The following is a 113,816-nucleotide window of genomic DNA, read 5'->3' as shown; positions in this document are numbered from 1 at the left end:
GCCCGCCGTGCCGATGCGGCCGAGTGCCAACAGCAGGAACGTGACCGGCTCGATGGAGATCGTGCAGTCCGGGCGGTCCGGCGGCCGGTGGCCCACCGCCACCGTGCCGTCGGTGAACGTCACCCCGAAGCGGTCGCCGCCCCACAGCCGGACCGTGTAACGGACGGTGAGACCCGCCGTGGTCCGCTCGTCGGCCACCCTGGGCATGGCCACGACGAGGAAGGGCAGGGTCAGCCCGGCTCTGACCCGGTCGACCATGTGCGGGCGCCGCAGTGCCCGCGCCAGGTCGTAGCCGTGGCCCAGCATGTGCGTCAGGAGGTACGAGCCGAGGACCGCGCGGTTCATCGGGCCCATCGGCGTCATCAGTGTCTCGTCCGAGGGGTGCTCGGCCGCCGCGTCGAGGAACGCGGCGGCCTGCGACACGACCATCGCGGCCAGCGGCTCCCCCGCCCGTTCACCGAACGCCGCGAGGGCCCGCTCATTGGCCTCGGCGAGACCCTGCGGGGTGCCGTCCCCGTAGTCGCGCGGGCGTCCGGCGGCCACGTCGGCCATCAGCTGGTTGACCTGCGCCAGGTGGGCCGCCGCCTCCCCCACGGTCCACTCGGACCTGGGGACCGGCAGCCCGGTGCCGGGGGCTGCGCGCAGCAGGGCCGCGATCTCCGCGGCCGTCTCCCGTATCGCGTCGGCCAGTCCTTCGGGCAGCCTGCCCCGTACCTCGTGCCCCGCCACCGGCTCCACCCTGCTACCCGTCCTCGTGAACGCCGTGCCGTCCGCGTACGCCTCGTCCGGCGCGCGGCCCGCACGACTGTCGCGGCGCACGCCTGTCGCACCCGTACAACCGTCGCGCACGCCAGTTACCTGCGGGTACACAAGAGCAGCACAAGGGCCTCGCGGGCAAGAGGCCGACGTCCACTGTTCGAACCCCTCTACGATCGAGCGCGTGTGCGCAAACGTGATCGTCGCTGAAGACGACGAGAAACAGGCCGAACTCCTCCGCCGGTACCTGGAACGGGAGGGCCACTCCGTCACGCTCGTCGGCGACGGTCTCGCGGCCCTCGACCTGGTCCGGCAACGGGAGCCGGACCTGCTGGTCCTCGATGTGATGATGCCTCGTGCCGACGGTCTGGACGTGGTGCGCGTCCTGCGCGCCGAGTGCCGGGAGTTGCCGGTGCTGATGCTGACGGCCCGCACGACCGAGGACGATCTGCTGCTCGGGCTCGATCTGGGCGCGGACGACTACGTGACCAAGCCGTACAGCCCGCGCGAGCTGATGGCCCGGGTCCGTACGCTGTTGCGCCGCAGCCGCCGCGCCACGGGCGCGGAGCCGGCCGACGACCCGACTCTGACGGTCGGTTCGCTCGTCGTCGATCCGGCCCGGCACCTGGTCTCCGTCGGCGGTGAGTCCGTCGAGTGCACCCCCGGTGAGTTCAGGATCCTCGCCGCGCTCGCGGCCGAGCCCGACCGGGTCTTCTCCCGGCAGCAACTGCTCGCGGAGCTGCACGGATTCGACCGGTACATCAGCGACCGAACGGTCGATGTGCACGTCATGAACCTGCGCAAGAAGATAGAACCCGCCCCGCGCCGGCCGATCCGGCTTCTCACCGTCTTCGGTGTCGGGTACAAGCTGACGGACCCGGCGAAGGCGGCGGCACGTGCGTCGTCGTAGCGGCGAAGGACAGGCGCCCGGCTCCGTCCGGCGGACGGCGGACGGCGGGCAGCGGGCGCGACTGCCCCTGCGCAAGAGCCTTTTCGCCCGGCTGCTGGCCGTCTCCGCTCTCGTGGCGGCCTGTTCGGTGGCTGCCACCGCCTGGCTCGCCGTGCAGACGACGTCCGGCGCGATCCGGCAGGAGCAGGGCCAGAACCTCACCGCCGACGCCCGGATCTACCACAGCCTGCTCGGTTACGCGGCGGCTCATCCCACCTGGGACGGCGTCGGGAAGACCGTGCGGGACCTGGCGAAGCAGTCCGGCCGGCGAATCGCCCTGACGACGGAACGGCGCGCTCCGCTGGCCGACTCGGCCGATCCGGAGTCGGCGGCGGCGCTGCCCGCGCAGGCCTCGGCGATCGTCGATCCGCTGTCGGTGGACACGGCGCTGGCGGCCGAGACCGCGGGCGCGTCGGGGGCTCCGGCCGACCGGGTCGACCCGCGAGCGGTCGGGCCGTTCCGGCTGCCCGCCTCGGAGCGGGCCGCGCTGCAGAAGACCGCGGACCGGAAGGTGTCCTGCCTCAGCGCGACCGGGATCGCCTCCGACGTGGTGCGCAGCGCGAGCGGGCGCCCCCGGATCCAGGTGGTGGGCAACGACCCCGACCGCCTCCAGGGCACGCGCTGCGCCACCGATGAACTGGACAGCCCGACCACGACCGAGAAGAAGGCGCTCAAGGCCCTCAACCAGCTGGCCGACGCCTGTCTGAAGCGCCAGGGCCGGGCCGCCGTCCAGCTGAAGCTGGATCTGTCCTGGGGCCAGCCCATGGAACCCAGGCCGGCCGTGGCGACCCCCAGGGAGCAGCTGAGCACGCCGCCCAGCCCCGCGCCGACCTACGCACCCACCTACGCGCCCACCGACGCGCCCAGTCCCGTTCCGGGCACCCGCCCCTCGCAGTCGGCCGGGAACGGCGAGGACGACCGGGCCATCGCCTCCTGTGTCGGCACGGCCCGCCGCGAACAGCTCGGTTCGTACGTCGCCTCGCCCGCCCTGCTGTTCATCGGTGGCACCGGCGGCGCGACGGTGCCCGGTTTCGATCTCTCACCGGCCAACACCGCGAAGATCGCGGGGGCGGCGGCGCTCGTCCTCGCCCTCACCGTCGGCGCGTCGGTCCTCGTGGGCGCCCGGCTCGTACGCCCCCTGCGGGCGCTGACGGGCGCCGCCCAGCGGATGCGGGACGGCGAGGACAGCGTGCCGGTGCTGGTCGCCGCAGACACCGAGATCGGCCGGCTCGCCGCCACGTTCAACGACATGTCCGCCCACCGCGCGCGGCTGGAGGCCCAGCGCAAGGCCATGGTCAGCGATGTCGCCCATGAACTGCGCACCCCGCTCAGCAACATCCGCGGCTGGCTGGAGGCGGCGCAGGACGGGGTGGCGGAGCCGGACCCGGCCTTCATCTCCTCGCTGCACGAGGAGGCGGTGCAGTTGCAGCACATCATCGACGACCTCCAGGATCTGGCCCAGGCCGACGCGGGCGCCCTGCGGCTGCACGCCGAGCCGGTACGGATCGAGGAGTTGCTGACCCAGGTCGCCGCCGCGCACCAGGCCCGCGCCGAGACGTCCGGGGTGGCGCTGACCGTGCTGCCCGTGGACCCGGGCCACCCGGTTCCGGGGCTGACGGCCGATCCGGTCCGGCTGCGCCAGGCCATCGGCAACCTGGTCTCGAACGCGGTACGCCACACCCCGTCCGGCGGAAGCGTCACCCTGCGCCCGTACGGCTCCGAGTCGGGGGACGCGGTCCTGGTGGACGTCAAGGACACGGGCAGCGGCATCCCGGCGGAGGACCTCGCCCATGTCTTCGACCGCTTCTGGCGCGGCGAGAAGTCCCGCAGCCGGCGTACGGGAGGCAGCGGGCTGGGGCTGGCGATCGTCCGGAAGCTCACGGAGGCGCACGCCGGCACGGTCACCGCGGTGAGCGTGCCGGGGCGGGGCTCCGTGTTCACGCTCCGGCTCCCGGCCGACCGCGAGGGCGGGCACGGGGACGGCCCCGCGGGGCCGGAGCCCGGCCCGGCCGGCGAAGTCCCGCCCGGTGACGAACTGGCCCACGACGCCCCGGCGCACGGTCCGGACGGTTCGGAGCACGGCTCCGGGCACGGCTCCGAGCGGCCCTGATGCGATGAACACAGCGTCCTGACAGCTTCTTCATAACTCCGGGACAGCCTGTCGGCACGCCTCGCGCCGCGGTGCGATTCCGCATCGCGGCGCCGTCGGGGCCGTCCTTGAACGGAGCCATATCCATGTCCCTGCGCTCGTCCTTGCGTACCGCTGTCCTGGCCGCTGTGGTGGTCGGTGCGGTGAGCGTCCCCGCTGCTTCGGCCTTCGCCGACTCCTCCCCCACCCCCTCGCCCGCGCGGCCGACCAGCACCGCGGCCCCCGCTGACGGCCGCTCGGCCACACCCTCCGAGGCCCCCTCGGCCGCCCCCGCCACCGCCGTGCCGACCAGGGCCCCGCGCGGCGGAGTCGCCGCGGGCGACAGCCCCGCGCCCGCGGTCCGGCCCGCGACCAAGGCCCCGCGTGGCGGAGTCGCGGCGGGCGAGCGCCCGGCCGGCACGTCCGGTGACAACACCGCGGCCGTCACGGGGTCCGCCGTGGCGGCCCTCCTGGTCGCCGGCGCCGGAACGGTCGTCCTGCGCCGCCGCTCCACCGGCCGCCGCAACGGCTGACCACCCCTCAGCCGATAGAGCCGGAAGTGGCGCCGTCCTGCATCAGGGCGGCGCCACTGCCGTCGGCCGATCACTCCTGGAGTCCGTCCTCATGTCCCGCACGCCCCAGTCCCTCCGGCGCACCGCACTGCCGGTGTACGCCTGCCTCGCGCTGACCGCGCTGACCGCGCTGACCGGCTGCTCCGACGCCTCGCCGTCGAACTCCTCGGCCGCGGACCGGAGCGCCGCGTCGCCCGCGACGAACGGAACTCCCGCACCCGGCAAGGGAACCGCGTCCGATTCCCCGCCCCCGTCCGCACCCGCGAAGTCCGCCTCGCCGCCCGTCCACGTCTCCATCCCCTCCCTCGGCATCAACAGCGCGGTCATGCGCCTCGGGCTCAACCCCGACGGCACGGTGGAGGTGCCTCCCGCGGACAAGGGCATGACGACCGGCTGGTACACCGGCGGCTCCGTACCCGGTCAGCCGGGTCCCGCCGTGCTGATCGGCCACAACGACACCCGCTTCGGCCGGGCCGTGTTCCACGATCTCAAGAAGATCACCAAGGGTGCGGACATCAGCGTCCGAGACGACCGGGGCACCGAGATCCACTTCGAGGTCACCGGCCGGGAGACGGCGAGCAAGAAGGCGTTCCCGACGGCGCGGGTCTACGGGCAGACCAAGGCCCGTGCGCTGCGGCTGATCACCTGCGACGGCGCGTTCGACGCCGCGGGCCACCCCGTGGACAACCTCATCGTGTACGCCGAGAGGAAGTGACCGGCGGGAAACCGAGGGTGCCGGGTGTCCGGCGGCGGGCGGGCACCTGTTGGACGGCCGCTGTCGGGGCTCCCGGCACCTGCTGTCTACCCATGGGTAACTCCCCCTGCTTTCATGGGTTCCAGCATCCGCCCGCCGCCTCAGCGGCAGCAGACTCAGGAGTACCCCGTGCCGCACTCCGCGCTCCGCCGGATCTCCGGCGTGACCCTGTCCGCCACGCTCACCGCCGCCGCGCTGGTCGCCGTCGCACCGCGGGCATCGGCCGCCGGCTCCCCGCCGCTCCGGGTGCTCACGTACAACACGTTCCTGATGAGCACCAGCCTCTACCCCAACTGGGGCCAGGCGCACCGGGCGGCCGGGATACCGAAGGCCGGCTTCTTCCAGGGCAATGATGTCGTGGTGCTGGAGGAGGCGTTCGACAACACCGCCTCCGACGCCCTGACCCGCAACGCCTCCGGCCAATACCCGTACCACACACCGGTGGTGGGCCGGAGCAGGAGCGGCTGGGACGCCACCAGCGGCGCCTACTCGGCCGCCACGCCGGAGGACGGCGGCGTCACGATCCTGAGCAAGTGGCCGGTCATCCGCCGGGAGCAGCACATCTACAAGGACGCCTGCGGAAGCGACTGGTGGTCCAACAAGGGCTTCGCGTACGCCAAGTTGAACGTCAACGGCGCACATGTGCACGTGGTGGGCACCCACACCCAGTCGACCGACCCGGGCTGCGCTTCGGGAGAGGCGGCCGGAATCCGCGCGCTGCAGTTCCAGCAGATCGACGCGTTCCTCGACGCGAAGGACATCCCTTCCTCGGAACAGGTCATCGTGGCAGGTGACCTCAACGTGGACTCCCGCTCCCCCGAGTACGCCGCCATGCTCGCGAACGCCGGGCTGACCGCCGCGGACGCCCGCACCGGGCACCCCTACTCGTTCGACACCCGCGACAACTCGATCGCCGCGGAGCGCTACCCCGACGATCCTCGCGAGGACCTCGACCACGTCCTGCACCGCGCGGGGCACGCGAAGCCCACGGGGTGGACGAACGAGGTGATCGAGGAGGAGAGCGCGCCGTGGACGGTGTCGAGCTGGGGGACGGACTACACGTACACGGACCTCTCCGATCACTACCCGGTCGTGGCATCGGGCCGGTAGCCGGCGTCCAGGACGGCTGCGAACCGGCCCGGACGGAGACGAGGGCGCCGGTGCCGTCCCGGCCGCGTTGGGCGCGGCGCACCCGGCCGGTGCGCACCCCGCCGGGACGACCCGGTCGTGGAAGCAGCCGGTCAGCCGGCCGGCTGCTTACCGGGATCGGGCAGGGACGGGCCCCAGCGGCTGCCGGTCCCGCTTCCTGATGCCCGGCCGGTCGCGGCGCAAGCCGGCCCAGCCGTGCAGGGGTACGGCGAGGTGCTCGACGCCGGGGAGTGGGAGCTGGGCCGCCTGCCGGGGGTGGGGCCCCGGGGCGGCCGGGCGCGCGCTCGCCGCCGCGCGGCGGAGTAACGCCGGGTGCTCGTGGGCGTCACCGGCCATGGCATCGTCACGGCGGACTGACCGCGCAGGGCCCGCCCGTACGCCGAGGGCGGATGCGCGGAATCCGCCCATGCGCCGAGGGGCTGTCCGCTCAGAAGAAGACCCCGCAGCGCAGCAGCACGTTCGCGTACGGCCGCGCCTCGCCGGTACGCACCACCAGGCGCGCGTGGGCCGTGAGCGCCTTGAGTGCGTCGTGGGGGACGTGGGTGAGGCCGGGGAGGCGCTCGGCCAGCAGGCGGGACGCCGCCGGATTCGCGTCCCGGATCTCCTCTGCCGCCGTCGCGCCCTCCACCACGAGTTCGTCCAGCAGGCCGTCGAGCACCTCCGCGAACGCCGGGACGCCCGCCCGGAAGGCCAGGTCGACGACGCGCGGGCCCGGGGGGACGGGCATGCCGACGTCGCAGATCAGGACGGTGTCGCCGTGCCCCAGCTCGGCCAGGGCGCCCGCGAGGTGGCGGTTGAGGATGCCTGACTTCTTCACGGTGCGCCGATCTCTGCCGCGGTGGGGAACGACGCCTGTGCGCCCTGCCTGGTGACGGCGGCCGCGCCGACCCTCACGGCGAGGGCCGTCGCCACGGGGAGCTCCGCACCGAGGCCGAGCCGCCAGGCCAGGGCCGCGGTGAACGCGTCGCCCGCGCCGGTCGTGTCCACCGCGTCGACCTCGGGACTCGGTACCCGTACACACTCCCCGGTACGGGTGTCGGCGGCCAGCGCGCCGCCGGCGCCCAGGGTGATCACCACCGAACGGGGGCCGAGTGCGGTGAGCGCCCGTGCCCAGGACTCGGGAGTGGTGCCCGCGTCCCGGCCCAGGATGAATCGGGCCTCGTGTTCGTTGACCACCAGGGGGTCGCAGGCCGCCAGCACTTCGGCGGGGAGCGGGGCGGGCGGGGACGGGTTGAGGACGAGCCGGGTCCCCGCGGGCAGGACGCGGGCCGTCTCGACGACCGTTTCCAGGGGGATCTCCAGCTGGACGGAGACGACCCGGGCGGCGGAGAGGAGGGGGGCCGCCGCCCGGATGTCCGCCGGGGTCAGCCGGGCGTTGGCGCCCGGCGAGACGACGATGCTGTTGTCGCCCGTCGGATCGACCGTGATCAGGGCGACGCCCGTCGGCGCGCCGCCCACGAGGACTCCGGTGGTGTCGACGCCCGCCGACCGCTGCGATTCCAGCAGCAGCCTGCCGTGCGCGTCGTCACCGACCCGGGCCAGCAGCGCCGTGCGGGCGCCGAGGCGGGCGGCGGCGACCGCCTGGTTGGCGCCCTTGCCGCCCGGGTGGACGGCCAGGTCGGAGCCGAGCACCGTCTCCCCCGCCGCCGGGCGCCGCTCGACGCCGACGACCAGGTCGGCGTTGGCCGAACCGACGACCAGGAGGTCGTACCGGGAGGGTCCGGAGTCCTCGTTCTCGTACATCTGCTGCTACTGCCTTCCTTCCGTGGGGCGGGTGGCCGGGGTGGTGTGCCGTCCGGTCAGGAGAAGTCGGCCACGTTCTGCCGGGTGACGACCTTGACGGGCACCTTGACCGTGCCGGCGACCTTCTTGTCCTCGGCCGCCCGGACCGCGTTGCGCACGGCGATCTTCCCGAGCTCCTTGGGCTGCTGGGCGACGGACGCGTACAGCGTGCCCGCGCCGACCGCCTTCAGTCCGTCCGGTGTGCCGTCGAAGCCGACCACGGAGACCGACTTCCCGGCCTTGCTGCCGAGCGCCTTGACCGCGCCGAGCGCCATCTCGTCGTTCTCCGCGAAGACACCGGTGATGCCGGGGTGGCCCTGGAGGAGATTGGTCATGACGTCCAGGCCCTTGGTGCGGTCGAAGTCCGCGGGCTGGGTGGCCACGGTCTTGATGCCGGGGTACGCCTTGATGCCCGCGGCGAAGCCCGCTCCGCGCTCGCGGCTGGCGGAGGTGCCCGCGGTGCCCTGGAGGACGACGATGCTGCCCTTGCCGCCGAGCTTGTCCGCGAGCGCCTTGGCGGCGAGCTTGCCGCCGGCCACGTTGTCCGAGGCCACCAGGGTCGCGGTGTCCGCCTTGTTGACGCCCCGGTCGGCGGCGACCACGGGGATGCCCGCGTCGTTGGCGCCGCGTACGGCCGGTCCGACCGCGTCGGAGTCCACCGGGTTGACGATGACCGAGTCCACGCCGGAACTGGTGAAGTTCTGGAGCTGGTTGGCCTGCTGCGAGGCGTCGTTCTGCGCGTCGGTGACGGTGAGGTCGATCCCGGCGGCCTCTGCCTCGGCCTGGGCACCCGCCTTCATCTGGACGAAGAAGGGGTTGTTGAGCGTGGAGAGGGACATCCCGACCCGGGTGTTGCCTCCGGAGGAGCCGGAGTTGAAGAACGTCACGGCGGCGATGACGGCCGCCACGCAGACGAGTGCGAGGCCGGCCTTCATCGCCCCCCTGCGCCCCGATCCCGGTGCTCCGGGGCCGGCGGCGGCGGAGGAGCCGGCCGAGGACGTCGCCCCGGAGCCGGCCTTGCGGCGCAGCGTGTCGAGCAGCACCGCGAGGGCGATGACGACCCCGATGACGACCTGCTGCCAGAAGGCGGACACCGACATCAGGTTGAGGCCGTTGCGCAGCACCGCCAGGATCAGTGCGCCGATCAGGGTGCCGGAGGCCTTGCCGACGCCGCCCGCGAGGCTGGCGCCGCCGATGACGACCGCGGCGATCGCGTCGAGTTCGTACCCCTGCGCGGCCTGCGGCTGGGCGGAGGTCAGCCGGGAGGCGAGGACGATGCCAGCGACGGCGGCGAAGAGGCCGGACAGCGCGTAGATGGCCAGCTTCTGCTTCTTGACCCGGAGCCCGGAGAGCCGGGCCGCTTCCTCGTTGCCGCCGATCGCGTACATCGAACGGCCGAGGTAGGTGCGGGCGAGGACGAGGGCGGTGATCAGCCCCATGGCGATCATGACGAGGACCGGTACGGGCAGCCAGCCGCCGAGCGTGTCACCGAGAGTGGAGACGGAGTCGGGGAACGCGATCGGGCTGCCCTGGGAGATCACCAGGGACAGGCCGCGGGCGATCGACAGCATGGCCAGCGTCGCGATGAACGAGGGCAGCTTCCCGTACGCGACGAGGGCGCCGTTGACGAAGCCGCAGGCGATGCCGGTGGCGACGGCGAGGAGGACCGCGAGTACGACGGGCATCCCCGCCGATGTCGCCGACCAGGCGAGGACCGTCGCGGAGAGCGCGGCGACCGAGCCGACGGACAGGTCGATGCCGGCGGAGACGATGACGAAGGTGACGCCGAACGCGAGGATCGCGGTGACGGCGGCCTGTACGCCGACGTTCAGCAGGTTCTGGGTGGTGAGGAAGTCGCCCGAGAGCAGGGACATCGCCAGCAGCAGGACGACCAGGGCGGTGAGGGCCCCGTTGTCGAGCAGCAGGCGGCGCAGGCCGGGCCCGGCGGCTCCCGCGCCCGCCTTGCGCGGATGGGTGTCAGTGGCCACGGGGGCCCTCCTCGTCGTTCTCGGTGCGTTCGGTGGGTTCGGTGGGTTCGGTCGCGGGGGCGGAGCCGACGGCGAGGGCCATCACGGCGTCCTGGGTGGCCCGCTCTGCGGGGAGTTCGCCGGCGATCCGGCCCTGGGCCATGACCAGCACCCGGTCGCTCATGCCGAGGACCTCCGGCAGATCGCTGGAGATCATCAGGACGGCGTGGCCGGAGGCGGTCAGCTCGTTGATGAGCTGGTAGATCTCGACCTTGGCGCCGACGTCGATGCCCCGGGTCGGTTCGTCGAGGATCAGCACCCGGGTGTCCGCGAGCAGCCACTTCCCGATGACGACCTTCTGCTGGTTGCCGCCGGAGAGGGTGCGGACGTGCTGGCCGAGGCCCGCCATCCGTACGCCGAGCTGCTGCGCGATCCGGGCGGCGGCCGTGCGCTGGCCCTTGAGGTCGACCAGCCCGGAGCGGCTCGCCGCACGCAGGGTGACCAGGCCGAGGTTCTCCTGCACGGAGGCGTCGAGCACCAGGCCCTGGCCCTTCCGGTCCTCGGGGACGAGGCCGAGCCCGGCGTTCATGGCGGCGGTGACGTCGTGCTTGCCGAGCCGCTCGCCGCGCACCTGGACGGTGCCCGCGTCGTACGGGTCGGCGCCGAAGACGGCACGGGCGACCTCTGTGCGGCCGGCCCCGACGAGTCCGGCGAGGCCGACGACCTCACCGGCCCGCACCTCGAAGCTGATGTCGTGGAAGACGCCGCCCCGGCTGAGGCCGCGCACCGACAGCAACGGCTCCCCGGCATCGGCACGTTCGCGGGGGTACTGCTGGTCGATGCTGCGGCCGACCATCAGCTGGACGAGTTCCGCCTCCGGGGCCGAGGCGGGCACCTGGTCGATGCTGCGGCCGTCGCGCAGGACGGTGACGCGGTCGCCGAGGGCGGCGATCTCGTCCAGGTGGTGGGTGATGAAGACGATGCCGACGCCGTCCTCGCGCAGCCTGCGCACGATCCGGAAGAGTTTGTCGACCTCTTCCGAGGTGAGGACCGCGGTCGGCTCGTCCATGATCAGGACGCGCGCCTCAAGACTGAGGGCCTTGGCGATCTCGACCATCTGGAGCCGGGCGATGCCCAGTTCGCGGATCTTCGCCCGGGGCGACACATGCAGGCCGACGCGGTGCAGCAGCACCTCCGCCTCGGCTTCCATCCGGCGCCGGTCGATCAGTCCGTACCGGCGCGGCTGGCGGCCGAGGAAGATGTTCTCGGCGACCGTGAGATCGGGGACCAGGTTGAACTCCTGGTAGATCGTGGCGATCCCGAGCTTCTCGGCGTCCTGCGCTCCGTGGATGCGGACTTCCTGCCCCCGGGCGAAGATCCGGCCGCTGTCGGGGCGGTAGGCGCCGGAGAGCATCTTGATGAGGGTGCTCTTGCCGGCGCCGTTCTCGCCGAGCAGGACATGGACCTCGCCGCTGCGCAGGTCGAAGTCGACGCTGTCCAGGGCGACCACACCGGGGAAGGTCTTGCGCACGCCTTCGACGCGCAGCAACTCGACCGACTCGTCGACGCGCGGCAACTCGACTGGCTCGCTCACGCGTTGCTCCTGGGCTCGGTGGCGGACGGTTCCGGGGTGTCCGTGCGCTCGCCGCAGGAGCCGCGTACGACGAGACGGGCGGGCAGGGTGACGGACTGCGGGGGCCTGCCCTCGACGATGTCGACCAGGGCGCGTACGGCCGCGCGGCCGAGTTCGCCGGTCGGCTGGGCGATCGCGGTGATCGGCGGTCCGGTGTGGACGAACCAGGGGATGTCGTCGAAGGCGGCGAGCCCGATGTCCTCGGGAACCCGCAATCCGCGGGCGCGGATGGCGTCCAGGGCGCCGAGCGCCATCAGGTTGTCCGCCGCGAACACGATCTCGGGCGGTTCGGGAAGGGCGAGGAAGTGCTCGGTGGCGCGCCGGCCGCTGGCCGCCTGGAAGTCGCCCTGGCCGATGTAGGCGTCCGGCAAGGCGAGTCCGTGCGCGCTCATCGCGGCCCGGAACGCTTCGACGCGCTCGTCACCGGTGGTGGTGGCGGCGGGCCCGGCGATGATGGCGAGCCTGCGGTGACCGAGCGCGTACAGGTGGGCGACCAGGTCCTGGATGGCCCGGTGGCCGTCGGCGCGTACGACGGGGACGTCCACGCCCGGCATCCAGCGGTCCACGAAGACCATCGGGGTACCGGCGCGTGCGACGTCGTGCAGCAGCGGGGAGTCGCCGTCGGCCGGAGAGACGAGGAGCCCGTCGATCCTGCGGTCCAGCAGGGTGCGGACGTGGTCGTCCTGCTGCTCGGGCCGCTCGTCGGCGTTGCCGATGATCACGCTGTAGCCGAGGGCACGGGCCTCTTCCTCGACGGAGCGGGCCAGCGCGGTGAAGTACGGGTTGAGCACGTCGCTGATGACCAGACCGAGCGTGCGGGTCTGATCGGTGCGCAGCGAGCGGGCCAGCGTGTTGGGCCGGTAGCCGAGGGCTTCGACGGCGGCGAGGACGCGTCTGCGTGCGTCCGGGCTGACGGAGGGATGGCTGTTGAGGACGCGGGAGACCGTGGCGACAGAGACTCCTGCCTGGGCCGCGACATCCTTGATGCTCGCCATTTCCGGGACCACCTCCTTGTGGTTTCCGTACGCCTCGAAACCAGCGGCAACAGGGCCGTGGAATCGATTACACGGATGATTGGAATCGATTACATGGCCGAAAACAAGCCCCCACCCGCCCTCCGAGACCGGATCGTGACGCGAGGGGGCGACGGCTCCGACCACGCGGAAGGCGTGTCGTCCGCCCGGGTGGCGCCACCGATCCCCCGGCACCGATCACCCACCGCCCGCACGGCGAGCCCGAGGGCGAGCGGGTCGAGACCGTCCTGGCCGGAGCCCTGATCCAGCCGCGGAGCCGCTGTTCGCCGGCAGCAGGAGAGCCCGTCACCCAGGGCAGGGGGTGCAGGACCGCCGGTCAGGTCAGGGTCGATGGCGCGGCTACCGGGCCGGCGCTCAGCCACGGTGTCGATCTCGAAGCGGAGATCGACACACCTCTCATCCGGGATCGGGGGCCGCTGCGGCGACTGGCCGCCCCGCGCGAGTCCGGGCGCCCCGTGCCGTGATCACGCTGCCGCGAGCGCCCGTCGACGGTATGAGCTGCCTGGCCCTGCATCAACGCCTGTGGGCGCCCCGCACCGCGATCGCCACGAACCGGCCCGGCACCCGCCGCCCCCGTCCGGCCGGTGCCGGGCCCGGCACTCGACGATCTGCTCGCCGCCCCGCTTCACGCCCGCACCACCCTGACGCGCACGCTCACCGCACCAGCGATTAACTGGGCGTCGGAAACGCCACGGCCTGACCCCGATCCGCGCGGACGCGTCCGCGCCGACCCCGTCCCGGTGCTTCCCTGGCGGGGCCCGGTGGGTGACACCGGACGCCGCTGGGAGTGAGCCTCGCGCACTGGTCCTGCGGGGCGGTGGCTACAGCAGACCGGTGTAGAGCAGGAGGTTGGGCGAACCGGGGCCGATGGCGTTCACGGCATCGCGGGTGGCGGTGTCCGTGAGCCGGCGCTCGAGGTCTGCCGGGGCGGCGTCCGGGTACCGCTCCTTGAGGAGGGCGGCGGCTCCGGCGACGTGCGGGGCGGCCATGGAGGTGCCGCTCATGGTGGCGGAGCCGCCGCCGAGGCGTGCCGAGACGATGGCGACTCCGGGGGCGTAGGCATCCACGCAGGTGCCGAAGTTGCTGAAGCCGGCCTGCCGGTCCTGGCGGTCGGTCGCTCCCACCGTGAACGCCTTCGCGGCGCGGGCGGGTGAGGCGTCGCAGGCGTCCTCGGCATCGTTGCCGGCCGAGACGACGGGCAGGACGCCCCGGTCCGCGACCCTGTCGACGGCCTCGTCGATGGCCGGGGAGGCGGCGTCTCCGATGGAGGCGTTCAGGACCGCGGGCTGCCGGGCGTTGGTGGCGACCCAGTCGAAGCCGGCGAGAGCGTCGGCCGTGCTGCCGCTGCCCCGGCAGTCCACGACCCGGACGGCGACGAGCGAGACAGCGCGCGCCACCCCGTAGGTCGCGCCGCCGACGGTGCCCGCCACATGAGTGCCGTGGCCGTTGCAGTCCTGTCCCGCCTGTCCGTCGTCGAGCGCGTCGAACCCGGTGGTGGCCCGTCCGCCGAACTCGCTGTTGCGGGTGTCGATCCCGGAGTCGACGATGTACGCCGTCACCCCGCGGCCGGTCCCCGCGACGTCGTACCGGCCGTCCAGCGGAAGGTTCCGCTGGTCGATCCGGTCCAGGCCCCAACTCGCCGCGGGCACCGCCCGCCGGGTGGTCCGTGCGTCCATGGTCCGGGGCGCCGCCTGCGCTGCCGGTCCGGCGCTGACGAGGGCGTTCTCCTCGACAGCGGTGACCGAGGGCAGGGTGCGTACGGCGGCGAGCTGGGCCGGGGTGAGCCTGGCGGCGAACCCGACCAGGGCGCTCCGGTAGACGAACATCGGCCGGACACCGATCCCCGTCAGCACGTCGGCCGGTGACACGGCCGGCTGGAGACTGACGACGTACTCCCCCGGAATCGCCCCGAACGAGTGCCCGACGGGCACGGGGAGGGACCCGGACCCGGCCTCGGCCGTGCCGGCCGTCAGCGGGACGAGCAGCAGCAGGGCAGCCGAAGCCCAGAGTGCGCGCAGGCGCATATCAACTCCTGGAGAGCGGAAACGAACGGTCCACGACGCACAGGGCCGCGACCGCCGGACACCCTTCCTTTCGTCCATGAGCGGCGCGGACTTGAGTACGCCCTCGCGGAGTCGGTTCGCTGGCGGGGAGCCGTAGACCCTGGTCAGGTGGGTGCGCCGACGTGGTGGGCGAGAGTCCGCACGCCGGGCGGATTCCGCTCGTGGCGCCTGAGGCCGGCGGTCATGGCGCGCACCCGGCCGCGGCGGATTTCCTGGGTGCGGCTTCGCCACCCGCGCCGAACAGGGCCTCGGACACAGAAGAACTCCCAGCCCGGACGAATCCGAACTGGGAGTTCTGTAAAACCAACCTGGTCAGTCATGTCGACTGGCCCTGGTTCCCTGGTGTCCGAGGGGGGACTTGAACCCCCACGCCCGATAAAGGGCACTAGCACCTCAAGCTAGCGCGTCTGCCATTCCGCCACCCGGACTGGGTGGTCAGCCGCGGTCTCCCGCGGCGACAAAGAAAACAATACCAGGGGTTTGGGGTCCGCCTCACCTGCATATTCGGTGGTCAGCGGGGTGCGGGCCGATCGGACGGGCGCCCGGGGGCGGCGGACCCCCGTCCTCGTGCACGTTCCGTCGCCGGCCGCGCACGGAAGGTGTGCCCGGAGGGTCGGCGGCGGGGTCCACGAGGGTGCGGGCGGGGCGGGTTACGTTCGCCGGCATGAGTGATCGCGGCTACCGGCCACCCCGCGCCCTGTCACCGCTGCGGGAGCACCTGCGCGAGACCTTCTGGTTCGCGCCGGCCCTGACGCTGGTCTGCGCCATCGTGCTCTGGTTCGCCGCCTCCGCGCTCGACGAGCAGCTCGTCGGCTACCTCAAGGACGAGCGGGCGTACGACGAGATCAAGGACCTGCTCGCGGTCGCGGAGGACACCAAGCAGATCGTCGTCACCGTCAGCTCGGCGATGATGACCTTCATCGGTGTGGTCTTCAGCATCTCGCTGGTGGCCGTGCAGATGGCGAGCGGGCAGCTCACGCCCCGGGTGGTGCGGATCTTCGTACGGAGCCGGATCAGCAAGCTCACGCTGTCGGTGTTCCTGGCGACGTTCGTCTTCTCGCTGCTGGTCCTCAGCTCGTACGAGAGCGAGACGGATCCGCGGCTGGTCACGTCCGTACCGTTCGTGCAGAGCGTGCTCACCGCCGCGCTCGTCGGGGTCAGCCTGCTGCTCTTCATCGCCTACGTGAGCTCCACCCTGCGCCTGATGCAGGTGGGCCCCGTCGTCGACCGGATCACCCGGGACTCGTTCCGGGTACTGGGGCGGATGCCGGCCGGCCGGTCGCCGGAGGGGCCGCTCGGCGCCGAGAGCGGGCAGCTCGTGCACGAGGGGCGGGCCGGGGTGCTGCGGGACGTGAACGTGGCCCGGCTGGTGCGGGCCGCGCGGCACCAGGGCGTCGTTCTCCGGCTGATCCCGCGGCTCGGGGACTTCGTCGTGCCGGGGACGCCGGTGCTGGCGGTGCACGGCGGGGCCGCCCCGCCCCGGCGTGCGCTGCGGTACACGGTGTCCGTCGGGGTCGAGCGCACGCTGCACCAGGACCTGGCGTTCGGGCTGCGACAGCTGTCGGACATCGCGCTGCGGGCCCTGTCCACGGCGGTGAACGATCCGACCACCGCCGTGCAGTGCCTGGACCGGATCGTGCAGTTCCTCGCGGCGGTCGTGGACCTGCCCCTCGGCGCCGTCCACCACCGGGACCGCAAGGGGGTCGTGCGGCTGGTGCAGGACGTACCGGGGTGGGCGGATCTGGTGGATCTCGGGTTCGAGGAGGTCCGGCGGTGTGCCGCGGAGAGTCCGCAGGTCACCCGGCGGCTGCTGGCCGGGATCGACGATCTCCTGCTGCTGGCGCCGCCCGGCCGGCGGCAGCCGCTGGTCCGGCACCGGGCGCTGCTGACCCAGGCGGTGGAGCGGACGGTGCGGGGCGCGGCCGAACGGGAGTTCGCGCTCCTTCCCGACCGGCAGGGGATCGGGTGAGCCCGGTCCGCCCCCGACGGACCCGGGCCTCCCCGCGCGGTGTGCGGGGAGGCCCGGCGCAGGAGGCGCCGCGGGGCGGGCCCCGCGGGTGGCGCTACTTGCGCAGCGCCGCCATGCCCTGGTAGCTGATCCGCGCCTGCTTGAGGGACTGCGCGAGGTCCGTCGAGCTGGGTGCGGTGTCCTGCTCGATCATCGGGTTGCGGTAGTTCGTCTCCCCGACGCGGCGGAAGAACGTCCGGTAGTCGATGACCCCGGTGCCGAAGGGGACCATCTCGTAGCCGTCGCCGTTGGTCGTGCTGACCACGCCGTCCTTGGCGTGGAAGAGCGGGTAGCGCTTGTTGTGGCGGCTGACCAGTGCCGCGGGGTCGAAGATGTTCTCCCGCCGCGATCCCTCACGCGTGGTGTAGGTGTGGAACTTGTACTGGGCGACATGCGCCCAGAAGATGTCCATTTCCAGCCACACGGTCTTCGGGTCGGTGACCTTGAGGAAGTATTCGAGCTTGCGGGTGCCGGAGCTGCGGGTGGGCCGCCCCTGGTCGTCCAGCGGACCGCTGTCGAGCAGGAAGCCGTAGGCCGCGTCGTGGTTGTGGGTGTACAGCTTGATGCCCGCGCGGTGGGCGATCTTCCCCAGGGCGTTCCACTTGTCGGCGGCGACGTCCCAGTCGGCGCGGTAGTCGCTGCCGGTGGGGTCGCCACCGGTGCCCATGTGGTCCATGCCGAGGATGTTGGCTATTTCGAGGTGCCGCTTGAACTCGTCCTGGTCGCTCTGGCTCAGCGGCCAGGAGCCCGGGATGAAGCCGTGGTTGCCCTGGGCGCGCAGACCGTAGTCGTCCAGCCAGGAGCGCAGCAGCTTGGCGCCCTGCACCGTTCCGAGGTTGCTGCCGCCGGGCGCGTTGGCGTGCTGGCCGTACCCCGCGAACTCGACCTGCTTGTAGCCGTACCGGGCCAGCTCCTTGAAGACCGCCCGGAAGCCCGAGGGAAGGCTGGTGCTGAGCGGGTCCCGGGCCGTGGCGTCGCGCACGGTGTACAGGATGATTCCCCGCTTCGACGCCGGGACCAGATCCTTGCCGTGGCCGTTGCCGTGGCCGTGGTCATGACCGTGGCCGTGGCCCCGGTGGGAGGTGGAGTGGGCGAAGGCGGGCGACGCGCCGAGTACGGGCGCGGCGATGGCCGTCGCCGCGGCCGCGGTGCAGGTGCTGAGGAAGCGGCGGCGGTCGACACCCAGGGTGCGGCGCAGGGCGTTGTCGGTTCCGGATTCGTCGTTGTACTCGGTCACGGTCTCTCTCTTTCTCGAAGAAGCGCACGGGGCTGCTGTGCACGGACCGATCTCATGCGAGGCCGGCAAGCGTGAGGAGCAGGGACTTCACTTCGGTGGCCCGGACCGGGCCGCTGAACGCGTGGGGGGTGGAGCAGAGGATGAGCGGCCCTTCTTCGTCGCTCAGGGGGAGGCGGCCGTGGCTGCCCCGGATGGGTGACGGGTCCAGGGGGACGACCGCCATGCGGTAGCGCATGCCGAGCTTCTTGCGGGCGACGGCCGTGGCCGCCTTGACCCGGACGTACGGGTCCTGGGGGTCCAGGAAGAGTTCGACGGGGTCGTAGCCGGGTTTGCGGTGGATCTCGACCAGCTGGGCGAAGTCCGGCGCGCGGGCGTCGTCGAGCCAGTAGTAGTACGTGAACCAGGCGTCCGGTTCCGCGACGGCGACCAGTTCGCCGGAGCGCGGATGGTCGAGGCCGTTGGCCTTCTTGCCCTCGTCGTCGAGGAGTTGCTCGATGCCCGGGAGTCCGGCGAGCGCTTCGCGGGCCGCTTCGAGGTCCTCCGGACGGCGTACGTAGACGTGCGCGATCTGGTGGTCGGCGACGGCGAAGGCCCGGGAGGCCATCGGGTCCAGGTACTCCATGCCGTCCTGGGTGTGGACCTCCAGGAGTCCCGCGCGGCGCAGGGCGCGGTTGATGTCGACGGGCCGCTCCACCCGGGTGATGCCGTACTCGGAGAGGGCGACGACGGTGCGGCCCTCGCGTCGGGCGTCCTCCAGGAGCGGCGCGACGGCCCGGTCGAGCTCTGCGGCGGCCGCGAAGGCGCGCGGGTCGTCGGGACCGTAGCGCTGGAGGTCGTAGTCGAGGTGCGGGAGGTAGCAGAGGGCGAGGTCGGGGTGGCGGGTGTCGATGACGTGCCGGGTGGCGTCGATGATCCACTGCGAGGAGACAAGGTCGGCGCCGGGGCCCCAGAAGTGGAAGAGGGGGAAGGTTCCGAGCTTCTCGGTGAGCTCGTCGTGGAGGGCCGGCGGCCGGGTGTAGCAGTCGGGCTCCTTGCGGCCGTCGGCGTAGTAGACGGGCCGCGGGGTGACGGTGTAGTCGGTGTCGGCGCCCATCGCGTACCACCAGCAGATGTTGGCGACGGTGTAGCCGGGGTGGGCGCGGCGGGCCGCGTCCCAGAGCTTGTCGCCCGCGACGAGCCCGTTGTGCTGACGCCACAGGAGGACGTCCCCGAGCTCGCGGAAGTACCAGCCGTTGGCGACGATGCCGTGCTCGGCGGGGGTGGTGCCGGTGAGGAAGGTGGACTGGGCGGCGCACGTCACGGCGGGGAGCACGGTGCCGAGCGGAGCGTGGGTGCCGGTCCCGCCGAGGGCCTTGAGGTTCGGCATGTGTTCGAGGAGGCGGGGGGTGAGCCCGACGACGTCGAGGACGAGGAGGGGCGTGGGTGAGCCCTCGGTGGTCATGGCAGCTCCTTGAGGCCGAGGTCGACCAGGAGGTCGCGGGCGAGGGTGAGTTCGGCGGCGATACCGTCCGCGAGCTGGGCACGGGTCCTGGGCCGCAGCTCCACCGGGAGCGCCTGCCAGGTGTACGTCTCCACCTCCAGGTGCCGGGTGAGCGGCCGGGCCCCGCCGACCAGCCGGGTCAGCGTGGACCGGAGCACCGGGAGCGTGGAGGTGAGCGGTGGTGCGGGCGGCGCGTGCAGGGGGACGTGGAAGTGGGCCCGCCAGGGGGCGCTGTCGGGCAGGGTCTCTCCGCCGACCGCCTCGTCGAGGTCGTCGGTGCCGCGCAGCCCGGCGGCGGTGGCGACGCGGGTCTGGTGGAGGAAGCGGGGTTCGGCGAAGGCGGCGAGCGCGGCGCGCACCTCGGGGAGGTGGGGGTGTTCGGCGTGCAGGGCGGCGGAGAGCTGTGCCTTGACGGCGGGGATGCCCGCGGCGGTGAGCGCGTCGAGTGCGGTGCCGGGGTCCTCGAAGGAGGTGGCGAGGTGGCAGGTGTCGACGCAGACGCCGATGCGCGGGTGGCCGATGGCGGTGAGGGGTGCGATGGCGTCGGCGGTGGTCTCGATGGTGCAGCCGGGTTCGGGTTCGAGGCCGATCCGGATGGACTTCTCGGTGAGTTCGGCCAGCGCGTCGAGGCGTTCCCCGAGGGTGGTGAGCGCGGCCAGTGCGGTGCGGGCCGCCTCCGGGTCGCCGGTGTACGGGGTGCGCCAGGCGAGGGGCAGGGTGGAGATGGTGCCGTCGGTGACGTCGTCGGGGAGGAGCGTGGCGAGGAGCCGGGCGAGGTCGGTGGTGTGGGCGAGCCGTTCGGGGTCGGTCCAGTCCGGCCGGTACACCCGGTACTTGACCTCTTCGGCGCCGAATCCCTCGTACGGGAAGCCGTTGAGCGTGACGACTTCGAGCCCTCTGTGGTCGAGTTCGGCGCGCAGGGAGCGCAGTTGCGCGGGGTCGTTGACCAGGGTGCGGGCGGCGTCCCTGGCGAGCCAGAGGCCGATGCCCAGGCGGTCGCGGCCGAGCCGTCTGCGTACCGGTTCGCAGTGGTCGCGCAGTTGGGCGCGGACGCCTTCGAGGTTCTCGGCCGGGTGGACGTTGGTGCAGTACGCGAGGTGGACGACGGAGCCGTCGGGGTGGCGGAAGCGCATGGCCTCACTCCCCGCCGCGGAGGATGGAGTTGCCCTCGTGGAGCGGTTCGGGGGCGGCGGTGTCCAGGTGGAGGCGGCCGCTCTGGCCGTAGAAGGCGACGGGGTTGCGCCACAGCACCTGGTCGACGTCGTCCTCGGTGAAGCCGGCGGCCAGCATCGCGTCGGCCACGCTGCGGGTCTTCAGGGGATCGCTCTTGCCCCAGTCGGCGGCGGAGTTGACGAGGACCCTGTCGGTGCCGTGCAGCTTGAGGACGGCGATCATGCGGTCCTCGTCCATCTTGGTGTCGGGGTAGATGGAGAAGCCGGCCCAGCAGCCGCTGTCCAGGGCCTCCTTCACGGTCGTCTCATTGAGGTGGTCGAGCACCACCAGCTCCGGGGCGAGGTGCGATTCGCGTACGACGTCGATGGTGCGGCGCAGGCCGGCGAGCTTGTCGCGGTGCGGGGTGTGGACGAGCGCGGGCAGCCCGTGGTCCGCGGCCAGCTGGAGCTGGGCGGCCAGCGCGGTGTCCTCCGCCGGGGTCATGGAGTCGTAGCCGATCTCGCCGACGGCGACGACGGAGTCCTTGACGAGGTAGCGGGGCAGGGCGTCCAGGACGGGGGCGCAGCGCGGGTCGTTCGCCTCTTTGGGGTTGAGGGCGAGCGTGCAGTGGTGTGCGATGCCGTACTGGGCGGCGCGGAACGGCTCCCAGCCGAGCAGCGCGTCGAAGTAGTCGAAGAAGCTGCCCGGCGAGGTGCGGGGCTGGCCGAGCCAGAAGGAGGGTTCGACGAGCGCCCGGACCCCGGCGTCGTACATCGCCTGATAGTCGTCCGTGGTGCGGGACGTCATGTGGATGTGGGGGTCGAAGATGCGCATCAGGACTCCTCCGATGGGGCCGTTGAGGCCGTGGGGGCGGCGGGACCGGGGGCGGTGGGGCCGGGGGCCGTGAGGGCGAGTACGCGGTGCAGTCCGGCGGGGACTGGACGGGACGCCGCGATGCGCTCGGCCGCGTAGTCGCCCAGCATCCGGGCGAGTTCCGCGTCGCCGCGGGACCGCCGGGCCAGCTGGTCGACCGCGTCGACGGGGACGCCCGTGAAAAGGCATTTGAGGACGGCGTGGCGCCAGTTGTGCGGATCGAGGTGCTCGCCGGCGTACGGGCCGACGGCGGCGGCGATCAGCGTGGTGTCGTTGGCGCGCAGGGCGTCCTCGACGAGGGCCACGGCGCCGGCGCCGAGGTCCAGTGCGGGCAGGGTGAGCAGCACGGCGCGCCGTTCGGCGGCGGTGCCCTGTTCGTAGAGCCGGGTCACGGCGTCGAGTCCGGCGCGGGCCTCTGTGAGCAGCAGGGAGCGTACGGAGTCGGCGCGTTCGAGCCCGCAGTGCCGGCCGGCGGCGGCGAAGCGCAGTTCCCACGGGGGGACGGCGTAGGCCTTGGCGGCGGGTTCGGCGTCCGGGTGGGCGGCGGAGTGGGCGGCCTCTGCGAGGGCTTCGTCGAGCCAGGCGCGGGCGCCGCCCCCGAGCTGTGCGTCGAGTTCCTCGCGGCTCAGCAGCGGGGCATCGGGCGAGTTCATCGGCATGGTGCGGCTCCCTTCGGCGCGCTGTGGGCTGACGGGCTGTGGGCGGACGGGCTGTGCTTGCGCAGGAACTCGATGGATGACTGGGCGAGTTCGGGTCCGGCGTGGGAGTGGCGGGGCAGTTCGACGACGGTGAGCCCCTGGTATCCGCTGTCGCCCAGGGCGTCGAGGGCGGCGAGCACGGGCGGGAAGTCGATCTCCCCGTCGCCGAAGGGAAGGTGTTCGTGGACGCCCCGGCACATGTCCTCGATCTGGACGTGGCGCAGCCAGGGGGCCGCCTCGCGTACGCAGTCGGCGGGCGCCGCGGTCTCCAGGCACTGGCAGTGGCCGATGTCGAGGGTGAGTCCCAGTGGTTCCGGCTCTCCGCACAGGGCGCGCAGGTGGTGGAAGCCGGAGAGGCGGCTGAGGAGGTGTCCGGGTTCGGGCTCGATGGCCAGCGGCACCCCCGCTCGTCCGGCCGCGTCGATGACCGGGGCGAGGGCGCCGGTCAGCCGGTCCCAGCCGGTCCCGGCATCGGTGCCCGGTGGCAGGACCCCGCTGAAGCAGTGCACGGCGTGGGCGCCCAGTCCGGCGGCGACCTCGACGGCCCGTACGAGCAGCCCGGTCCTGGCCGCCCTGGCTTCGGGGTCCGGGTCGAGCAGGGAGGGGCCGTGCTTGCGGCGCGGGTCCAGGACGTAGCGGGCCCCGGTCTCCACGGTGACGCCCAGCCCCAGCTCCTGGAGCCGGGCGGCGACCCGGCGGGTGCGGACGAGGAGGTCCGGGCCGATGGGGTCGAGGTGCATGTGGTCGAGGGTGAGGCCGACCCCGTCGTAGCCGAGGTCCGAGAGGAGGCCGAGGGCGTCGCCCAGCCGGAGGTCGGTGAGTCCGTTGGTGCCGTAGCCGAGGCGGATGGTCATGTGGGGCTCACCTTCCGGGCGAGGCTGCGGGCGAGCGGGACGAGGGCCATGACGGCGAGCGCGGTGCCGGAGGCTCCGGCGCGGGCGGCGAGGGCGGCCTGGAGCGGGATCATCGCCCGGATGCCGCCGCCGACGGCGCGCTGGGTGAGCGGTGGCGACGGGTTCAGCGCGGCGTGCGCGAGCGGGCGTCCCGCGGTGCGGAGGTAGGCGCCGGTGAGCGCGGTGACCAGCAGCCGGGCCGGGGCGGCCGCGCGCCTTCCCTCGCCCGCGCGCTCCGTCTCCCCCGGGCGCCTCGCCTCCTCCGGCCGGTCCCGAACCACCGCGCCGCCGAGCGCGGCGACCGCCGTGAGGGCGGCGAGGGGCGCCGTGGTGGAGCCGCCCCGGGCCTCGTGGCGCGAGACGGCGGTGACCGCGTAGGTGTGCGCCGTGAGCAGTACGGCGGCGGGGAGCGCGGCGGGAACGGCACGGGCCGGAGTCGCGGTGGCGGGGGCGGGGGCCGTCGCGGTCGCCGTGGCGCCCAGGAGCAGGTCCAGGCCGCGGGCCGCCGCCATCGCCGCCGGGCCCGCCGGGGTGTGCTTCAGCCGCAGGTCGTACGCCCAGACGGTGGCCGCGAGGCCGGTGGCCACCGTCAGGGCCGGGCGGCCCGCCCGTGCGGCGAGGGCCAGGCCCGCCGCGGTCAGCGCGCCGGCCGCGGTGAGCGCCGCCCGGGGCGTGATCCGGCCGGAGGGGATCGGGCGGTGCGGCCGGTCCACGGCGTCCTCCTCGCGGTCGGCCCAGTCGTTGAGGGCCATGCCTGCCTCGTACAGGCAGAGCGAGGCGCCGACGGCGAGGGCGGTGGAGCGGTTGGGGCGGCGCCCGACCGCTGCCGCGCCCGCGAGCGCGTCGCCCGGCACGGTGAAGAGCGCGGAGACCCTGAGCAGCTCCGCCCAGGCGCGTGCCGTCACTTCTCGCCCCGCAGCCGCTCCGCGAAGGAGAGCAGCGCCAGGTACTGGGCGGACAGTGCGGCGGGCCCGCCGTCCGGGTCCTTGAAGTAGAAGCCGAGTTCGGGGCGCGGCCCGGTGAGGCCCACCTCGTGGGCGCGGGCCAGCAGCCGTGCCAGGTCCAGCACCAGGGGCGCGGCCAGTGCCGAGTCGCAGCCCTGCCAGGTGGTCTGGAGCACCATGCGGGCGCCGAGGAAGCCGTCGAACGCGATGTGGTCCCAGGCCGTCTTCCAGTCCCCGAGCGCCGGCACGTCGTCGATGTGGACCTCGCCCTCGGGGGCGGCGCCGAGCGTATCGGCCAGGACGCGTTCCTTGCCGGCGTTCTTCGCGGCGGCCGCCGCCGGGTCGGCCAGTGCCGCCCCGTCGCCGCCGCCGAGCAGGTTGGTGCCGGACCAGGCCCGTACCGGCAGGGCCCGCTGTACGAACATCGGGGCGAGCACGGAGCGCAGCAGCGTCTGGCCGGTCTTGCCGTCGCGGCCCGCGTGAGGAAGGGCCGAGGCCGCGACGGCGGCCTGGAGGGCGGGGGTGCGCAGTCCGGTGGAGGGGGTGAAGTTGACGTACGGACAGCCGGCGCGCAGGGCCGCCGCGGCGTAGAGGGAGCTGGCGGGCAGCCGCCGCGCGCCGGGCTCGGGGGCCGGTTCGGTGGAGGCGACGTTGATGACGACGGTCCTGGCCAGGCCGTTGCGGCGGGTGAAGCCGGTGAGGTCGGCGGCGAACGCGGTGACGAGTTCCTCGTCCGGCCGGGTGTCGCCGGGGAGCGGTCCGCCGGGGCGGATCTCCGCGTCGGCCGCGGCGAGTTCGGAGTGGACCGCGGAGGGCAGGCCGTGCGGCAGCACTCCCCCGGCGGCGAGTACTTCGGCCCGTTTGGGGAGCGGGCAGTCCAGGGTGTCGTGCCCGCCGAAGACGAGCGATCCCACGGGTGGCAGACCGCTCCCGGCGAACGGCTCGGTCTCGGTGACCATGCCGGCGGCCGGGTGGAGGCCTGCCGCGAGCGCCGCGCACCCCGCCGTGGCGGTGGTGGCGACGGAGCCGCGTGCTCCGATGAACCAGACTCCGGTACGAACGGCGGGTGCTGACACGGGCTGCCTCCCTGGCTGGGGGTACTGGCGGTGCGGAACTGGTGGCGCGGTGCCTGAGGGGAAGGGCTGCGGACGCCGGGGGCCCGGGGCGCCGACGGCGCGGCCCGGGGGCGGACGGCGGGCGGGTGTGACGCCCGCCCGCCGTCCGGACGTGTCCCTACGCGGAGGGCAGTTCCTTCAGCTGGATGTCGCGGAAGGACACCTGGTCGTCGGCCCCGTGGTTCTGGAGGCCGATGTAGCCGTCCTTGAGGCTGCGGGCCGGGTCGGTGTTAGTGAAGTCGTTGATCTTTACTCCGTTGAGGAAGATCTGGAGCCGTTCACCCTGGACCTTGATCTCGTAGCTGTTCCACTGGCCGGGCGGCCTGAGGACCTGGTCGCGGGCTTTGATGTTGGCCGACTTGAAGGTGTAGACGGACCCGGTGGTGCGGTCGGGGGCGTCGGTGGCGTCGATCTGGACCTCGTAGCCGTTGTTCACCGCGGACCACGGGTCGTCGGACTCCGGGAAGCCGACGAAGACGCCGGAGTTGTCATCGCCCGCGAGCTTCCAGTCGAGCTTCAGCGAGTACGACTTCAGCTCCTTGGCCTGGTAGGTGAGCAGGCCCATGCCGCCTTCGGAGCGCAGCTCGCCGTCGACGACGTTGAACTTGCCGGGGCCCGCCTGCTTCCAGCCTTCGAGCGTCTTGCCGTTGAAGATCGAGCGGTAGCCGGTGTCCGGCTTGCAGTCGGCCTTCACCTGGCCGGCCGCGTAGCGCAGCCCGCCGGAGAGGACCTTGCGGAAGTCCGGGTCGGCGTACGACTCCTTGGTGTGGCCGAGGCCGGTGTAGAAGGAGCGGCCGCCCTGGTAGCTCTGGCACCAGGTGATCGGGTGGTCGCCCTTCATGTTGCCGCCGGTGTAGGTCGTCTCGTCGAGGGTGGCGAGGACCTTGACCTTGCCGCGCGGGTTGGTGCGGTAGTTGTACAGCTCGTCGGTGCGGTCCCAGGCGTCGGCCAGGTGGGCGGTCGCCGGGTTCTTGTGGTCCTCGACCCGGACGGTGACGGGCTGGATGGCGGGGTGGCTGTCGAAGTACGCGCCGACGAGTCCGCCGTAGAACGGCCACTCGTACTCGGTGTCGGCCGCGGCGTGCACGCCGACGTAACCGCCGCCGGTGGTCACGAAGTTCTCGAACGCCTTCTGCTGGTCGGCGTTGAGGACGTCACCCGTGGTCGACATGAAGACCACGGCGTCGTAGCGGGCCAGGTTGGAGGTGGTGAACTGGCCGGCCTCCTCGGTCGCGTCGACCGTGATGTTGCTGTCCTTGCCGAGTTCCTTCAGTGCGGCGATGCCCTCGGGGATCGCGTCGTGGCGGAAGCCGGCGGTCTTGGAGAAGACCAGGACGCGCTTGGCGGTCCTGTCGGGCGGGGTGTTGGAGAGCTCGAAGTCGTCGAGGTCGTAGAGCGCGCCGTCGCCTCCCTTGAAGACCAGGAAGAGTTCGGTCGACTTCTTCGGGACGCCGCGCAGGGGGACGTCGATGTCCTGGAAGACCTCCCAGCCGCCGGTGACCGGGACGGGTGCGGAGCCGAGGATCTTCCCGTCGGCCGAGCCGGTGCGGACTTCGAGGAAGCCGCCCGCTCCGCCGGAGGCGATCCGGGCGGTGAGCTTGGTGGAGTCGCCGAGCAGGTACGGCTTGAAGGAGATCCAGTCGCCGTTGTCGATGTCGCCGACGGTCTTGCCGCCCTCGGCGGCCGCCTTGTCGTAGGTCTTGATGCCGGACGAGGCGCTGAAGTGCTCGGCCTGCCGGTGGCGCGGCTGGAGCTCGGACTGGTCGTGACCGGACAGGGCCGCCTGGCCGCCGCCCCCGCCGTCGGTGTAGGAGGCGTCGATGACTCCGAAGATGTTGGCGTTCGGGTCGTGCCCGCCGTCCATCTCGGTCTTGATGGTGCCTTCGCAGCCGTGCGCCGAGGTGATCGGGTGGCCGTGGGCGTCATGGCCGAGGATGAAGCGGACCTCGATCTTGGAGCAGTCGATCGTGCCGTCCTCGGGATCGGTGACGGTCACCTTGAACGGGATCTCGTCGCCGAAGGAGAACAGCTGCCCGTCACCGGGCAGTTCCAGCTTCACCAGGGGTGCGGTGTTGCCGACCGTCACATGGACGTTGGCCGAACCGGTGCGCCCGGTGGGGTCCGTGGCGGTGACGGTCGCGGTGTAGGTGCCGTTCTTCTTGTACGTGTACGTGGGGTTGGCCGCGGTCGACGTACCGCCGTCACCGAAGGCCCAGCTGTAGGTGAGCGCGTCCCCGTCACCGTCGGTGGTGCCGGCGGAGGAGAAGGCGACCTTGAGCGGTGCGGTGCCCGAGGTCTTGTTCGCGGTCGCCTCCGCGATCGGCGAGCGTCCGCCGGTGGCGTTCTCGATGCGGTAGAGAGCGGAGTTCTCGTCGCCGCCGAAGTAGCCGGTGCCGTAGTCCAGCACGTACAGCGCGCCGTCGGGGCCGAAGGCCATGTCCATGATCTGGGTGCCGGACCACGGCACGTCGTTGATGGACTCCACCTTGCCGTCGGCGTCCTGCTCGATGCGCTTGATCCACTTCCGGCCGAACTCGCCGGCGAAGAAGTCGCCGTCGTACTCCTCGGGGAACTTCACGGGCGAGTCGAGGCCGGCGTCGTAGTGGTAGACGGGTCCGCCCATCGGGGACTCGGAGCCGGTGCCGAACTCGGGCACGGACCCGTTGTCGTACGGGATCCAGGCGGGCTGGGCCGGAGGCAGGTCGACCAGTCCGGTGTTGTACCGGGAGGTGTTCTTGGGGGCGGCGCAGTCGAAGGCCTCACCGGAGGTCTTCGTCGCGAAGTCGTAGTCGATGAACGGGTCGTTGTCGCCCGTGCAGTACGGCCATCCGAAGTTGCCGGGCTTGGTGACGCGGGCGAACTCCACCTGTCCGGCCGGTCCGCGCTTCGGGTCGGCGGCACCGGCGTCGGGACCGTAGTCACCGACGTAGAGGATGCCGGTGGTCTTGTCGACGGTGAAGCGGAAGGGGTTGCGGAAGCCCATCGCGTAGATCTCGGGGCGGGTCTTGTCCGTGCCCGGCGCGAAGAGGTTCCCCTCGGGGACGGTGTACGTACCGTCCTCCGCGACCTTGATGCGGATGATCTTGCCGCGCAGGTCGTTGGTGTTCCCGGCGGACCGGCGGGCGTCGAACGCGGGGTTGCGGTCCGGCCGCTCGTCGATCGGGGAGTAGCCGTCGGAGGCGAACGGGTTGGAGTCGTCGCCGGTCGACATGTACAGGTTGCCCTGCGCGTCGAAGTCGATGTCACCGCCGACGTGGCAGCACATGCCGCGCGAGGTCGGGATGTCGAGGACCTTCTTCTCGCTGGCCATGTCGAGCGTGCCGTCCTCCTTGAGGACGAAGCGCGAGAGCCGGTTGACTCCGTCGAACTTGGCGAACTCGGCGGCGGTGCCGTTCTCCGGGGCGTCACCGGCCGGGGTGTCCAGCGGGGGCGCGTAGTAGAGGTAGATCGCCCGGTTCTCGCTGAAGTCCGGGTCGACCCCGACGCCCTGGAGGCCTTCCTCGTCGTGCGAGTAGACGGGGATGGTGCCGGCGAGGGTGGTGTCGCCGCCGTTGTCGGTGAGCCACAGTTCGCCGCCGCGAGCGGTGTGCAGGACGCTGCGGTCCGGGAGCACCGCCAGTGTCATGGGCTCGCCGGTCTCGGCGACTCCCTTGGCGAGCGTGACCTGCTGGAAGTCCTCGGCGGCCGGGGCCGGGGCGGGTTCCTCGTGGGCGGCGGCGGTGCCGGCGCCCAGGCTGAGGGTGGCGGCGGCGAGCAGTGCGCCGGTGAAGAGGGCGAGGGATTTACGGACGCGGAGCCTGGACCTGGTCCGGCTTCGGGTTCTGTGCACGAGTGTCCTCCGGAGAGTGCCGGTTGTACGGGCGGGTGCGGGTGCTGCCGTGCCGTTCCGCGCGGGGACTGCCGCGCAGGTCAGCCGGGGCCTGTGCGGCTCCGGTGACGAGGGTTATGTCGTGTACACGTTCTGGACGGTAGACCTGTTCGTCCGGGACGGAAAGCCCTTGTGCAGCGGTCTTGTTGAACTTTTTCCTTGGTCAGGACAAAGGGGGTTCTGGGCAGGGGGTGCCGGCCCGGCGGCGTTCGCGGCCTGCCGCCGGGCCGGTACCTCTCAGGCCCCTCCCGCCGTTGAGGAGCGGGGGTCCGGGGGCGGAGCCCCCGTGCGGACGGTCAGTCGTTGCCGCCGAACGCCGCGTCGAACGACGTGCTCGGCGGGTCGAAGTCGAATCGCTTGAGCGATGCAAGCGCTTCCGGCGCGCCCGTCAGGCGGTCCATGCCGGCGTCCTCCCACTCCACGGAGACCGGCCCGTCGTACTCGATGGACCGCAGCATCCGGAACACGTCCTCCCACGGCACATCGCCGTGCCCCGCCGAGACGAAGTCCCAGCCGCGCCGCGGGTCGCCCCACGGCAGGTGGGAGCCGAGCCGGCCGTTGCGGCCGTCCAGGCGCTTGCGCGCCTCCTTGCAGTCCACGTGGTAGATCCGGTCCCGGAAGTCGTACAGGAAGCCGACCGGGTCCAGGTCCTGCCAGACGAAGTGGCTGGGGTCGAAGTTCAGCCCGAAGGCCGGCCGGTGGCCGACGGCCTCCAGCGCGCGGTGCGTGGTCCAGTAGTCGTACGCGATCTCGCTCGGATGCACCTCGTGGGCGAACCGCACCCCCTCCGCGTCGAACACGTCGAGGATCGGGTTCCAGCGCTCGGCGAAGTCCTCGTAGCCGCGCTCGATCATGTGCGGCGGGACCGGCGGGAACATCGCCACCAGGTGCCAGATCGACGAACCGGTGAACCCGATGACCGTGTCCACCCCGAAGGCGGCGGCCGCCCGCGCCGTGTCCTTGATCTCCTCGGCGGCCCGCCGGCGCACCCCTTCGGGCTCCCCGTCGCCCCAGATCCGGGCGGGCAGGATGCCCTGGTGGCGCTCGTCGATGGGGCTGTCGCAGACGGCCTGGCCCACCAGGTGGTTGGAGACCGCCCAGCACTTCAGCCCGTACTTGTCGAGCAGCTGATGGCGCCCGTCCAGGTACCCCGGATCCGCGAGGGCCTTGTCGACCTCGAAGTGGTCTCCCCAGCAGGCGAGTTCGAGCCCGTCGTAACCGAAGTCGCGGGCGTACCGGCAGACGTCCTCCAGTGGCAGATCGGCCCACTGACCGGTGAAGAGGGTGAAGGGACGGGGCATGCGCAGGACCTCCTAGAGCTGTGCGGTCGAGTGGACGGGGGTGTGCACGGAGTTCTTCGCGGCGCTCTCCTCCACCGCCGCCAGTACCCGCTGCACCTGGAGTCCGTCCGCGAACGACGGTGAGGGGGCGGTGTGGTCCGCGATCGTCCGCACCACGTCACGGGCCTGGTGGATGAACGTGTGCTCGTAGCCGAGGGCATGCCCCGGCGGCCACCAGGCCTCCAGGTAGGGATGCTCGGGCTCGGTGACCAGGATGCGCCGGAAGCCGGCCGTCGTGGCGGGCTCGGTGTGGTCGTGGAAGGACAGCTCGTTGAGCCGTTCCAGGTCGAAGGCGAGCGAGCCCAGCTCCCCGTTGATCTCCAGCCGCAGCGCGTTCTTCCGGCCGGCCGCCATCCGCGTCGCCTCGAAGGAGGCGACCGCGCCGGAGGCGAGCCGGCCGGTGAAGAGCGCCGCGTCGTCCACCGTGACCGCCCCCCGCGCCCCGCTGTCCGCCACCCCGGCCAGGCCGTTCGACGGGCCCGACTGCAGGGGCCGTTCGCGGACGAAGGTCTCGGTGACCGCGGACACCCCGACCAGCAGCTCCCCCGCGAGGAACTGGGCGAGGTCCACGATGTGCGCCCCGAGGTCACCGAGCGCGCCGGAGCCCGCGTGTTCCCGTTCCAGCCGCCAGGTGAGCGGCGACCCGGGGTCGACCAGCCAGTCCTGGAGGTAGGTGGCGCGTACGTGCCGCAGGGTGCCGAGCCGCCCCTGCGCGATCAGCTTCCGGGCGTAGGTGATGGCGGGGACCTTGCGGTAGTTGAAGCCGACCACCGCCACCTGGCCCCGGGCGGCGGCGCGCGCCGCCGCCTCTGTCATGGCCTCCGCCTCCGCGACCGTGTTGGCGAGCGGCTTCTCGCACAGCACGTGCTTGCCCGCCTCCAGGGCCGCGATGGCGATCTCCGCATGGCTGTCGCCCGGGGTGCAGATGTCGACCAGCTGCACGTCGTCCCGGGCGATCAGGGCCCGCCAGTCGGTCTCCGCCGCCGCCCAGCCGTGCCGGTCGGCGGCGGCCTCGACCGCCGTGCGGTCGCGTCCGCAGATCGCGGCGAGAGCCGGCCGCATCGGCAGCTCGAAGACATGGCCGGCGGTGCGCCACCCCTGCGAGTGGGCGGCGCCCATGAACGCGTATCCGACCATGCCGACCCCGAGCGTGGGTGCGCTCGCCATCGGCCGGTACGTCGGCGGCGCCGCCGCCTCCTGCTCCGTCTCTTCCCTACGGGCCATCCGGGCTTCCTCCTCATCGGTGGTTCGGTGGGTGCGGCGGGAGGGTCAGCACCCTCCCGCGGGGCTTCTCAGTTGAAGCCCGTCGGCAGGTACTGATCGACGTTCTCCTTGGTGACCACCGCGGAGAAGAGCGTGAGGTTGGTCGGGATCTCCACCTCGGAGAGGCCCGCGAGCCCCTTGCTCTGACCGAGGGCGCGGGCCAGGTCGACGGCCGACGCCGCCATGCTCGGCGGGTAGAGGACGGTGGCCTTGAGCACGCTGTTGTCGGCCTTGATGGCGTCCATCGCGGACTTGGCCCCGGCCCCGCCGACCATCAGGAACTCGTCCCGGCCGGCCTGCTGGATGGCGCGCAGCGCGCCCACGCCCTGGTCGTCGTCGTGGTTCCACAGCGCGTCGATCTTCTTCTGCGCCTGGAGGAGCTGGGACATCTTCGCCTGGCCGGACTCGACGGTGAAGTCGGCCGCCTGACGGGCCACCAGCTTGATGTTGGAGTAGTTCTTCAGCGCGTCGGCGAAGCCCTGGCTGCGCTGCTTGGTCAGCTCCAGACCGTCGATGCCGGCCAGCTCGACCACCTTGGCGTTCGGCTTGTCCTTGAGCTGTTCGCCGATGTACGTACCGGCGTTGAGACCCATGCCGTAGCTGTCTCCACCGACGTAGCAGCGGTACGCCTGCGGGGAGGCGAAGACACGGTCCAGGTTGATCACGGGGATGCCCGCCCGCATGGCCTCCAGGCCGACCTGGGTGAGCGCCTTGCCGTCGGCCGGGAGGATGATGAGGACGTCGACCTTCTTGTTGATGAGGGTCTTGACCTGGCCGATCTGGGCGGCGGTGTCGTTGGAGCCCTCGGTGGTCTCCAAGGTCACCTCTGAGTACTTCTCCGCCCGCGACTTGGCGTTCTCGTTGATGGCGTTCAGCCAGCCGTGGTCGGCCTGCGGACCCGCGAAGCCGATGGTGAGGGCCTTGCCCGGCTTGTCGTCCGCGGCGGGCGCGTTGCTCTGCGCCGCGGTGTCCTTCTCCTTGGGGTCGTTGCTGGTGCAGGCGGTCAGGAAGGCGCCCGCGGAGACTGCTGCGGTACCGAAGAGCAGTCCTCTGCGGCTGGTTTCTGGCATGGCTGTCAAACCCTTCATCCGGTGCGTGGGCATGCGGAACAGGCGTAAGTGGTAAAAGATCCGAGCTGCGGTCAGCTGTCTCTGCTGACCGACGTGCGGCCCTGGACCAGAACGGCGGCGACGATGATCGCGCCCTTGGCGATCTGCTGGACGTCGCTCTGCAGGTTGTTGAGCGCGAAGATGTTGGTGATCGTGGTGAAGACGAGGACGCCCAGCACGGAGCCGACGATCGTGCCCCGGCCGCCGGTGAGCAGGGTGCCGCCGATGATCGCGGCGGCGATGGCGTCGAGCTCGTACAGATTGCCGTTGGTGTTCTGCCCCGAGCCGGACAGGATGATCAGCATGAAGGCGGCGATGCCGCAGCAGAGTCCGGACAGCAGGTAGAGGTAGAGGCGCTGGCGCCGTACGTCGATGCCCGCCAGCCGGGCCGCTTCCGCGTTGCCGCCGACGGCGACGGTGCGGCGGCCGAAGGTCGTACGGTTCAGCAGCAGCCAGCCGATGACGGTGACCACGGCGAACATCATGACCAGCGGCGGGATGCCGAGGACGTAGGAGCCGGGCAGGCCCAGGTCCAGGACGGACTTGACCGTGACGATCTGGGTCTTGCCGTCGGTGATCAGGAGGGCCATGCCCCGGGCGGAGGCGAGCATCGCCAGGGTCGCGATGAACGGCACCAGCCGGCCGTACGCGATGAGCACCCCGTTGACCAGTCCGGCACCGAGGCCGACGAGCATCGCGGTGAACAGGATGCCGGCGAAGCCGTACTCCTGGGTCGCGAGTGTGGTGGCCCAGACCGAGGCGAGGGCGACCATGGCGCCGACGGACAGATCGATGCCGCCGCTGGTGATGACGAAGGTCACCCCGACGGTGACGACACCGATGACGGACGCCTGGGTCAGGATCAGCTGAAGGTTCCCGGTGTCCAGGAAGGCGTCGGGCTCGGTGACGGCGCCGACGACCACCAGTGCGGCGAGGACGCCGAGCAACGAGAGGCTGCGCAGGTCCAGGCGGAGCCCGAGGGCTCGCGGGGATCTGTCCTTCTGCGGGGACGCGGGGACGGATGCGGGCGCGGCGCCCTGGTCCGGCCCGGTCTGCTGTGTTGAGGAGACGGGCTGCGTCATGACGTCGGGCTCCCTTCCATCACGAGGTCGAGTACGCGGTGCTCATCGAGCTCCGTGGCGTCCGCCGTATGCACGACATGGCCCTCACGGAGCACCAGCACCCGGTCGGCGAGGCCCAGCACTTCGGGCACTTCGCTGGAGACGAGCAGTACGGCGAGGCCTTCGTCGGCCAGCCGGCGGATCACGGCGTAGAGCTCGGCGCGGGCGCCGACGTCCACTCCGCGGGTCGGTTCGTCCAGCAGCAGCACCCGGCAGCCGCGCAGCAGCCAGCGGGCCAGGACCGCCTTCTGCTGGTTGCCGCCGGAGAGCGTGCGGACGGGGGTGTCCGGGTTGTCGGGGCGCAGCGAGAGCTCGCGGGTGGCGGCGCGGGCCGCCTTGCGCTCGGCGCCCCGGTCGAGCCAACCGCCCCTGGAGAAACGGGACATGGTGGAGACGGAGACATTGCGGGTGACGGATTCGAGCATCAGCAGGGCCTGCGCCTTGCGTTCCTCGGGGGCGAGGCCGATGCCGGCCGCGACGGCGGCGCGGACGCTGCCGGGCCGCAGGGGCTTGCCGGCGACGGTGACCTGTCCGGCGGTGGCGCGGCGGGCTCCGTAGACGGTCTCCAGGATCTCGGAGCGCCCGGAGCCCACGAGTCCGGCCAGGCCGACGATCTCGCCGGGCCTCAGTTCCAGGTCGACCGGGGCGAACTCGCCCTTCCTGGTGAGGCCTTCGACCTTGAGCACCGGTTCCGCGCCGGTGCCCGCGGGGACCGGTTCGGGCCTCGGCGGGAAGACGTACTCGACATTGCGGCCGGTCATCATGGCAACGATGTCGCGCGTGGGTGTGGACTCGGCGGGGAGACCGACGGCGACGGTCCGGCCGTCCTTGATGACGGTCACCCGGTCGCCGATCCGGCGGATCTCCTCCAGCCGGTGGGAGATGTAGACGACGGCGACCCCGTCGGCGGTCAGGGAGGCGACGATGCGGAAGAGGTTGGCGACCTCGTCCGGGTCGAGGGCCGCGGACGGTTCGTCCATCACGATGAGCCGTACGTCGTGGGAGAGCGCGCGGGCCATCGAGACGATCTGCTGCTGGGCCGCGGAGAGTTCACCGACCGGACGGGCCGGGTCGATCTCCGGGTGGCCGAGGCGCTTCAGCAGCGCGCCGGCCGCGGTCCGGCCGTCCCGGGTGCGGACGACGAAGCCCGCGGTGGTCGGCTCGTGGCCGAGGAACACGTTCTCTGCGACCGACAGCCCCTCCACCAGGTCGAGTTCCTGGTAGATGGTCGCGATCCCGAGACGCATCGCGGCGATGGGTGTCTTGAGCACGGCCGGTGAGCCGTGCCAGGTGATCTCGCCGTCGTCGGGCTGGTGGGCACCGGCGAGCACCTTGATGAGGGTGGATTTGCCCGCCCCGTTCTGGCCGAGCAGACAGTGGACCTCGCCGGCCTGGACCTCCAGGTCGACGCCGTCCAGGGCGCGCACGCCGGGGAAGGTCTTGGTGATGCCGGACATGGTGAGCAGGGGTGGTTCTGGAGCCATGACAAATCCCCTCGGCGGGTGCCGGTGAGCGGGCAGGGCGAAGTACGTTCCCGGGTTTCACCCGGACCCCGGCCGCTGGCGCGGGGGCGGTGCCTTGGTGGCCGGCCGGGGATCGGCCCGGCGGGGAAGCGGATCGGACGGGAGAGCGATCAGGCGGGTGGTGCGCGGCTCGTGCACGTGCTGCGGCCCGGTGGGCGGGCCGGTGGTGCGGGGGTCCAGCCGGTGGTGCCGGAACGGACCTGTGGTGCTGGTCGGGCCGGTGCTACTGGGTCAGGCCGGTGAGAAGAGGTGGTCGCTGATGAGCCTGGCCGCGCCGATCACTCCGGCGGCGGGTCCCAGCTCACCCAGCACGATGGGAAGGTTGCCGGTGGCCAGCGGCAGTGACTGCCGGTAGACCTGGGTCCGGACACTGGCCAGCAGCGTGTGGCCCAGTCCGGTCACCCCGCCGCCGATCACCACCAGACCGGGGTTGAAGAAGCTGACGAGTCCCGCGATGACCTGCCCGACCCGGTTCCCGCCTTCGCGGATCAGGTCGAGCGAGGTGGCGTCGCCGGCGGCCGCGGCGGCGGCGACGTCGGCGGCGGTGAGTGTCCCGGACGCCGACAGCCGGGCCGCGAGCTCCGTGGACTGCCCGGCACGGGCGGCGTCCTCGGCGTCGCGGGCCAGCGCGGCGCCGCTGAAGTGTGCTTCCAGGCAGCCCCGGTTGCCACAGGCGCAGGGGCGCCCGTCCGGTTCGACCTGGATGTGGCCGATGTCGCCCGCACTGCCCGTCGTACCGCGGTGGACCTCCCCGCCGACGACGATGCCGCAGCCGATACCGGTACCGATCTTGACGCAGAGGAAGTCGCCCACGGAGCGCGCGACGCCCGCGTGCTGCTCCCCCATCGCCATCAGGTTCACGTCGTTGTCGACCATCACGGGGCAGCCCAGCTCCTGGCTGAGCGCCTCGCGGACCGGGAAGCCGTCCCAGCCGGGCATGATCGGCGGCGCGACCGGAATCCCCTCGGGGAAGCGGACCGGTCCCGGTACGCCGATCCCCGCGCCGTCGAACCCCTCGGCGAGCCCGGAGGCCCGGAGCTTGGCGGCCATGGACAGCACCTGCTCGAAGATGGCGACGGGGCCTTCGCGTACGTCCATGGGGTGGTTGAGGTGGCCCAGGACCTCCAGCTCCGCGTTGGTGACCGCCACATCGACCGAGGTGGCGCCGATGTCGACGCCGAGGAAGCGCAGTGCCGGGGCGAGCCGGATGTTGTGCGAGCGACGCCCGCCGCGGGATGCGGCGAGTCCGTCGGCCACCACAAGGCCGGTCTCCAGCAGTCTGTCCACCTCGACGGCGAGCTTGGAGCGGGAGAGATCGACCTGATCCCCCAGCTGTGCCCGTGAGTTGGGCCCGCCGTCGCGCAACAGCCGAAGCAGTCGCGCCTGATGCGCATTCGCGGGTCGTGCCGTCATACGTCTCACGCGCCCCTCCCCGCCACATCGGCCTGTCCGTCGGGCTTTGGAGGGGAACGTAGCAGCGCTCGACCGGAGTGGGAAGAAGTTGCGCAGGAATCCACCACAACTTTCTCCACCCTGAGGACAAAGGTGGGGAGAGTGCCGGCCCCGGTCACCGGACCGGCCTGCTCCCCGGTCGGCGTTCGAGGCTCTGGAGGACGCGGAGGTCAGCCCTCTTCGCGCTGGTGGCGGCGTTCCGTGCGGGACCGCATGATCGCCGCGGCCCGCAGCTCGTCGCGCGAGGTGACCGCGGCGGTCAGGGAGCGGTGCCCGGCCCAGGACGTGGCGCCCGGCTGCCGGGCGACGGGGGCCCGGCGCCGGCGGGCCCTGCGGTCCAGCTGTCCGGCCAGCCCGGCGAGCACGGCGTTGCCCGCCAGCTCCATGACCTTGGCGTGGAAGGCCGCGTCGGCCGGGACCGCCAGGTCCGCGTCGCCGTCGGCGGCGGCCCGCTCACCGGTGGCGCACAGCTCCTCCAGCGCCGCGACGCCCTCGGCAGCGGAGTGGGCGGCCTCGGCCGCCAGGAGCGTACGGACCGCCAGCAGCTGGTCGGCCTCTTCCTCCGTGGGTTCATGGACGAACGCGCCCTGGGCGGGCCGCAGATCGACCCAGCCCTCGGTGCTGAGCCGCTGGAGGGCCTCGCGCACCGGCTGCCGGGACACCCCGAGGCGGCCGGCCAGCTCGCTCTCGACCAGGTGCCGGCCGGGGCGGAGCGCACGGGTGGTGATGAGTTCGAGGAGCGTCCCGTAGACCTGCTCACGCAGCGGACCGGGTCGTTCCAGCTTCGGCACGGTCCCTTGCGGCAGTCCTGCGGACGACACGGCGGTCCCCTCCGAGCAACGAGCAACGAGCAACGAGCAACGAGCGATTGCCTGCCGTTCACACCTATCGAGCGCCACTGCCCCCTCAGGGACAGCGGATCACCTGACCCGCGTAACTGAGGTTCCCGCCGAAGCCGAAGAGCAGCGCCGGAGCCCCGGCGGTGACCTCGCCCCGTTCCACCAGCTTGGACAGGGCCATCGGGATCGAGGCGGCGGACGTGTTGCCGGAATCCACCACGTCCTTGGCGATGACCGCGTTGACCGCGCCGATCTTCCTGGCGACCGGTTCGATGATCCGCAGGTTGGCCTGGTGCAGCACCACCGCGGCGAGGTCCTCCGGGGTGAGCCCGGCCTTCTCGCACACCTTGCGCGCGATGGGCGGCAGCTGGGTGGTCGCCCAGCGGTAGACCGACTGGCCCTCCTGGGCGAAGCGCGGCGGCGTCCCCTCGATCCGTACCGCGTCCCCCATACCGGGCACGGAGCCCCACAGCACCGGCCCGATCCCCGGCCCGGCGGCCGGGCCGGAGTCCGCGACCACCACCGCGGCCCCGGCGCCGTCCCCCATCAGCACGCAGCTGGAGCGGTCGGTCCAGTCGACGATGTCGCCCATCTTGTCGGCGCCGATCACCAGCGCGCGGCTGGCCGCCCCCGCGCGTACGGCGTGGTCGGCGGTGGCGAGAGCGTGGGTGAATCCGGAACAGACCACGTTGATGTCCATCACCGCGGGCGAGGTCATGCCCAGGCGGGCGGCGACCCTGGCCGACATGCTCGGCGACCGGTCGATCGCGGTGGAGGTGGCGACGAGAACCAGATCGATGGCCGAGGGCTGGAGCCCGGCGGCGGCGAGCGCCTTGGCCGCCGCGTGCGCGGCCAGCTCGTCCACCGGCTCTTCGGGGCCGCCGAGGTGACGGGTCTTGATGCCGACGCGGCTGGTGATCCACTCGTCACTGGTGTCGACCATGGCCGCGAGGTCATGGTTGGTGAGCACCTTGGCGGGCTGATAGTGGCCGAGCGCCACGACACGTGAGCCGGTCATATTCAGGTTCCCCTCGCTACATATGGCAGGAACCATCCAGTCTTGGTCGCTACTGACCGGTACAGAGGCACGTGATCCCACAGGATTACCGCTCAACGATTGGAGGCTTGACAACAGCCCCGACCAGGTGGACCGCATACTGTAGACAATATTTCCGCCGCCCCGGGCGGACACCTGGACCACCACCGGGCGTCACCCCGCGCGTGCAGCACAATGAGTCCGTGGGGGTCGCCATGGGGCCGCGGGAGTCGCCTCGCCGCAGCCGGTGGTCCACGGCAACCTCCGCGTCAAGGGCCCTTCGGCTTCCACCACGTACAGAAATCGGGGCTGACTGTCATGGGACGGGTCACCGAACGCCGCCGCACCATCCGCATCCGGGACGGGGCCGTGTCCACCCGGCCCGACACGCTGGTCGCGGAGGAGCCACTGGAGATCCGGCTGAACGGCAGGCCGCTCGCCATCACGATGCGCACCCCGGGTGACGACTTCGCGCTCGCGGCCGGATTCCTGGTGAGCGAGGGCGTGATCGGCGAGGGCCACGAGGTGCAGTCGATCGTGTACTGCGCCGGGGCGACGGCCGACGGGGTCAACACGTACAACGTGGTGGACGTGCGGCTCGCACCCGGTGTCGTGGTCCCGGACATCACGCTGGAGCGCAACGTCTACACGACGTCGTCCTGCGGGCTGTGCGGCAAGGCCAGTCTGGACGCGGTCCGCACCACGACCCGGCACCCCGTCGCCGACACTCCGCCGCTCCGGGTGGAGCCCTCGCTGCTGTCCGCCCTCCCCGACCGGCTGCGCGCCTCGCAGCAGGTGTTCGACCGGACCGGAGGCCTGCACGCGGCGGCGCTGTTCTCCGAGACGGGCGAACTGGTGGACATACGGGAGGACGTGGGCCGGCACAACGCGGTCGACAAGCTGGTCGGGCGGGCCCTCACCGACCACCGGCTGCCGCTGTCCCGGACGATCCTGCTGGTCTCCGGACGGGCCTCGTTCGAGCTGGCGCAGAAGGCGGTGATGGCCGGCATCCCGATGCTGGCGGCCGTCTCGGCGCCGTCCTCCCTCGCCGTCGACCTGGCGGCGGAGACCGGCCTGACCCTGGTCGGCTTCCTGCGGGGGCCTTCCATGAACGTGTACGCGGGTGAGCACCGCATCGCCCTGGAGGCGGAGGCCGGCCGGGGCTGAGGCCTCCCGCCCCGGCCGCGAGGCGCCCCCGCGCCGTCAGGTGACGGTGACGGGCGCCGCCTGCAGGACCTCGCCGTCCGCGGCCGTTTCCCCCGGGTCACGGGCGCGCCGCTTCGCGAGCACCGCGCACACCATGAGCTGCATCTGGTGGAAGAGCATCAGCGGCAGCACGGCCAGGCTCGCCTGCGCGCCGAACAGGACGCTGGCCATGGGCAGGCCGGAGGCCAGGCTCTTCTTCGAGCCGGCGAACTGGATGGCGATGCGGTCCTCCCGGCCGAAGCCGAGCCGCTTGGCCCCGTACCAGCTCAGCGAGAGCATCAGCGCGAGCAGCACCGCCTCCGCGGCGAGCAGCGCCCCGAGCCGGGCCGGGGTGACCTGGTGCCAGATGCCCGCGACCATGCCCTCGCTGAACGCGGTGTAGACGACGAGCAGGATCGAGCCCCGGTCGACCAGACCGAGGACCTTCTTGTGCCGGGCGATGAAGCCGCCGATCCAGCGGCGCAGCAGCTGTCCCGCGACGAACGGCAGCAGCAGCTGGACGCCGATCCTCAGCAGCGCGTCCCCGGAGAATCCGCCGCCGCTGTTGCCGAGCAGGGCGGCCGCGAGCAGCGGGGTGAGAAAGATTCCGGCGATCGAGGAGAAGGAGCCCGCGCAGATCGCGGCGGGCACGTTGCCCCGGGCGATCGAGGTGAAGGCGATCGACGACTGGATGGTCGAGGGGACCAGGCAGAGGAAGAGGAAGCCGCTCTGGAGCTGGGGTGTCAGTACATACGGGACCAGCCCCTCGCTCGCCAGCCCGAGCAGCGGGAACGCGACGAACGTGCAGACCAGGACGGTGAGGTGGAGCCGCCAGTGCCGGACGCCGTCGAGCGCCTCCGCGGTGGAGAGCCGTGCGCCGTAGAGGAAGAAGAGGAAGGCGACCGCGCCGGTGGAGGCGCCGCCCGCGACCTCGGCGGCCGCGCCGGAGGCCGGCAGCAGCGCCGCGAGCACGACGGTGCCGATCAGCGCCAGGATGTACGGGTCGATCGGCAGCCAGGACGGCAGCTTCGGCTTGCGGCGGCTCATGTGCTCCACGTGTTCTCTCGTTCAGCGGGGTCCTGCCCCGAGGGCTGTCCCGTAGCCATCGTGCCCCCGCCCGCCGAAATCGGGAATCCCGTATACCGCTCTGACTGTGATCACGGTTCGCGATAACGTGTCGGGCATGTACGAGCCCGCGCAGTTGCGAACCTTTCTCGCGGTGGCACAGACGCTGAGCTTCACCCGGGCCGCCCGCCGGCTCGGGGTGCGGCAGTCCACGGTGAGCCAGCACGTCCGGCGGCTGGAGGCGGCGGCCGGACGGCAGCTGTTCACCCGTGACACGCACCGGGTCGACCTCACCGTGGACGGTGAGGCGATGCTGGGTTTCGCCCGGACGATCCTGGCGGCCCACGAGCGGGCGTCGGCGTTCTTCACCGGTACCCGGCTGCGCGGCCGGCTGCGGTTCGGGGCCTCGGAGGACTTCGTGCTGACGCGGCTGCCGGAGATCCTCCAGACGTTCCGCCGGGACCACCCCGACGTGGAGCTGGAGCTCACCGTGGAGCTGTCGGGGACGCTGCACCAGCAGCTGGCGGCGGGCCGGCTCGATCTGGTGCTGGCCAAGCGGCGGACCGGTGACACGCACGGGGAGCTGGTCCGGCAGGACGCGCTGACCTGGATCGGTGCGCCGACGCTGCGGATCGACCCGGACCGGCCGGTGCCGCTGGTCCTCTTCCCGCCGCCGGCCATCACCCGGGCCCGTGCCCTGGAGGTGCTGGAGGGCCAGGGCCGTTCCTGGCGGGTGGCGTGCACCAGCGGCAGCCTCAGCGGGCTGACCGCCGCCGCCCACGCGGGGCTCGGCGTGATGGCGCACAGCCGGGGCCTGGTCCCGCCCGGTCTGGTCCCGCTGCCGGCCAGGGCGGGGCTGCCGGATCTGGGCGAGGTGGACTTCGTCCTGCTGCACGGCCGCCGCCGGGACGGTGCGCAGCAGGCGGCGGACGCGCTCGCGGCGGCGATCCTGGCGGGCGGCGACCGGCTGATCCGTCCGCCGGGGATTGGGGTCCGGTCCTGACGGGGACAATGAAGGGGACGCCGCGGTCCGGGCCGGGGCGGCCCAAACCGGTCAGGCCCGGCAGCGGCGGAACAAACCCCCGTACCGGCACGGAACGGCAGTGATCGCGGCGTACAGATTCGGTGGAGATTCCCGCGCGAGCCACTTACTCCTTGGTCGGAAGCGCGCCCGAGCCTTGCCCATCTGGCCGGATTTCAGCCCCTGACCAGTGCAGACGCCATGTTCCACCGGCCGTTGCGGGCTCTCCCGCGGCGGCGTCCCGTGGGGTAGCGTCACGGCGCTGTGCGGAGCGCCACAAGGAGCAGGTCATTGCGCGAGTTCACTGTCCCACCCATGGCGGCGGCGCCCCACGTGGGCGGGCTCGCCGACGTGGTTTTCGACTACGCCGAGGAGGATCCGCACCGGATCGCCCTGGGCCGCAAGGACGCGTCCGGAAACTGGCTGGATGTCACCTCCGGTACGTTCCGCGACGAGGTGCTCGCCCTGGCCAAGGGACTGATCGCACACGGCGTGCGGTTCGGGGACCGGGTCGCCCTCATGTCGCGCACCCGCTACGAGTGGACGCTCTTCGACTTCGCGCTGTGGGCGGTCGGCGCGCAGTCCGTCCCGGTCTATCCGACGTCCTCGGCCGAGCAGGTCCTGTGGATGCTCCACGACGCCGAGGTCTCGGCGGTGATGGTCGAGCACGAGGACCACGCGATGACGGTCGCCTCGGTCATCGACCAGCTGCCCCAGTTGAAGCGGCTGTGGCAGCTGGACACCGACGCGGTGTCCCAGCTGGTCGCCGCGGGCGCCCATGTCGAGGACGAGGTGGTGCACCGGCACCGGCGCGCCGTGACGCCCGACTCGGTCGCGACCGTCATCTACACGTCGGGCACGACGGGGCGGCCCAAGGGCTGTGTGATCACGCACGCCAACTTCATGTTCGAGACGGAGACGATGGCATCGCGGTGGGAGTCGGTCTTCCACTCCCGGCCGGGCGACGAGGCCTCGACCCTGCTCTTCCTGCCGCTGGCGCACGTCTTCGGGCGGATGGTGGAGGTCACGGCGATCCGCGGCCGGGTGAAGCTGGGCCACCAGCCGGAGCTGTCGGCGAAGGCGCTGATGCCGGACCTGGTGACGTTTCGCCCCACGTTCATCCTGGCGGTGCCGTACATCTTCGAGAAGGTCTTCAACGGGGCCCGCCGCAAGGCCGAGACGGAGGGCAGGCTGGGCCCCTTCGACAAGGCCGTGGACATCGCGGTGAAGTACGCGGAGGCGATGGAGGCGCGGTCCTTCGGGACCGGCCCCGGTCCGTCCGCCGGACTGCGGATGCAGCACCAGTTCTTCGACAAGGTCGTGTACAAGAAGGTGCGCGAGGCGATGGGCGGCCGGATCCGGCACGCCATGTCCGGCGGCTCGGGGATGGAGCGGCAGCTCGGGCTGTTCTTCGCGGGCGCCGGGGTCACGGTGTACGAGGGGTACGGGCTGACCGAGACGACCGCGGCGGCCACCGCCAATCCGCCGGAGCGCACCCGGTACGGCACGGTCGGGCAGCCGATCCCCGGCACCACGGTGCACATCGCGGCCGACGGCGAGATCTGGGTGTACGGCCGCAACGTGTTCTCCGGGTACCTGGGCGACCCGAAGTCCACCGACGCGGTGCTGAACGACGGCTGGCTGGCCACCGGTGATCTGGGTGCGCTGGACGAGGACGGCTATCTGACGATCACCGGCCGCAAGAAGGAGATCCTGGTGACGTCCGGCGGCAAGAGCGTCTCGCCGGCCGGTCTGGAGGAACGGGTGCGGGCGCATCCGCTGGTGGCGCAGTGCATCGTGGTCGGCAACGACCGGCCGTACATCGCGGCCCTGGTCACCGTGGACCAGGAGTCGGTGGAGCACTGGCTCGCCATGCAGGGCCGGCAGCGGCTGTCACCGGGCGAACTGGTACGGGACCCGGATCTGGAGATGGAGGTCCGGCGGGCGGTGGTGGCCGCGAACACGGCGGTGTCGCAGGCGGAGTCGATCCGGACATTCCGGATTCTGGCCCACCAGTTCACCGAGGAGCACGGGCTGCTGACCCCCTCGCTGAAGCTGAAGCGCAAGGCGATCGAGGCGGCGTACGCGGCCGAGGTGGACGCGCTGTACCGCTGAGCCGGGAAGGGTTCGTACCGCCGGGCGGGAAGAGGCCGTACCGGAAAGAACGGGTCCGCGGACGGGAATGTGCGGGCCGTCTTGATCGTTGAAGGTTCGAGTCCCACCTCCCAACGTAAGGATCGACCGCTCGTGAGCCAGGTCCCCTCCCTCACCCTCAACAACGGCGTCGAGATGCCCCAGCTCGGTTTCGGAGTCTGGCAGGTGCCGGACGACGAGGCCGCGAAGGCGGTCGCCACAGCCATCGAGTCCGGGTACCGCAGCATCGACACCGCCGCGATCTACCGGAACGAGGGGGGCACCGGCAAGGCCATCGCCGCCTCCGGTGTCGCCCGCGACGAGCTCTTCGTGACCACCAAGCTGTGGAACAGCGAGCAGGGCTACGACTCGACGCTGCGCGCGTTCGACGCCTCGCTGGACAAGCTCGGTCTCGACTACGTCGACCTGTACCTGATCCACTGGCCGGTTCCCGCCAAGGACGCGTACGTGGACACGTACCGGGCGTTCGAGAAGATCTACGCGGACGGCCGCGCGAGGGCCATCGGCGTGTCGAACTTCCTCCCCGAGCACCTGGAGCGGCTGCTCGGCGAGACCTCGGTCGTTCCCGCGCTCAACCAGATCGAACTGCACCCGCAGCTCCAGCAGGCCGAGTCCCGCGCGCTGCACGCCAAGCACGGCATCCTCACCGAGGCCTGGTCGCCGCTGGGCTCGGGCAAGGGCCTCCTGGAGGTTCCGACGGTGGTCGCGGTCGCGCGGAAGCACGGCCGCACGCCCGCTCAGGCGGTGCTCCGCTGGCACCTCCAGACCGGCCATGTGGTGATCCCGAAGTCCGTGACCCCGTCGCGGATCGCGGAGAACATCGACGTGTTCGACTTCGAACTGGACGAGGACGACCTGGCCGCGTTCGCGGCACTGGACGAGGGCAAGCGGCTCGGCTCGCATCCGGGTGAGTTCAACCTCGGCGCCTGAGCCGGCGGGGCAGCTGTGACGTTTCATCGCTGATGCGGCAAGGAGGGTCCGCCGTCCGGCCAGTGGCCGGACGGCGGACCCTCCTTGCCGCGCTCAGGCCTTGCGGCCGAGATGGAACGTCCGGGCCAGCAGCAGGAAGGTATCGGTGCGCCGGTGCAGTCCGGCCGGGTCCTCGGGGTCGGCCAGCCGGTCGAGTACCGCCTTGTCCTCGGCGTCGAGCCGCTCGCCCAGGGTCTCGCGGCGCCGGGTGAAGTTGTCGATCACGTGGTTGCGCGCCACGTCGGTGAGGGGCGCGGGCAGGTCGAGCAGGAAGCTCCGGGTGCCCTGCGGGTCGAGGCCCACGGCGGCGAAGAGAGCGGCCCAGTTCTCGGTCTCCCGCTTGGTGCCGGGCAGGTCGGCCCGCATCTGCTCGAAGCTCTCGGCCTGGATCACGTCGAGCCGCTCCTCCAGACCGGGCCGGCCGAAGCCGATGTCGCGCGGGAGGTGACGGGGCTGCAGCCCGCCCTCGACGAGGGCGACGGTGCCGCCGGGACGCAGCAGTGCGGCGAATCCGGCCAGTGCGGCTCGCTGGTCGCCCATGTGGTGCAGCGCGTTGCCCGCCCAGATGAGGTCCGCCTCCCCGGCGCGGTCCAGCTCCGCGGGGAGGTCCGCGTGCAGGGTGGTGACGCGGTCGCCGAGCCCGAGCCGCTGCGCGCGGTCGCGGGTGCGCTCCAGCAGGGCCGGGGTGCCGTCCACCGCGACGACCTCGGCCTCCGGGAACACCTCGGCGAGCAGGCAGGTGACGACGCCCGGTCCGCTGCCGATGTCCAGGACCCGGCGGACCTCGGGAGCGCCGGGCAGAGCGGCGATCCAGCGGGCCGCCTCCGTGTACTGGCCGGTGCTGAGTTCGGCGTTCTTCTCCAGCAGCGGGCCGATGGCGTCCCAGTCGGGATCGGAGCCGTGATGGTGGGCGTGGCCGCTCTCGTGCCGGTGCCCGTGGCTGCTGTCGTGGTGGTGACCGTGACCGGTGTCGTTGCTCATGGGGACAGCCTCACCGCACAGCAGACCACGGGCAAATCTTGTTGCCGGTCCGGCAACGCCGTTCCGTTCCAGTGGCCCTGCGGCTTCCGTTCCGGTGGCCCCGCGGGCCGACCCCGCGCACCCGCTTGAAAGCGGTGCTGAAGGCGAACGCCCGGCTGTGGCCGACCTTCCGGGCCACCGCCTCGGCCGTCGCGTCCGCCTCCCGCGGCAGATCCGCCGCGACGGCGAGGCTCCGGCCCGTCAGGTACGCCGTCGGGGGCTCCCCCACCGGTCCGGTGCGGCGGCGGGCGAGCCCGGCCCGGGAGACTCCGGTCCGGCGGGAGCGGCGGCTGTCCGGGTACGGGCGGCCTCAGGCTCGACCGGCACTCCGCGCACGGAGTCGACACGAGCGTGGAGGCGGCCTCGGTCCACGGGCGGGACGGACGCCGATCATGTCAGGGAGATCAGGGCGACGATGCTCTTGCCCCCGGGATGGACGGAGACGGACACCTGCTTCGTGAGCCGGCGCACCAAGACCCAGCCGTAGCCCCCGATACGGCCGACACCGGAAGAATCAGCGTCGGTGTCGCCGGTGACCGGCAGTTCCCGGCTGGCGTCCGCGACCGCGAGGCGGAGCCCCTCGTCGGTGAGTTCGGCCGAGAACCCGGTGAGTCCGCCGCCGTGCCGGACGGCGTTGGTCACCAGTTCCGACGTGACGAGCAGCGCGTCGGCCACGACTACGTCAGCCGCCAGCCCTTCGCCGACCAGCCCGCAGAACTGTGACGTCAGGAGCTGCATGACGGCGTCGCGCGCCGCTGCCGCATTCTCCGGAACAGGTGTAGTCACGGACTCATCCAACCCATTGGCCGGATTCGTACCGCAGTCTGCCAAATCTCGTTCCCCGTGCATCGTCTTCACCGCTTGCCCCGCCAGCCCCCGTCTACACGCAGCTCCGGCGGACCTGCGCCCCTCATCCGGTGATCGCCGCATCGACGTCGTCCGCGAACCGGAACACACCAAGGGTGCCGGTGACCTCGAACAGGCGGCGCACCTTCATGCTCAGCGGGCCGGCCACCACCAGGGTCACCCCCGCCTGGTCGTGCTTGCGCTGGCCGTGCAACAAGGCGTGCAGGCCGGCGGAGTCGGCGAAGTCCACGCCGGACAGGTCCACCACGGTCCGCCGTCCTCCGGCGCCGGCCACTGACGTCAATGCTTCGACCAGTTCGGCGGAGCCCGCCCAGCCGTCCAGGCTGCCGCGGACCCGGATCAGCACGACACCGTCGCCGACGGTCTCCAGGACCGAGCCCGCTTCTTCTGACCCACGCGATGAGGGATCTCTCATAGTTGCCACACGGCAATCCTTACAGAGCCGAACAAGCGTTCTGCAACCTGCCCGTGAAAAGAGTGACGTCCGCCCGCGTAGTCTCCAGGATCTCGCAGCCCTGCCCTGCCCCGGCCCGGTCCGCTGAACGGCAGACGTGCCATGGTGGGCGAACCGACTCGGCCGCGCCCAGCACGCGCACGGCGAAATACCCCGGCGCGGTCGTCGCCGGATAGTCCGTGGTCATCCTCGCATCCGGCGCCCCGGTGCATGTCCGTGCGTGGATACGGCTGGTTCTGTGCGGCTCCGTCCGGGATGCGGCTGGTTGCCAGGGGGCGGCTCCGCGAGAGATGGTTGCCTACAGGCAACCGTCCGTCTAGTTGATGAGGTGAGGGATTCGCCCAGCGGATCCTCGATATTTGGTCTCCACCCACACGCAAACCGTCGCGAGTTCGGACTCGGATCTACTCTGGGGGCGAGCACCGTGTCCGGTGCTCGTCGCTGACGCGCAGAGCGTCGTCGAGTGGCGTAACGAGGCCGCCGAACTCCTCTTGCCCGCAGCGGCCTCCGGGACACGTCTGACGGACGTGGTGCCGGAGTGGCTCGCCAGCGCCCATCACCAACTGGGGCACCCAGGTCCTCGCGCCGTCCCGGACGTGCCGCTGTCCGGTTCGATCGCCGGGCGCCGTTTCGAGGCGCACCCGACTGTGCGCGACGACGGCGCGGTGGCGTGGTGGCTGATCGATGACACCGATCACCAGCTGGTGCGGGAAGCCCTGCACATGGAGCGGGAGCGGACCGCCTTCCTCGCGAAGTCGTCCAGTGCTCTGCTGTCCTCCCTCAATCTGGGGCGTTGCATGGATGTGACCGCGCAGATGGCGGCCGAGAGCCTGGCCGATGCGGCGCTGGCCATCGCGCCTGCCCGTGGGCACCGGCTGCCGGTGGTGACCTGTCTGCGCGGCGGTGTCCCCACGTTGTCGCAGGAGACGGTGGATCCGGATGATGTGCCGGGGCTCGGCGAGGCGTTGCGCGGGTTTCCACCCGTGCCCTCGCGGTGGATCGATCCGGCGGTGGCGCCGTCGTGGATGGTGCCCGAGGGATTCGGGCCGGTCGGCTCGATCGTGATCACTCCGCTGCCGGGGCACGGCGTTCCGGCCGGAGCCCTGGTCCTGCTGCGCAAGGCGGAGAGCGTCGCGTTCAGTGACGAGGAGGAGGTCTTTGCCCGGCTGTTCGCCGCACGCGCCGGGGCCGCGATGTCGGCGGCCCGCCTGTACGCGGAGCAGACCGCGATCACCGACGTGCTGATGCGTGAGCTGCTGCCCCCGGCCCTGCACCAGATCTCCGGAGTCGACTTTGCCGGGCGGTACCGTCCCTCAGAGGACCACGAGCGGATCGGGGGTGACTTCTACGACGTGCACCCCGGCGCCGTCGAGGGCACAGCGTCCCTCGTCACGCTCGGGGATGTGTGCGGCAAGGGCCTGGAGGCCGCCGTCCTGACGGGCAAGATCCGCAACACGCTCCACGCGCTGCTGCCCCTGGCGGACAACCACGAACGCATGCTCGGCCTGCTGAACACCGCCCTGCTCAGCTCTCACCACACCCAGTTCGTGACCTTGGTGCTGGCCTCCGCCGAGCGCCGGGGCAGCGAGGTCGACCTCAAGCTCACCAGCGGCGGCCATCCGGCCCCCCTGATCATCCGTGCGAACGGTGACGTCGAGGAGGCGGACACCGCCGGCGCCCTCATCGGAGCCATGCCCGACATCTTCGCCCGAACCGCGGCGGTGTCCCTGGCCCCCGGGGAGTCCTGCGTCCTGTACACCGACGGCATCACCGAGGCCAAGGGCGGCCCGATGGGCGGTGACCTGTTCGGCGAAGAGCGTCTCAAGCGCGCGCTGACCGGGTGTGCGGGCATGCCCGCCGAAGGGATCGCGGAGCACGTGGAGATGCTGGCCGCGCAGTGGCTCGGCGGACGCCGGCACGACGACATGGCCGTCGTCGTGATCTCCGCTCCGCGCACTCGTCACTTGAGCGCGGTCAACGGGCACACACGGGGCAGGTTCACCGCATGAGTACGAACACCGCACCCCGGCTTCCGCACGACGCACACCTTCAGCAGCTGGCGGATGAGGTGTGGGACGCCGTCTCCGCCTCCGACGAGTACGCCGCCACCGAGCTGGTCCTGCGCGCACTCGACGAGGGCTCCGACCCGGAGAGTGTGCTGCTCGACGTCATCGCGAGGGTGCAGGGCAAGGTCGGAGAGGAATGGGCGGCCAACCGCATGACCGTCGCCCAGGAGCACGCGGCGACCGCCATCAACGAACGGGCCGTCGGCGCGGTGAGCGTGCACCCCGCCGCCCGCACCGCCGTCACCCGCGGCCGGATCACGGTCGCCTGCGTGGACGGCGAGTGGCACGCCCTGCCCGCCCGCCTGCTCACCGAAGTGCTGAAGCTGCGCGGCTGGAGAGTGGACTACCTCGGCGCCCAGGTCCCCTCCCCGCACCTCATAGCCCACCTCCACACCACCCGCGCCGACGCGGTCGCCCTCTCCAGCTCGATCGCCACCCGGCTGCCCACCGCACACGCCGCGATCACCGCGTGCCAGGCCATCGGCGTCCCGGTCCTCGTCGGAGGCGCCGCCTTCGGGCCCACCGGCCAGTACGCGAAGCTGCTGGGCGCCGACGCCTGGGCACCCGACGCCCGCAGCGCCGCCGACCGCCTCGCCCGCGGCCCGCTGCCGCGCCCGCTCCCCGACCACCAGCAGTTCGACGACCTGCCGCACCTGGGCGACCAGGAGTACACCCTGATCGCCCGCAACAGCGCCTCCCTGGTGCGGACCGTCTTCACCGCGTTGGAAGCGGCGTTCCCGGCCATGGCCGCCTACGACGATCTGCAGCGCGAGCGCACCGCGGAGGACCTCGCGCACATCGTGGAGTTCCTGACCACCGCCCTCTACCTGGACGACGAGGACCTCTTCAGCTGGTTCATCACCTGGACCGCGCACATCCTCGTCGCACGCGGCGTACCCGCGCAGAGCCTGCCGCCGGCCCTGAATCTGCTGGCCGGCGAGCTCAAGGACTTCCCGCGGGCCCTGCGGATCCTCCAGCGCGGGACCGACACCCTCGCCGCCGCCCGCGCCGCGGCCGGGACCACGGCATGAACCCACCGTCCTCCGCCCACTTGCGCCTGACCACGGTCGATACCCGGGACAGAGTGCGTATCGAGCTCCACGGCGACCTCGACTTCGACAACGCCGACGTCCTCCTTGAGGAGGTCACCACGCAGCTCTCCGCGCGGCCCGGCCTGAAGGACCTCCACCTGCACTGCGGCGGGCTCGGATCAGTCGACTCCACGGGCCTGTCCATCCTGCTGATGATCGGCCGCCGCACCTCGGCGGCCGGGGTGCGGCTCCACCTGGACGACCGCACTGTCCGGCTCGACCGGCTCCTGATGGTCACCGGTACCCTCGACTACCTCACAGCACGTCTCCCCAACGGCGTCCCAGAACCTTGGACATCGGAGGAGAATGTGAGGGCGGCCCGCCCCACCGGACCTGACGGCACCACCTGAGACATACGCCGGCCGACCACCGGACAGAAGCACACCACCGACGGGTGATCATGACTGAACCGGATGCCGCCCCCAGCAGGATCTGGCACGGGGCAACCCAGTCCGCGAGCAGCATCACGGAACTCCTCGACGTGATGTGGGAGCACGCCAGGAATTCCACCAGCCACGGCACGGCCCCCGGCTCCACGTCCCAGCTGCGCCTGATGTACGTCGTCGACCGCGAGGACGGCATACGGATGCGCACGGTGTGCCAGCAGCTCGCTTCCGCTCCGCCGACGGTGACCCGCATGTGCGACCGGTTGCAGGCCATCGGCTTCCTGGAACGCCTGCCGTGCCCCGACAGCGGCCGCGAGATCGCGCTGCGACTGACCCCCACGGGCAAGCGTCATCTCCAGCGCATCCGGGAACAGCGCGACAGCATGCTCCACCGGGCCATCGACACCATGCCGTCCACCGAGCGCCGGGCCCTGGCCCGGGGACTCGCCGGGCTGCACAGGCAACTCGGTGCGGCCGACGGCGAGGAACACTACAGACCCGTGGCCCACATCCTGGTCTGACCTCTCCCGCGCCGTCCCTGAACGCGGAGCACCAGGCCCCGGCGGCGGGTTCCGCCCGTCACCGTGTTCCGTCACGGCGCCGCGCCTTCCAAGGGCTCCGGCCCGTCCGGTCACCTTGACCGAACCCACAGCCCCCGGACTGCCCCGACGCGAAGAGAGGCAGGTCTGGCTTGGCCGCCTCTCGTACGGCCCGGCCGGTATGCCGACTGGGAGTCGTCCGGTCCCGTCGTTAGGTGCGATGATCGGTTTATTCCAGTGTGAGGAGGAGCCCTGTGCAGGTTCCGACGTCGAGCGTGCAACTGTCCGAGGGCTCCGGGCGATGTGCGGTGTTGGTCATTTCAGGCGACGTCGGTCGCGATCTGATTCCCGCGATCCGGGCGGCACTCGACGAACTGATCGCCGAAGGCAGGGTGCGGATCGTGCTGGATGTCCAGAACATCACGTTCATGGACTCCGCCGGCCTGGGAGTACTGGTCTACGGCATGCGCAACTCCGAAGCGGAACAGGGCGGTCTACGACTGGCCGGGGCAGGGATGCAGGTGCGCCGGCTCTTGAACCTCAGCGGCCTGGACGAGGTGATCAGCGTCTTTCCCGACGTCGACGCCGCTCTCGCTTCCTGGGTCCTCTGATCTCCCCCGCAGGTCTCCGGCCTGCTGTTTATCCCGCGAGCAACGGGAAAAGAGAGCCGGATGGAAAGCTCTGAAGTGGGTGCAACCGCCGTCCCCCTGGTGGGCGATGCGTTGATGTCCGAGCTGTTCGTCGGCGCATGCGCCGGAATGTACGCCGTGGATGCCCAAGGCGTCGTGATCGCCTGCAACCCCTGGGCGGAGCGCCTGCTGGGGTACGCCCCGGGCACCCTGATCGGTGTCAACGCGCACCACGCCCTGCACCCCCACCCGGGCGACGGGCTCACTCTGCCCGCCCAGCGCTCCGTCCTCGAAGACGTCGCCCTGGGCAAACGCTCCAGCGGCGACCGGGCGGTCCTGCTCCGGGCGGACGGCAGCGCGCTCCAGGTCTGGTGGAGCGCGGCCCCGCTTCCCCCCGGGGCCGGACACGGCACCGGAGCCGTGGTCGTCTTCCAGGACGCCTCCGCGCAGCGTGAGCGTGACGGCCAGCGAGCTGACCGCTACGCGCACAGTGAGACGATGCGCGAGCAGGCCGAATACGACCTCGCGGAGATCGCCTGGCTCGGCGAGCTGACCCTGGCCATGGTCAGCACCCTGAACGCGGACGAAGCGCTGCGCCGTCTGGTACGGCTCCTGGTGCCACGCCTTGCGGACACCGCGGTCATCCACCTCGGTGAGAGCTGCGCACCCGAACGCAGAGCGTGGGCCCACCACACACCGGACGTGCTGCCCGCACACCCTTCCGACGCCCACTCCCTTCCCGACGCGCCCGCCCATACCGAGGCACTGCGGCGAGTGATGCGGGGTGCCGGAGTCCAGCACGTCGCCCCGCCCGCCGACGGCTTCGACGCGGACCTGCTCGGTGTGGTGGAAGCGGCCGAGACCATCGTGGTCCCGCTACGACTGCGCGCCACCACATTCGGAGCCCTGACGCTGAGCCGCTCCGCGGCCACCCCGCCGTTCCACGAGGCGGACCAGGCCGTGGCCGAGGAGGTGGCCCGCCGTGCGGCGCTGGGGCTCGACAACACCCGGCTGCACGCGGCCCAGGCCGACATCGCCGCCACGCTCCAGCGCGCCCTGCTCACCGACCTTCCCGACGTCCCCGGCCTGGAGCTGGCAGCGCACTACCAGCCCGCTCAGCATGCCGCGGAGGTCGGCGGCGACTGGTACGACGCGTTCTCCCTGCAAGGCGGCGACACCGCACTGGTCATCGGTGATGTCACCGGACACGACATCAAGGCCGCTTCCCGGATGAGCGAGCTGCGCAACATGCTCCGCGCCCTGGCGGTGGACCGCCCGGAGGAGAGTCCGGGCCGGATCCTGCGACGTCTGGACACGGCCCAGGCCCGGCTGGCCCTGGCCGACTCGGCCACCACCGTCCTCGCCCGACTGAGACCCGACGGCACGGGCTCCTGGAATCTGGCCTGGTCGGCCGCCGGGCACCCGCCACCCCTGCTGATCACTGCGGACGGCAGTACCACCTACCTCACCGGCGGGAAGTCGCTCCTGCTCGGCGTCCGCCCCACCACGGAGCGCCCCACCGCCGATATCCGGCTCCCCCTCGGGGCGACACTTCTGCTCTACACCGACGGGCTGATCGAATCACGGTCCCAGAGTCTCGACACCGGGATGACCCGCCTGCGCCAGCACGTCACCACCCACCAGCACCTGCCGCTCGCTCAGCTCTGCGCGCAGCTGGCCGACGAACTCGGCGACACCCGCGACGACATCACGCTCATCGCCGCCCGCATCCCACTCTCGAACTGACAACCGACTGGGGCCCCCGGAGCCCGCGGGCACGCACCGCCGGCACCTGGTCTTCGACGCAGCGCCGGGCGGCGAGGTACAGGCCGCGCCGACGGAGACCTGGACGTCTCCGATGATCACGTCAGCCCGCTCACGGCTGTCCGCCCCACCGGCCGGAACAGGCAGGCGCTGCGCTCTCCATCCGATGCGTTGACCACCGCGGGGCCCAAGCGGTCCGGCCGGCGGCGGAACGTGACTCCAAGCCGTGCGCCGCTTCCCGTACCGGTCGGGCGGCGTTCTCTTGCGTGTGCCGACGGACCGCCCTACTATCCTGAACATGTTCACTGAACGAGTTCAGTCACGCGCGGCGAAGCGCGAGGCGACCCGGCTCAGAGTGCTGTCATCGGCCGAACGGCTCTTCCGTGAGCAGGGGTTCGGCTCCAGCACGATCCGCCAGATCGCCACCGACGCCGAGGTGAGCACCGGGACCGTCATGTCGGTCGGTGACAAGGACGCGCTGCTCGTCGCCATCTTCGACACCTGGATCGCCGGCGTGCACCACGGCCGGGAGGCCGATCACGAGCGGGGCGCCGGGACACCGCTCTCCCCCGCCTCCGCGGCCCGGAAGATCCTGGATCTCGTCGAACCCTTCATCAGCTACTTCGCGCTCGACCTCGAACTGTCCCGCGAATACGCCGCGGTCATCGTCCGGGGCACCCATGAGTCGGAGGTCTTCCAGACCCTCGCCCGAGCCCTGCTCGCCGAACTCGAAACGCTCCTGGCCCGCACACCGCTCACCGCGACCGCTGCGGGCGCCGGCGCGCGCACCCTCTGCTTCGCCTACCTGGGCATCCTCATGACCGTCGGCAACGGCGCTCTCGACCAGCGGGGCGCGATCACCCAGTTCCAGGAAGTCATCCAATTCGTCGTCGACCGCGAAGGAACACAACGATGATCAGCACTCCCGACCCATGGTGGCCGACCGCCCTGCTCGCCCTGGTGCTCCTCTCCGACGCGGCCATGTCCGTGCGCCCCCCGGCGTTCATCCAGCAGTGCCTGGAAGGAGTGCGCTTCCCCCGCGACTGGTGGTGGGTGCTGGTGGTCGTCAAGTTCCTGGCGGCGGCCGGCCTCGCCGCCGGACTCCGGTACGAGGGTGTCGCCGTGACGACCAACGTCGCGGTGATCGGCTACTTCCTGTGTGCCGCCTACGCCCACTACCGGGCGCGATTCCTCAAGCAGGAGTTCTGGCTGAACTGCCTGGGGATGCTCGCGCTGTCGACAGCGGTCCTCTTCGTCTCCCACTGGTCCACGCTCTGACCGGAATCGGCCCCCGCCGTCGCCCGGTCACGATTGCCAGCAGCGATGAGGGGCCATAACTTGCCGTTATGGAGCTTGAGTTGCGCCATCTGCGTACCGTCCGTGCCATCGCCGACACCGGAAGTCTCACCAAGGCCGCCGCCGCGCTCGGCCTCGCGCAGCCCGCGCTGAGCGCACAGCTGCGGCGGATCGAGAAGGCGCTCGGGGGCCCGCTGTTCGACCGGGACCACACGGGTGCGCGGCCGACACCACTGGGCGAACTGGTGCTCGAACGGGCTCGGGTGGTGCTGCCCGCCGTCAGTGAACTCCAGGCGGAGGCGGTGCGGTTCGCCAACGCGCGAGGGGCCATGGAGCGCTTCCGGCTGGGCGGCACGCACGGTCCGCTGCTCGGCGGGCTCGTGGACCGGCTGGCGACGGCGCACCCGGCCGCGCCGGTATCCACGTACACCAGCTGGTCGGTGGCCGAGATCGCGGGCCAACTAGTCGACGGGAGGCTTGACTTCGCGCTCATCGGCGCCTGTGGTGAGAGCCCGCCGCCGGTGGCGGACCGGCTGACGTGGCAGGTCGTCGGGATCGATCCGGTCTTCGTGATGCTGCCGGAGGACCATCCGCTGGCCGGGGCGCCCGAGCTGGAGCTCTCCGCGCTGGCGGAAGAGTGCTGGGCCGACGTGCCGGGCGACGGCTGTTTCGCGGACTGCTTCGTGGGCGCCTGCGCGCGGGCGGGCTTCAGCCCGGTGTCGGTGTACGAGACGGACACCGTGTCGGTGGTCCATCTGGTGCGGGTGGGGCGTGCTGTCGGGCTGTGCCGGGCGACGTTCCCGCCGACACCCGGCGTGGTGACCCGTCCGATCACCGGCTCGCCGCTGAGCTGGCGCCATCTGCTGGGCTGGCATCCGCGCTCCGCGGCGGCTTCGGCGGCGGCCGCCGCGGTGAGCGGCCACACCCGGGCGGCGTACGCGGAGGCGGTGGAGCGCAGCGAGAGCTGTGCGCGCTGGCTGGCCGCGCATCCCGGCTTCGGCGCGGTGATCTGACGGTTCGCCGGCTCTGGCTACCGCGCGCCGTGGCCCGGGGCGACGGCCGCCACCCTGGCGGCGAGGGACAGGTCCTTCTCGGTGACCTTCCCGCCCGCGTCGTGGGAGTTCACCGAGAGCGCGACCGTGTCGTACCCGAGCGTCAGATCGGAGTGGTGGTTCAGCTCGTCCTGGATCTGGGCGACATGGACGGTGAGCCCGGCCGCGGCGAAGTGCGACGGGAGCCGGTAGGCGCGGGTGATCCGGTCCCCCTCCAGCGTCCAGCCGGGCAGTTCGCGCAGCCGGTTCTCGATCTCGTTCCTGGGCAGCGGTTCGGCGGGCATACGGGGGCTCCCTCGCTCGGTGGCAGGTGCCCGTGACGTTACGGTCTCGGTATGACAACTGTCGCGCTTGACACGGGGGTAGGGCCGCTGCTGCGCAGCTGGCGGGAGCGGAGCCGGATCAGCCAGCTGGAGCTCGCGCTGCGGGCCGACTCCTCCGCCCGGCACATCTCCTTCATCGAGACGGGCCGCTCCCGCCCCAGTGAGGAGATGGTCCTGCGGCTGGCGGAGCACCTGGACGTGCCCGTGCGGGAACGCAACGCCCTGCTGGTGGTCGCCGGTTACGCCCCCCGCTACACGGAGACCGCGCTCGACGACCCGGCGATGGGCGCGCTGCGCGAGGGGATGGACCGGCTGCTCCAGGGGTACGACCCGTATCCGGCGCTCGTGGTGGACGGCATGTACAACGTGGTGGCGGCCAATGAGGGGATCGCCCGGATGACGGCCGGGGTCGCGGAGCACCTGCTCGCCCCGCCGCTGAACGCGATGCGGCTCACCCTGCACCCGGAGGGTCTGGCCCCGCGGATCCGCAATCTGCGCGAGTGGCGGGCCGATCTGCTGGCGCAGATGGAGCGTCAGATCGCCCTGGTCCGTTCGGCGGAGCTGCGTGAGCTGTACGAGGAGGTCGCGGGCTATCCGGTGGAGCCGGGGCCGGCCGGCCGGGAGTGGGAGGAGCCTTCGTCGTCGGTGCCGTTCGCCCTGCCGCTGCTGATCGAGCAGGACGGCCGGCTGCTCTCGTTCATCGCGTCCATCGCCACGTTCAACACGCCGATGGACGTGACGGTCGCGGAGCTGGCCATCGAGACGTTCCTGCCCGCCGACCCCGGCACCGCGGCGTATCTGCGGTCGCTCGCGTCCTGACGGTCACTTCTTGCGGACGGGGCGGGTCCACGGGCCGTCGTCCCGCGCCAGGACCAGAGCGGCCAGGCAGACCACCGCGAGGATCGCCACGGCCAGGACCAGCGGCAGCACCGGATGCCCGTGCAGCACGGCCACGGCTCCGACCAGGGCGCCGGCCAGCATGGCGGCGGCCGAGAGGATCCGGCGGCCGGCCCGGCTGCCGCCGCCCCCGGCGAGCCGTCCGTCGGAGGCGATGCCGGTGATGGTCAGCGTCAGCACGGTGGTGGTGAGGTCGGGTACGGCGAGCGCCCGCGAGACGGCGTTCTGCACGCCGAGGCCGAGCGCGAGCAGTACGACGAGGGCGAACCGCACGCCGCCGTCGTACGGGCTGCCGGAGATCAGCGTGACGACCAGGGCGGCCAGCACGCACAGGGTCTCGACGTACAACGCGTGCAGCAGCATGCGGCCGCGGTGGGCGTGGGAGTGGTGGACGAGCAGGCCGCCGGTCAGCGCTCCGGCCGCGAAGGCGGCGAGCGCGACGAGTGAGGCGGCCAGCGAGAAGCCGGGGGCGCCGGCGAGCGCGAAGCCGGAGAAGACCACGTTCCCGGTCATGTTCGCGACGAATACCCGGCCCAGTTGCAGGTAGCTGACGGCGTCGACCAGCCCGGTGACGACGGTCAGGGCGAGCATCAGCGGCGGCAGCGGCCCGTGCCGGTCGTTCATGTCCGGTACGAGGGTGGTCCACGCCTCACGCAGCACGACGGGCACGGGCACGCTCCGATCACGACGGTCATGGGGTGGCTGACCAGGATTGTGCCGTTGCGCCCGGTACGAATACCACGACCGACGCGCCCCGCCCCCGCACCGCCCGGACGGTGCGGGGGCGAGACCGGCCAGCGGGCGGCCGGGCTACACGCGCGCCCCGTTGTCGAGCGGATCCCGGCGTCCGGCGCCGGACCGGCCGCGCGGGGCGTCCTTCCGGACGGGCGGCGGCGCCTTGCTGCCGCGTTCCAGGAGAAGCGCGGCCGGCACCGCGGTCATGACGGAGGAGTACGTGCCGACGACGATGCCGATCAGCAGGGCGAGGGCGAAGTCCGCGAGCGAGTCCCCGCCCAGGACGGCCAGCGCGACGAGGATGAACAGGGCGCCCATCCCGGTGTTCACGGTTCTGGGGACCGTCTGCAGGACGGCCCGGTTCGCCACGGCCCCGAGCGGCTCCCGGCGGGCCTTGGCCCACAGCTCCCGCACCCGGTCGAAGACCACCACCGAGTCGTTGACGGAGTAGCCGATGACGGTGAGGAGCGCCGCCAGGAAGATGCCGTCCACGGTGCGTCCGAGCCAGGCGAAGGCGCCGACCAGAACGATCACGTCGTGCACCAGCGCCCCGACCGAAGCCACCGCGAACGTCCAGCGGAACCGGACGGCCAGATAGACGAGCTGGACGAGTACGGCGATGGCCAGGGCGATCAGCGCGTTGCGCCGCAGCTCGTCGCCCAGGCTGGGGCCGATGAGCTCGTCCCGGACCTTGGTGGTCGCGCCGCCCTCCTCCGCCAGCGCGGCGCGCAGCGCGTGTTCGCCCGCGTCGTCCAGTTCCCCGGTCCGCACCGAGATGTCGCCCGCACCCGCCGTGGTGACCTCCGCGTCGGCGAAGCCCGCGCCGGCCAGCGCGGAACGGGCCGTCTCGACGTCGACCGGACGGCTGGTCGCGTACTCGACGAGGCGGCCCCCGGTGAACTCGACGCCGAGGTTGACCCCGCGCACCAGGATGCCGGTCACCGCCACGGCGACCAGCACCGCGGAGATGAGCAGCCAGCGGCGCGGCGACCCCATCAGCTGGGGATCGCGGCGGTTGAGCCAGGTCCGGACCCGGCCGGGGCTCGCGATGCCGTTGACGCCCCGGTAGGTACCGACGAACGTGGAGCCCGCGGCGATCTCGGTGAGGGCGCGGGCGATGACCAGCGCGGAGAACATCGACGCGAGGACGCCGATGCCGAGCGTGACACCGAAGCCCTTGACCGGTCCTGAACCGAGGAAGAAGAGCAGGCCCGCCGCGATCAGCGTCGTCACGTTGGAGTCCGCGACGGCGCTCCAGGCGTGCCGGAAACCCGCGGTCAGCGAGGTGCGCAGGGAGCGGCCCGGATGCTGGGCGTGTTCCTCCCTGGCCCGTTCGAAGACCAGCACGTTGGCGTCGACCGCCATGCCGATGGCCAGGACGAATCCGGCGAGGCCGGGCAGGGTGAGCGTGACACCGAGCGCGACGAGCGCCGCGTACGAGATCACTCCGTAGGCGCCGAGCGCGACGGCGGCCAGCGCGCCGAAGAGCCGGTAGACGACGGTGACGAACAGGGCCGTGGCCGCCGCGCCGATGAGTGCGGCGCGGGCGCTGGCGTCGATGGCGGCGGCGCCGAGCGTCGGGCCGACGGTCCGCTGCTCGACGATCTCGACGGGCACCGGCAGCGCACCGCCCTGGATCAGCAGGGCGAGTTCGCGGGCCTCGTCGGCGCTGAAGGAGCCGGTGATCTGGGTGGAGCCGGAGGGCAGGCCGGTGCCGCAGCCGACGGTCGGGGAGACCTGCGGCGAGGAGATGACCTGCTGGTCCAGGACGATGGCGACCCGGCGCCGCTCGTCCTGGACCGGGTGGCAGGCGGCCTCCCCCGTGAGCCGGGTCCAGTCCCGGCCGGCGTCCTTGTGGAAGTCCAGCGAGACGGACCAGCCCGCGCCCTGCTGGGCGTCGAAGGAGGCGGAGGCGTCCTTGACGCCCGCACCGGACAGCGCGGCGGGCCCCAGCGCGAGGCGGCGGCCCTGCTCGTCGGGGAGCGTCGTCCCTTCCCCGGCACCGGAGCCGTCGGTCGTGCCGGGTCCCTGTACGGCGTGGAAGGTCAGCTGGGCGGTTCTGCCGATGACCTCGGCGGCCTTGCGCGGGTCCTGGACGTCCGGGAGTTCGACGATGATCCGGTCCTCACCGGATCGGGTCAGGGCCGGTTCCGCGACGCCGAGTGAGTCGATGCGCTTGCGCAGCACCTCCAGGGTGCGGTCCGTGCTCTCCCGGTCCGCCTTCGCGGTGCCGGAGTCCTTGGCCTGGAGCACCATTCTGGTGCCGCCCTGGAGATCGAGTCCGAGTCTGGGGGACATGGTCAGCGTGATGAGCACGGCGACGAGCAGGACGGCCGCAGCCAGAACCGCCCGCACCGTGGTGGCGCGAGTCATGGGGTTTCCTCCGAGGGGCGCCGGGGCCCTCGGGCTCTCGCCTTGGATCAGGGCGCCGCGGCAGGGGTACGGGACGGGACCGGTGACAGGTCCCACGGCCGGTGAACGGCCTCACCCGGAGGCCCGCGCACACCGGGAAGCGCGGCGCGGAAGCGGTCGGCGGCGGCCGGGGGCGCGGCCAGGGCGGATGCGGGGCCGGGGAGCGGCGGCAGCAGGCCGGGCGGGCGCGAGAGCGGGGCACCGGGCCCTGGCGGCGGCAGGTACTGAGGCGTACGGGGGTGTTCGGCGGCGGCCCAGGGCTGGGGCACGGTCACCGGTACCGGCGGCAGCCGTTCGGCGGCGGCGCGCGTACGGGGGCCGGGATCGGGGCCGGGGATGGCCCGGGGGGCGGCAGCGGCACCGGACCGGACCAGGTCCCGGCCGGACCGCCGGGCTCCGGCCGGATGGCCGCCGGGGGACGCAGGTACGGCCGTGACACCCGACCTGAACAACTCCCCGTCGGACCGCCGGGTTCCGGCCGGATGGCCGACGGGGGACGCAGGTACGACCGTGGTCCGGGCGGACAGCCCGGCTGCGGCGGCGGGCCCACCGCCCGCGACAGTGGCGGTAGCGGTGACGGTGACGGTGAGGACGGCAAGGAGCAGCGCGGCGAGGTACCGCCGCACCGGAGCCGTGCGCCGGAGGTGCGCCTGGGCGTCCGGCCGGTCCCGTGGCCGCGCGTCGCCCCGGGACGCCCCCGAGAGGGGGGTCACCCGGCTCGGCCGGGCAGGGCCGGTGCGACGGCGGCGTGGCGGAGCACGGAGCTGAGGACCAGCCCGGCCCCGCGCACGACGGTGGTCGCCGGGTCGTCCGGGAGCCGGACCGGGACGCCGAGGCGGACCGCGATCCGGTTGGTGACGTCGGGCCGCAGCGCACCGCCTCCGGCGAGCAGCGGGCCCCTGCGCAGGGCGCCGAGCACGGCGCCGTGGCGGTCCTCCTGCCACATCGCCATGATCATGTCCAGGACGGCCCGGACGACGGGAGTGGGCGGGTCTCCCGGGTCCAGATCACTGAGCCCGGTCTCGGCCAGCCGCGCGTCGCGGACCAGGCCGCCCACCAGGAGCGTCGCCTCGGTCAGTTCGGCGCCGATGTCGACGACGAGCAGCGGCCCGCCGTCCTGCGGCCCCGCGCATGCGGCGGCGGCCCTCGCACTGTCCAGGACGATGACGCTCGACGGGCCGAGCGCGCCGACGATCTCCCGCGCGGCGGCGCGGTGTTCGGCGCCCGCGAGTACGGGATGGCTGAGGACGATCACGGTGTCGCTGCGGTCGGCGCCCAGTGCCGCGTCCGCGATACGGCCGAGCATCCGCCCGCAGGACTCGGCGTCGACGATGCGTCCGCGCCGGACCGGTCCGCCCCGGCCGTACTCACCGCCGGGGCCGTTTCCGGTGTCGGACACGACACCCTGCCCGGGAAGCCAGGCACGGGTGCGGGAGCTGCCGAGGTCGAGCGCGAGCCCCCGGGTCACTCCCCGGTGCTGCCGGTGAACGGAGCGGACGTGCCGCTGTCCGTCGCGCAAAGAACGCATCGCCCCTCACCCCGGCCTGCTCTCGCAGCCGTTCACACACCCATTGACCCGCTGATAGCGAGGCATGACCGAGCCCTCACTATGCAATAGGCAGGCAAAGAAAGCCACTCCTGCGCAAAATCAAAGGACTGATCCCTCGGTTCCCCAATCCTGCGGTCGTCCGGCCCCCCGATCGCCCGGTCCCCCGATCTCCTCACACCTCGGACGGCAGGAACGCGCCGATCAGTTCGGCGAACTCCTCGGGGGCGGCGATCCGGATACCCAGGCCCTCCGCCTTGGTGCGCTTGGAGCCGGCCTTCTCGCCGGCCACCAGCAGCGTGGTGCGCTTGGAGACGCTGGAGGAGGCCTTCCCGCCCGCCCGCTCGATCAGCTCGTTCATCTCGTTGCGCGAGAGCTTCTCCAGTGCGCCCGTCATGGAGCCGGTGACCACGACGGTCATCCCGCCGAGCGGCAGCCCGTCCGCATCGGCGCCGTCCGCGCCCTTGCCGTCGGCGCCGTCCGCGCCCTTGCCGTCGGCGCCGTCCGCGTCGGCCTCCTCGCCGTCCGCGCCGGTCTCCTGGCCCGGCTCAGGGGGCGGGGTCGCGCCCGGCTCCGTCATGTTGACCCCGGCGGCGACCAGCTTCTCGATCAGCGGTGCCAGCTCCACCAGTTCCGCGACGACTCCCCCGGCCTTCTCCTTGCCGATGCCGTCGACACGCTGGAGCGCCTCGGCGTCGGCGGCTCTGATCCGGTCCATGTCCGCGAAGTACCGGGCGATCCGGCGCGACATGGAGCGTCCGGTGCCACGCACCCCCAGGGCGCAGAACACCCGCGAGAGCGGCTGGGCGCGCGCCGCGTCGATCGCGGCCAGCAGGTTGTCCGTACTGGTGTCGCCCATCCGCTCCAGCCCGAGCAGCTGCTCGCGCTCCAGTGCGAACAGATCCGCGAAGTCCGCGACCAGTCCGGCATCGACGAGCTGGACGACCCGGGTCGCACCGAGCCCCTCGATGTCGAGCTGGTCGCGCCCCGCCGCGTACGAGATGGAGGCGACGAGGCGGCAGTTCCGGCCGCGGACGCAGCGCCAGCGCTGCTCGCTCGTGTCGATCTCGGAGCCGCACTGCGGGCAGGCCCCGGGGAACTCGACCGGCTGCTCGTCGCCGGTCCGCAGATGGGCGACGGGGGCCTCGATCCGGGGAATGATGTCGCCCGCCTTGTAGACCATCACATGGTCACCCAGGCGCAGATCGCGGCGGGTGATGTCCGCCGGGTTGTGCAGGGTGGCGTAGCTGACGGTCGATCCGTCGATCTCGACCGGCTCCAGCACCGCACGCGGCGCGATGATGCCGGTCCGGCCCACGTTCCACTCGACGCCGAGGAGCCGGGTGACCTTCTCGACGGCCGGCAGCTTGTACGCGATCGCCCAGCGCGGTGCGCGGGTGCCGGAGCCTGCGTCGCGCTGGTCCGCCGCGAGGTCGGCCTTGATCACGATGCCGTCGATCCCGAAGGGCAACGCGGCGCGCAGCGCGGCGATCTCCTCGACCCGCAGCTGGACGTCCTCGACGGTGGTGACGGTGCGCGGCGCCACGTCGGTATCCGCCGCGGTGTGCACGCCGAGCCGCGCGGCATATTCCAGCACCTCGCTGTGGGGCAGCTCGGCCAGGGTGGCGGTCAGCTCGCCGGATTCGGGGAGCGGCAGGGCGCCGTACGCGAAGAACGTCATCTCCACGGTGTAGGGGCGGTCCTTGGCGCGCAGGGTGCCCGCCGCGCCGTTGCGCGCGTTGGCGAAGGGGGCGCCGCCGTGTTCGGTACGGATCGCGTTGGCCTGTTCGAACTGCTCGTCCGTCATCAGGATCTCGCCGCGCATCTCGATCGTGACCGGCTCGGTGAGCCGCGCGGGAAGACCGGCGACGGTGCCGATCGCGTGCGAGACGTCCTCACCGGCCGTGCCGTCGCCACGGGTGATGAGCCGCTCAAGCCGGCCCTCGCGGTACCGGGCGGCGACCGCCAGCCCGTCGAGCTTGGGCTCGACGCTCCAGGCGGTGACCGGCCTGCCTATCCGGCGCTCCAGCGACGCGGTCCAGGTGACGAACTGCTCGGCCGAGAAGACGTTGTCCAGGGAGAGCATCGGGACGGTGTGCGGCACATCCCCGACGGCCGCGCCGCCCGCCACCTTGCCGGTGGGCGAATCGGCCAGCACCTCCTGTGGATGGGCCTGCTCGTAGGCGGCGATCCCGCGCGCCAGCCGGTCGTAAGCATCGTCGTCGAGCGTGCTCTCGCCCGTGGCGTAGTACGCGGCGGCGGCCTGCGACGCCTCTTCGACCGCGACGGCGTATGCGGCGGTGTCGGCGAGCACAACAGCTGAGTTCGTCATGCCCTCCATACTGCCGCCCACCACTGACAACGCCCCGGCGACGGAGTCCCTGCGAGGCCTCCGCGTCTCCCTCGGCCCGGCGCGTGCCGACTTCCGCCGAAGCCGAATCCCTGACGACATTGAGAGAGCGCTCTCCCATCTAATGGATCACCAACAAGCTGCAAACGGCAGCTAGTTGCGGCGTCGTTCATTCTATTGACATGTCCAGGACGTCATTTTACGTTCCCTTGAGAGAGCGCTCTCTCGCACCACCAAGGAACCCCCACTTCCTCCGAACAGGAGTGCCGTGCTCTTCTTCCGTCACAGATTCGCCCGCCCCCGGCCCACCGGCGAACACGGCCACCGCGCGGCCCTGCCGCGCCGGCGGTACCGCCTCGCGGGACTCGTCGCCGCAGCCCTCGCCGTCTCCTTCCTCCAGTCCGCCACCGGCAACGCGTCCACCGGTCCGGACACGAACGCCGCCCCGGCCGCCAAGGCCGCGGACGTCGTCCGGGTGGCCGAGTTCCTCGCTGAATGCCCCTACACCCACCGGGCGCCCGACGACCCGATCGTCTTCCCGGGGCTGCCCGGCGCCTCGCACATGCACAGCTTCTTCGGCAACGACTCGACGAACGGCAACTCCGACCTCGCCTCGCTGGAGAAGGCCAGGAGCAGCTGCTCACCCGACACGGACCTGTCGTCGTACTGGGTTCCGACCCTCTACGACGGCAACAAGGAGGTCGAACCCACCGGCACCACGTTCTACTACCTGGGCGAAGGCGTCCGGGACGATGTCATCCGGCGGATCAGGCCCTTCCCGCGCGGGCTGCGCATCGTCGCGGGGAACGCGAAGGCGACCGGTCCCGACGACAACACGATCTCGCGCTGGTCGTGCCTCCACCACGGGGAGGTCAACCCCTCGCACGACTTCGTGAACTGCCCGGCGGACGCGATGCTGGAGTCGTACCTGGACTTCCCGCAGTGCTGGAACGGCAAGGACCTCGACTCCGCCGACCACAAGAGCCACATGGCGTATCCGGTCAACGGCGAATGCCCCTCGACCCACCCCGTTCCGGTACCCAAGCTGCGCCAGGTGCTGCGCTACCCGGTCAACGGCGACCCGGCCCGGTTCCGGCTGGCGTCCGGTCCCGGCTACACGATGCACGGTGACTTCTTCAACGTGTGGCCCGAGGCCGAGATGGCCCAGCGCGTCCGCGACTGCATCAACGCCATCGTGAAGTGCGGTGCGGACGGCACCCCCTGACCCGTCGTCACCCCATGACCCGCCGGCCGCCGGCCACGGGCTGAACCGCCGCCGTCCGTCCGATGCCCGTCCGGGGCCCCGCGCCCCGGGCGGGCCCTTCCCCCCGAGGACCTCGCCATGAAGGCGGCCCGCCACACCGCAGCGCTGTCCCTGCTCCCGCTCCTCCTCCTGGCCGGATGCGCGGCCCCGGCCGGCGCGAAGCACCCGGCCGCACCGGCCCCCTCGGTCTCCGCCGCACCGTCCGCCACCGCCTCCGCCGCCACCGGGGGCAGGACCCCGGCCGATCCGACGGACGCCGCCTGGGCCCAGCTGATGACCCCGATGAACGAGCAGGCCGTGGCCCTGCTCTCGCTCGCCGGGCAGCGCGCCGCCGATCCGCGGGTGCGGGGCTGGGCGGCCGGGCTCCGTACCGCGCAGAACGGCGAACTCGCCCGGCTGCGCCCGCTGCTGGCCCGGATGGGACTGCCCGACACCAATGTGCACGAGGGGCACGACATGCCGGGGATGGTGACGGAGCACGATCTGGAACAGGCCCGAGCCGTCGAGGGCCGGGCGTTCGACCGCCTCGTCACGGCGCTGATCGGCGACCACCTGCGCCAGTCCGCCCGGGTGTCGCGCTCCGAGACGGAGTCCGGGACCAGGCCCGATGCCAAGCGGCTGGCCGTCGCCCTGGTCTCTGCGCGCAAGGCCGAACTCGCCGAGCTCGATCGGCTTCCGGTCCCGTCCGGGGGCGCCGGCTGACGTCCCGCCCCGAGCCACCGCAGGGCTCCGTACCCGTTTCCGGACCGGCCGTACCGCCCGGTATAAAGAGCTGCATGACTGCCGACGCACCGCCGCCCGCGCGCCCCGCCACCCTGGAGGACGTGGCCGCTGTGGCGGGAGTGTCACGGGCCACCGTCTCCCGGGTGATCAACGGTGCGACGACCGTGGACCCGGCGCTGCGCCGGATGGTCGAAGAGGCCGTGGGCGCCACCGGATACGTGCCCAACCGTGCCGCCCGCTCGCTGGTGACCCGGCGCACGGACTCGGTCGCGCTCGTCGTCTCGGAACGCGAACGACGCCCGGTCTCCGAGCCCTTCATAGGCCGGATGTTCTCCGATCCCTACTTCGGGCGGGTGGTCAGCGGGCTGCTCGAAGTCCTGCGCCCGGCCGGTATCCAGCTGGTGCTGATGCTGGCCGACGACCGGTCCTCCCGCGACCAGTTGCTGTCCTACCTGCGCCACGGCCACGTCGACGGGGTGGTTCTCATCTCCTCGCACGCGGACGACCCGCTGCCGGGGCTGCTGCACGACACCCGGCTGCCCGCCGTGCTCGCGGGAGAGCCGCGCCGGCCGACCCCGCTCACCTATGTCGAGGCCGACCAGCGGGCGGGGGCGCAGCTGGCCGCCGAGCACCTGGTCTCGCTGGGCCGCCGCCGGATCGGCACGGTGTCGGGCCCGCAGGACATGCCGGCCGGTCAGGCCCGGCTGACGGGTTTCCTGGACGCGCTCTCGGCGCACGGCATCCGGGACGTGACGGCCGTGGAGGGCGATTTCACGCATACGGGCGGCGCCGCCGCGATGAAGCGGCTGCTCCACGACCGGGCGGACCTGGACGCGGTGTTCATCGCGTCGGACCTGATGGCGCTGGGCGCGCTTCCGGTGCTGCTGCGGGCCGGCAAGGAGATCCCCGATGACATCGCCCTCGTCGGGTTCGACGACAGCAGTGCGGCCACGGCCTGCGATCCGCCGCTCACGACGGTCCGGCAGCCGGTGGAGGAGATGTCCGCCGAGATGGCCCGGCTGCTCCTGAAGCAGATCGGCAGCCCCGGTGAGCCGGTGCCGTCGGCGATCTTCCATCCGACCCTGGTGCGGCGGCGCTCCGCCTGACGGCGTGGGCGGTCAGCTCCGCGCGCCGGTGCCCGCGTCGGCGTCTGCGGCCCGGTCCCGCCCCACGGGCACCTGTGGCCCGGAGACCTCGTTCAGCCAGTGCCGCAGGACCCGGTGCACGGTCTCCGCGCCGACCAGCTCGGCGGGCCGCTCCCGGCCCTCCTCGGCCGCCGCGTCCAGCGGGTCCGTCATCCCGCGCGGCCAGAGCAGGAAGGGCCGGGACTGCTCGCCTCCCAGGCCCCCGTGCGAGCCGATCTGCTCCTCGAAGGCGTGCACGGTGCCCGTTTCCGGGTCGCACATCGAGTTGACCATCACGTCCGCGACGTGCGGGAAGGTGTCGGTGCGCCGGACCGCGGCCGCCGCTCCCGGCCCGAAGGGGGCCAGCGGCCCCTCCCCGTCCCGAAGCTCCGCCACCGGTATCCGGGTGCCGCCGCGCGCCAGCACCACGGAGCCGTGGGCCTCGCTGCGCACCAGCAGGAAGCCGATGCCCGGGTGGTTGGCGAGCGTGCTGAGCAGCGCGGGGTGGCGGCGGTCGAGCTGCTCCAGGGAGGCGCGGCCGGCCAGGTCGGGGAAGGAGATCAGGCCGAGGTTGCCGGAGGCGAGGACGACCGGGTCCGAGGGGTGGGTCAGGTTGTCCTGCCGGTCCCCGTCGACCGGCCGGTGCAGCGCGATCCGGACCGCGTCACGGGCCTCGGAACCGCTCCGGGTGCGCTGCGCCCGGCGGGGCACCGGCAGTCCGCTGCCCGCCCGCACCAGGTCCTTCAGCGTCAGCCCGTACACCCCCGCGAAGGTCTCCCCCGGGCTCTGGCCGTGGTCGGACAGGAGCACGATCCGGTAGGTGCGCGGGGTGTGTTCCGTGACCTTGACGATCAGTGCGAGCGAGCGGTCCAGCCGGGCGAGGACCTTCTCCGCGTCCCGGCTGCGCGGCCCGGAGTGGTGGGCCACCTCGTCGTACGCGACCAGGTCGGCGTAGACCGCGGTCCGTCCGGCGAACATGTCGCCCATGACGGCGGCGACCACCACATCGCGTTCGACGACGGTGGCGAAGGCCCGGATGAAGGGGTAGAGCCCGCCGCGCTTGATCCGGGGGGTCTCCTTGCGGAGGCGGGCCCGGGTCGACTGGCCGATCTCCCGGCCGACCTCGGCGACGAACGAGAGCGCGGTACGGACGGCGTTGGCGGGGTCCGCGAAGTAGGCGAAGTACCCGGCCCGTGAGCGGCGGCCCTTGCCGCGTCTGGCTGCCATCGACAGGACGAGCGCGAGCTGGTCGGCGCCGCCGCTGAAGAGGTTGCCCCGGCCGGCCCCGTCGAGGGTGAGCAGTCCGCCGTCGCGGGTGCGGAGCACGGCCCTGCGCTGCATTTCGAGGGCGCTCGCCGGTCTGCTGGAGACCATGACGTCGCCGGTCTCCTTCTCGTACCAGCGGAAGGCCGGGACGTCGAAGTTGGTGCCGTGCAGGATGCCGAGCTGGCTGGCGCCGGTCTGGCTGGACCAGTCGGTGCGCCACGGGGTGAGCCGGTGGCCGCTCCCGTCGGCCAGCCAGTGCGCGACGGTCGGCATCAGGCCGTCGGCGGCGGCCTGCGCGAGGACGTCGTGGCCGACTCCGTCGAGCTGGATGAAGACCGTGCCGGGCGGCCCCGCGTCCGCGCCGTCAGCGCTGCCGCTGCGGCGGCGGCGCCGGTCCGCGAGGCGGGACAGCCGGCGGCGGTAGGCGTTGTCGTCGCGGACGGCGAGCGCGGTGGACGTCGCGGAGGCGACCGCGGACATCACGGCCGCGACGACGACCGCCATCTGCGGGTCGGCCGCGCCGCGCCCGTCCGGGATGAGCCGCAGCGCTATCAGCAGCAGCGAGCCGTTGAGGAAGAACACCAGCATGCCCAGGACCAGGGCGGGCACGACGAGCAGGGCCCGGACCAGTACCGGCCAGACCAGTGCGGAGAGCAGTCCGAACGCGCCCGCGCCCCATGCCGCGGTGAACGCGGTCTTGGTGACGCTGTCGCCGTCGTCCGACTGGAGCTGGAAGTCCGGCAGAATCCCGGCGAGCACAAGCATCGTGAGCGTCGAGACCGCCCACACCACAATCACTCGCATCAGGGCGCTTCCGGCTGTCCGCCATCGCCCGTCACCCACGCCGCTGCCACCTCACGTCCGGGCCCCGCTCTTCCGGGCCCCGGTCCAGCTTTTCACAGCGGGACGGCCCGCTGGACCGGCGATCTCCGGCCGGGCGGCTCAGGAGCCGTCGTACCCGGCGGTCGGCATCGAAAGCCTGCGGTGCACGCCGGCTTTGGTCCGGGAGCTGTAGAGCGGCTCGTCGAGACCGGCGATCTCCAGGCGGACGCCGCGCCGCTCGCACTCCTCGGTGAACCGCGGGACCGAGGCGACGGCCCGCGCGAGCACCCGGTCGTTGGGGGCGACGAAGAGTTCCACCTCGCCGTCCTCGACGTCGGCCCAGAGTGCCCGGTGGTCGGGGCGCATTCCGTACAGGCGAAGCTGCCGGGTGACGACGTAGCCCTTGTCGGCCGCCCAGCGGGCGCACATGTCGTGCTGGCTGCGGGTGTCCACGAGGAACGGGTCGCTGTCGAGCTCCTCCAGCGGCGTGAGACTGGCGATGGCCGCCACCCGTACGTCCCCCATGGCCGTTCCCCCCGTGCTAGGCGTCCTGCGACCCTACGCCCCGGGTTCCCGTACAAGAAGGCGCGTGGCGGGAGGGGCCGGGGGCGCACGGGAGCGGGCGGCCGCCGCAGCCGTCCGGCGGGGGGCATGGATGGAGCACGGCGACGGGCCGTAGGCTCAGGAGCGGCCCGACAGCGGGGCCCGGGGAACAGGAGGCGGCGCGTGCCGGTGGAAGTCACCTGGTGGGGTCATGCCACCTGCACGATCGAGGACTCCGGGGTGCGGGTCCTGACCGACCCCCTCTTCGTACGGCGCATCGCGCATCTGCGCCGCCGGCGCGGGGAGCTGCCCGGTCCGGCGGCCGCCGTCGCCGATGTCGTCCTCATCTCGCACCTGCACTCCGACCATCTGCATCTGCCGTCGCTGGCCCGCATCGCACCGGGCGGCCGGCTGATCGTGCCGATGGGCGCGGTCCGGGCCGTTCCGGGGCTGCGGCTGCTGCGCAGGATGCGCGGGCTGCGGATCACCGAGGTCGTACCCGGCGACGAGGTGCGGGTCGGCGCGGTGCTGATCCGCGCGGTCCCGGCCCTGCACGACGGGCGGCGGCTGCCGGTGGGCCCGCACCGCTCCCCCGCGCTGGGTTACGTCGTCCAGGGTGCGGCGCGCACCTACTTCGCCGGGGACACCGGTCTGTTCGACGACATGGCAGAGGAGGTCGGGCCGGTGGATGTGGCGCTGCTGCCGGTCGGCGGCTGGGGGCCCTATCTGGGCCACAGCCATCTCGACGCGGGGCGGGCCGCCCAGGCGCTGGCCCGGCTGTCCCCGCGCTCGGCGGTGCCGGTGCACTACGGCACGTACTGGCCCATCGGGATGGACGGGATCCGGCCGCACGAGTTCCATTCGCCGGGCGACGAGTTCGTCCGGCAGGCGGCGCTGCTGGCACCGGGGGTGGCGGTGCACCGGCTGGAGCACGGCGAGCATGTCCGGCCGGAGGCCGAGGGGTGATCCACGAGGTCGTGAGCCGGCTCCCTGCGGAGTCGACGCAGCAGGCGGTCGGCTATCCGTCGCTGTTCCTGCTGGTGGCGCTGGGCGCGCTGGTGCCGGTGGTGCCGACGGGCGCCCTGGTCAGCTCGGCGGCGGTGGTGGCGTTCCACCAGTCGTCGCCGTTCGCGCCGCTGTACGTCTTCGCGGCGGCGTCGGGCGCCGCGTTCCTCGGGGACATCTGCCTGTACTGGCTGGGTCAGCGCGGGGTGCGCTCGAAGAACGGTTCCAAGTGGCTGCGGGTGATCAGCGAGCGGGCCGCTCCGGAGCGGCTGGCGCAGGCGCGGCAGAAGCTCGACGAGCACGGCGCGATGGTGCTGGTGCTGTCCCGGCTGGTGCCGGCCGGGCGGATACCGGTGATGCTGGCGTGCCTGCTGGGCCGGATGCCGATGCGGCGGTTCGCCCACGGGGATGTGCCGGCCTGTCTGGCCTGGGCCGCCACGTACCAGCTGATCGGCATTCTGGGCGGCTCGCTGTTCCCCGAGCCGTGGCAGGGGGTGGTGGCCGCGGTGGGTCTGACGCTGCTGATCAGCGGGGCGCCCGCGCTGTGGCGGCGGCTGCGGATGCGGTTCGGCCGCTGACGGCCGGGGTGGCCCGGCGGATCGGCCGCGCGTCAGCGGAGTTCGTCGAAGGCGGAGCGGAGGACACCGAGGGCTGCCGCTACGTGCGGCAGTTCCAGGGGCCGCGGCGCGGCCAGTGACTCCAGCTGCTGCTGCGGGGTCGGCCCGAGCAGCGTCCCGGTGCCCAGCCGCACCCGCAGGGCCCCCAGCTCGTCGCCGAACCGGTGGCCGCCGGGGACCGGCGCGCCGAGCCGCTGCGTCAGGTACTCCTCCAGCTCCAGCGAGTCCGTGACGCCCCGGGCGGCGAGCCGGGACCTGAGCGGGCCGAGGTCCGCGTAGAGGTGACGGCCGGCCTGCGGGGGCCGGGCCAGCGCGCCGGAGGCGAGGACCGCCCGGTGGGCGGCTGCGGCGACCTGCGCCTGCACGGCCGCCGCCCGGCGGACCCGCTCCGTGACGGCGTCGGGTTCGCGCAGCGCGTACGCGGCGGCGGCCGCGACCGGGCCGGCGACGAAGGCACCGAGCGCGGTGAGGATGTCGAGCGTCCGGGCGTGGCGGACCGCCGCCCGGCCGGTGTCCGGGAACCGGGCGACCGCGACCGGCCAGGCGGACGGGGTCAGCGCACCGGTCAGGTCGGAGATCACCGTCACGTCGTCGGGGCACATCTCGGCCGGGCTGAGCAGCACCGTGTCGCGCGGCCGGTGCAGGGTGTCGCGCCAGGTCTCGTCGCTGACGATGTGCAGCCCCTCCGCGACGGCGGCCTCGCAGGCCTCGCGGACGAGTTCCGGCGGCGCGACGGTGGCGGTGGGGTCGTCGACGACGGAGATCAGCAGCAGCCGGGGCCTGCCTCCCTCGGCCCGGACCCTGCGCACGGTCTCCAGCAGCGCGTACGGGTCGGGCACGCCGCCGCACTCGGCGGGGGTCGGCACGTGGTAGGCGGGCCGGCCCAGCAGCCGGGCCTGCGGGATCCAGGCGGCGGGGCAGGGGCGCGGCATCAGCACGTCGCCGCCGTGTGCGGCGATCAGGGCCAGCAGCAGCGCAGAGGTGCCCGGCGCTGCCGCGACGTGCTCGGGGCCGCCGCGCAGCCCGCGCCGGTCCCAGTAGGCGCAGGCCGCCTCCCGCAGGGCCGCGGAACCCCCGGCCGGCTCGGGCACGCCGCTGCCGGCCGCCGCCGCCAGCACCTCGGCCAGTTCGGGCAGGACCGGCAGTCCGGGGCCGGGCGCGGGCGGTCCGTAGCGCACGGGGCCCCGGTCCTCCCGGATTCCCGGTGTGCCGCGCCCGGTCCGCTCCCGGCCCATCCGGACCTCCTTCGCCGCCGCTCGGTCAGCCGCCCGTCGACCGGGCCGTGTGAGCCCCTTTATACGAGGGAATGGCGCGGGCCGCCCGGCGGGCCGGGAACCGTCACCGCCGTGCGGGCGTGGACACGGCCGGCCCGATGCCGGACCGGCGGGCCCGGCACGCCGCACCGCTTCCCGAGGACGGGCGCCGCCGGGTCAGCCCGCGAAGGGCGTGGCGGGGAGGCCCTGGCCCGCGTCCGGCAGGACCAGCAGCGAACCGTCGAGCGGATGCGGGGCGGCGAGGCCTTCCCGGGCCGTGGAGATGTACAGGTCGCGCAGGTCCGGGCCGCCGAAGGCACAGGAGGTCGGCCGTCGCACCGGCAGTTCGACGACGCGTTCCAGCACACCGTCCGCCGTGTAGCGGCGCAGCGCGGCCCCGTCCCACAGGGCGACCCAGACGGCTCCCCGCGCGTCCACCGTCAGCCCGTCGGGGAAGCCGGCCCCTTCCTCCACGGTGGCGAACGGGCGGCGGTTGAGGACCTGTTCACCGTCCACGTCGAAGACGTCGATCCGGCGGGTCGCCGTGTCGATGTAGTACATCAGCCGCCCGTCGGGGCTCCATCCGGTGCCGTTGCTGCAGGCCACCAGGGGCAGCACCCGGGTGGCCGTGCCGTCTGGCGCGACGCGGGTGAGGCTCCCGCCCACCTCCGTGCCGTCGTAGCGCATGGTGCCCGCCCACAGCGCGCCGTCCGGGGCCACCGCCGCGTCGTTGCCGCGCCGTCCCGGTTCGGCGTCGTGGACGAGCCAGCGGAAGGCGCCGTCGGCGTCGTACAGGCCTATGCCGTCGCGCAGGTTGACGACCAGGCCGCCGCCCGCGCGTGGTCTGGCCGCTCCGACGTGCTGTTCGGTGGCCATGACCGTACGGCGGCCGGTGGCCGGTTCATAGGTGTGGATCCGGGCGGCGAGGATGTCGACCCAGATCAGCCGTCCGGTGGCCGTGTCCCAGTTCGGGCCCTCGCCGAGGGCGGCGTGCGCGCGGACGGCGGCTTCGGGGCGCAGGCGGTTCATCCCCGCCCCCCGTGGTGTCCGAGCCGGCCGGAGAGCGCCTCAGCGCCTTCGGCGGCGAGGGAGGCCAGCTCCTGTTCGCGCCCGTCGCTCCAGCGGATCATCGGGACGGAGATGGAGAGCGCCGCGACGACCCGCCCGGTCCGGTCCCGTACGGGCGCGGCCACACAGCTCACATCGGGGTCGGACTCGCGGTGCTCCACCGCGATGCCCCGCTCCCGGACGGCGTCGAGCGCGGTACGCAGCTCCGCCTCCTCGGTGATGCTGTCGGGGGTCATGCCGGTGAGTTCGAGGCCGTCGAGGCGGGCGTCGAGCTCCCGGCCGGGCAGGGCCGCGAGCAGGATCTTGCCGACGGACGTGCAGTGGGCGGGCAGCTTTCGGCCGGCCGCCGAGACCATCCGGACCGCGTGGGTGGAGTCCGCCTTGGCGATGTAGATGACGTCGGTCTCCTCCAGGACCGCCACGTGGACGGTCTCCCCGCACGTCCCGGCCACCTGCTGGGCCACCTGCCGGCCCTCGGCGGCGAGGTCGAGCTGCTCGGCGTACCGGCTGCCGAGCTGGTAGGTGCGGACGCCCAGGCGGTAGCGGCCGGGCTGGTCCGGGTCCGTGACCAGGTAGGAGCGGGCGGCCAGCGTGGTGAGCAGCTCATGGACGGTGGTGCGGGGCAGCTGGAGCTTGCGGGTGACCTCGGGAGCGGAGAGCGTACCGTCGCCGTCGAGGAACAGTTCGAGCACGTCCAGTGCCCTGGTCACCGCCGGGACAAGTCGCCCCATGGTCGTGCACCACCCTCTCGCGTTCGGGATTCCGGCCGGTGACCGGTATCACGAACGCAGGCTAAATGCGTCGCACTTGTCCGGGCAATGACGCAGTGACATCCGCCACCGGACGTTGCGGATTTTCGCGGCATTTCTTCGCTTATGTCCGTGAATGGGAGGCGGCCGGAACCGTCCGGCGAGCAGCTGGGACCCCGCCGTCCGGGCGCGCCACTTGATTCGGCGCGGCCGGGCAGGGTATTCGCTGTCCCATGTCGTCACCGAGCAACCCTTCACATCCGTCGGGCCCCGCCGGGCTGCGGAACCTGCTGCACCGATGCGATCTCGCCGTGTTCCAGGACCTGGCCCGACGGCACTGGCCGGCCGCCGCGCCCGTACTGCCCAGGCTCAGCCGCAGCGCCAACCACGGTCTGCTGTGGGCGGGCGCCGCGGCGGGCATGGCCGCGTTCGGCGGCAGCGCCCGTGCCCGGCGGGCCGCCTTGCGCGGGATCGCCTCGCTGGCCGTGGCCTCGGCCGCGATCAACACGGTCGGCAAGGGGGCGGTCCGCAGGGAGCGGCCGATACTGGACACCGTTCCGGTGATACGACGGCTGAAGCGTCAGCCGTTCACCACCTCGTTCCCGTCCGGGCACGCCGCGTCCGCCGCCGCCTTCGCCACCGGGGTGGCCCTGGAGTCGAAGGGCTGGGGAGCGGTCGTCGCGCCGGTCGCGCTGTCCGTGGCGGCCTCCCGCGTGTACACCGGCGTCCACTATCCGAGCGATGTGCTGGCCGGTGCGGCGCTCGGCGTAGGAGCGGCGTTCGCCCTGCGCGGCGTCGTACCGACCCGGGGACAGCTGCCCGCACCGGGCAGGCCGCCCGCCCACGCGCCCGCGCTGCCCGACGGCCAGAACCTGGTCGTCGTGGTGAACGAGGCGTCGGGAACGGCCAAGGCCACGGCCGCGCTGGTCCGGGACGCGCTGCCGAACGCCGAGGTGGTCGAGTGTCCCCCCGAGGAGGTCTCCGCCGAGCTGGAGAAGGCGGCGGACCGGGGCCTGGCACTGGGTGTCTGCGGCGGCGACGGCACGGTCAACCGGGCCGCGGCGGTGGCTTCCGTACACGGCCTGCCGCTCGCGGTGTTCCCCGGCGGGACGCTGAACCACTTCGCGTACGACCTGGGCATCGAGACCGTGGCCGACGCCTGTGCCGCGATCGCCGCGGGCGACGCGGTCCGGGTGGACCTGGGCCGCTTCCGGCCGGGTCCCGACGGGCCCGGCGGCGCCCACGGCTACTTCCTCAACGCCTTCAGCATGGGCGTCTATCCCGAGCTGGTGCGGACCCGTGAGCACTGGTCCCCCCGGATCGGCGGCTGGCCGGCCGGCGTGCTCGCCGCGTTCCAGGTGCTGCGCGGCCGGCGTCCGCTGGAGGCCGAACTCCAGGGGCGGCGGCGCCCGTTGTGGCTGCTGTTCGTCGGCAACGGCCTGTTCCAGCGCGTGGGCCCGGCACCCGGCCGACGGCACAACCTCGCGGACGGGCTGCTGGACGTACGGGTGGTGCACGGCGGGTGGACCCCCGGCCTCCGGCTGCTCGCGGCGGCCGTCGCGGGTCCGCTGACCCGCTCCCCCATGCATGCCGCCGTCCGCCGCCACCGGGTCCGGATCGCCGGGCTGCAGCCGGGAACCCCGTACGCGTACGACGGCGAAGTGGCGCACAGCGGACGCGAGCTGATGATCGACAAGCTGCCCGAGGTGCTGACGGTGTACTGCCCGATGCAGGTGTGACCCGTCTGCGGATGTGAGACCGGCCCGGAGACGGGCGAAGGAGGGGCGGCCGACGCCGAGTCGGCCGCCCCTCCGCGCGTTCGGGCCCCGGATCCAGGCTGTCTCACATAGCGATATAGCCATCTCATTATTCGGCGCGCGGGCGTACCGTGGCCGTACCGATCAGCACTTCGCGGCTCGCGTCTCGCGCGATTCACGTTTCGCGTCTCGCACGTCGCACTTCGAGAAAGGACTCCCGGCCATGCCGAAGGAGACCGCCGTCTACACCCACGGCCACCACGAGTCGGTGCTGCGCTCGCACCGCTGGCGCACCGCCGCCAATTCCGCGGGATACCTCCTCGGCGAGCTGCGCCCCGGCATGACCGTGCTGGACGTGGGCTGCGGCCCCGGCACCATCACCGCGGACATCGCCGCGCTGGTCGCCCCCGGCCGGGTCACCGCCGTCGACACCACCCGCGAGATCCTGGACCAGGCGGCCGGGGTGGCGGCGGAACGCGGCCTGGAAAACCTGGAGTTCACCACCGCCGACGTGCACGCCCTGGACTTCCCCGACGACACCTTCGACGTGGTCCACGCCCACCAGGTGCTCCAGCACGTCGGGGACCCGGTGCAGGCGCTGCGCGAGATGCGCCGGGTCTGCCGCCCCGGTGGCGTGGTCGCGGCCCGTGACAGCGACTACGCGGCGATGACCTGGTTCCCCGAGGTACCCGCCATGGACGCCTGGCAGGACCTGTACGGCCGGGTGGCCCGCGCCAACGGCGGTGAGCCGGACGCGGGGCGCCGGGTGCTCTCCTGGGCCCGGCAGGCCGGCTTCACCGACATCATCCCGACGGCCGCCGCCTGGTGTTTCGGCACCCCGGAGAGCCGGGACTGGTGGAGCGGGCTGTGGGCGGACCGTACCGTCGGCTCGGTCTACGCGAAGCTGGCGGTCGAGGGCGGGCACGCGACGCCGGAACAGCTGACCGCGATCGCCGAGGCGTGGCGCACCTGGGGCGCGCAGGACGACGGCTGGTTCATGGTCCCGCACGGCGAGGTGCTCTGCCGCGCATGAGCGCCACCGAATCGATCACACACCGCTGAGCGGCCAACTACCCTGTTCCGCATGGAAATCCTGGGAACCACGCTGCGGATCTGCGTCGACGACCTGGAGGCCGCGGTGGCCTTCTACGAGAGCCTCACCGGCAGTCCGGCGCTGCGCTTCGAGCGCGGCGGGGTCTCGGTGGCCGCCATCAGCTGCTTCCTGCTGATGAGCGGCCCCGAGGCCGAGCTGGAGATCCTGCGCAAGGTGACGGCGACGATCGCGGTCAAGGACGTGGAGGAGGCCAACGCCTCGCTGAGCCGGGTCGGCGCCCGCGTCATCGCGGGCCCGGTCCACACGCCCGTCGGCCGCAATCTGATCGCCGTGCACCCGGACGGTTCGGTGTTCGAGTACGTGGACCGGAACCCGTCCGCCGGCACCTCCTGACGCCCCCGCATCCCCGTCAGGCGCGCGGACGCATCCGGTAGTTGTACCGGTCCGGCAGCGGCTCGTCCGTCAGCTCGGCCCACACCTCGTCCAGGACCTCCGCGCCCTCGCGCAGATCGGCGACCTCGAAGCCCTCGTCGAACAGCGCGCGGGCGGCGGCGAGGTCGCCCTCCGCGATGAGCAGCCGGGCCTCCAGCAGCCGGAAGCGGCCACGGCTGCGGATCGCCGGGAGCAGCCCGTCCCGGACGGTGCGGGCCTGCCCCGGCCGGCCCGCCGTCAGCAGCGCCTCGATCGCCTCCCGGCCGAGGGCGGCGGTGGCGGCCGCCCAGGTGTCGCCGTCGTCCCGGCGTTCCGCGCACAGTTCGCCGAACGCCTCCGTGTAGTGGTCGGCCGCCCGCTCCCACTGGCCGCTCTCCTGGGCGGCGACGGCGAGGCAGCGCAGCAGCGGCCAGCGGGACGGGGCCAGGGCCAGTCCGCGTTCCCAGCTGCGGACCGCCTGGGCGCGGTCGCCGGCGTGCCACTGGGCGATGCCCAGGTGGTATTCGGTGAGCGGTTCCGCGGCGGCCGTCTCCAGCATGTCGCGCCAGTGCGGGGAGACCAGCGAGGGGCCGGGCGGCGTCGCGCCGCGCGGTTCGGGGAAGGTCCCCTGCTCCAGCAACTCCAGCCAGGGCTGCTGTTGTTCACCCAGCGTGGAATCGGCGAAGGGGGTGCCCGGCAGCTTGTACCCGGCGCGCCGGACTTCGAGCGCGCCCCAGCCGGACCCGGTGGCGAGGACCTCGCCGGGTTCGGCGTCGGCGCAGCGGCGCCAGGCCTCGTACGCGGCGTCCACATCGGCACGCGGCAGGGCGGCGGCGAGCCGCTGCTCGGTCTCCGCGCGGGCTGCCTGCCAGTCGTCGCCGTGCACTGCGGCGGGGTCCGCCGCCAGGGGCCCGTACGACTCCAGCCAGCTGAACTCGGCGCCGGGCTCCAGCGGCACGTGTTCCAGCTGGGTGCGGGCCAGCCCGGCCTGGATCTCCGCGTAGCCCGCGGTGCCGGGTTCGGTGAGCCACTCCTGCCAGCGGCGGCCGCCGGGCCCGCTGCCCCAGAGGAACAGCTTGCGGCCGCGCAGCAGGTCGGTGGAGGTCTGGACGAGCCCGTGGCCGTCCTCGTCGAGGGAGGCGATCCAGCGGCGCGCGCCGTCGGGCACCTCGTAGAAGTAGTCGGCGGGGAAGTCGCTGCGCAGCGGGTACGTCCGGTCGACCGAGCCGCTCTCGGGTACCGGGACCAGGTTCAGCGTACGTTCGTAGCCGAAGTGCCAGGCCCGGTCGGCCGGGGCCACCACCCGGGTGCGCTCACCCTCCGGCACCGCGATGTTGGACCACCAGTAGACCGGTGCGGGGTGCTCGTGCGGATTGCGTATCCGTACGCCGACGTGCAGGAAGTCGGAGCCGTCGGGCAGCCACAGATCCACCTGGAACGGCAGGTCGCGCAGCCTTTCCCACTCCCAGAGCCGGACCATCTCGCCGCCGTCGGGGGCGGTGACCCGGGCGGCGTGCACGGGGGCGCAGGACAGGGTGGTGTGGCCGGTCGCACCGATGTTCCACTCGATGCCGCCGGAGAACCAGGCGCCGTTGAGCGCGAAGTCGGCGGGCTGGAGGACGGGGTTGGTGTAGACGAGGTCCCGGCCGGTGGGCTTGTGGAAGAGGGAGTGGATACGGCCGCCGAATCCGGGCAGCACGGTGGCCCGGATCCGGTCGTTCTCGATCACGATCACATCGAGGTCGGTGGGCACGCGCTCGCGGCCGTACCCGTCGAGGACGGCCACGGGCAGGACGGTGGCCAGCGGCTCGTGGCCGATCTGGCGGGCCATGTCACGGGGCAGACCGGCCCGGTCGCGGTCGTCGACGACATGCATCTCGTCGAGGGGCCGCAACGCCGGCAGCGGATTCTCCGGTCCCACCGCCGCTGCGGGCAGGGTCAGGACGTCACGTCGTACGGTGGTGGCCACGGCAACCTCGCTCCCTCGCGCGGGCCGCCGCAGGTCCGGGCGCCCCCCGATGACCATGGAACACGCTGCGGGCCGCCCGGACCAGGGGATCAGCCGTCTCTCTTCAGGAAAAGGCGCGACCACCAGGTCGCCGGGCACGTCGGGCACGTCGGGCACGTCGGGCACGTCGGGCACGTCGGGCACGTCGGGCACGTCGGGCACGTCGGGCAGCGGGAGAATATTCCGGGTACGCGCCGTCCTCCTGGCCATAGGCTTGCCGTTCAAGCGGTTCGCGGGACGTTATGGAGACGGTGGATCACGATGAGCACGCAGCACACCTACCGAGTGATCGTGCGCGGCACATGGGACGGGCTGACGGAGGCGGCGCGGGAGCGGATGCTGGCCGAGGCCGAGCAGCACGGCCTGGCGTCCATGGCGTTCAGCGAGGAGGGTTCGCTCACCTACGACCGCGTCCTCAAGCACTTCAGCTTCCGCTACGTGGTGGTGTCGGACGCCGGGGACGGTGCGGAGATGGCGTGCGCGATCGCCGAGGACCGCGCGGAGACGGAGCTGCGCGAGCGCGGGTACGGGCATGGCGAACTGCGTTCCACGGCAACGGACATGGACACCATGAAGATCAACTACAAGGGGCGCCGGGAGGCGGGCGCGGCCTGACGGCGGTCCGGGGCGGCGGACACACCGCCCGCGCGAGGAACGGCCGGTGACACCGACGGCCCGGACACGTCGCCTTCTCCGGGACGGCGTGGAGTTCAGCCGGTGAAACGGTCCGGGTCGGGCCCGGTCCGCTCGTTACGGTTCAGCGCGGAGATCTCGCCGATGTCGGCCTCGCTGAGGTCGAAGTCGAAGAGGGCGAAGTTCTCCTCGACGCGCTTCCGCGTCACCGACTTGGGGAAGATGATGTCGCCGCGCTGGATGTGCCAGCGCAGGGTCACCTGGGCGGGCGTCCTGCCCACCCGGTCCGCGATGCGGTTGATGGCCGGGTCGTCCAGGACCTTGCCCTGCGCGATGGGCGACCAGGCCTCCGTGGCGATCTCGTGCTCGGCGCCGAACGCCCTGACGTCGTCCTGCGTGAGGTAGGGGTGCGCCTCGATCTGGTTGACCGCGGGCACCACCTCGCTGTTCTCCAGCAGCCGGCGCAGGTGGTATGGCTGGAAGTTGGAGACCCCGATGGACTTGGTCCGGCCGGACCGGTAGATCTCCTCCAGGGCCTTCCAGGTCTCCACGAAGTCGCCCTTGCCGGGCAGCGGCCAGTGGATGAGAAAGAGGTCCAGGTAGTCGAGACCGAGCTCCTCCATGGTGCGGTCGAACGCCCGGTGGGCGTCGTCGTGCCCATGCGCGTCGTTGTTGAGCTTGCTGGTCACGAAGACGTCGGCACGGTCGAGGCCGGAGTCCATGACCGCCTGGCCGACCTCCTTCTCGTTGCCGTACATCTCCGCCGTGTCGATGTGCCGGTAGCCGGTCTCCAGCGCGGTCAGCGTCGCATCCCGGGTCCCGTCGGGCGGGATCTGGAAGGTGCCGAAGCCCAGCTGGGGGATCCGCACCGCGTTGTTGAGGGTGATGGTCGGTACTGAGGTCACAGTCACTCCTCCCTGAGGGCGTTCTGCGTGTGAGGTTGCGTTCGTACCGAGGCCGGGCCTCCGGCCGGGAATGCCCGCGGACATGCGCGGGTGATCTGCGCCCTGCCGACCGGAGCGCCGCCCGAGCCGCGGGCGCGGCACAGGGACCCTGTCAGACCATCCTTCACCCTTTTGCCGCCTCCTCGCATCCGGAGCACGGTCTGTCGGGCGGCCCGGGGTACATCGCTCCCGCATCGCTCCCGACTCACACGAACGCGTCGTCCGCGCAACTCCTCCGGGCCCGGCGGCCCGGGGGATTCCGGGCCTTTGCGCAGGTGCGGGCACCTGCCGCCAAAGAGCGCGGTCTGTCAATGTTTGGCACCATCCAGTCAGGGCTAGGCGCGTACTCGCGAGACGCCCATCGCATGCGTGATCCGAACAACGTCGCGCACCTGACAACGCAGCAGGAGGACAGCCCGATGACCGACACCTCACGCGAGGCGACCACCACGGACTCCGGCGCTCCGGTGGAGAGTGACGAACACTCGCTCACCGTGGGCCCCGGCGGACCGGTCCTGTTGCAGGACGCCTACCTGATCGAGCAGATGGCGCAGTTCAACCGGGAGCGGATTCCCGAGCGTCAGCCCCACGCCAAGGGGAGCGGTGCCTTCGGGCACTTCGAAGTGACCAACGATGTCAGCGCCTACACCAAGGCCGCGGTCTTCCAGCCCGGCACCAGCACCGATCTCGTGGCCCGGTTCTCGACCGTGGCCGGCGAGCGCGGCAGCCCGGACACCTGGCGGGACCCGCGCGGCTTCGCGGTGAAGTTCTACACCAGCGAGGGCAACTACGACATGGTGGGCAACGACACCCCCGTGTTCTTCATCAAGGATCCGATGAAGTTCCAGCACTTCATCCGGTCCCAGAAGCGCCGCGCCGACAACAACCTGCGCGACCACGACATGCAGTGGGACTTCTGGACCCTCTCGCCCGAGTCGGCCCACCAGGTCGCCTGGCTGATGGGCGACCGGGGCATTCCGCGCAGCTGGCGGCACATGAACGGCTACACCTCGCACACCTACATGTGGATCAACGCGCAGGGCGAGCGCTTCTGGGTGAAGTACCACTTCAAGACCGACCAGGGCATCGAGTGCTTCACCCAGGACGAGGGCGACCAGATGGCGTCGGCCGACACCGACTACCACACACGGGATCTCTTCGAGCACATCCGTGACGGTGAGTACCCGAGCTGGACCCTGCATGTGCAGGTCATGCCGTACGAGGACGCCGCGGGGTACCGCTTCAACCCGTTCGACCTGACCAAGGTCTGGCCGCACGGCGACTACCCGCTGATCCAGGTCGGCCGGATGACGCTGGACCGCAACCCCACCGACAACCACGCGGAGATCGAGCAGGCGGCCTTCCAGCCGAACAACCTGGTCCCCGGCATCGGCCCGAGCCCGGACCGGATGCTGCTGGCACGGCTCTTCTCGTACGCGGACGCGCACCGGTACCGCATCGGGGCCAACTACCAGCAGCTGCCCGTCAACGCCCCCGTCGTTCCGGTGAACACGTACTCGAAGGACGGGGCGATGGCGTACCGGAAGACCAGCGACCCGGTGTACGCCCCGAACTCGAAGGGCGGGCCCGCTGCCGACACCGCCCGGTACGGCTCCCCGCCGAGCTGGTACGCCGACGGGGAGATCACCCGAGCGGCCTACGTGGACCACGCGGAGGACGACGACTGGGGTCAGCCCGGCACCCTGGTGCGTGAGGTCATGGACGACGCGGCCCGCGACCGGCTGGTGGACAACGTCGTCGGCCATCTGCTCAACGGGGTCACCGAGCCCGTTCTGCGACGCGCCTTCGAGTACTGGTCGAACATCGACAAGTCGATCGGTGAGCGCATCGAGCGGGGTGTGCGCGCCAAGGCGGACGAGAAGGACCCGAAGGCGGCGGAGCAGGGCAACCCCGCACGGCGGAACATGCAGTCGAAGGCCTGATCGCGGAGACCGCGGTGGAGACCCGGCCGGTCTCCACGTATGCGGGCCGTCGGGTCGCCCGGAACCCGGGGCCCGACGGAAGGCGAGCCGTCGTCCGCCACGGTCCGGGAGGCACAGGCCGTGCCACCTGGAGATCGACGCCCGAGGGACGAGGAACGGCTTGTCCCTCGGGCGGCCGCAGGAACGAGGAGAGTCCCATGCCCGCAGGATCCAGCCCGAAGCGCGAGCGTCAGTACGAGCACGTGAAGGAGAGCGCCGAGAAGCGCGGTACGTCCGAGAAGCGGGCGAAGGAGATCGCGGCCCGCACCGTGAACAAGGAGCGCGCACGCTCGGGCGAGGCGGAGACGGCGAGCAAGTCGTCGACGCGTGACCCGAAGTCCGCCTCCCAGCGTGGCGGTCAGCGCTCCCACAGCGGCGCGCGGGGACGCACCAGGGACCAGCTGTACGAGGACGCCAAGAGGAAGAACATCGAAGGCCGCTCGAAGATGAACAAGGAACAGCTGCTCAAGGCCGTCGGCCGCTGAGCGGCTCCCCCGGGGAAGAGGCAGAGACGATGACCAAGAATGACGGAAGCAAGCGCAAGGTACTGGCCGTCGTGACGAACTACGGCGTCGAGCAGGACGAACTCGTCGTACCTGTCGAACATCTGCGCGGCTGGGGCGCCCAGGTGGACGTCGCGGCCCTCTCCACGGACGACATCCGGACGCTTGTCGGTGACAAGGACCCCGGAAAGACCGTGCGGCCCGACCTCACGCTGGACGCGGCCGACGCCGCCGCGTACGACCTGCTGCTCATTCCGGGCGGAACCCTGAACGCGGACAAGCTGCGCTGTCAGGACCCGGCAGTGGAACTCGTCCGCGCCTTCAAGCGGGCCGGACGCCCCGTCGCGGCGATCTGCCACGGGCCGTGGGCCCTGGTCGAGGCGGATGTCCTCGCGGGCAAGCGGCTCACGTCGTACCCCTCGCTGGCCACGGACATCCGCAACGCGGGCGGCACCTGGGCCGACGAGCCGGTGGTCACCGATGACACGAACGGCTGGAGGCTCATCACGTCCCGCACCCCAGGAGACCTGGACCCCTTCCTCCACGAGATCGACGCCGCCCTCGCTGTCGAATGAGCCGGGATGCCTGACACGACTCCCTCCGGGGCCGCCACGGCCGGTTCTCCGGCCGTGGCAGCCCCGGAGGCCCGTTCCGTGGCCGAGCTGGACGCGGCACTGACCACCTGCCGGGCCTGCCCGCGGCTGGTGGCCTGGCGGGAGGAGACCGCCCGGGTCAAGCGCCCGGCGTTCCTGGACCAGGAGTACTGGGCACGACCGGTGCCCGGCTTCGGTCCCCCGGACGCCCCGCTGGCACTCGTCGGCCTGGCGCCCGCCGCACACGGCGGCAATCGCACCGGACGGATCTTCACCGGGGACGCCTCGGGGGACGCCCTGTTCGCCGCCCTGTACGACGTCGGGCTCGCCTCTCAGCCGACCGCCACCCACCGCGGGGACGGCCTGCGACTGCACGGAGTGCGCATCACGATGCCGGTGCACTGCGCACCGCCCGGCAACCGGCCCACCACCGCAGAGCGCGACACCTGCCGCCCCTGGCTCGCCCGCGAGCTGGCGCTGCTGAGCCCGACGCTGCGCGCCGTCGTGGTACTCGGCGGCTTCGCCTGGCAGACACTGCTCCCGGTACTGGCCGACGCCGGCTGGCGGCTGCCCCGTCCCCGTCCCGCCTTCGGGCACGGCGCCGAGGCAACCCTCACCAGCCGCGACGGACAACGGACACTGCACCTGGTCGGCGGCTACCACCCCAGCCAACGCAACATGTCCACCCGCACGCTGACCCCCGTACAGCTGCGGGAGGTGCTGCTCCGGGGCGCCGTACTGGCCCGCTTGCCGGCCACCCGCCCGTGAGAAGCGTCCCAGGGCCCAGCCCTTACACCTCCAGGTGGGCCAGCACCGCGCGCATCCCGCGATGTACGGCGTCGCGCGACTCCTGGATCTGGTCGATGGTCTCGAAGCCGTGGTGGGCGTTCGGTACGTCGATCACTTCCACCGCCGCCCCGCAGTCCCGGGACGCGGTGAGGAACTCCTCCACCGTGGCGGCGATCTCCGGCCTCTCGCGGCCCACGCGGGTGATCACGAGGGGCAGTGCGCCGGCCTTCGCCACCACGTCCGCCGGGCGGAAGCGGGGGTCCACCGGGCCCAGCACGGGCAGCGGTGCCAGCACCGGGTAGCTGGCCGCCACGCAGCGCAGCCAGGACGGCGGCTGCCGCAGCCAGTCCGCCATGAGCAGGCCGCCGCCCGAGAGGAACCACAGGGCGATCCGCTGCCCGTCCACCCGGGGATCGGCCCGGACCAGCTCAAGGGTGGCGGCGATGTCCTCGGCGGCGAGCGGGTAGCCGGCGACGTCGTGCAGGCGGTGGTCGAGGGTCACGCCCACGACACCCTGCCCGGCCGCGAGGCGGGCGTACCCGGTCAGGGCCGGCCAGTCCCTCGGGGTCGGCCGGGCCTCGGCGGACACCGGTCCGCCGTGTACGAACACCACGGCCGGGCGCGGGCCCTCCTCGGCGGGCAGGTACAGGTCGGTGTGGCCGGTCCGCTCACGCGGGATGTCCGGTACGTCGAGCAGGAACGGCCGCAGATGTGCGGGCCGCTGCGCACCGCCGGGGGCCACCAGGTGGTGCCCCTCGCCGGCGGCCGCCCGCCGCAGGACCTCCGCGAGCTCGGCCGGGAGGGACAGCATCGGCCAGTGGCCGGTGGGGAGTTCGAAGAACGTCACCTGCGGTCCGGTGAAGACCTGGAGGGTGGGTTCACCGAAGTCCACGCCCCGCTGGGCCATTTCGATGCTGGAGCCGCCCGCGTTGCACAGCACCCCGGTGAGGGGCAGCGAGGCCGCGGCGCCGGTCAGCCGCAGCGGCTGGAGCAGGGTGCGCAGCGGTTGCGGCGTGGCGGACGCGGTGAGCCGGTCCAGTGCCGCCTCGGGGACGCCCTCGGTGCTGCCCCAGCGCTGCCACGCGTCGCGGGCCGGGGCGGGCAGCACCCCGTGGGCGCCGTCGGTACCGGCGCGCTCGGCCAGTTCCTCGCGCAGGGCCGGGTCGGGTACGGCGGCCAGGGCGGGCACGCCGTCCTGGGGCAGCCCGGAGTCCAGGTAGACGATCCGGCCGACGCGCTCCGCCCTGCGGTCGGCGGCGCCCAGCACCGGGTGGATGCCGTAGTCGTGGCCGACCAGCACGATCTCCCGGCCGGGCGTGGCGCCGACCGAGTCGATCACCGCGAGTACGTCCGCGATGTGGGTCTCCAGGTCGACGGTGTCCGCCGCGGCGGAGCGGGGGCCACCGGTTCCGCTGAGAGCCACCGCGTGCACCTCGTCGCCCTCGGCGGTCAGCCGCTCGGCGGTCTCCCGCCACACGTGTGTATCGGTGAACATGCCCGGTACCAGGATGAATGCGGTCATCGGTCTCTCCTCAGCACTCCTCGTCCGCGACGCCGCCACGACTCTGCGGCAGCGCCCGCCGGTACGGTAGAAGCTCCCCCAGAGGGAGGTTCAAGTGTTCCCGTCCCACGACGGCCTGTACGGCATCGGTGAACTCGCCGAGCGCGCGGGCGTCACCGTCAAGACCGTCCGCTTCTACTCGGACAGCGGCCTGCTGCCGGAGGCCTGCCGCAGCGCCGGCGGGCACCGCCGGTACGGTCCGGAGGCACTCGGCCGGCTGCGGCTGGTCCGCTCGCTGCGTGCCCTGGGCCTGCCGGTGCGCGAGGTGCACCGGGTCCTCGACGAGGAGGAGGCCGGGGCGGGCAGCGTGCTGGAGGACGCCGTCGCGGGGCAGCTGCGCGAACTGGGCTCCCAGCTCCGGGCGCTGCGCTGGCGGGAGGCGGGGCTGCGGCTGGTGCAGGAGTGCCGGCCGGGTGAGCGGGCGGACCGGCTGCGCCTGGTCGGGGCGGTGTCCGCGCCTCCGGACACCGCCCCGCTGGCCCGATTCTGGCGGGGCTGGCTGCCGCCCCGGATGCCGGCCGGGGCGACCGCCGCGTTCCTGGAGGCCGTGGTGCCGCAGCCGCCCGACGATCCGGAGCCCGCCCAGGTGCTCGCCTTCGCCAGGCTGTACGCCTTCGTGACCCGCCCGTGCACCGGCACCGAGCGGCCTCAGCCGGCGGCGCACCGGGGCGAGGGGGCCGGCCGGCCCGCTGTGCTGTACGCCGGTCTGGCCGAGGCGTACGAGCTGGCCGGAGCCCGGATGCGCCGGGGCCGGCAGCCTTCTCCGGGTCCGGAGCTGGACAGTTTCGTGGACGCCTACGCGAGCGCGTACGGCAGCCGGGACACCCTCGCCTTCCGCCGGGTGCTGGCCGGGCAGCTGGCGGCCGATCCCCGGATCGACCGCTACTGGGAGCTGGTGTCCGAGGTGGTCACCCCGCCGGGCGGCACGCCGGAGCCGACCCCGGGGTCCGCGCACGACTGGCTGTTCGCGGCGCTGGACGCGCAGCTGGCCGCCGGGGCGGGCTGAGGCCCGGGGCCGGCCGGGTCAGCGCGTCTCCGCGGTGATCGCCCAGCGCTCGTGATCGCGCCAGGCCCCGTCGATGAACAGGAAGTCCGGCGAGAAGCCTTCCAGCCGGAATCCGGCCCGGCGCACCAGCGCGATCGAGGCCTCGTTGCCCGGCTGGATGTTGGCTTCGAGGCGGTGCAGGCCGAGGGGTCCGAAGGCGTACCGAAGCACCAGCCCGAGCCCCTCGGCCATCAGTCCGCGCCCGGCCGCGTGGGCGAAGGCGCCGTATCCGAGCGCGCCGCAGCGGAAGCCGCCGATGACGATGTTGTTGATGTTGATGAAGCCGGCGACGGCGCCGTCGCTCCCGGCGCCGTGCCGCTCGCACACGAGGAAGCCCGCCTTCGACGGGTCCTCGATGAGCACGCTCGCGTACGCGGCGTACGTGTCCGGATCGGTCGGCGGGAACAGCCAGGGCCGGTGCAGTCCACGGCTCTGGCGGGCACGTGCGGTGAACTCGCCGGCGTCCTCGGGGGTGAAGGGGCGGATCGCGGTGCGCGGCCCCTCGGCCAGGTAGGTGGTGTCGGACATCGGCCCAGCGTAGGCGGCCCTCGGAGCGCCGGTACTACTTGGGCCGCCTGCGGAAGAGGTAGGCGCCGCAGGCCATCCCGGCCACGAACATCACGGCCAGCGCCACGTAGAGCGGCATCGTCACCAGCGGGATCAGCAGGCGGACCGTCACGTCGTCGGTGTTCTCGGCGATGAACACCACCGACAGGACCGCGACGACGAGGATCAGGATGCGGGCCGGGGTGAAGGGACCGGTGCTGCGCGTACCGCCGCTCGACACGTCTCCCGGGCTCATGAACGGCCCCTTCCCTGCTCCTGGTGCGCCTCGGCCCCCGGGCACCAGGATGACTCCGTCCGGGTGCCGGGGGCCGTTCTGTACGCCCGTCCGGGTGACGGTGCCGTTGTGCGCGAGTGCCGGTTCCGCCCGCTCAGAGCAGCGCCGCGGCCTCCACCGTGAGGGTGGCCGGACCGCCGTCCGCGGGCGCGTCGAGCACGGCCGGGACCCCGAGCGGGATCGTCAGCCCGGTGGGGCCGTGGCCGAAGCCCAGCTCCTCGACGACCGGGACACCGAGGCCGCCGAGCCGGTCGGAGAGCACCGCCCGCACCTTCGCGTACGGACCGCAGCCCGCCCAGGAGCCGCAGGCCACCCCGGCGACGCCGTCGAGCGCCCCGGCCCGCAGCAGCTGGGTGAGGATGCGGTCGATGGCGTACGGGGACTCGCCGGTGTCCTCGATGACCAGCAGCCCGCCGCGGGCCGGCCGTCTGGCGTGCGGGGTGCCCAGTCCGGCGGCGAGCAGGCTCACGCAGCCGCCGTAGGTGATCCCCGCGGCCCGGCCGGGCGCCAGCACCCCCGCCCCGTCGAGGCCCAGCGTCCGCACGGTCTCCGGCTCGAACAGGGTGGCCCGCAGCGACTCCTGGGTGCGCGGGTCCTTGAGGAAGGCCTCCGTGCCCACCATGGGGCCGTGCAGGGTGGCGAAGCCCGCCCGCAGGGCGAACGCCTCGTGGAGCACGGTGATGTCGCTGTAGCCGACGAACACCTTGGGTCCGGCGGCCCGGATCGCCGCCCAGTCGACCAGGTCGGCCATGCGGTGCGCCCCGTACCCGCCCCGGGCGCAGATCACCGCGTCCACCGACGGATCGCACCAGGCGTCCTGGAGATCCCGGGCGCGCGCCTCGTCCGTACCGGCCAGGTAGTCGAGGCCGGGGTGCACGTCCAGGACATGGGGCATCGTCACGGGTTCGAGGCCCCAGCCGCGCAGGATGTCCAGGCCGGGCACCAGGCGGTCGACGGGTACCGGCCCGCTCGGGGAGACCACGGCGACCCTGGAGCCCGCGCGCAGCCGGGCGGGGCGGATCAGCGGGGCGAGGCTCACTTCTTGAGCTCCAGCCGCGGCACGTCGGGGCGCTCGATGCCGAAGGTCTGGGCGTAGAGGGAGAGTTCGGCCTCCAGCGCGCTGATCATGGTGTCCGCGCGGCGGAAGCCGTGGCCCTCGCCCGGGTAGGTGAGGTAGGCGTGCGGGATGCCGCGTCCCGCCACGGCGGCCAGGAACCGTTCGCACTGCACGGGCGGGCAGATCGGGTCGTCCTCGCCCTGGAGCAGCAGGAACGGGGTGGTGAGCCGGTCGGTGCGGGTGCTCGGGGACCGTTCGCGGTAGCGCTCGGGGACCTCGGCCAGCGGGCCCACCAGCGATTCCAGGTACTGCGATTCGAAGTCGTGGGTCTCGCCGCTGCCCCAGCCGGTCAGGTCGAGGATGGGGTAGATGATCGTGCCGCAGGCGTAGACGTCGGTGCCGGTCAGCGAGGCGGCCGTGGTCCAGCCGCCGGCGCTGCCGCCCCGGACGGCGAGCCGGTCCGGGTCCGCGGTGCCCTCGGCGGCGAGCGCGCCGGCCACGGCCGCGCAGTCCTCCACGTCGACGACGCCCCACTGTTCGCGCAGCCGGTTGCGGTACTCCCGTCCGTAACCGGTCGAGCCGCCGTAGTTGACCTCGGCCACCCCGATGCCGCGCGAGGTGAAGTAGGCGATCTCCAGGTCGAGGACGAGGGCCGCGTGCCCGGTGGGGCCGCCGTGCGCCCATATGACGTAGGGCGGCAGTTCGCCGGCCGGTCCGGTCCGGTCGGGGCTGCGCGGCGGGTAGATGTGGGCGTGGATCTCCCGGCCGCCGGGACCGGCGAAGGTGCGCTCCGCGGGCTCGGGGTAGTACGCGGGGTCGACCGCGTCCTCGTGCTCGGCCGCGATGATCCGGGTGTGCCCGGTCGCTGTGTCCAGCTCCACGATCTCGTACGCGCTGTGCGGGCTCGCGGCGATGCCGATGACCCGGCTGCCCTGTACGGCGAGCGTCCCGGCCCATTCGGTCCAGGGACCGACGATGCCGACGAGCGTACCGGTCTCCGGGTCGAGGATGGAGAGCGTGGTGGCGCCCTTGCCGTGCAGGGTGGCGATCAGCCCGTTCCCCAGCGGCCGGAACCAGCTGAGCCCGAGCTTCCACAGCGGTCCGGCGAACTCCTCCTGTCTGGGGCAGAGTTCCACCGCGCTGCCATCCGGTTCCGCCCGGTAGAGATTCCACCAGCCGCTGCGGTCACTGGCGAAGAGCAGCCGTCCGTCGTCGGCCCACTGGATCTGCGGTACGGATTCCTCCGGGCCGCCCAACAGGGTCCGGGGGGCGTGGAACGTTCCGTCGTCACCGATGTCCGCGACGATCACCTCGGTGCCGTCCCACGGCATCCGCGGGTGGTCCCAGGCGATCCAGGCCGCCCGCCGTCCGTCGGGCGAGACCTCGGGCCCGGTGACGAACCGGTGCCGGCCGTCGGAGAGTTCGCGTACCGCGGAGCGGTCTCCGGCCGCCGATCCGTCCAGTGGCACGGCGGCGATCAGCCTGCGCAGATCGGCCGGCCCCTCGCCGGTGAACTCCTCCAGGACGCACCAGACCTCGCCGGAGGCACCCCGGTCCGGACGCAGTCGCGGATCGGCCCAGCGCAGTCCGCCGCCGACCGTCGAGACGGGGGTGAGCGGCCACGGCTCGCCATCGCCGTCCGGCTCGTAGGCGTACAGCCGCTGGTCGTCGAAGTGGACGAAGACGATCAGCGGGCCGCCCTCGGTACGTTCCGTTCCGGTCCAGGGCCGTCCGCCGTACTCGATGACCCGGCTGCGGACGTTCCAGGGGGCGGGCAGCTCCGTGGTGGTGCCGTCGGCCAGGCGTCGTACCAGGGCGCGCCGGCCGGCCTGGGCCGGGCGCGGTTCCGTCCACCACAGTTCTTCGCCGACCGCTTCGACGTACTCCGGCCGGCCGTCCCGCGAGGCGGCCAGCGCGGCGTCGATCGGGGACGGCCAGCTTCCGTAGGCCTGTGTGGTTGCCATGTTCGAAATCCCCCGAGTGGGTCAGGCGGTGCGGAGATAGTGGTCCAGGACCCGGACGCCGAAGTGCAGCGCCTCGACGGGGACGCGTTCGTCCACGCCGTGGAAGAGGGCCTGGTAGTCGAAGCCGACGGGCAGCTTCAGCGGCGAGAAGCCGTAGCCGGTGATGCCGAGCCGGGAGAACTGCTTGGCGTCGGTGCCGCCCGACATGGAGTACGGCACCACATGGCCGTCCGGGTCGAACCGCTCGACGGCGGCCCGGAGTTTCGCGTACGTGGGCGAGTCGACCGGGGCCTGGAGGGCGATCTCGCGGTGGTGGAACTCCCAGTCGACCGAGGGGCCGGTCAGCCGGTCCATGGTGGCGTGGAACTCGTCCTCGCCGCCGGGCACCGTCCGGCCGTCGATGAACGCGGTGGCGTGGCCCGGGATGACGTTGACCTTGTACCCGGCGTCCAGCATCGTCGGGTTGGCGCTGTTGCGGACGGTCGGCTCGATGAGGGCGGCGGCCGGTCCGATCTTGCCGAGGAGTTCGTCCACGTCGAAGCCGGGGGCGTCGAGGTCGGGGTGGATGCCGTGCAGTGCGGCGATCTCGGTGAGCGCGGCGCGGACCGTCGGGGTGAGGCGCACCGGCCACTCGTGGGCGCCGATCCGGGCGACGGCGGCGGCCAGCGCGCTGACCGCATTGGCCTTGTTGACCTTGGAGCCGTGGCCCGCCTTGCCGTGCGCGGTCAGCTTGAGCCATCCGGTGCCGCGCTCGCCCGCCGCGATGGGGTAGAGCGGCATGCTGGGCCCGGCGTGGAAGGTGAAGGCGCCGGATTCGCTGATGCCCTCCGTACAGCCCTCGAAGAGTCCGGGGTGCTGGTCGGCGAGGAAACCCGAGCCGTCGTCGGCGCTGGCCTCCTCGTCGGCGGTGTACGCGATCACGATGTCGCGGCGGGGCCGGATGCCTGCCCTGGCCCAGTACCGGACGACGGCGAGGACCATCGCGTCCATGTTCTTCATGTCGATGGCGCCCCGGCCCCAGACGACACCGTCGCGGACCTCGCCGGAGAAGGGGTGCACGGACCAGTCGTCGGCCTCCGCGGGCACCACGTCCAGGTGCCCGTGGACCAGCAGCGCGTCGGCGGACGGGTCGGTGCCGGCGATCCTGGCGACCACGTTGGTGCGCCCCGGGGTCCGCTCCAGGAGCGCCGGTTCGAGTCCGGCGGCGGCCAGCCGCTCGGCCACGTACTCGGCCGCCGGGCGTTCGCGGCAGTCGCCGCCGCCCCGGTTGGTGGTGTCGATGCGGATCAGTTCGGAGGTGAACGTCACCGATTCGTCGAGCGCGAGCGCGTCGACGCCGCTCCTGGGGTTGGTCACCTCAGCCATACTGTTCCTCCACGGCGGACGACACGATGGTCGTCACCGCCTTGAACGTGCGGATACCTTCGTACATCGTCTCGCTCGTATAGGCGACACGCCTCTCGCCGGAGACGGCCACGCCCGGTACGACCGTGGCCGCCGCCGCCAGGTGCTCGGCGTCGAACTCCAGCTCCACGGTGAACGGTCCGCCGTCGACGGGCGAGTACCGGCCCGCCAGCGCGGCCGCCTCCCTGGCCGCCGCACGGATGTCGGCGGCGGTACGGGCCGGGGTGCGGCAGACCGCCGCGTAACGCGAGACGTAGTCCTTGACGGCGACGGTGCGGGCGCCGGGGGCGTACCCCTTCGCGTCCACGCAGGTCAGGTCGTCGCCGGTGACGAGCACGACGGGCACCCCGTACTCGGCGGCGACGTGCGCGTTGAGCAGCCCCTCGCTCGCCCTGGCCCCGTTCAGCCAGACCCCGGTGATGGAGTTGGCCAGATAGGTGTGGGCCAGGACGCCTTCCGTACCGGCACCCGTGTGGTACCCGACGAAGGCGACCGCGTCGACGTCCCCGTGCTGGATGCCCTCCACCATGCTCAGCGACTTGTGCTTGCCGGTGAGCATCTGGACCCGGTCGTCGAGCCGCTCCAGCAGCAGGTTGCGCATGGTCCAGTGGGCCTCGTTGACGAGCACCTCCGCGGCTCCCCCGTCGTAGAACCCGAGGGCCGCGGCGTTGACGTCGGAGGTGAACAGGGAACGGCACCGCTCCCACTGCGGCGTGCCGGGCAGCACATCGGCCGGCCAGGTCACGCCGGTGGCGCCTTCCATGTCGGCACTCACGAGGATCTTCATGCGGCCACACGGTACGCGCCGGGGAACGGGCAGGCCAGGGCTGTCCGGACCTCCATTGGTCCATTCCACTGACGGAGGTTCACGCGGGTCCCGTCGGGGCCCGGCCCGACGGGTAGTCACCGGTCTCGCCGTCGGTCCGTTCGCGCAGCAGATCCGCGTGGCCGTTGTGCCGGGCATATTCCTGAACCATGGCCAGGTAGACCCAGCGCAGGCTGCAGGTCCTGCCGCCGCCCGGCGTCACGAAGGTCTCGTCGAGCCCCCGGCCCGCGACTGCCGCCTCAGCCGCCGCGACCTCCGCCAGGTAGGCCGCGTAGTCGTGCTCCGCGCGGGCCGGGTCCACCCCCTGGAGACCTTCGTCACCGTCGTCCGGCCCGGTGAACACCTCGCCGAGCGGCTCGCCGGCGAAGCTCCGCCGGAACCACCAGCGTTCGATCTCGGCCAGATGCCGCACCAGCCCGAGCAGACTGAGTCCGGACGGTCCGGCGGTGGTGCGGGCCAGCTCCGCCGGGCCGAGTCCGGCGCATTTGACGAGGAGCGTCTCGCGGTGCCACTGGAGCCAGCCGGCCAGCATGGTCCGCTCGTCCGCGGTGCCGGGTGCGTTCAGCTGGAGGCCTCCGGGGGTCGTCCGGGTGAGGTGGGGCGCTGTCCATGTCATGGCGGCCATCCTCACAGCCCGCTGCCGGCCGGGGCGGGTGCGGGCGCCCATGCTGCGGGGCGCCCGCACGCGGCTGCCTCAGCGGCGCTTCGCGCCCTTCAGCAGCTTCTCGATCCGGCTGAGTTCCTGGTCGCTGAACTCCAGGTTGCGGACCGCCTCAACGCTGTTCTCCAGCTGGGCGACGCTGCTCGCGCCGACGACGGCGGAGGTGACCCGGCCGCCGCGCAGCACCCAGGCCAGCGCCAGCTGGGCCAGCGACTGTCCCCGCTCGGAGGCCAGTTCGTCGAGCTCACGGAGGCGTACGAGCAGTTCCGGGGTGACCGAGTCGGCCGACAGGAACGGGCTGCTGCCCGCCGCCCGTGAGCCCTCCGGGATGCCGCGGAGGTAGCGGTCGGAGAGGATGCCCTGCTCCAGCGGCGAGTACGCGATGGAGCCGGCGCCCAGCTCGTCGAGGGCGGTGAGCAGGCCGTCCTCGACCCAGCGGTCCAGCATCGAGTAGCGCGGCTGGTGGATGAGCAGCGGGGTGCCGAGGTCGGTCAGGATGCGGGCGGCCTCCCGGGTCTGCTCCGCGGAGTAGTTGGAGACGCCCACGTAGAGCGCCTTGCCCTGCTGGACCGCCGAGTGGAGGGCGCCCATCGTCTCTTCGAGCGGGGTCTCGGGGTCGGGGCGGTGGGAGTAGAAGATGTCGACGTAGTCGAGCCCGAGGCGGCCGAGGCTCTGGTCGAGCGAGGAGAGCAGGTTCTTGCGCGAGCCCCACTCCCCGTACGGGCCGTCCCACATCAGGTAGCCGGCCTTGGTGGAGACGATGATCTCGTCCCGGTGCCGGGCGAAGTCCGTGGCCAGCGCGCGGCCCATCGCGGTCTCGGCGGAGCCGGGCGGCGGGCCGTAGTTGTTGGCCAGGTCGAAGTGGGTGATGCCGAGGTCGAAGGCCCGGCGGAGGATCTGCCCCTGGGTCTCCGGCGTCCGGTCCCCGCCGAAGTTGTGCCACAGGCCGAGCGAGAGGGCCGGCAGCTTCAGACCGCTGCGCCCGGTGCGCCGGTAGGGCATGTCCTGGTAGCGGTCTGCGGACGGGATGTACATGCGGGCTCCACGGGAGAGATCGTTCCGGTCCACGACGGGGTACGCCGTGCGGACTCCAGGCTCGCGCAGAACGATCCAGCAGTCCAACAGGAGATTCCGCTTGGATTCAGCGTCTATATTTCTCAATCATGGAGTTGCGCCAGCTGGAGCATTTCGTCGCGGTCGCCGAGGAACAGCACTTCACCCGGGCCGCCGAGCGGCTCGCCGTGTCGCAGTCCGGCCTCTCCGCCTCCGTCCGGGCGCTGGAGCAGGAGCTGCGGACCCCGCTGTTCAGCCGGACCACCCGCAGCGTCCGGCTGACCGAGGCCGGGCGCGCCCTGCTGGTGGAGGCCGAGCGCACGCTGGCCGGCGCGCGGGCGGCCAGGGATGCCGTCGAAGCGGTACGGGGGCTGCTGCGCGGCACCCTGTCGGTGGGGGTCGAACAGTGCGTGGCCGGGGTGAGCCTGCCCCGGCTGCTCGCCGCCTTCCACCGTGAGCATCCGCAGATGGAGATCCGGCTCCGCCAGGAGGGGACGACGAGTCTGGTGGACGGGGTGGCCGGCGGACGGCTCGACATCGCCTTCGCCGCCACGGTCAGCTCCGTGGAGTGGCGCGGCGAGCTGCTCCCGCTGGCCCGGGAGCCCATGGTCCTGCTGTGCGCCCCCGGCCACCGGCTGGCCGCGCGGGACCGGGCCGGGTGGGACGGGCTGGCGGGCGAGCCGTTCATCGACTTCCATCCGGACTGGGGTCCGCGCCGGGCGGCCGACGAGGCGTTCACGGCGGCCGGGGTCCGCCGCACGGTGGCGCTTGAGGTGAACGACGTGCACAGCCTGCTCGAACTGGTGCAGGAAGGGCTCGGCATCGCGGTGGTGCCGCACCACTTCACCCGCAAGCCCGAGGCGCGGGGGCTGGCGACGGTACGGCTGGACGGGCCCGTCCAGCCGTACTACGAGAGCGTCGTGGTGCTTCCGGACGCGCGGATCATGAGCCCCGGGGCGCGGGCGCTCATGTCCCTGGTGCGGGGGCAGGACGCGCCCTGAGGCCGCTCCCCCGGCCGGGAGCGCCGCTCGCGCCGTCCAGCCGGGTCCTGAGCGCGCTCGCGGACCCGGTTCAGCCGGCGGCCAGCACGAACCACCTGGCCGGCAGGTCGATCCGGGTCCCGTCGGGCAGCCGCTCGGTCTGCGGCAGGGCGGTGCGGCCGCTGTCCAGCGTGGTCAGCCCGGCCGCCCGCAGAAGCTCTGGCACCTCCTCCTCCGCGGCATCCGCCGGTTTGAGTCCGTGCTCGTAGACGCGGCGCAGCTTCTCGGGCGGACCGTCCGGGCCCTGTGCCGCCAGCCGGAGCACGTCCTTGGAGGCCGGGGTCAGCTCCGCCACGAAGGCCCGGCCGCGTGCGCCGAGCAGGGTCGCCACGGCCGCGGCGACCGCGGGCCTGGCCTCGGCCTCGCTCTGGTGGATCACCGCCCGCATGTAGACGTTGGCCTCCCCGATCCGCTCGTGCAGGGCGCGGACCGCGTCGCCGTCGGTCAGGTCGAGCTGGGCGAACTCGGCGACGCCCTCGGTGTCCGCCCGGCGGGCATGGCCGATCGCGGCGTGCGAGAGGTCCACTCCGATGGCGTGGGCGAACCGGGTGGCGAGGTAGCGGGTCTGGGTGCCGTTGCCGCAGCCGAGGTCGACGACGGGCAGCGAGGCGTCGGCGTACGGCAGCAGCAGTTCGCAGTGCGGTACGGCGCTCAGTGAGGGATCGGCGTCCCAGATCGCCTCGCCCGGCGCGTCCGACGTCGCCTCCCAGAAGCCTTCCCACGCCGCGCGGTACCGCTGTGGATCATTCATGCGCACTCCCAAGTCCCGTCACGCCGAGGCACCTTGCACAACAAGGGACTACCGCCCGCGGTCGATCGGGGCAAGTGCACAGACGCGGCCGGCAGCCGGAGAGCGTCTCTCCCCCGGCTGCGGTTATCGCCCGTTCAGCCGAGGGCCGGACGGGTGGCGGCCGGGCAGCCGGGAGAGCGCCAGCTCGAACCAGACGGTCTTGCCGCGGGCCGTCGTACTGCTGCCCCACTCGCTGGCGAGGCCGCTCACCAGGACGAGGCCGCGGCCGGACTCGTCCTCCGGAGTGGCGTCGAGAAGTGCGGCGGGGGCGGGCTCGTCGTCGCTGACCTCGCAGAGCAGGGCGCCGGTGCGGACCAGCCGCAGCCCGATGTGGTGGGTGCGTCCGTGCTTCACGGCATTGGTGACGAGCTCGCTGACCATCAGCTCGGCCGACTCCACGGCGCCGGGCAGCTCCCAGTCGAGCAGCTTGCCCCGGACCATCCGGCGGGCGCGGGCCACCTCGCGCGGGTCCAGGGCCAGTTGCCACTCCGCGACGTCGCCCTCCGGGATGCCGTTGAGCCGGGCCATCAGCAGGGCGACATCGTCCTTGCGGCCGTCCCGGGGGTTGAGTGCCCGGATGATCGTGTCGCAGGCGTCGTCCATGGACGCGGCGGGATGCGCGGCGGAGGCGCAGAGCGCGGCGAGTCCGGCACCGATGTCCTGGCCGCGCACCTCGACCAGGCCGTCGGTGCAGAGCACCAGACGGTCGCCCGGCAGGACCCGCACGGTCGCGGTCGCGAAGGCGACCCCGCCGACCCCGATCGGGGCGCCGGTCGGCAGATCGAGCAGCTCGGCCCGGCCGTCCTCGGCGTGGACCAGCACCGGCGGGATGTGCCCGGCGTTGGCGATCTGGAGCTCGGAACGGATCGGGTCGTACACCGCGTAGAGGCAGGTGGCCAGATACTGCTCGCCGAGGCGCTGGGCCAGGTCGTCCAGATTGCGCAGCAGTTGCGCCGGTTCCATCTCCATGGTGGCCATGGTCAGCACGGCGGTACGCAACTGGCCCATCATCGCGGCCGAGTTGAGACCGTGCCCCATGACGTCGCCCACGACGAGCGCGGTCCGGGAGCCGGGCAGTTTCACCGAGTCGAACCAGTCGCCGCCGACCCTGCCGAGCCGGGCACCGGGCAGGTAGCGGGTGGCGATGTCGCAGCCGGCCATGCGCGGCTCGACCTGGGGCAGCATGCTGTCCTGGAGGGTCTCGGCGACGTTCTCCTGGTAGGTGTACATGCGGGCGTTGTCGAGGACGAGCCCGGCCCTGGCGGCGAGTTCGGCGCCGGTGGTGCGGTCGATGTCGTCGAAGGGCTCCCGCCCCGGGCGCCGCATCAGGACCATGAAGCCGAGCACCACGTCGCGGGCCTTGAGCGGCACGATGAGCAGCGACCGGTGGGTGATCAGCGGACGCAGGTCGCGCTTCTCGAACTCGCCCGAGATCCGGTTGCTCAACTCCTCGCTGACGTAGGGGATGATCACCGGCTCTCCGGTGACCATGCACTGGAAGAAGGGGGTGTGTTCCGGGAAGGCGATGGACTCGCCCACCGGCACGGTGTCGTCCCAGCGGCCGGGTTCGTCGTTGTGTTCGACCCAGACCCGGTGCCAGACCGTCGTGACATCGGGCGGCCCGTCCGGGAAGCCCTCACCGGCGAGGACTGCGGCCCGAAGATGCGTACCCGCGAAGTCGGTGAAGCGGGGCACGGCGGCGCTGGTGACCTCGCGGATGGTGCGTTCCAGGTCGAGGGAGGAACCGATTCGGCCGCTGACCTCGTTGAGGAATTCCAGCCGCTCCCGGACCGCCGCGTATTCGAGGTCCAGCTCGGGGCGGGGCACCGCGCGGGGCGCGGGCTGCCCGTCGTCGGCGCGCGGCACGGCCGCAGAACCCCGCTGTCCGGCGCGCTGCGGAACTCCCCAGTCGGGGGTCACCGGGATCCGGTCGTGACGGCTGAAATCGAGTACCGGATAACCGAGTTCGAGTACCTGGGAGACGATCCGGGTGGCCTCGTGGACGCTCATGCTGGGCAGGATCTCGGGCAGCCGCCCGGACAGTTCCCGGTAGCCGGGGAAATCGGTGTGCAGGGCGAATCCGGGTGCGACCGTATCCGCGTCCCGCCCCTCTCCCGCCTCGGCGACGCGTACCTGCGCGGAGTCTGCGGCGAGCACGAGCAGCCGCTCCGGGCCGGGGCCGACGAGCGGATAGGCCCACCACAGGACCTCGATCCGGCCTCGGTCCGGTCCGTCCACCCGGGCCCGGCCCGCCGTCGGGTAGGCGGCGGTGCCACTGAGGGAACTGTCCAGCTCAGGACCGAACCCGGCGTACATCGCGTCCTGCGTCGGTTCGCCGCGGTCCTGCAACGCCCCCGCCACCGGCAGCAGTTCGGCGGCCGGGCAGCCGACCGCGTCCTCCCGGGCGACGCCGAAGAGTTTCCTGGCACCGGACGACCAGTGCGACACGCGCCCGGCCGCGTCGACGACGACCACGGCGAGCGGCACACGGCCCGCCGCGGCGTCTCGCGGTTGTGGTGTCCTGTGCTCCGGCACACCGAGGTCCATGGGTGGAAGGCTCCTTCCCCACCGCAAGGTTCTGCGGTACGTGGCTCCACCGTACGGGGCCGTGACCGGGGCCCGCCGGTCATCCGCGGAATCGCCCGCGAAGGTGGTGCGCCCCGCGCACCCGGGGGGCGCACTACCCTCGCCAACCGTTGTCGCGGGGGTCAGTCCTCGTGGCCCAGCTGGAGGTCCCGCTCGGTGCGCCCGCCGCCCGCGACCTGGAGGACCGTGGCCACCGGCGGGTAGCCGGCGGCGATCACGGTGTACTCGCCGGTGGACAGGTCGACGAACCGGAAGGCTCCGTCGGGCCCGGTGGTCACGGTGTCGACCACGTTTCCGGCCGCGTCCAGCAGCGTGACCCGGGCGTCCTCGACGAGCCGCCCGCCATTGGCGCGTACGACACCGCGCAGCACGGCGCCGCCGGCCAGTTCGATGTCCTGCCGGGTCTCCCGGGCCGCCTGCACACTGACCGGCAGCGCGGCGGGCCGGAACGCGGGGGCACTGGCCGCGAGGGTGTACTCCCCCGCCACCAGTTCCGAGATCACGTAGCCGCCCTCGCGGCCGCTGCGGGTGGAGGAGACGACCTCGCCGCGTACGTCGGTGAGTGTGACGGCGGCGTCCCGCACCGGCACGCCGTCCGCCGTCAGGACGGTCCCCGCCAGCCGGCCGGCCCCGCCGAGCACCACGTCGAGCTCCACCGGCCGCTCGCCCACGGTCACGCTGACCGCCTGCGGCTGGTGGCCACCGGCGGCGGCGATGAGGACGTACGAACCGGCGCCGGGGACGCTCAGCGCGTACCGCCCCTCCTCACCGCTGGTGCCCCTGCCGACCTGCTGCCCCTGGATGTCGATGAGGGTGAGGGCGGCGCGCGGGACCTTGGTGCCGTCGGAGTGCTGGACGCTGCCGCTGACGGGCACCCCCGCGAGGTGCCCGGCGGGCTGAGTGCCGGGGTCGAGGCGGGCGGAGGGGATCGTCGCGGGCTCTGCTGCGGTTTCCGGGCTGTGGTGGGACACCAGCGGTTTCTCCTTGAGGAAGAAGGCGAAGAACAGGCCGAGCACGAGGACCGGCACGAGGTAGAGGAAGATCCGGGGCATCGCGTCGGCGTAGGCCTGGATGTAGCTGTCGCGCAGCGCCGGTTCCATGGCGTGGACCAGCTGCGGGGTGATCGACTCGGGGTCGGGCAGACCGGCACCGGCCGGCAGGCGCACCGCGAGCGCGTCGGCGAGGCGCCCGGCGAAGAGCGTGCCGAACACGGCCGCGCCGACACTGCCGCCGATCTGCCGGAAGTAGTTGTTGGCACTGGTGGCGGTGCCGAGGTCGGCGGGCCGTACGGAGTTCTGCACGGCGAGGACCAGTACCGGCATGATCAGTCCGATGCCGAGCCCGAGCACCGCCTGCGAGATGCTGTACTCCAGCCGCGGGGTGTCCGTTTCGAGCCGGGACAGCAGCCACATGCCGATCGCCGCCAGCGCACTGCCGGCGATCGGGTAGACGCGGTATTTGCCGGTCCGGGAGATCAGCTGGCCGGAGATGACCGAAGCGGCGACGATGCCGCCCATCATCGGAAGCATCAGCAGGCCGGACTCGGTGGCGGTGGCCCCGTCGACCATCTGGAGGAAGGTCGGCAGGTAGCTGGCCGCGCCGAACAGGGCGACGCCGACCACCGCGCCGACGAGTGCGCTGATGTTGAAGACCGAGTCGCGGAACAGCCGCAGCGGAATGATCGGTTCGGGCGCGCGGCGCTCGACGACGACGAAGAGCAGGGTCGTGACGACGGCTCCGGCGGCCAGCCCCAGGATGGTGCCGGAGCCCCAGGCGTACTCCGTACCGCCCCAGCTGGTCACCAGCACCACGCAGGTGGAGGCGGCGGCCAGCAGCACGGCGCCGAGGATGTCGAGCCGGGGCCGGACCGCCGGCTTCGGCAGCTTCAGCACGACGGTGATGACGGCGAAGGTGACCAGGCCGAACGGGATGTTGATGTAGAAGCACCAGCGCCAGGAGGCGTGGTCGGTGAAGAAGCCGCCGAGCAACGGGCCCGCCACGGACGCGAGTCCGAAGGCCGCGCCGATGAGCCCCATGAACCGGCCGCGCTCCCGGGGCGGCACGACGTCCGCGATGATCGCCTGGACGCCGATCATCAGCCCGCCGCCGCCGACGCCCTGGAGGGCGCGGAACGCGATCAGTTCGTCCATGGTGCGCGACCAGCCGGCCAGCGCGGAGCCGATGACGAACACGACGATCGCGAACTGGAAGACGCCCTTGCGTCCGAAGAGGTCCCCGAGCTTTCCGTAGACCGGGAGCCCGATGGTGGAGGCGAGCAGGTAGGCGGTGACCGCCCAGGACATCTTCTCCAGGCCGTGCAGCTCACCGACGATCTTCGGGAGCGCGGTGGCGACGATCATCTGGTCGAGCGCCGCGAGCAGCAGCGTGAGCATCAGCCCGATGAAGATGAGCCGGATGCGGCGCGGGTCCGTCTCGAAGCCGGAGGGCATGACCGCGGCCGGTGCCGTCACGGGGGGAGCGGGCGGAGCGGGCGGCGGCGGGGGCGGTTCGGACGTCCGCGCCGTCGCGGGGTCGCCCGGACCGTCGGGCTCGTCCTTCACCAGAGTGATCCCACCCACCACGTGCCGCTCCCCTCGTCGCATCTGCGCCGCCCATTTCTCGCATCGCGATGCGAGGGAGGGCAAACACGGCGAGGGGGCGCTGACAGCGCACGCGGAGGGCTTAGCCCCCGGTGGGAGCCACTACGGCGCACAACCGGGCGGGCGGAAAGACCACCCGAACCGGTGAGGCGGGAAAGCGGGAGCGGGGGTTACTTCTCCACCTCGGCGGCGAGATTCCGCAGCAGTTCGTCGTAGATGCGTCCGAGCCCCTTGGGCGCGAAGGTCCGCTCGAAGAACCCGCCGATGCCGCCGGCGCCGTTCCACACGGTCGAGACGACAGCCTTGGACCTGCCCTCGCCGGACGGGGTGACGGTCCAGGTCGTGACCATCGAGGAGTTGCGGTCCTTCTCCACGAGCTGCCCGCCCCCATAGCCCGCGGCATCGGAGGGGCCCCCGGTCGGCTCGCTGACCTCCAGCAGGCAGTCGCGCACCCGCTTGCTGGTGGCCTGGAGCTTCCAGTGGACGAGGGTGCCCTCTCCGTCGCCGCCCTCACGCACCTCGTACTCGCTGAACTGGCCGGGCAGCACCTTGCCGCGGACGTCCTTGTAGTCGGCCAGCGCGTCGAACACCGCTTCCGGGTCCGCCGCGATGATCCGCTCTGTCGTGGCCTCGACCTGCGCCATGGCTGTTCCTCCAGCACTCGGTTGTTCGGGGTGTGCTGAGCCAACCACCTCCGGCACCCGGCTCAAAATCCGGTCGGGACGAAGGGGAGAAAACGATCAAGGGAACAAGTGTTCTATTCTCTGGTCAGTGCTACCTAGGAGGCGTCCATGCGCTGGGACAATCTGGCAGATAACCCCGCCAAGACCACCAAGAGCGGGGAGGCCGCGCTCTTCGCCGCGGACGCGGTGACGACGCGCACCTTCGACACTCCGGAGTTCCGGGGCATCACCTTCCACGAGGTCCGGGCCCGCTCGGTCGTGAACCGGGTGCCCGGCGCGTCCCGGATGCCCTTCGAGTGGACCGTGAACCCCTACCGCGGCTGCTCGCACGCCTGCGTCTACTGCTTCGCCCGCAAGACCCACAGCTATCTGGACCTCGACACCGGCCTCGGCTTCGACTCCCAGATCGTCGTCAAGGTCAACGCCCCGGAGCTGGTGCGCCGCGAACTCGCCTCCCCGCGCTGGCACGGCGCGCACATAGCGATGGGGACCAATGTCGACTGCTACCAGCGGGCCGAGGGCCGCTACCGGCTGATGCCCGGCATCCTCGCGGCCCTGCGCGACCACGCGAACCCGTTCTCGATCCTGACCAAGGGCACCCTGATCCTGCGCGATCTGGAACTGCTGCGGCAGGCCGCCGAGGTCACCGAGGTGGGCGTCTCGGTCTCTGTCGGCTTCGTCGACCCCGAGCTGTGGCGCACCGTGGAACCCGGCACCCCCTCCCCCGAGCGCCGCCTCGACGTCGTACGCGCCCTGAGCGGACACGGCATCGGCTGCGGGGTGCTGATGGCGCCCGTCATCCCGTTCCTCGGGGACCGGCCGGAGCAGCTGCGGGCGACCGTCCGCGCGATCGCCGCCGCCGGTGCGACCTCGGTGACCCCGCTCGTCCTGCATCTGCGTCCCGGTGCCCGGGAGTGGTTCATGGAGTGGCTCGGCCGGCACCACCCGCAGCTGGTGGGCCGTTACGAGCGCCTGTACGCGGACGGGGCTTACGCGCCCACCTGGTACCAGCGCCGCATCACACGCCATGTGCACGAGCTGGCGACCGAATACGGCATCGGGCCCTCACGCCGGGGCTCCTCCCGCGCGCTCCCCGCGCGGGACGAGCCGCAGCCCCCGCTGGACGGCTCGGAGCCCACCCAGCTGACCCTGCTCTGACCGGTTCTTCGCCGCTGCGACGGCCGCGGCGCGCCGGGGTCCGGCGGGCAAACGGGTCATCTCTCACCACAACAGGTCCTTCCGGTCCGGAATGCGGGGAGCATCCGGCGGGGGCTGCCGTCACGCGCAGCCGTGTTCCCCCACCACGGGAGGCCATATGACGAAACGTGCAGGAATTCTGTTCGCCGTCGGGGCGACGGTCGCCGGTCTGGTGACCGTCGCCCCGTCCCCGGCGACCGCCGACCCGGGCGCGCGGCGGGTCGCGCCGCTCAGGTGGGCGGCCTGCGCCACCGAGACGTCCCCGACGCTCCAGTGCGCCTCGGTGAGTGCCCCGCTCGACCATGACGACCCGTCGGGCCGGAAGATCACCCTCGCCCTGACCCGGGTACCGCACACCTCGAAGACCTTCCAGGGCCCGCTGCTGGTCAACCCCGGCGGTCCCGGCGGCAGCGGACTGTCGATGGCCGGCTTCGTCGCCGCCTCGCTGCCCAAGGCGGTGGCCGCCCAGTACGACGTGATCGGCTTCGATCCGCGCGGCGTGGGCAGGAGCCGGCCGGCCCTGGACTGCGTGCCGAAGTACTCCGCTCCGGTGCGGCCCGACTCGGTGCCGAACTCGCTCGGGGGCGAGCGGGTCAACCGGGGCCGCGCCCGGTCCTTCGCGGCCGCCTGCGGCGAGAAGTACCCGGACCTGCTGCCGTACATGGACACGGTCAGCGCGGCCAAGGACCTCGATGTGATCCGCCGGGCGGCCGGCGCGGCCGAGCTCAACTACCTCGGGTACTCCTACGGCACCTACCTGGGTTCGGTGTACGCCAAGCTGTTCCCGGACCGCGTGCGGCGCCTGGTGCTCGACTCCAACGTCGACCCCACCGGCGTCTGGTACGACGACAACCTGAGCCAGGACTACGCGTTCGACACCCGCCACAAGGCGTTCATGGCCTGGGTGGCGAAGTACGACAGCACGTACCGGCTGGGCAGCGACCCCGCGGAGGTCGAGGCCGTCTGGTACCGGATGCGGAACGCCGTCAAGAAGCGTCCCGCGGGCGGGAAGGTCGGCGCGAGCGAGCTGGACGACACGTTCCTGCCGGGCGGCTACTACAACGGCTACTGGCCCGCGCTGGCCGAGGCGTTCGCCGGTTACGTGAACCACAAGGACGAGAAGACGCTGGTCAAGGCGTACGAGCGGTTCGGCGCGGTCGACGCGGAGGGCGACAACGGGTACTCGGTCTACACCGCCGTGCAGTGCCGTGACGCCCAGTGGCCGCGCGACTGGAACGTCTGGCGCGACGATGCCTGGCGCGTGCACGGCAAGGCGCCCTTCATGGCCTGGAGCAACACCTGGTACAACGCGCCGTGCGCCGACTGGCCGGTGGAGCCGCTGAACCCGGTCCGGCTCTCCAACCACGGCCTGCCGCCCGCGCTGCTCTTCCAGGCCACGGACGACGCGGCCACACCGTACGAGGGCGGGGTCACCCTGCACCGCAAGCTCCGCGGCTCCAGCCTGGTCGTCGAGCAGGGCGGCGGCAACCACGGTGTCACCCTGAGCGGCAACGACTGCCTGGACACCTACCTGGCGGACTATCTCGCCAAGGGCACCGTGCCGCGCGGGAAGGGCGGCGACGTGGACGCGGTCTGCGCCAAGTCGCCGGACCCGAAGCCCGCGAGCGGCAAGACCGCGAAGGCGGCGGCCCACCCGGGCACCGGCGGCCGGGGCAGCGCGCTGCACGGAATGCCCGGCTTCCGGGGCTGACGGGCCGAAACCGCGTTCCCGACCGGGGGCGTGCGCGAGAGGATGGGCGGATGACCACCCGCCCCACTCCGGCGCACGCCCCCGAGCCGCTGATTCGGGACATGACCATCGATGACTGCGAGGCCGTGTCGGCAGTCCGGGTGCGCGGCTGGCGGAGCGCCTACGCCGGGCTGATGCCGCAGGCGTATCTGGACGCGATGAGCGTCACAGCGGACGCGGAACGGCGCCGGGGGTACTTCACCGAGGGCAACGAAGTCGTCAACGTGGTGGCCGAGCGGGCGGGCCTCGGCGTCATCGGCTGGGCGGCGTACGGGCCGTACCGCGAGAACGGCGCACGGCTCGCACGCGGTGAGCTGTACGCGATCTACGTGCTGCCGGAGCTGACGGGGAGGGGGGTCGGCCGGGCCCTGCTGTCCGAGGTGCTGGCCCGCGCCGGCGCGGCCGGCCATCCGGATCTCGCGCTCTGGGTGCTCAGGGAGAACGCACCGGCCCGCCGCTTCTACGCCCGCGCGGGCTTCCGGCCGGACGGCGCCCAGGAGTCCTTCGAGGTGGACGGAGTGCCGGTGCCCGAGGTGCGTTACGTACGCCGGCTCGCCGCGTCCGAGGGACGCTGACCGCATGCCCTCAGGGCGCCGGCAGCCTGCCGAGCGCCTCTCCCGCCGCATCGCCCAGCCGGGGGTGCGGCAGGGCCGCCTCCAGCAGCGGGCGGGCCCGCGCGTCGCCGAGCAGTCCCAGCTCCTCGACGCAGGCGAGCGCCACCCGCCAGTGCGGCTCGCCCGGCCCGAGGAGTCCGCGCAGGGTGGTCATCAGGGCCGGTACGGACTCCGGGGCGCGCAGTTCGCCGAGCAGCCGGACCGGGTACAACGCGTAGGCGGTGCGCAGGGAGTTGGTGGCGAGCGCGGCGGCGGCGCGCGGGGTGCGCGGGTCGCCGAGCCGGGCCAGCGCGTGCGCGGCGCCCGCGCAGCGCTCCGGGTCGCGGTGGTTGAGCAGCAGCACCAGGGTCTCGAAGGCCCGGCGGTCGCCGCCGCAGCCCAGCCGGAACGCCGCGATCTCGCGGGCCCACAGCGGGCGTTCGCGCTCGATGAGGACCCGGGCCAGCTCCTCGTGGTCCTCGGTGGCGATCAGCCGGTGGCAGGCGGCCGCCTCTCCGGCCTCTTCCGCCTCTTCGGCCAGTCGGTGCGTCAGCGACCGCAGCTCCTCGTTCATGACCGTCAGCGTATCGGTGGGCACACAGCGTGCCGACGGGTGTCTCTAATGTGAGGGGGGCCACAGCGATTCAGGGCTGGCGCGCTCGTTACCCGCCGGTTAACCTCATGTGAGCGGGACACTCCCCCGCCGGCTCCGGTGGCCTGGTGACGCAGCCACCCGGAGTGGATGTCGGTTCGGCAGCTTCGCGAGGCGTGACTCCGGGACAGAGTCCGCCGCCCCTTCCCGGTCCGGGCGTGCCCTCAGGGCCCGCACCCGGACGTGAGCACCACGACAGGCAACTCCCGCACGCCGTGCGGCGGTCCGGGCCATCGCGCCCCTCGTCGGCCGCGCGCCGCGCGTCCCTCAGTCGTCACTCATCCCTGGAGTCCCGTGATGGACACCCCGTTCAGCACCATCGCCGTCGTCGGCCTCGGCACGATGGGCACCGGCATCGCCGAGGTCCTCGCCCGCTCCGGCCGCGAGGTCATCGGTATCGACATCAGTGACGTGGCCGCCCGTCAGGCCGTCGCCGCCCTGGAGGCATCCACCGCACGCGCCGTGCGGCGCGAGCGGATCACCGAGGAGGAGCGGCGCGAGGTGCTGGCCCGGTTCCGTACCTTCTCCGACGTCCAGGCCGCCGCGGAGGCGGAGCTGGTCATCGAGGTCGTGCCCGAGTCGTACGAGATCAAGCAGCAGGTGTTCCGGGAGCTCGACGCGGTCGTTCCGCCCACCACGATCCTCGCGACGGGCACCAACGCGCTGTCCGTGACCCGGCTCGCCGCGGAGTCGCAGCACCCGGAGCGCGTGCTCGGGCTGCACTTCTTCAACCCGGCGCCCGCGATGAAGCTGGTCGAGGTGGTCTCGTCGGTGCTGACCGCGCCGCCGGCCGTCGAGGCCGTCACCGCGCTCGCCCGGGACCTGGGCAAGGAGCCGGTCGCGGTCGGTGACCGCCCGGGGTTCGTGGCCGACGGGCTGCTGTTCGGCTACCTCAACCAGGCCGCGGCGATGTACGAGGCGAACTACGCCTCGCGCGAGGACATCGACGCGGCGATGCGGCTGGGCTGCGGGCTGCCGATGGGCCCGCTCGCCCTGCTGGACCTGATCGGCGTCGACACGGCCCGTACCGTCCTGGAGGCGATGTACAGCGCCTCGCACGACCGGCTGCACGCCCCCGCGCCGGTCCTCGGCCAGCTCAGCGCGGCGGGGCTGACCGGCCGGAAGGCGGGCCGGGGCTTCTACACGTACGCGGAGCCGGGCAGCCAGGACGTGGTCCCGGACATGCTCACACCGTCTCCGGAGAGCGGTCCGGGCGCCGGGCGGACCGTGCGCTCGGTGGGCGTCGCCGGCTCGGGGACGATGGCCTCGGGGATCGCGGAGGTCTTCGCGAAGGCCGGTTACGACGTGGTGCTCGCCGCACGCGGCCCGGAGAAGGCGGAGACCGCGAAGGACCGGATCGCGAAGTCGCTCGAACGGTCGGTCTCCAAGGGGCGGCTGACGGCCGGGCAACGGGACGGGACGCTGGCCCGGATCACCGCGGCCGGGTCGCTCGACGCCTTCGCGGAGGTCGATCTCGCCGTCGAGGCCGTGGCCGAGGACCTGCTGGTGAAGCAGCAGCTGTTCGCCACTCTGGACAAGGTGTGCAGGCCTGGCGCGGTCCTCGCCACCACCACGTCCTCCCTGCCGGTGGTCTCGGTCGCGCGGGCCACCTCGCGGCCCCAGGACGTCATCGGGATGCACTTCTTCAACCCGGCACCCGCGATGAAGCTGGTCGAGGTGGTCCGCACGGTGCTGACGGCCGACGACGTGCACGCCACGGTCCGCGAGGTCTGCGCGAAGGTGCGCAAGCACCCGGTGGACTGCGGGGACCGGGCCGGGTTCATCGTGAACGCGCTGCTGTTCCCGTACCTGAACAACGCGATCAAGATGGTCGAGGAGCACTACGCGACCCTGGACGACATCGACGCCGCGATGAAGCTGGGCGGCGGCTATCCGATGGGCCCGTTCGAACTCCTGGACGTCGTGGGCCTCGATGTCTCGCTCGCCATCGAGAAGGTGCTGCACGGCGAGTTCCGCGATCCGGGACTCGCCCCGGCGCCGCTGCTGGAGCACCTGGTGGCCGCCGGCTGCCTCGGCCGCAAGACGGGGCGCGGTTTTCGCGAACATGCCCGTCGCTGACGGGGGCGGCGGCTGGGGCGGGCTGCTCGGCCGCGCGGGCGGCCCGCCCCCACAGGCGCACTCCCCCGCGCCCATGCAGTACGTTCACACCATGCCCCAGCCCGCCAGGTCCCCCCGTGTGTCCGCCGCGCCCGACGCCCCGGAAAGCGCCGCGGGCACACGTGCCGCCGCCCAGCGGCTCAAAATGCGCCGTGAACTGGCCGCCGCGGCGATGGAGCTCTTCGCCACGAAGGGGTACGAGGCGACGACGGTCGACGAGATCGCGGGCGCCGCGGGCGTCGCCAGGCGCACCTTCTTCCGGCACTTCCGCTCCAAGGAAGAGGCCATCTTCCCGGACCACGACGACACTCTCGTCCGCGCGGAGGCGGTCCTGAACGCCGCTCCCGCGCACGAGCACCCGCTCGACACGGTCTGCCGCGGCATCAAGGAAGTCATGAAGATGTACGCGGCGAAGCCCGCGGTCTCGGTGGCCCGCTACAAGCTGACCCGTGAGGTGCCCACCCTGCGGGAGGCGGAGATCGCCTCGGTGGCCCGCTACGAACGGCTGTTCACGCGTTATCTGCTGGGCCACTTCGACGAGCGCGACCACCATGTCGGCAACGACGACCCGTTGCTGGCGGAGGTCGCGGCGTCCGCCGTCGTCACCGCGCACAACCACGTGCTGCGACGGTGGCTGCGGGTGGACGGCCAGGGCGATGTGGAGGCGCAGCTGGACCACGCGTTCGCCATCGTCCGCGACACCTTCGGCACCGGGATCGGCGCGGGCCGCACGGCGGGCGGCGAGCCGGCGAAGCCGCCCGCCGCCTCCGTGAGCGCCGAGGGAGAGGTACTGGTCGCGGTGGCGCGTACGGACGCGCCGCTGGACGAAGTGATGCGCACGATCCAGCAGGCGCTCAAGGAACGCTGAGCGGCGCCGCACGGCTCCCGGCGCGTGTCAGCACCACGGCGGCGGAGCGCTCCCCTCGTTCCAGGCCATGAGCGCCTCGCCGTCCACGCAGAGGATCTCGCACTGTTCCGCGTACTCCAGGGCCGGGGTGGTATAGGCGCTGGTGGTGACGCAGACGGCGATCTCGGCCTCGTGCACGGCGTAGCAGGTTCCGCCGAAGCGCTGGAGGTCCTGTGAGCCGACCTTGTTGTCCGGCCCGTAGTACTTGCACTGGACGACCAGCCGCCGCCCGTCCGGGGCGGTCGCGATCACGTCGGCCCCCAGGTCGCCCGCTCCGCCGACGACCCGCACGTCGGAGCAGCCGTCCCGCTCGCAGAGCGCGGCGATCGCTTCCTCGAACCCGTCGGCGTCCAGGGCTTCTTCGTCCTGCCCCTCCTCCTCGGGCCCGGCGGCTTCCCACTCCGGTTCGAGCACCGGCTCCAGCACCGGTTCCGGCAGCGGTTCCAGCACTGGTTCCGGTTCGGGCAGGACGGCCGTGCGCCCCATGCCGTCGTCGCGGAGGGGCCGGTATTCCGGGCCCGGGGAGCCCCAGGGCTCCTGGGGCGGCTCGAAGAGCTCCCGCGCGGCCTCGGAGAGCGGGCCGGGGCCGCCGGGCGGGCGGCGACGCGTCCGGCGGAGGTACAGGAGGAGGACGCCCGCCGACGCGAGCGCGGCGGCCGGCACGACAGCGGCCGGATGCCTGAGCATCCCCTCCCAGGCGATGCGCACCATCAGCCCTCCACCGCAGATCAGCAGGGCCACGGCCCCGAATCCGCCGGCGGTCGCGCGCACACTGAAAGCGTTCGGGGAGCCGACGGGGCCCCGCCCTCGCACCGGCATCGTCATGCGTGCCGCCCGGATATGCCTCTTCCAAGATCATTCATGTCTGCCGTCTGCCCCGCCGGGCCGGATCCAGCGGCCGCAAATCCGGTTGCCGGTGAACCGGCCCGGTGCTGTGGTGTGCGGATGAGCGATCAGGCACCCGCACACCGTGATGGACTGCTGGCCGTCTTCGACCGGGAGCTGCGCGAATTCGCCCGCTCCGACGGTCCCGGCGTCCGCGTCGAGCGCACCGGCGACGTCGTGCGCCGGACCGGTGCGGCCCATGACTGGAACGGGGTCGTGTGGTCGTCCCCGGACCTGGACGCCGCACGGGCCGACGCGGCGATCGCCTCCCAGGTGGCCCACTGCGTGGAGCGCGGGTACGACGAGTTCGAGTGGAAGCTCTACGGCCACGACCGCCCGGCCGATCTGGGGGCCCGGCTGCTGGCGGCCGGTTTCGAGGCGGAGGAGCCGGAGACCCTGCTGGTCGCGCCGGTCGCGGACCTGACCACGGAGGTCGTGCTCCCCGAAGGCGTCCGGCTGCGCACCGTCCGTGACGAGGCCGACGTGGACCTGATGGCCCGCGCCCACGAGCAGGCGTTCGGCTCGGACTCGACCCGGCTGCGGCGGCAGGTGCTGGCCCGCCTGAAGGAGGATCCGGACCACTTCGTGGCGGTGCTCGCCATGGCGGGCGAGGAGCCGGTCAGCTCGGCCCGGATGGAGCTGTACCCCGGCACCGGCTTCACGGGGCTGTGGGGCGGCGGCACGGTGGAGGCATGGCGGGGCAGGGGCGTCTACCGGGCGCTGATCGCCTTCCGGGCCCGGATCGCCGCGGAGCGCGGCTTCCGGTACCTCCAGGTCGACGCGACCGAGGACAGCCGCCCGATCCTCCAGCGCCTCGGGTTCACAGCCCTGACCACGACGACCCCGTACATCTACCGCCCCGCCTCCTGACCACCCACGACGGGGCACAACGCCCCAAAACGCCCCCCCTGTTGCTCATGCGTGGCACCCGGACGACAATTGAGGGAAATTGCTGGCACCGAGTGCCTTGCCAGCTGTCACGGAGTGCCATACGTTGAAGTCGTCCGGGCGGCCGGCGTGCTGAGACCTCACGTACGCCGGCTGTCCCCGCAAGCCAGGTGCCTGCGTGCCCGGACGCCTGCGTCACAGGCGAACCCTTCTGCTCCACAGAGCAAACAGCCGAAGCACCACCAGCCGAACCGACGGCACACCTCCACGCAACACCGCTCCCCCTGCTTCGCAGGACCCTCAAGCGTTCCCTCAAACGCAGCTCCATCGGAGGCACACCGTGAAGGAAATCCTGGACGCGATCCAATCGCAGGACAGCAGCGCCGCGGACTTCGCGGCCCTGCCCGTCCCCGAGTCGTACCGCGCGGTGACCGTGCACAAGGACGAGGCCGAGATGTTCGCCAGCGTCGCCAGCCGCGACAAGGACCCCCGCAAGTCCCTCCACATCGAGGACGTGCCGGTGCCCGAGCTGGGTCCGGGCGAGGCGCTGGTGGCGGTCATGGCCAGCTCGGTCAACTACAACTCCGTGTGGACGTCGATCTTCGAGCCCGTCTCGACCTTCGGCTTCCTGGAGCGGTACGGAAAGCTCAGCGACCTCAGCAAGCGCCACGACCTGCCGTACCACGTCATCGGCTCCGACCTGGCGGGCGTCGTCCTGCGCACCGGCCCCGGCGTCAACGCCTGGCACCCCGGCGACGAGGTCGTCGCACACTGCCTCTCGGTCGAACTGGAGTCCTCGGACGGCCACAACGACACGATGCTCGACCCCGAGCAGCGCATCTGGGGCTTCGAGACCAACTTCGGCGGCCTGGCCGAGGTCGCCCTGGTGAAGTCGAACCAGCTGATGCCCAAGCCGGACCACCTCAGCTGGGAGGAGGCCGCTTCTCCCGGGCTGGTCAACTCGACCGCGTACCGCCAGCTGGTCTCGCGCAACGGCGCGGGCATGAAGCAGGGCGACAACGTGCTGATCTGGGGCGCCAGCGGCGGA

The 113,816-nt window shown here is 72.4% G+C and carries 98 protein-coding genes, 1 tRNA gene and 1 pseudogene (1 of these 100 running past the window's edge); 42 read left to right on the top strand and 58 right to left on the bottom strand.

Annotated features, from left to right (window positions below; translation table 11 throughout):
• Positions 1-738: the 5' portion of a maleylpyruvate isomerase family mycothiol-dependent enzyme gene (locus tag ACIP89_RS33305; protein ID WP_401927878.1), read on the bottom strand. The gene continues 84 nt to the left of window position 1, outside the view; only the first 738 of its 822 coding nucleotides appear in the window; the start codon lies at positions 736-738; its stop codon lies beyond the left edge, outside the window.
• A gap of 202 nt (positions 739-940) precedes the next feature.
• On the opposite strand from ACIP89_RS33305, the gene ACIP89_RS33300 reads away from it, so the two are divergent.
• The 5 genes from ACIP89_RS33300 (at position 941) to sph (ending at position 6,269) form a co-directional block, all read left to right on the top strand.
• The gene (locus ACIP89_RS33300; protein ID WP_401927504.1) at positions 941-1,666 is read left to right on the top strand and encodes a response regulator transcription factor; all 726 of its coding nucleotides are present in this window, start codon (positions 941-943) and stop codon (positions 1,664-1,666) included.
• Complete coding sequence (locus ACIP89_RS33295) at positions 1,653-3,815, top strand: sensor histidine kinase (RefSeq protein WP_402118100.1); 2,163 nt, start codon at positions 1,653-1,655, stop codon at positions 3,813-3,815. The genes ACIP89_RS33300 and ACIP89_RS33295 overlap by 14 nt, the downstream gene beginning before the upstream one ends.
• Positions 3,816-3,940: 125 nt before the next feature.
• Complete coding sequence (locus ACIP89_RS33290) at positions 3,941-4,366, top strand: sortase-dependent protein (protein WP_402118099.1); 426 nt, start codon at positions 3,941-3,943, stop codon at positions 4,364-4,366.
• Positions 4,367-4,457: 91 nt separating this feature from the next.
• Positions 4,458-5,120: a class F sortase gene (locus tag ACIP89_RS33285; protein ID WP_402118098.1), complete on the top strand. Its 663-nt coding sequence runs from the start codon at positions 4,458-4,460 to the stop codon at positions 5,118-5,120.
• 168 nt (positions 5,121-5,288) lie between these two features.
• Positions 5,289-6,269 carry a sphingomyelin phosphodiesterase gene (gene sph / locus ACIP89_RS33280; protein WP_402118096.1) on the top strand — a complete coding sequence of 327 codons (981 nt, stop codon included), beginning with the start codon at positions 5,289-5,291 and terminating at the stop codon, positions 6,267-6,269.
• Between the two features lie 466 nt (positions 6,270-6,735).
• Here the strand turns inward: sph and rbsD are convergent, their stop codons facing one another.
• From rbsD to ACIP89_RS33245, 7 genes are all read right to left on the bottom strand, one after another.
• A complete protein-coding gene (gene rbsD, locus ACIP89_RS33275) occupies positions 6,736-7,125 on the bottom strand; it encodes a D-ribose pyranase (protein ID WP_401927492.1) in 390 nt (129 codons plus the stop codon).
• The gene (locus ACIP89_RS33270) at positions 7,122-8,051 is read right to left on the bottom strand and encodes a ribokinase (RefSeq protein ID WP_402118095.1); all 930 of its coding nucleotides are present in this window, start codon (positions 8,049-8,051) and stop codon (positions 7,122-7,124) included. Before ACIP89_RS33270 ends, rbsD begins: the two co-directional genes overlap by 4 nt.
• Before the next feature lie 56 nt (positions 8,052-8,107).
• The gene (locus ACIP89_RS33265; protein ID WP_402118094.1) at positions 8,108-10,078 is read right to left on the bottom strand and encodes a substrate-binding domain-containing protein; all 1,971 of its coding nucleotides are present in this window, start codon (positions 10,076-10,078) and stop codon (positions 8,108-8,110) included.
• Entirely contained in the window at positions 10,068-11,651 is a 1,584-nt protein-coding gene (locus ACIP89_RS33260) for a sugar ABC transporter ATP-binding protein (RefSeq protein ID WP_402118093.1), read from the bottom strand. Before ACIP89_RS33260 ends, ACIP89_RS33265 begins: the two co-directional genes overlap by 11 nt.
• The gene (locus tag ACIP89_RS33255; RefSeq protein WP_402118091.1) at positions 11,648-12,685 is read right to left on the bottom strand and encodes a LacI family DNA-binding transcriptional regulator; all 1,038 of its coding nucleotides are present in this window, start codon (positions 12,683-12,685) and stop codon (positions 11,648-11,650) included. Before ACIP89_RS33255 ends, ACIP89_RS33260 begins: the two co-directional genes overlap by 4 nt.
• 860 nt (positions 12,686-13,545) lie before the next feature.
• Positions 13,546-14,748: a S8 family serine peptidase gene (locus tag ACIP89_RS33250; protein ID WP_401933000.1), complete on the bottom strand. Its 1,203-nt coding sequence runs from the start codon at positions 14,746-14,748 to the stop codon at positions 13,546-13,548.
• 379 nt (positions 14,749-15,127) lie between these two features.
• A tRNA-Leu gene (locus ACIP89_RS33245) sits at positions 15,128-15,215 on the bottom strand.
• Between the two features lie 236 nt (positions 15,216-15,451).
• Here ACIP89_RS33245 and ACIP89_RS33240 point away from each other — a divergent pair.
• Positions 15,452-16,756, top strand: a complete 1,305-nt coding sequence (locus ACIP89_RS33240) for a DUF2254 domain-containing protein (RefSeq protein ID WP_402118089.1) — start codon at positions 15,452-15,454, stop codon at positions 16,754-16,756.
• A 94-nt stretch (positions 16,757-16,850) separates the two neighbouring features.
• Here the strand turns inward: ACIP89_RS33240 and ACIP89_RS33235 are convergent, their stop codons facing one another.
• From ACIP89_RS33235 to ACIP89_RS33155, 17 genes are all read right to left on the bottom strand, one after another.
• Positions 16,851-18,032: a sugar phosphate isomerase/epimerase family protein gene (locus ACIP89_RS33235; protein WP_402118088.1), complete on the bottom strand. Its 1,182-nt coding sequence runs from the start codon at positions 18,030-18,032 to the stop codon at positions 16,851-16,853.
• A 52-nt stretch (positions 18,033-18,084) separates the two neighbouring features.
• Positions 18,085-19,473 (bottom strand): nucleotide pyrophosphatase/phosphodiesterase family protein, encoded by a 1,389-nt coding sequence (locus ACIP89_RS33230; RefSeq protein WP_401927471.1) that lies wholly within the window; start codon positions 19,471-19,473, stop codon positions 18,085-18,087.
• Entirely contained in the window at positions 19,470-20,645 is a 1,176-nt protein-coding gene (gene eboE, locus ACIP89_RS33225) for a metabolite traffic protein EboE (protein WP_401927469.1), read from the bottom strand. Before eboE ends, ACIP89_RS33230 begins: the two co-directional genes overlap by 4 nt.
• A gap of 4 nt (positions 20,646-20,649) precedes the next feature.
• Positions 20,650-21,498, bottom strand: a complete 849-nt coding sequence (locus ACIP89_RS33220) for a TatD family hydrolase (protein WP_402118086.1) — start codon at positions 21,496-21,498, stop codon at positions 20,650-20,652.
• On the bottom strand, positions 21,498-22,196 hold the full coding sequence (locus tag ACIP89_RS33215) for an EboA domain-containing protein (RefSeq protein WP_401932988.1): 699 nt from the start codon (positions 22,194-22,196) through the stop codon (positions 21,498-21,500). Before ACIP89_RS33215 ends, ACIP89_RS33220 begins: the two co-directional genes overlap by 1 nt.
• Positions 22,187-23,089: a sugar phosphate isomerase/epimerase family protein gene (locus ACIP89_RS33210; RefSeq protein ID WP_402118084.1), complete on the bottom strand. Its 903-nt coding sequence runs from the start codon at positions 23,087-23,089 to the stop codon at positions 22,187-22,189. Before ACIP89_RS33210 ends, ACIP89_RS33215 begins: the two co-directional genes overlap by 10 nt.
• Complete coding sequence (locus ACIP89_RS33205) at positions 23,086-24,033, bottom strand: SCO3242 family prenyltransferase (protein WP_402118083.1); 948 nt, start codon at positions 24,031-24,033, stop codon at positions 23,086-23,088. The genes ACIP89_RS33210 and ACIP89_RS33205 overlap by 4 nt, the downstream gene beginning before the upstream one ends.
• Positions 24,030-25,148, bottom strand: coding sequence for an inositol-3-phosphate synthase (locus ACIP89_RS33200; RefSeq protein WP_402118081.1), 1,119 nt, complete (start codon positions 25,146-25,148; stop codon positions 24,030-24,032). The genes ACIP89_RS33205 and ACIP89_RS33200 overlap by 4 nt, the downstream gene beginning before the upstream one ends.
• Positions 25,149-25,305: 157 nt before the next feature.
• Entirely contained in the window at positions 25,306-29,016 is a 3,711-nt protein-coding gene (locus ACIP89_RS33195; protein WP_402118079.1) for a ThuA domain-containing protein, read from the bottom strand.
• A gap of 335 nt (positions 29,017-29,351) precedes the next feature.
• Positions 29,352-30,356 carry a sugar phosphate isomerase/epimerase family protein gene (locus ACIP89_RS33190; RefSeq protein ID WP_401932974.1) on the bottom strand — a complete coding sequence of 335 codons (1,005 nt, stop codon included), beginning with the start codon at positions 30,354-30,356 and terminating at the stop codon, positions 29,352-29,354.
• Between the two features lie 12 nt (positions 30,357-30,368).
• Entirely contained in the window at positions 30,369-31,619 is a 1,251-nt protein-coding gene (locus ACIP89_RS33185) for a Gfo/Idh/MocA family protein (protein WP_401927452.1), read from the bottom strand.
• A gap of 68 nt (positions 31,620-31,687) precedes the next feature.
• Positions 31,688-32,728, bottom strand: coding sequence for a substrate-binding domain-containing protein (locus ACIP89_RS33180; RefSeq protein WP_073734278.1), 1,041 nt, complete (start codon positions 32,726-32,728; stop codon positions 31,688-31,690).
• A gap of 71 nt (positions 32,729-32,799) precedes the next feature.
• Positions 32,800-33,849, bottom strand: a complete 1,050-nt coding sequence (locus ACIP89_RS33175; RefSeq protein WP_402118077.1) for an ABC transporter permease — start codon at positions 33,847-33,849, stop codon at positions 32,800-32,802.
• The gene (locus ACIP89_RS33170) at positions 33,846-35,372 is read right to left on the bottom strand and encodes a sugar ABC transporter ATP-binding protein (RefSeq protein ID WP_401927446.1); all 1,527 of its coding nucleotides are present in this window, start codon (positions 35,370-35,372) and stop codon (positions 33,846-33,848) included. The genes ACIP89_RS33175 and ACIP89_RS33170 overlap by 4 nt, the downstream gene beginning before the upstream one ends.
• A gap of 270 nt (positions 35,373-35,642) precedes the next feature.
• Entirely contained in the window at positions 35,643-36,824 is a 1,182-nt protein-coding gene (locus ACIP89_RS33165) for an ROK family protein (protein WP_402118075.1), read from the bottom strand.
• A 209-nt stretch (positions 36,825-37,033) separates the two neighbouring features.
• Positions 37,034-37,684, bottom strand: coding sequence for a GntR family transcriptional regulator (locus ACIP89_RS33160; protein WP_402118073.1), 651 nt, complete (start codon positions 37,682-37,684; stop codon positions 37,034-37,036).
• A gap of 85 nt (positions 37,685-37,769) precedes the next feature.
• Positions 37,770-38,720, bottom strand: coding sequence for a beta-ketoacyl-ACP synthase III (locus ACIP89_RS33155; protein ID WP_401927440.1), 951 nt, complete (start codon positions 38,718-38,720; stop codon positions 37,770-37,772).
• 336 nt (positions 38,721-39,056) lie between these two features.
• On the opposite strand from ACIP89_RS33155, the gene fdhD reads away from it, so the two are divergent.
• Positions 39,057-39,905: a formate dehydrogenase accessory sulfurtransferase FdhD gene (gene fdhD / locus ACIP89_RS33150; protein WP_401932966.1), complete on the top strand. Its 849-nt coding sequence runs from the start codon at positions 39,057-39,059 to the stop codon at positions 39,903-39,905.
• A 36-nt stretch (positions 39,906-39,941) separates the two neighbouring features.
• Here the strand turns inward: fdhD and ACIP89_RS33145 are convergent, their stop codons facing one another.
• Positions 39,942-40,970, bottom strand: a complete 1,029-nt coding sequence (locus tag ACIP89_RS33145; protein ID WP_401927436.1) for a bile acid:sodium symporter family protein — start codon at positions 40,968-40,970, stop codon at positions 39,942-39,944.
• A 136-nt stretch (positions 40,971-41,106) separates the two neighbouring features.
• Between ACIP89_RS33145 and ACIP89_RS33140 the strand changes: the two genes are divergently transcribed.
• From ACIP89_RS33140 to ACIP89_RS33130, 3 genes are all read left to right on the top strand, one after another.
• Complete coding sequence (locus ACIP89_RS33140) at positions 41,107-41,991, top strand: LysR family transcriptional regulator (RefSeq protein ID WP_402118072.1); 885 nt, start codon at positions 41,107-41,109, stop codon at positions 41,989-41,991.
• A 333-nt stretch (positions 41,992-42,324) separates the two neighbouring features.
• Entirely contained in the window at positions 42,325-44,124 is a 1,800-nt protein-coding gene (locus tag ACIP89_RS33135; protein WP_401927431.1) for an AMP-dependent synthetase/ligase, read from the top strand.
• A 132-nt stretch (positions 44,125-44,256) separates the two neighbouring features.
• Positions 44,257-45,093, top strand: coding sequence for an aldo/keto reductase (locus tag ACIP89_RS33130; RefSeq protein WP_402118070.1), 837 nt, complete (start codon positions 44,257-44,259; stop codon positions 45,091-45,093).
• Between the two features lie 93 nt (positions 45,094-45,186).
• Here the strand turns inward: ACIP89_RS33130 and ACIP89_RS33125 are convergent, their stop codons facing one another.
• From ACIP89_RS33125 to ACIP89_RS33110, 4 genes and pseudogenes are all read right to left on the bottom strand, one after another.
• Positions 45,187-46,113, bottom strand: a complete 927-nt coding sequence (locus ACIP89_RS33125; protein ID WP_402118068.1) for a class I SAM-dependent methyltransferase — start codon at positions 46,111-46,113, stop codon at positions 45,187-45,189.
• Positions 46,110-46,429 (bottom strand): annotated as a pseudogene (locus tag ACIP89_RS33120) (helix-turn-helix domain-containing protein); the annotation flags it as partial. The pseudogene ACIP89_RS33120 and the gene ACIP89_RS33125, both read right to left, overlap by 4 nt.
• Before the next feature lie 113 nt (positions 46,430-46,542).
• Positions 46,543-46,938 (bottom strand): ATP-binding protein, encoded by a 396-nt coding sequence (locus ACIP89_RS33115; RefSeq protein ID WP_401927425.1) that lies wholly within the window; start codon positions 46,936-46,938, stop codon positions 46,543-46,545.
• Between the two features lie 124 nt (positions 46,939-47,062).
• On the bottom strand, positions 47,063-47,434 hold the full coding sequence (locus ACIP89_RS33110) for an STAS domain-containing protein (RefSeq protein ID WP_402118134.1): 372 nt from the start codon (positions 47,432-47,434) through the stop codon (positions 47,063-47,065).
• A 470-nt stretch (positions 47,435-47,904) separates the two neighbouring features.
• Here ACIP89_RS33110 and ACIP89_RS33105 point away from each other — a divergent pair, with 470 nt between their 5' ends.
• From ACIP89_RS33105 to ACIP89_RS33065, 9 genes are all read left to right on the top strand, one after another.
• Positions 47,905-49,482, top strand: coding sequence for a PP2C family protein-serine/threonine phosphatase (locus tag ACIP89_RS33105; protein WP_402118066.1), 1,578 nt, complete (start codon positions 47,905-47,907; stop codon positions 49,480-49,482).
• Positions 49,479-50,570 carry a B12-binding domain-containing protein gene (locus ACIP89_RS33100; RefSeq protein ID WP_401927421.1) on the top strand — a complete coding sequence of 364 codons (1,092 nt, stop codon included), beginning with the start codon at positions 49,479-49,481 and terminating at the stop codon, positions 50,568-50,570. The genes ACIP89_RS33105 and ACIP89_RS33100 overlap by 4 nt, the downstream gene beginning before the upstream one ends.
• A 53-nt stretch (positions 50,571-50,623) precedes the next feature.
• On the top strand, positions 50,624-50,980 hold the full coding sequence (locus ACIP89_RS33095) for an STAS domain-containing protein (RefSeq protein WP_402118064.1): 357 nt from the start codon (positions 50,624-50,626) through the stop codon (positions 50,978-50,980).
• 50 nt (positions 50,981-51,030) lie between these two features.
• Positions 51,031-51,537 carry a MarR family winged helix-turn-helix transcriptional regulator gene (locus ACIP89_RS33090; protein WP_402118062.1) on the top strand — a complete coding sequence of 169 codons (507 nt, stop codon included), beginning with the start codon at positions 51,031-51,033 and terminating at the stop codon, positions 51,535-51,537.
• A gap of 272 nt (positions 51,538-51,809) precedes the next feature.
• The gene (locus ACIP89_RS33085) at positions 51,810-52,166 is read left to right on the top strand and encodes an STAS domain-containing protein (RefSeq protein WP_401927415.1); all 357 of its coding nucleotides are present in this window, start codon (positions 51,810-51,812) and stop codon (positions 52,164-52,166) included.
• 75 nt (positions 52,167-52,241) lie between these two features.
• On the top strand, positions 52,242-53,930 hold the full coding sequence (locus ACIP89_RS33080; protein ID WP_401932946.1) for a SpoIIE family protein phosphatase: 1,689 nt from the start codon (positions 52,242-52,244) through the stop codon (positions 53,928-53,930).
• Between the two features lie 316 nt (positions 53,931-54,246).
• Positions 54,247-54,864 carry a TetR/AcrR family transcriptional regulator gene (locus tag ACIP89_RS33075; RefSeq protein ID WP_402118060.1) on the top strand — a complete coding sequence of 206 codons (618 nt, stop codon included), beginning with the start codon at positions 54,247-54,249 and terminating at the stop codon, positions 54,862-54,864.
• Positions 54,861-55,226, top strand: a complete 366-nt coding sequence (locus ACIP89_RS33070) for a DoxX family protein (RefSeq protein WP_401932940.1) — start codon at positions 54,861-54,863, stop codon at positions 55,224-55,226. The genes ACIP89_RS33075 and ACIP89_RS33070 overlap by 4 nt, the downstream gene beginning before the upstream one ends.
• A gap of 68 nt (positions 55,227-55,294) precedes the next feature.
• Complete coding sequence (locus ACIP89_RS33065; RefSeq protein ID WP_402118058.1) at positions 55,295-56,257, top strand: LysR family transcriptional regulator; 963 nt, start codon at positions 55,295-55,297, stop codon at positions 56,255-56,257.
• A gap of 17 nt (positions 56,258-56,274) precedes the next feature.
• Here the strand turns inward: ACIP89_RS33065 and ACIP89_RS33060 are convergent, their stop codons facing one another.
• Entirely contained in the window at positions 56,275-56,580 is a 306-nt protein-coding gene (locus ACIP89_RS33060; RefSeq protein WP_401927403.1) for a 4a-hydroxytetrahydrobiopterin dehydratase, read from the bottom strand.
• Positions 56,581-56,631: 51 nt separating this feature from the next.
• On the opposite strand from ACIP89_RS33060, the gene ACIP89_RS33055 reads away from it, so the two are divergent.
• Positions 56,632-57,438 (top strand): helix-turn-helix domain-containing protein, encoded by an 807-nt coding sequence (locus ACIP89_RS33055; protein WP_402118056.1) that lies wholly within the window; start codon positions 56,632-56,634, stop codon positions 57,436-57,438.
• Positions 57,439-57,441: 3 nt separating this feature from the next.
• Here the strand turns inward: ACIP89_RS33055 and ACIP89_RS33050 are convergent, their stop codons facing one another.
• The 5 genes from ACIP89_RS33050 to ligA all read right to left on the bottom strand — a co-directional run bounded on the left by ACIP89_RS33050 (position 57,442) and on the right by ligA (position 64,550).
• A complete protein-coding gene (locus ACIP89_RS33050; protein ID WP_401927873.1) occupies positions 57,442-58,185 on the bottom strand; it encodes a YoaK family protein in 744 nt (247 codons plus the stop codon).
• Between the two features lie 141 nt (positions 58,186-58,326).
• Positions 58,327-60,624, bottom strand: a complete 2,298-nt coding sequence (gene secD / locus ACIP89_RS33045) for a protein translocase subunit SecD (protein ID WP_402118054.1) — start codon at positions 60,622-60,624, stop codon at positions 58,327-58,329.
• 47 nt (positions 60,625-60,671) lie between these two features.
• Entirely contained in the window at positions 60,672-61,376 is a 705-nt protein-coding gene (locus tag ACIP89_RS33040; protein ID WP_402118053.1) for a hypothetical protein, read from the bottom strand.
• Positions 61,373-62,182, bottom strand: a complete 810-nt coding sequence (locus ACIP89_RS33035) for a rod shape-determining protein MreC (RefSeq protein ID WP_401927871.1) — start codon at positions 62,180-62,182, stop codon at positions 61,373-61,375. The genes ACIP89_RS33040 and ACIP89_RS33035 overlap by 4 nt, the downstream gene beginning before the upstream one ends.
• A 202-nt stretch (positions 62,183-62,384) precedes the next feature.
• Positions 62,385-64,550, bottom strand: a complete 2,166-nt coding sequence (ligA, locus tag ACIP89_RS33030; RefSeq protein ID WP_402118052.1) for an NAD-dependent DNA ligase LigA — start codon at positions 64,548-64,550, stop codon at positions 62,385-62,387.
• A gap of 277 nt (positions 64,551-64,827) precedes the next feature.
• Between ligA and ACIP89_RS33025 the strand changes: the two genes are divergently transcribed.
• The 3 genes from ACIP89_RS33025 to ACIP89_RS33015 all read left to right on the top strand — a co-directional run bounded on the left by ACIP89_RS33025 (position 64,828) and on the right by ACIP89_RS33015 (position 67,652).
• A complete protein-coding gene (locus ACIP89_RS33025; protein ID WP_402118050.1) occupies positions 64,828-65,784 on the top strand; it encodes a DUF1996 domain-containing protein in 957 nt (318 codons plus the stop codon).
• A gap of 117 nt (positions 65,785-65,901) precedes the next feature.
• Positions 65,902-66,525, top strand: a complete 624-nt coding sequence (locus ACIP89_RS33020; RefSeq protein ID WP_402118048.1) for a DUF305 domain-containing protein — start codon at positions 65,902-65,904, stop codon at positions 66,523-66,525.
• A 74-nt stretch (positions 66,526-66,599) separates the two neighbouring features.
• Positions 66,600-67,652 carry a LacI family DNA-binding transcriptional regulator gene (locus tag ACIP89_RS33015; RefSeq protein WP_401927388.1) on the top strand — a complete coding sequence of 351 codons (1,053 nt, stop codon included), beginning with the start codon at positions 66,600-66,602 and terminating at the stop codon, positions 67,650-67,652.
• A gap of 12 nt (positions 67,653-67,664) precedes the next feature.
• Here ACIP89_RS33015 and ACIP89_RS33010 read toward each other — a convergent pair whose 3' ends face one another.
• Both ACIP89_RS33010 and ACIP89_RS33005 read right to left on the bottom strand, forming a co-directional pair.
• Positions 67,665-69,740, bottom strand: coding sequence for a phage holin family protein (locus ACIP89_RS33010; RefSeq protein ID WP_402118046.1), 2,076 nt, complete (start codon positions 69,738-69,740; stop codon positions 67,665-67,667).
• Positions 69,741-69,878: 138 nt separating this feature from the next.
• The gene (locus tag ACIP89_RS33005; RefSeq protein ID WP_401927384.1) at positions 69,879-70,283 is read right to left on the bottom strand and encodes a hypothetical protein; all 405 of its coding nucleotides are present in this window, start codon (positions 70,281-70,283) and stop codon (positions 69,879-69,881) included.
• 201 nt (positions 70,284-70,484) lie between these two features.
• On the opposite strand from ACIP89_RS33005, the gene ACIP89_RS33000 reads away from it, so the two are divergent.
• Together ACIP89_RS33000 and ACIP89_RS32995 are read left to right on the top strand one after the other, a co-directional pair.
• Positions 70,485-71,267 (top strand): MBL fold metallo-hydrolase, encoded by a 783-nt coding sequence (locus tag ACIP89_RS33000; RefSeq protein WP_401927382.1) that lies wholly within the window; start codon positions 70,485-70,487, stop codon positions 71,265-71,267.
• Positions 71,264-71,884, top strand: a complete 621-nt coding sequence (locus ACIP89_RS32995) for a DedA family protein (RefSeq protein ID WP_402118045.1) — start codon at positions 71,264-71,266, stop codon at positions 71,882-71,884. Before ACIP89_RS33000 ends, ACIP89_RS32995 begins: the two co-directional genes overlap by 4 nt.
• A 32-nt stretch (positions 71,885-71,916) precedes the next feature.
• Here the strand turns inward: ACIP89_RS32995 and ACIP89_RS32990 are convergent, their stop codons facing one another.
• From ACIP89_RS32990 to ACIP89_RS32980, 3 genes are all read right to left on the bottom strand, one after another.
• Positions 71,917-73,158 carry an aminotransferase class I/II-fold pyridoxal phosphate-dependent enzyme gene (locus ACIP89_RS32990; protein WP_402118043.1) on the bottom strand — a complete coding sequence of 414 codons (1,242 nt, stop codon included), beginning with the start codon at positions 73,156-73,158 and terminating at the stop codon, positions 71,917-71,919.
• Positions 73,159-73,353: 195 nt separating this feature from the next.
• On the bottom strand, positions 73,354-74,205 hold the full coding sequence (locus tag ACIP89_RS32985) for an SMP-30/gluconolactonase/LRE family protein (RefSeq protein WP_402118042.1): 852 nt from the start codon (positions 74,203-74,205) through the stop codon (positions 73,354-73,356).
• The gene (locus tag ACIP89_RS32980) at positions 74,202-74,975 is read right to left on the bottom strand and encodes an IclR family transcriptional regulator (RefSeq protein WP_402118040.1); all 774 of its coding nucleotides are present in this window, start codon (positions 74,973-74,975) and stop codon (positions 74,202-74,204) included. The genes ACIP89_RS32985 and ACIP89_RS32980 overlap by 4 nt, the downstream gene beginning before the upstream one ends.
• Positions 74,976-75,226: 251 nt before the next feature.
• Here ACIP89_RS32980 and ACIP89_RS32975 point away from each other — a divergent pair, with 251 nt between their 5' ends.
• The 3 genes from ACIP89_RS32975 to ACIP89_RS32965 all read left to right on the top strand — a co-directional run bounded on the left by ACIP89_RS32975 (position 75,227) and on the right by ACIP89_RS32965 (position 78,197).
• Positions 75,227-76,732, top strand: a complete 1,506-nt coding sequence (locus ACIP89_RS32975; RefSeq protein ID WP_401927371.1) for a bifunctional phosphatase PAP2/diacylglycerol kinase family protein — start codon at positions 75,227-75,229, stop codon at positions 76,730-76,732.
• Positions 76,733-76,973: 241 nt separating this feature from the next.
• Entirely contained in the window at positions 76,974-77,783 is an 810-nt protein-coding gene (locus tag ACIP89_RS32970) for a class I SAM-dependent methyltransferase (protein ID WP_401932902.1), read from the top strand.
• A 51-nt stretch (positions 77,784-77,834) separates the two neighbouring features.
• Complete coding sequence (locus tag ACIP89_RS32965; RefSeq protein ID WP_401927366.1) at positions 77,835-78,197, top strand: VOC family protein; 363 nt, start codon at positions 77,835-77,837, stop codon at positions 78,195-78,197.
• Positions 78,198-78,213: 16 nt separating this feature from the next.
• Here the strand turns inward: ACIP89_RS32965 and ACIP89_RS32960 are convergent, their stop codons facing one another.
• Positions 78,214-80,184, bottom strand: a complete 1,971-nt coding sequence (locus tag ACIP89_RS32960; RefSeq protein WP_402118038.1) for a DUF5107 domain-containing protein — start codon at positions 80,182-80,184, stop codon at positions 78,214-78,216.
• Positions 80,185-80,484: 300 nt separating this feature from the next.
• Between ACIP89_RS32960 and ACIP89_RS32955 the strand changes: the two genes are divergently transcribed.
• A complete protein-coding gene (locus ACIP89_RS32955) occupies positions 80,485-80,838 on the top strand; it encodes a DUF6204 family protein (protein ID WP_401927364.1) in 354 nt (117 codons plus the stop codon).
• Between the two features lie 95 nt (positions 80,839-80,933).
• Here ACIP89_RS32955 and ACIP89_RS32950 read toward each other — a convergent pair whose 3' ends face one another.
• The gene (locus tag ACIP89_RS32950) at positions 80,934-81,761 is read right to left on the bottom strand and encodes an aldo/keto reductase (RefSeq protein WP_402118037.1); all 828 of its coding nucleotides are present in this window, start codon (positions 81,759-81,761) and stop codon (positions 80,934-80,936) included.
• 458 nt (positions 81,762-82,219) lie between these two features.
• On the opposite strand from ACIP89_RS32950, the gene ACIP89_RS32945 reads away from it, so the two are divergent.
• The 4 genes from ACIP89_RS32945 (at position 82,220) to ACIP89_RS32930 (ending at position 85,646) form a co-directional block, all read left to right on the top strand.
• Positions 82,220-83,743: a catalase gene (locus ACIP89_RS32945; RefSeq protein WP_401932896.1), complete on the top strand. Its 1,524-nt coding sequence runs from the start codon at positions 82,220-82,222 to the stop codon at positions 83,741-83,743.
• A 197-nt stretch (positions 83,744-83,940) separates the two neighbouring features.
• Entirely contained in the window at positions 83,941-84,267 is a 327-nt protein-coding gene (locus ACIP89_RS32940; protein ID WP_389206490.1) for a plasmid stabilization protein, read from the top strand.
• A gap of 29 nt (positions 84,268-84,296) precedes the next feature.
• Positions 84,297-84,860 (top strand): DJ-1/PfpI/YhbO family deglycase/protease, encoded by a 564-nt coding sequence (locus ACIP89_RS32935; protein WP_402118035.1) that lies wholly within the window; start codon positions 84,297-84,299, stop codon positions 84,858-84,860.
• A 6-nt stretch (positions 84,861-84,866) separates the two neighbouring features.
• Complete coding sequence (locus ACIP89_RS32930; protein WP_402118033.1) at positions 84,867-85,646, top strand: uracil-DNA glycosylase; 780 nt, start codon at positions 84,867-84,869, stop codon at positions 85,644-85,646.
• A gap of 22 nt (positions 85,647-85,668) precedes the next feature.
• Here ACIP89_RS32930 and ACIP89_RS32925 read toward each other — a convergent pair whose 3' ends face one another.
• The gene (locus tag ACIP89_RS32925; RefSeq protein ID WP_402118031.1) at positions 85,669-87,189 is read right to left on the bottom strand and encodes an alpha/beta fold hydrolase; all 1,521 of its coding nucleotides are present in this window, start codon (positions 87,187-87,189) and stop codon (positions 85,669-85,671) included.
• A gap of 94 nt (positions 87,190-87,283) precedes the next feature.
• On the opposite strand from ACIP89_RS32925, the gene ACIP89_RS32920 reads away from it, so the two are divergent.
• The gene (locus tag ACIP89_RS32920; protein ID WP_402118030.1) at positions 87,284-88,234 is read left to right on the top strand and encodes a MerR family transcriptional regulator; all 951 of its coding nucleotides are present in this window, start codon (positions 87,284-87,286) and stop codon (positions 88,232-88,234) included.
• A gap of 18 nt (positions 88,235-88,252) precedes the next feature.
• Here the strand turns inward: ACIP89_RS32920 and ACIP89_RS32915 are convergent, their stop codons facing one another.
• The 8 genes from ACIP89_RS32915 to ACIP89_RS32880 form a co-directional block, all read right to left on the bottom strand.
• A complete protein-coding gene (locus ACIP89_RS32915) occupies positions 88,253-88,801 on the bottom strand; it encodes a GNAT family N-acetyltransferase (protein WP_401927349.1) in 549 nt (182 codons plus the stop codon).
• Positions 88,802-88,835: 34 nt separating this feature from the next.
• Positions 88,836-89,075 carry a DUF1049 domain-containing protein gene (locus ACIP89_RS32910; RefSeq protein ID WP_401927347.1) on the bottom strand — a complete coding sequence of 80 codons (240 nt, stop codon included), beginning with the start codon at positions 89,073-89,075 and terminating at the stop codon, positions 88,836-88,838.
• Between the two features lie 133 nt (positions 89,076-89,208).
• On the bottom strand, positions 89,209-90,153 hold the full coding sequence (locus tag ACIP89_RS32905) for an LD-carboxypeptidase (protein WP_401927345.1): 945 nt from the start codon (positions 90,151-90,153) through the stop codon (positions 89,209-89,211).
• A complete protein-coding gene (locus tag ACIP89_RS32900) occupies positions 90,150-92,135 on the bottom strand; it encodes an LpqB family beta-propeller domain-containing protein (protein WP_402118029.1) in 1,986 nt (661 codons plus the stop codon). Before ACIP89_RS32900 ends, ACIP89_RS32905 begins: the two co-directional genes overlap by 4 nt.
• 21 nt (positions 92,136-92,156) lie before the next feature.
• Positions 92,157-93,500 (bottom strand): M20/M25/M40 family metallo-hydrolase, encoded by a 1,344-nt coding sequence (locus tag ACIP89_RS32895; protein WP_401927340.1) that lies wholly within the window; start codon positions 93,498-93,500, stop codon positions 92,157-92,159.
• Positions 93,493-94,326: a M55 family metallopeptidase gene (locus tag ACIP89_RS32890; RefSeq protein WP_401932877.1), complete on the bottom strand. Its 834-nt coding sequence runs from the start codon at positions 94,324-94,326 to the stop codon at positions 93,493-93,495. The genes ACIP89_RS32895 and ACIP89_RS32890 overlap by 8 nt, the downstream gene beginning before the upstream one ends.
• Before the next feature lie 79 nt (positions 94,327-94,405).
• Complete coding sequence (locus ACIP89_RS32885; protein ID WP_402118027.1) at positions 94,406-94,981, bottom strand: DinB family protein; 576 nt, start codon at positions 94,979-94,981, stop codon at positions 94,406-94,408.
• Positions 94,982-95,059: 78 nt separating this feature from the next.
• Positions 95,060-96,061, bottom strand: a complete 1,002-nt coding sequence (locus ACIP89_RS32880; RefSeq protein WP_401927330.1) for an aldo/keto reductase — start codon at positions 96,059-96,061, stop codon at positions 95,060-95,062.
• Positions 96,062-96,189: 128 nt separating this feature from the next.
• Between ACIP89_RS32880 and ACIP89_RS32875 the strand changes: the two genes are divergently transcribed.
• The gene (locus ACIP89_RS32875; RefSeq protein WP_402118025.1) at positions 96,190-97,080 is read left to right on the top strand and encodes a LysR family transcriptional regulator; all 891 of its coding nucleotides are present in this window, start codon (positions 96,190-96,192) and stop codon (positions 97,078-97,080) included.
• Positions 97,081-97,150: 70 nt separating this feature from the next.
• Here ACIP89_RS32875 and ACIP89_RS32870 read toward each other — a convergent pair whose 3' ends face one another.
• The 4 genes from ACIP89_RS32870 to ACIP89_RS32855 all read right to left on the bottom strand — a co-directional run bounded on the left by ACIP89_RS32870 (position 97,151) and on the right by ACIP89_RS32855 (position 103,739).
• A complete protein-coding gene (locus tag ACIP89_RS32870) occupies positions 97,151-97,870 on the bottom strand; it encodes a class I SAM-dependent methyltransferase (RefSeq protein WP_402118024.1) in 720 nt (239 codons plus the stop codon).
• 123 nt (positions 97,871-97,993) lie between these two features.
• On the bottom strand, positions 97,994-100,456 hold the full coding sequence (locus tag ACIP89_RS32865; protein ID WP_402118022.1) for a SpoIIE family protein phosphatase: 2,463 nt from the start codon (positions 100,454-100,456) through the stop codon (positions 97,994-97,996).
• A gap of 161 nt (positions 100,457-100,617) precedes the next feature.
• Entirely contained in the window at positions 100,618-103,077 is a 2,460-nt protein-coding gene (locus ACIP89_RS32860) for an MFS transporter (protein ID WP_402118021.1), read from the bottom strand.
• A gap of 188 nt (positions 103,078-103,265) precedes the next feature.
• Positions 103,266-103,739, bottom strand: a complete 474-nt coding sequence (locus ACIP89_RS32855; RefSeq protein WP_401927318.1) for an SRPBCC family protein — start codon at positions 103,737-103,739, stop codon at positions 103,266-103,268.
• 147 nt (positions 103,740-103,886) lie between these two features.
• On the opposite strand from ACIP89_RS32855, the gene ACIP89_RS32850 reads away from it, so the two are divergent.
• From ACIP89_RS32850 to ACIP89_RS32840, 3 genes are all read left to right on the top strand, one after another.
• Positions 103,887-104,936, top strand: coding sequence for an Rv2578c family radical SAM protein (locus tag ACIP89_RS32850; RefSeq protein WP_401927315.1), 1,050 nt, complete (start codon positions 103,887-103,889; stop codon positions 104,934-104,936).
• Between the two features lie 157 nt (positions 104,937-105,093).
• Positions 105,094-106,686: an alpha/beta hydrolase gene (locus tag ACIP89_RS32845; RefSeq protein WP_402118019.1), complete on the top strand. Its 1,593-nt coding sequence runs from the start codon at positions 105,094-105,096 to the stop codon at positions 106,684-106,686.
• Positions 106,687-106,736: 50 nt separating this feature from the next.
• The gene (locus ACIP89_RS32840) at positions 106,737-107,300 is read left to right on the top strand and encodes a GNAT family N-acetyltransferase (RefSeq protein WP_402118017.1); all 564 of its coding nucleotides are present in this window, start codon (positions 106,737-106,739) and stop codon (positions 107,298-107,300) included.
• Positions 107,301-107,310: 10 nt separating this feature from the next.
• Here the strand turns inward: ACIP89_RS32840 and ACIP89_RS32835 are convergent, their stop codons facing one another.
• Positions 107,311-107,892, bottom strand: a complete 582-nt coding sequence (locus ACIP89_RS32835; protein WP_402118016.1) for a HEAT repeat domain-containing protein — start codon at positions 107,890-107,892, stop codon at positions 107,311-107,313.
• Between the two features lie 375 nt (positions 107,893-108,267).
• Here ACIP89_RS32835 and ACIP89_RS32830 point away from each other — a divergent pair, with 375 nt between their 5' ends.
• Together ACIP89_RS32830 and ACIP89_RS32825 are read left to right on the top strand one after the other, a co-directional pair.
• Positions 108,268-110,049, top strand: coding sequence for a 3-hydroxyacyl-CoA dehydrogenase family protein (locus tag ACIP89_RS32830; RefSeq protein ID WP_402118014.1), 1,782 nt, complete (start codon positions 108,268-108,270; stop codon positions 110,047-110,049).
• 91 nt (positions 110,050-110,140) lie between these two features.
• A complete protein-coding gene (locus tag ACIP89_RS32825; RefSeq protein WP_401927304.1) occupies positions 110,141-110,956 on the top strand; it encodes a TetR family transcriptional regulator in 816 nt (271 codons plus the stop codon).
• A 27-nt stretch (positions 110,957-110,983) separates the two neighbouring features.
• On the opposite strand, the gene ACIP89_RS32820 is transcribed toward ACIP89_RS32825, so the two are convergent.
• Complete coding sequence (locus ACIP89_RS32820) at positions 110,984-111,766, bottom strand: restriction endonuclease (protein WP_402118012.1); 783 nt, start codon at positions 111,764-111,766, stop codon at positions 110,984-110,986.
• 174 nt (positions 111,767-111,940) lie between these two features.
• Here ACIP89_RS32820 and ACIP89_RS32815 point away from each other — a divergent pair, with 174 nt between their 5' ends.
• A complete protein-coding gene (locus ACIP89_RS32815; protein ID WP_401927300.1) occupies positions 111,941-112,750 on the top strand; it encodes a GNAT family N-acetyltransferase in 810 nt (269 codons plus the stop codon).
• A 358-nt stretch (positions 112,751-113,108) separates the two neighbouring features.
• A partial coding sequence (locus ACIP89_RS32810) for an alcohol dehydrogenase catalytic domain-containing protein (protein WP_402118010.1) occupies positions 113,109-113,816 on the top strand: 708 nt, incomplete at its 3' end.

Origin of the sequence: Streptomyces sp. NPDC088730 (assembly GCF_044751215.1) — a bacterium.
In the GTDB taxonomy this organism is placed as follows: Bacteria; Actinomycetota; Actinomycetes; order Streptomycetales; family Streptomycetaceae; genus Streptomyces.
The sequence above is the reverse complement of the archived record's forward strand: the minus strand, read 5'-3'. Positions and strand labels throughout refer to the sequence as shown.

Bases quoted from the DNA above. Each gene is read 5' to 3' on its own strand.
- ACIP89_RS33210 (WP_402118084.1), bottom strand. From the start codon at position 23,089: ATGACCATCCGCCTCGGCTACGGCACCAACGGACTCACCGACCTCCGG.
- ACIP89_RS32855 (WP_401927318.1), bottom strand. From the start codon at position 103,739: ATGGCGCAGGTCGAGGCCACGACAGAGCGGATCATCGCGGCGGACCCG.
- ACIP89_RS32970 (WP_401932902.1), top strand. From the start codon at position 76,974: ATGCCGAAGGAGACCGCCGTCTACACCCACGGCCACCACGAGTCGGTG.
- ACIP89_RS33125 (WP_402118068.1), bottom strand. From the start codon at position 46,113: ATGAGCAACGACACCGGTCACGGTCACCACCACGACAGCAGCCACGGG.
- secD (WP_402118054.1), bottom strand. From the start codon at position 60,624: ATGACTCGCGCCACCACGGTGCGGGCGGTTCTGGCTGCGGCCGTCCTG.
- ACIP89_RS33155 (WP_401927440.1), bottom strand. From the start codon at position 38,720: ATGACCGGCTCACGTGTCGTGGCGCTCGGCCACTATCAGCCCGCCAAG.
- ACIP89_RS33215 (WP_401932988.1), bottom strand. From the start codon at position 22,196: ATGCCGATGAACTCGCCCGATGCCCCGCTGCTGAGCCGCGAGGAACTC.
- ACIP89_RS32815 (WP_401927300.1), top strand. From the start codon at position 111,941: ATGAGCGATCAGGCACCCGCACACCGTGATGGACTGCTGGCCGTCTTC.
- ACIP89_RS32900 (WP_402118029.1), bottom strand. From the start codon at position 92,135: ATGGCAACCACACAGGCCTACGGAAGCTGGCCGTCCCCGATCGACGCC.
- ACIP89_RS33230 (WP_401927471.1), bottom strand. From the start codon at position 19,473: ATGACCACCGAGGGCTCACCCACGCCCCTCCTCGTCCTCGACGTCGTC.
- ACIP89_RS33255 (WP_402118091.1), bottom strand. From the start codon at position 12,685: ATGGCGAGCATCAAGGATGTCGCGGCCCAGGCAGGAGTCTCTGTCGCC.
- ACIP89_RS33285 (WP_402118098.1), top strand. From the start codon at position 4,458: ATGTCCCGCACGCCCCAGTCCCTCCGGCGCACCGCACTGCCGGTGTAC.
- ACIP89_RS32880 (WP_401927330.1), bottom strand. From the start codon at position 96,061: ATGTACATCCCGTCCGCAGACCGCTACCAGGACATGCCCTACCGGCGC.
- ACIP89_RS33220 (WP_402118086.1), bottom strand. From the start codon at position 21,498: ATGCGCATCTTCGACCCCCACATCCACATGACGTCCCGCACCACGGAC.
- ACIP89_RS32875 (WP_402118025.1), top strand. From the start codon at position 96,190: ATGGAGTTGCGCCAGCTGGAGCATTTCGTCGCGGTCGCCGAGGAACAG.
- ACIP89_RS32840 (WP_402118017.1), top strand. From the start codon at position 106,737: ATGACCACCCGCCCCACTCCGGCGCACGCCCCCGAGCCGCTGATTCGG.
- ACIP89_RS32965 (WP_401927366.1), top strand. From the start codon at position 77,835: ATGGAAATCCTGGGAACCACGCTGCGGATCTGCGTCGACGACCTGGAG.
- ACIP89_RS32910 (WP_401927347.1), bottom strand. From the start codon at position 89,075: ATGAGCCCGGGAGACGTGTCGAGCGGCGGTACGCGCAGCACCGGTCCC.
- ACIP89_RS33060 (WP_401927403.1), bottom strand. From the start codon at position 56,580: ATGCCCGCCGAACCGCTGCCCAGGAACGAGATCGAGAACCGGCTGCGC.
- ACIP89_RS32955 (WP_401927364.1), top strand. From the start codon at position 80,485: ATGAGCACGCAGCACACCTACCGAGTGATCGTGCGCGGCACATGGGAC.
- ACIP89_RS32885 (WP_402118027.1), bottom strand. From the start codon at position 94,981: ATGACATGGACAGCGCCCCACCTCACCCGGACGACCCCCGGAGGCCTC.
- ACIP89_RS32895 (WP_401927340.1), bottom strand. From the start codon at position 93,500: ATGGCTGAGGTGACCAACCCCAGGAGCGGCGTCGACGCGCTCGCGCTC.
- ACIP89_RS33065 (WP_402118058.1), top strand. From the start codon at position 55,295: ATGGAGCTTGAGTTGCGCCATCTGCGTACCGTCCGTGCCATCGCCGAC.
- ACIP89_RS32870 (WP_402118024.1), bottom strand. From the start codon at position 97,870: ATGAATGATCCACAGCGGTACCGCGCGGCGTGGGAAGGCTTCTGGGAG.
- ACIP89_RS33165 (WP_402118075.1), bottom strand. From the start codon at position 36,824: ATGACGGCACGACCCGCGAATGCGCATCAGGCGCGACTGCTTCGGCTG.
- ACIP89_RS32985 (WP_402118042.1), bottom strand. From the start codon at position 74,205: ATGAACCGCCTGCGCCCCGAAGCCGCCGTCCGCGCGCACGCCGCCCTC.
- ACIP89_RS32930 (WP_402118033.1), top strand. From the start codon at position 84,867: ATGCCTGACACGACTCCCTCCGGGGCCGCCACGGCCGGTTCTCCGGCC.
- ACIP89_RS32850 (WP_401927315.1), top strand. From the start codon at position 103,887: ATGCGCTGGGACAATCTGGCAGATAACCCCGCCAAGACCACCAAGAGC.
- ACIP89_RS32935 (WP_402118035.1), top strand. From the start codon at position 84,297: ATGACCAAGAATGACGGAAGCAAGCGCAAGGTACTGGCCGTCGTGACG.
- ACIP89_RS33145 (WP_401927436.1), bottom strand. From the start codon at position 40,970: ATGAGCCGCCGCAAGCCGAAGCTGCCGTCCTGGCTGCCGATCGACCCG.
- ACIP89_RS33100 (WP_401927421.1), top strand. From the start codon at position 49,479: ATGAGTACGAACACCGCACCCCGGCTTCCGCACGACGCACACCTTCAG.
- ACIP89_RS32845 (WP_402118019.1), top strand. From the start codon at position 105,094: ATGACGAAACGTGCAGGAATTCTGTTCGCCGTCGGGGCGACGGTCGCC.
- ACIP89_RS33175 (WP_402118077.1), bottom strand. From the start codon at position 33,849: ATGACGCAGCCCGTCTCCTCAACACAGCAGACCGGGCCGGACCAGGGC.
- ACIP89_RS33020 (WP_402118048.1), top strand. From the start codon at position 65,902: ATGAAGGCGGCCCGCCACACCGCAGCGCTGTCCCTGCTCCCGCTCCTC.
- ACIP89_RS32830 (WP_402118014.1), top strand. From the start codon at position 108,268: ATGGACACCCCGTTCAGCACCATCGCCGTCGTCGGCCTCGGCACGATG.
- ACIP89_RS33010 (WP_402118046.1), bottom strand. From the start codon at position 69,740: ATGCGAGTGATTGTGGTGTGGGCGGTCTCGACGCTCACGATGCTTGTG.
- ACIP89_RS32990 (WP_402118043.1), bottom strand. From the start codon at position 73,158: ATGGGCCGGGAGCGGACCGGGCGCGGCACACCGGGAATCCGGGAGGAC.
- ACIP89_RS32825 (WP_401927304.1), top strand. From the start codon at position 110,141: ATGCCCCAGCCCGCCAGGTCCCCCCGTGTGTCCGCCGCGCCCGACGCC.
- eboE (WP_401927469.1), bottom strand. From the start codon at position 20,645: ATGCGCTTCCGCCACCCCGACGGCTCCGTCGTCCACCTCGCGTACTGC.
- ACIP89_RS33240 (WP_402118089.1), top strand. From the start codon at position 15,452: ATGAGTGATCGCGGCTACCGGCCACCCCGCGCCCTGTCACCGCTGCGG.
- ACIP89_RS33005 (WP_401927384.1), bottom strand. From the start codon at position 70,283: ATGGGGGACGTACGGGTGGCGGCCATCGCCAGTCTCACGCCGCTGGAG.
- ACIP89_RS33190 (WP_401932974.1), bottom strand. From the start codon at position 30,356: ATGCCCCGTCCCTTCACCCTCTTCACCGGTCAGTGGGCCGATCTGCCA.
- ACIP89_RS32915 (WP_401927349.1), bottom strand. From the start codon at position 88,801: ATGTCCGACACCACCTACCTGGCCGAGGGGCCGCGCACCGCGATCCGC.
- ACIP89_RS32940 (WP_389206490.1), top strand. From the start codon at position 83,941: ATGCCCGCAGGATCCAGCCCGAAGCGCGAGCGTCAGTACGAGCACGTG.
- ACIP89_RS33180 (WP_073734278.1), bottom strand. From the start codon at position 32,728: ATGCCAGAAACCAGCCGCAGAGGACTGCTCTTCGGTACCGCAGCAGTC.
- ACIP89_RS33135 (WP_401927431.1), top strand. From the start codon at position 42,325: ATGGCGGCGGCGCCCCACGTGGGCGGGCTCGCCGACGTGGTTTTCGAC.
- ACIP89_RS33090 (WP_402118062.1), top strand. From the start codon at position 51,031: ATGACTGAACCGGATGCCGCCCCCAGCAGGATCTGGCACGGGGCAACC.
- ACIP89_RS32865 (WP_402118022.1), bottom strand. From the start codon at position 100,456: ATGGACCTCGGTGTGCCGGAGCACAGGACACCACAACCGCGAGACGCC.
- ACIP89_RS33015 (WP_401927388.1), top strand. From the start codon at position 66,600: ATGACTGCCGACGCACCGCCGCCCGCGCGCCCCGCCACCCTGGAGGAC.
- ACIP89_RS32835 (WP_402118016.1), bottom strand. From the start codon at position 107,892: ATGAACGAGGAGCTGCGGTCGCTGACGCACCGACTGGCCGAAGAGGCG.
- ACIP89_RS32890 (WP_401932877.1), bottom strand. From the start codon at position 94,326: ATGAAGATCCTCGTGAGTGCCGACATGGAAGGCGCCACCGGCGTGACC.
- ACIP89_RS33250 (WP_401933000.1), bottom strand. From the start codon at position 14,748: ATGCGCCTGCGCGCACTCTGGGCTTCGGCTGCCCTGCTGCTGCTCGTC.
- ACIP89_RS33270 (WP_402118095.1), bottom strand. From the start codon at position 8,051: ATGTACGAGAACGAGGACTCCGGACCCTCCCGGTACGACCTCCTGGTC.
- ACIP89_RS32980 (WP_402118040.1), bottom strand. From the start codon at position 74,975: ATGGGGCGACTTGTCCCGGCGGTGACCAGGGCACTGGACGTGCTCGAA.
- ACIP89_RS33110 (WP_402118134.1), bottom strand. From the start codon at position 47,434: ATGAGAGATCCCTCATCGCGTGGGTCAGAAGAAGCGGGCTCGGTCCTG.
- ACIP89_RS33055 (WP_402118056.1), top strand. From the start codon at position 56,632: ATGACAACTGTCGCGCTTGACACGGGGGTAGGGCCGCTGCTGCGCAGC.
- ACIP89_RS33140 (WP_402118072.1), top strand. From the start codon at position 41,107: ATGTACGAGCCCGCGCAGTTGCGAACCTTTCTCGCGGTGGCACAGACG.
- ACIP89_RS33290 (WP_402118099.1), top strand. From the start codon at position 3,941: ATGTCCCTGCGCTCGTCCTTGCGTACCGCTGTCCTGGCCGCTGTGGTG.
- ACIP89_RS32925 (WP_402118031.1), bottom strand. From the start codon at position 87,189: ATGACCGCATTCATCCTGGTACCGGGCATGTTCACCGATACACACGTG.
- ACIP89_RS33075 (WP_402118060.1), top strand. From the start codon at position 54,247: ATGTTCACTGAACGAGTTCAGTCACGCGCGGCGAAGCGCGAGGCGACC.
- ACIP89_RS32945 (WP_401932896.1), top strand. From the start codon at position 82,220: ATGACCGACACCTCACGCGAGGCGACCACCACGGACTCCGGCGCTCCG.
- ACIP89_RS32975 (WP_401927371.1), top strand. From the start codon at position 75,227: ATGTCGTCACCGAGCAACCCTTCACATCCGTCGGGCCCCGCCGGGCTG.
- ligA (WP_402118052.1), bottom strand. From the start codon at position 64,550: ATGGAGGGCATGACGAACTCAGCTGTTGTGCTCGCCGACACCGCCGCA.
- fdhD (WP_401932966.1), top strand. From the start codon at position 39,057: ATGGGACGGGTCACCGAACGCCGCCGCACCATCCGCATCCGGGACGGG.
- ACIP89_RS33185 (WP_401927452.1), bottom strand. From the start codon at position 31,619: ATGGCCCGTAGGGAAGAGACGGAGCAGGAGGCGGCGGCGCCGCCGACG.
- ACIP89_RS33170 (WP_401927446.1), bottom strand. From the start codon at position 35,372: ATGGCTCCAGAACCACCCCTGCTCACCATGTCCGGCATCACCAAGACC.
- ACIP89_RS33070 (WP_401932940.1), top strand. From the start codon at position 54,861: ATGATCAGCACTCCCGACCCATGGTGGCCGACCGCCCTGCTCGCCCTG.